This window comes from Bradyrhizobium sp. OAE829 (assembly GCF_040546575.1).
Classification (GTDB): domain Bacteria; phylum Pseudomonadota; class Alphaproteobacteria; order Rhizobiales; family Xanthobacteraceae; genus Bradyrhizobium.
Genome location: NZ_JBEPOE010000001.1, coordinates 1,226,654 through 1,340,797, shown reverse-complemented (window position 1 = coordinate 1,340,797; position 114,144 = coordinate 1,226,654). Strand labels below are relative to the sequence as shown.

General features: G+C 63.0%; 105 protein-coding genes and 3 tRNA genes (2 of these 108 only partly in view). 60 read left to right on the top strand and 48 right to left on the bottom strand.

All coding sequences use genetic code 11. The features are described 5' to 3' along the window. The 6 genes from ABIE49_RS06640 to ABIE49_RS06615 form a co-directional block, all read right to left on the bottom strand. Nucleotides 1-4,580: the 5' portion of a HAMP domain-containing protein gene (locus ABIE49_RS06640; RefSeq protein ID WP_354067411.1), read on the bottom strand. The gene continues 1,624 nt to the left of window position 1, outside the view; 4,580 of the gene's 6,204 nt are visible here — the first part of the coding sequence; its start codon is at nt 4,578-4,580; its stop codon lies beyond the left edge, outside the window. 392 nt (nt 4,581-4,972) lie between these two features. Next, complete coding sequence (locus tag ABIE49_RS06635; RefSeq protein ID WP_192734124.1) at nt 4,973-6,091, bottom strand: branched-chain amino acid ABC transporter substrate-binding protein; 1,119 nt, start codon at nt 6,089-6,091, stop codon at nt 4,973-4,975. Between the two features lie 176 nt (nt 6,092-6,267). Then, entirely contained in the window at nt 6,268-7,017 is a 750-nt protein-coding gene (locus tag ABIE49_RS06630) for an ABC transporter ATP-binding protein (protein ID WP_192734123.1), read from the bottom strand. Further along, a complete protein-coding gene (locus ABIE49_RS06625; RefSeq protein ID WP_192734122.1) occupies nt 7,014-7,847 on the bottom strand; it encodes an ABC transporter ATP-binding protein in 834 nt (277 codons plus the stop codon). Before ABIE49_RS06625 ends, ABIE49_RS06630 begins: the two co-directional genes overlap by 4 nt. Then, nucleotides 7,844-9,145 carry a high-affinity branched-chain amino acid ABC transporter permease LivM gene (gene livM / locus ABIE49_RS06620; protein WP_192734274.1) on the bottom strand — a complete coding sequence of 434 codons (1,302 nt, stop codon included), beginning with the start codon at nt 9,143-9,145 and terminating at the stop codon, nt 7,844-7,846. Before livM ends, ABIE49_RS06625 begins: the two co-directional genes overlap by 4 nt. Before the next feature lie 32 nt (nt 9,146-9,177). After that, nucleotides 9,178-10,095 (bottom strand): ABC transporter permease subunit, encoded by a 918-nt coding sequence (locus ABIE49_RS06615; RefSeq protein ID WP_057853065.1) that lies wholly within the window; start codon nt 10,093-10,095, stop codon nt 9,178-9,180. A gap of 284 nt (nt 10,096-10,379) precedes the next feature. On the opposite strand from ABIE49_RS06615, the gene ABIE49_RS06610 reads away from it, so the two are divergent. Further along, the gene (locus tag ABIE49_RS06610; protein WP_192734121.1) at nt 10,380-10,541 is read left to right on the top strand and encodes a hypothetical protein; all 162 of its coding nucleotides are present in this window, start codon (nt 10,380-10,382) and stop codon (nt 10,539-10,541) included. 196 nt (nt 10,542-10,737) lie between these two features. Continuing rightward, nucleotides 10,738-11,247 carry a hypothetical protein gene (locus ABIE49_RS06605; protein ID WP_192734120.1) on the top strand — a complete coding sequence of 170 codons (510 nt, stop codon included), beginning with the start codon at nt 10,738-10,740 and terminating at the stop codon, nt 11,245-11,247. On the opposite strand, the gene ABIE49_RS06600 is transcribed toward ABIE49_RS06605, so the two are convergent. From ABIE49_RS06600 to ABIE49_RS06590, 3 genes are all read right to left on the bottom strand, one after another. Beyond that, nucleotides 11,227-11,619, bottom strand: a complete 393-nt coding sequence (locus ABIE49_RS06600) for a carboxymuconolactone decarboxylase family protein (protein WP_192734119.1) — start codon at nt 11,617-11,619, stop codon at nt 11,227-11,229. The genes ABIE49_RS06605 and ABIE49_RS06600 overlap by 21 nt on opposite strands. A gap of 104 nt (nt 11,620-11,723) precedes the next feature. Then, nucleotides 11,724-12,506 carry a 3-oxoadipate enol-lactonase gene (gene pcaD, locus ABIE49_RS06595; protein ID WP_192734118.1) on the bottom strand — a complete coding sequence of 261 codons (783 nt, stop codon included), beginning with the start codon at nt 12,504-12,506 and terminating at the stop codon, nt 11,724-11,726. A gap of 17 nt (nt 12,507-12,523) precedes the next feature. After that, the gene (locus ABIE49_RS06590) at nt 12,524-13,876 is read right to left on the bottom strand and encodes a 3-carboxy-cis,cis-muconate cycloisomerase (RefSeq protein WP_192734117.1); all 1,353 of its coding nucleotides are present in this window, start codon (nt 13,874-13,876) and stop codon (nt 12,524-12,526) included. Nucleotides 13,877-14,149: 273 nt separating this feature from the next. Here ABIE49_RS06590 and ABIE49_RS06585 point away from each other — a divergent pair, with 273 nt between their 5' ends. The 10 genes from ABIE49_RS06585 to ABIE49_RS06540 all read left to right on the top strand — a co-directional run bounded on the left by ABIE49_RS06585 (nt 14,150) and on the right by ABIE49_RS06540 (nt 22,143). Beyond that, on the top strand, nt 14,150-14,596 hold the full coding sequence (locus ABIE49_RS06585) for an SRPBCC family protein (protein ID WP_192734116.1): 447 nt from the start codon (nt 14,150-14,152) through the stop codon (nt 14,594-14,596). A gap of 211 nt (nt 14,597-14,807) precedes the next feature. Next, nucleotides 14,808-15,293, top strand: a complete 486-nt coding sequence (locus ABIE49_RS06580; protein ID WP_192734115.1) for a (2Fe-2S)-binding protein — start codon at nt 14,808-14,810, stop codon at nt 15,291-15,293. Between the two features lie 65 nt (nt 15,294-15,358). Beyond that, nucleotides 15,359-16,162 (top strand): FAD binding domain-containing protein, encoded by an 804-nt coding sequence (locus ABIE49_RS06575; RefSeq protein WP_192734114.1) that lies wholly within the window; start codon nt 15,359-15,361, stop codon nt 16,160-16,162. Nucleotides 16,163-16,199: 37 nt separating this feature from the next. Next, nucleotides 16,200-17,105 (top strand): AAA family ATPase, encoded by a 906-nt coding sequence (locus tag ABIE49_RS06570; RefSeq protein WP_192734113.1) that lies wholly within the window; start codon nt 16,200-16,202, stop codon nt 17,103-17,105. Between the two features lie 103 nt (nt 17,106-17,208). Next, nucleotides 17,209-18,411 carry a vWA domain-containing protein gene (locus tag ABIE49_RS06565; RefSeq protein WP_192734112.1) on the top strand — a complete coding sequence of 401 codons (1,203 nt, stop codon included), beginning with the start codon at nt 17,209-17,211 and terminating at the stop codon, nt 18,409-18,411. Between the two features lie 13 nt (nt 18,412-18,424). Then, a complete protein-coding gene (locus tag ABIE49_RS06560; RefSeq protein ID WP_192734111.1) occupies nt 18,425-18,754 on the top strand; it encodes an XdhC family protein in 330 nt (109 codons plus the stop codon). After that, nucleotides 18,751-19,455 carry an XdhC family protein gene (locus ABIE49_RS06555; protein WP_192734110.1) on the top strand — a complete coding sequence of 235 codons (705 nt, stop codon included), beginning with the start codon at nt 18,751-18,753 and terminating at the stop codon, nt 19,453-19,455. The genes ABIE49_RS06560 and ABIE49_RS06555 overlap by 4 nt, the downstream gene beginning before the upstream one ends. Next, nucleotides 19,452-21,056 carry an NTP transferase domain-containing protein gene (locus tag ABIE49_RS06550; protein WP_192734109.1) on the top strand — a complete coding sequence of 535 codons (1,605 nt, stop codon included), beginning with the start codon at nt 19,452-19,454 and terminating at the stop codon, nt 21,054-21,056. Before ABIE49_RS06555 ends, ABIE49_RS06550 begins: the two co-directional genes overlap by 4 nt. 186 nt (nt 21,057-21,242) lie before the next feature. Further along, a complete protein-coding gene (locus tag ABIE49_RS06545) occupies nt 21,243-21,632 on the top strand; it encodes a DUF4189 domain-containing protein (RefSeq protein WP_409363368.1) in 390 nt (129 codons plus the stop codon). A 100-nt stretch (nt 21,633-21,732) separates the two neighbouring features. Next, nucleotides 21,733-22,143 carry a DUF2000 family protein gene (locus tag ABIE49_RS06540; RefSeq protein ID WP_192734107.1) on the top strand — a complete coding sequence of 137 codons (411 nt, stop codon included), beginning with the start codon at nt 21,733-21,735 and terminating at the stop codon, nt 22,141-22,143. 37 nt (nt 22,144-22,180) lie between these two features. Here the strand turns inward: ABIE49_RS06540 and ABIE49_RS06535 are convergent, their stop codons facing one another. Then, on the bottom strand, nt 22,181-22,381 hold the full coding sequence (locus tag ABIE49_RS06535) for a hypothetical protein (protein WP_192734106.1): 201 nt from the start codon (nt 22,379-22,381) through the stop codon (nt 22,181-22,183). 121 nt (nt 22,382-22,502) lie between these two features. Further along, nucleotides 22,503-23,492 (bottom strand): Bug family tripartite tricarboxylate transporter substrate binding protein, encoded by a 990-nt coding sequence (locus ABIE49_RS06530; protein ID WP_192734105.1) that lies wholly within the window; start codon nt 23,490-23,492, stop codon nt 22,503-22,505. Between the two features lie 385 nt (nt 23,493-23,877). On the opposite strand from ABIE49_RS06530, the gene ABIE49_RS06525 reads away from it, so the two are divergent. The 6 genes from ABIE49_RS06525 (at nt 23,878) to ABIE49_RS06500 (ending at nt 29,854) form a co-directional block, all read left to right on the top strand. Beyond that, the gene (locus tag ABIE49_RS06525; RefSeq protein ID WP_192734104.1) at nt 23,878-24,612 is read left to right on the top strand and encodes a TetR/AcrR family transcriptional regulator; all 735 of its coding nucleotides are present in this window, start codon (nt 23,878-23,880) and stop codon (nt 24,610-24,612) included. Then, entirely contained in the window at nt 24,609-25,409 is an 801-nt protein-coding gene (locus tag ABIE49_RS06520) for an HlyD family secretion protein (protein WP_192734103.1), read from the top strand. The genes ABIE49_RS06525 and ABIE49_RS06520 overlap by 4 nt, the downstream gene beginning before the upstream one ends. Next, complete coding sequence (locus tag ABIE49_RS06515; protein ID WP_192734102.1) at nt 25,406-26,350, top strand: ABC transporter ATP-binding protein; 945 nt, start codon at nt 25,406-25,408, stop codon at nt 26,348-26,350. The genes ABIE49_RS06520 and ABIE49_RS06515 overlap by 4 nt, the downstream gene beginning before the upstream one ends. Next, a complete protein-coding gene (locus ABIE49_RS06510; protein ID WP_192734101.1) occupies nt 26,347-27,513 on the top strand; it encodes an ABC transporter permease in 1,167 nt (388 codons plus the stop codon). Before ABIE49_RS06515 ends, ABIE49_RS06510 begins: the two co-directional genes overlap by 4 nt. Nucleotides 27,514-27,621: 108 nt before the next feature. Next, nucleotides 27,622-28,929 carry an adenylate/guanylate cyclase domain-containing protein gene (locus ABIE49_RS06505; protein WP_192734100.1) on the top strand — a complete coding sequence of 436 codons (1,308 nt, stop codon included), beginning with the start codon at nt 27,622-27,624 and terminating at the stop codon, nt 28,927-28,929. 10 nt (nt 28,930-28,939) lie between these two features. Continuing rightward, on the top strand, nt 28,940-29,854 hold the full coding sequence (locus ABIE49_RS06500; protein ID WP_192734099.1) for a PhzF family phenazine biosynthesis protein: 915 nt from the start codon (nt 28,940-28,942) through the stop codon (nt 29,852-29,854). Nucleotides 29,855-30,001: 147 nt separating this feature from the next. On the opposite strand, the gene ABIE49_RS06495 is transcribed toward ABIE49_RS06500, so the two are convergent. After that, nucleotides 30,002-30,463 (bottom strand): DUF488 domain-containing protein, encoded by a 462-nt coding sequence (locus tag ABIE49_RS06495; RefSeq protein ID WP_192734098.1) that lies wholly within the window; start codon nt 30,461-30,463, stop codon nt 30,002-30,004. Between the two features lie 181 nt (nt 30,464-30,644). Here ABIE49_RS06495 and ABIE49_RS06490 point away from each other — a divergent pair, with 181 nt between their 5' ends. Further along, complete coding sequence (locus tag ABIE49_RS06490) at nt 30,645-31,619, top strand: Bug family tripartite tricarboxylate transporter substrate binding protein (protein ID WP_192734097.1); 975 nt, start codon at nt 30,645-30,647, stop codon at nt 31,617-31,619. 8 nt (nt 31,620-31,627) lie between these two features. Here the strand turns inward: ABIE49_RS06490 and ABIE49_RS06485 are convergent, their stop codons facing one another. Next, nucleotides 31,628-32,452, bottom strand: coding sequence for a DUF72 domain-containing protein (locus tag ABIE49_RS06485; RefSeq protein WP_192734096.1), 825 nt, complete (start codon nt 32,450-32,452; stop codon nt 31,628-31,630). 347 nt (nt 32,453-32,799) lie between these two features. Between ABIE49_RS06485 and ABIE49_RS06480 the strand changes: the two genes are divergently transcribed. From ABIE49_RS06480 to ABIE49_RS06410, 15 genes are all read left to right on the top strand, one after another. Further along, complete coding sequence (locus tag ABIE49_RS06480; RefSeq protein ID WP_354067409.1) at nt 32,800-33,522, top strand: Crp/Fnr family transcriptional regulator; 723 nt, start codon at nt 32,800-32,802, stop codon at nt 33,520-33,522. A 523-nt stretch (nt 33,523-34,045) separates the two neighbouring features. Further along, entirely contained in the window at nt 34,046-35,482 is a 1,437-nt protein-coding gene (locus ABIE49_RS06475; RefSeq protein ID WP_192734094.1) for an ABC transporter substrate-binding protein, read from the top strand. Nucleotides 35,483-35,491: 9 nt separating this feature from the next. Further along, nucleotides 35,492-36,469 carry an ABC transporter permease gene (locus tag ABIE49_RS06470; protein WP_354066629.1) on the top strand — a complete coding sequence of 326 codons (978 nt, stop codon included), beginning with the start codon at nt 35,492-35,494 and terminating at the stop codon, nt 36,467-36,469. 2 nt (nt 36,470-36,471) lie between these two features. After that, nucleotides 36,472-37,344, top strand: coding sequence for an ABC transporter ATP-binding protein (locus ABIE49_RS06465; protein WP_502915986.1), 873 nt, complete (start codon nt 36,472-36,474; stop codon nt 37,342-37,344). Nucleotides 37,345-37,472: 128 nt separating this feature from the next. Then, a complete protein-coding gene (locus ABIE49_RS06460; protein ID WP_192734092.1) occupies nt 37,473-38,840 on the top strand; it encodes an arylsulfatase in 1,368 nt (455 codons plus the stop codon). Nucleotides 38,841-38,974: 134 nt separating this feature from the next. Then, entirely contained in the window at nt 38,975-39,853 is an 879-nt protein-coding gene (locus tag ABIE49_RS06455; protein ID WP_192734091.1) for a formylglycine-generating enzyme family protein, read from the top strand. Nucleotides 39,854-39,916: 63 nt separating this feature from the next. After that, nucleotides 39,917-41,428 (top strand): SulP family inorganic anion transporter, encoded by a 1,512-nt coding sequence (locus ABIE49_RS06450; RefSeq protein WP_192734090.1) that lies wholly within the window; start codon nt 39,917-39,919, stop codon nt 41,426-41,428. A gap of 326 nt (nt 41,429-41,754) precedes the next feature. Further along, nucleotides 41,755-42,111, top strand: a complete 357-nt coding sequence (locus ABIE49_RS06445) for a hypothetical protein (protein ID WP_192734089.1) — start codon at nt 41,755-41,757, stop codon at nt 42,109-42,111. 81 nt (nt 42,112-42,192) lie between these two features. Further along, on the top strand, nt 42,193-42,387 hold the full coding sequence (locus ABIE49_RS06440; RefSeq protein WP_192734088.1) for a hypothetical protein: 195 nt from the start codon (nt 42,193-42,195) through the stop codon (nt 42,385-42,387). 311 nt (nt 42,388-42,698) lie between these two features. Continuing rightward, entirely contained in the window at nt 42,699-43,832 is a 1,134-nt protein-coding gene (locus ABIE49_RS06435; RefSeq protein WP_192734087.1) for a glycosyltransferase family 2 protein, read from the top strand. Nucleotides 43,833-43,839: 7 nt separating this feature from the next. Further along, a complete protein-coding gene (locus tag ABIE49_RS06430) occupies nt 43,840-45,378 on the top strand; it encodes a glycosyltransferase family 39 protein (RefSeq protein WP_192734086.1) in 1,539 nt (512 codons plus the stop codon). Nucleotides 45,379-45,459: 81 nt separating this feature from the next. Continuing rightward, entirely contained in the window at nt 45,460-46,155 is a 696-nt protein-coding gene (locus ABIE49_RS06425; RefSeq protein ID WP_192734085.1) for a DUF899 family protein, read from the top strand. Nucleotides 46,156-46,761: 606 nt separating this feature from the next. After that, a complete protein-coding gene (locus ABIE49_RS06420) occupies nt 46,762-48,048 on the top strand; it encodes an RtcB family protein (protein WP_354066628.1) in 1,287 nt (428 codons plus the stop codon). A gap of 246 nt (nt 48,049-48,294) precedes the next feature. Further along, complete coding sequence (locus tag ABIE49_RS06415; RefSeq protein ID WP_192734083.1) at nt 48,295-49,443, top strand: tlde1 domain-containing protein; 1,149 nt, start codon at nt 48,295-48,297, stop codon at nt 49,441-49,443. Between the two features lie 233 nt (nt 49,444-49,676). Beyond that, on the top strand, nt 49,677-49,838 hold the full coding sequence (locus tag ABIE49_RS06410) for a hypothetical protein (protein ID WP_192734082.1): 162 nt from the start codon (nt 49,677-49,679) through the stop codon (nt 49,836-49,838). A 118-nt stretch (nt 49,839-49,956) separates the two neighbouring features. On the opposite strand, the gene ABIE49_RS06405 is transcribed toward ABIE49_RS06410, so the two are convergent. Continuing rightward, complete coding sequence (locus ABIE49_RS06405) at nt 49,957-50,151, bottom strand: hypothetical protein (protein ID WP_192734081.1); 195 nt, start codon at nt 50,149-50,151, stop codon at nt 49,957-49,959. Between the two features lie 472 nt (nt 50,152-50,623). Here ABIE49_RS06405 and ABIE49_RS06400 point away from each other — a divergent pair. The 3 genes from ABIE49_RS06400 to ABIE49_RS06390 all read left to right on the top strand — a co-directional run bounded on the left by ABIE49_RS06400 (nt 50,624) and on the right by ABIE49_RS06390 (nt 52,250). Further along, nucleotides 50,624-50,692: transfer RNA gene (locus ABIE49_RS06400), tRNA-Ser, on the top strand. A gap of 8 nt (nt 50,693-50,700) precedes the next feature. After that, a tRNA-Ser gene (locus tag ABIE49_RS06395) sits at nt 50,701-50,764 on the top strand. A gap of 334 nt (nt 50,765-51,098) precedes the next feature. Then, entirely contained in the window at nt 51,099-52,250 is a 1,152-nt protein-coding gene (locus ABIE49_RS06390; protein WP_192734080.1) for a slipin family protein, read from the top strand. Nucleotides 52,251-52,407: 157 nt separating this feature from the next. Here the strand turns inward: ABIE49_RS06390 and groL are convergent, their stop codons facing one another. Together groL and ABIE49_RS06380 are read right to left on the bottom strand one after the other, a co-directional pair. Further along, nucleotides 52,408-54,054, bottom strand: a complete 1,647-nt coding sequence (groL, locus tag ABIE49_RS06385; RefSeq protein WP_192734079.1) for a chaperonin GroEL — start codon at nt 54,052-54,054, stop codon at nt 52,408-52,410. Nucleotides 54,055-54,145: 91 nt separating this feature from the next. Then, entirely contained in the window at nt 54,146-54,463 is a 318-nt protein-coding gene (locus tag ABIE49_RS06380; RefSeq protein ID WP_027539690.1) for a co-chaperone GroES, read from the bottom strand. Nucleotides 54,464-54,841: 378 nt separating this feature from the next. Between ABIE49_RS06380 and ABIE49_RS06375 the strand changes: the two genes are divergently transcribed. Both ABIE49_RS06375 and ABIE49_RS06370 read left to right on the top strand, forming a co-directional pair. Continuing rightward, nucleotides 54,842-55,129 (top strand): usg protein, encoded by a 288-nt coding sequence (locus ABIE49_RS06375; protein ID WP_192734078.1) that lies wholly within the window; start codon nt 54,842-54,844, stop codon nt 55,127-55,129. A gap of 151 nt (nt 55,130-55,280) precedes the next feature. Continuing rightward, nucleotides 55,281-55,856 (top strand): cupin domain-containing protein, encoded by a 576-nt coding sequence (locus ABIE49_RS06370; RefSeq protein WP_192734077.1) that lies wholly within the window; start codon nt 55,281-55,283, stop codon nt 55,854-55,856. Nucleotides 55,857-55,995: 139 nt separating this feature from the next. Here the strand turns inward: ABIE49_RS06370 and ABIE49_RS06365 are convergent, their stop codons facing one another. From ABIE49_RS06365 to ABIE49_RS06350, 4 genes are all read right to left on the bottom strand, one after another. Then, nucleotides 55,996-57,252, bottom strand: coding sequence for an MFS transporter (locus tag ABIE49_RS06365; protein ID WP_192734272.1), 1,257 nt, complete (start codon nt 57,250-57,252; stop codon nt 55,996-55,998). A gap of 96 nt (nt 57,253-57,348) precedes the next feature. Then, nucleotides 57,349-57,861 (bottom strand): PRC-barrel domain-containing protein, encoded by a 513-nt coding sequence (locus ABIE49_RS06360; RefSeq protein WP_192734076.1) that lies wholly within the window; start codon nt 57,859-57,861, stop codon nt 57,349-57,351. Between the two features lie 88 nt (nt 57,862-57,949). Beyond that, nucleotides 57,950-60,151, bottom strand: coding sequence for an amylo-alpha-1,6-glucosidase (locus tag ABIE49_RS06355; protein WP_192734075.1), 2,202 nt, complete (start codon nt 60,149-60,151; stop codon nt 57,950-57,952). Nucleotides 60,152-60,339: 188 nt separating this feature from the next. Continuing rightward, complete coding sequence (locus ABIE49_RS06350) at nt 60,340-62,103, bottom strand: ABC transporter ATP-binding protein (protein ID WP_192734074.1); 1,764 nt, start codon at nt 62,101-62,103, stop codon at nt 60,340-60,342. A gap of 299 nt (nt 62,104-62,402) precedes the next feature. Between ABIE49_RS06350 and ABIE49_RS06345 the strand changes: the two genes are divergently transcribed. Next, nucleotides 62,403-63,470, top strand: coding sequence for a glycosyltransferase family 4 protein (locus tag ABIE49_RS06345; protein WP_192734073.1), 1,068 nt, complete (start codon nt 62,403-62,405; stop codon nt 63,468-63,470). Nucleotides 63,471-63,561: 91 nt separating this feature from the next. Here ABIE49_RS06345 and ABIE49_RS06340 read toward each other — a convergent pair whose 3' ends face one another. Both ABIE49_RS06340 and ABIE49_RS06335 read right to left on the bottom strand, forming a co-directional pair. Then, nucleotides 63,562-64,320, bottom strand: a complete 759-nt coding sequence (locus ABIE49_RS06340; protein ID WP_192734072.1) for a phosphatase PAP2-related protein — start codon at nt 64,318-64,320, stop codon at nt 63,562-63,564. A gap of 158 nt (nt 64,321-64,478) precedes the next feature. Beyond that, nucleotides 64,479-65,729, bottom strand: a complete 1,251-nt coding sequence (locus ABIE49_RS06335) for a NupC/NupG family nucleoside CNT transporter (RefSeq protein WP_192734071.1) — start codon at nt 65,727-65,729, stop codon at nt 64,479-64,481. Nucleotides 65,730-65,899: 170 nt separating this feature from the next. Between ABIE49_RS06335 and ABIE49_RS06330 the strand changes: the two genes are divergently transcribed. After that, entirely contained in the window at nt 65,900-67,123 is a 1,224-nt protein-coding gene (locus ABIE49_RS06330) for an MFS transporter (protein ID WP_192734070.1), read from the top strand. Nucleotides 67,124-67,289: 166 nt separating this feature from the next. Here ABIE49_RS06330 and ABIE49_RS06325 read toward each other — a convergent pair whose 3' ends face one another. The 7 genes from ABIE49_RS06325 to glsA form a co-directional block, all read right to left on the bottom strand. Next, on the bottom strand, nt 67,290-68,054 hold the full coding sequence (locus tag ABIE49_RS06325) for an SDR family oxidoreductase (RefSeq protein WP_192734069.1): 765 nt from the start codon (nt 68,052-68,054) through the stop codon (nt 67,290-67,292). 13 nt (nt 68,055-68,067) lie between these two features. Beyond that, nucleotides 68,068-68,826: a proteasome-type protease gene (locus tag ABIE49_RS06320; RefSeq protein WP_192734068.1), complete on the bottom strand. Its 759-nt coding sequence runs from the start codon at nt 68,824-68,826 to the stop codon at nt 68,068-68,070. Between the two features lie 199 nt (nt 68,827-69,025). Next, nucleotides 69,026-70,327, bottom strand: coding sequence for a metal-dependent hydrolase family protein (locus tag ABIE49_RS06315; protein ID WP_354067406.1), 1,302 nt, complete (start codon nt 70,325-70,327; stop codon nt 69,026-69,028). A gap of 95 nt (nt 70,328-70,422) precedes the next feature. Then, on the bottom strand, nt 70,423-70,632 hold the full coding sequence (locus ABIE49_RS06310) for a hypothetical protein (RefSeq protein ID WP_192734066.1): 210 nt from the start codon (nt 70,630-70,632) through the stop codon (nt 70,423-70,425). Between the two features lie 13 nt (nt 70,633-70,645). Beyond that, entirely contained in the window at nt 70,646-71,209 is a 564-nt protein-coding gene (locus ABIE49_RS06305; protein WP_192734065.1) for an HdeD family acid-resistance protein, read from the bottom strand. Nucleotides 71,210-71,691: 482 nt separating this feature from the next. After that, entirely contained in the window at nt 71,692-73,344 is a 1,653-nt protein-coding gene (locus ABIE49_RS06300) for an MFS transporter (protein WP_354066627.1), read from the bottom strand. Nucleotides 73,345-73,416: 72 nt separating this feature from the next. Then, nucleotides 73,417-74,415, bottom strand: a complete 999-nt coding sequence (glsA, locus tag ABIE49_RS06295) for a glutaminase A (RefSeq protein WP_192734064.1) — start codon at nt 74,413-74,415, stop codon at nt 73,417-73,419. Between the two features lie 1,114 nt (nt 74,416-75,529). Between glsA and ABIE49_RS06290 the strand changes: the two genes are divergently transcribed. Further along, nucleotides 75,530-77,323, top strand: a complete 1,794-nt coding sequence (locus ABIE49_RS06290; protein ID WP_354066626.1) for a metallophosphoesterase family protein — start codon at nt 75,530-75,532, stop codon at nt 77,321-77,323. A 13-nt stretch (nt 77,324-77,336) separates the two neighbouring features. Here ABIE49_RS06290 and ABIE49_RS06285 read toward each other — a convergent pair whose 3' ends face one another. Next, nucleotides 77,337-78,341, bottom strand: coding sequence for an AI-2E family transporter (locus tag ABIE49_RS06285; RefSeq protein ID WP_192734063.1), 1,005 nt, complete (start codon nt 78,339-78,341; stop codon nt 77,337-77,339). A gap of 132 nt (nt 78,342-78,473) precedes the next feature. After that, nucleotides 78,474-79,286, bottom strand: a complete 813-nt coding sequence (locus ABIE49_RS06280; protein WP_192734062.1) for a class I SAM-dependent methyltransferase — start codon at nt 79,284-79,286, stop codon at nt 78,474-78,476. Nucleotides 79,287-79,393: 107 nt separating this feature from the next. Between ABIE49_RS06280 and ABIE49_RS06275 the strand changes: the two genes are divergently transcribed. Next, a complete protein-coding gene (locus ABIE49_RS06275; RefSeq protein WP_354066625.1) occupies nt 79,394-81,004 on the top strand; it encodes an ABC transporter substrate-binding protein in 1,611 nt (536 codons plus the stop codon). A gap of 120 nt (nt 81,005-81,124) precedes the next feature. Here the strand turns inward: ABIE49_RS06275 and ABIE49_RS06270 are convergent, their stop codons facing one another. From ABIE49_RS06270 to ABIE49_RS06260, 3 genes are all read right to left on the bottom strand, one after another. Then, complete coding sequence (locus ABIE49_RS06270; RefSeq protein WP_192734060.1) at nt 81,125-81,964, bottom strand: transglutaminase family protein; 840 nt, start codon at nt 81,962-81,964, stop codon at nt 81,125-81,127. A 157-nt stretch (nt 81,965-82,121) separates the two neighbouring features. Then, nucleotides 82,122-83,066, bottom strand: a complete 945-nt coding sequence (locus ABIE49_RS06265) for an alpha-E domain-containing protein (protein WP_192734059.1) — start codon at nt 83,064-83,066, stop codon at nt 82,122-82,124. A gap of 2 nt (nt 83,067-83,068) precedes the next feature. Then, nucleotides 83,069-84,487, bottom strand: a complete 1,419-nt coding sequence (locus ABIE49_RS06260; protein WP_192734058.1) for a circularly permuted type 2 ATP-grasp protein — start codon at nt 84,485-84,487, stop codon at nt 83,069-83,071. Nucleotides 84,488-84,709: 222 nt separating this feature from the next. Between ABIE49_RS06260 and ABIE49_RS06255 the strand changes: the two genes are divergently transcribed. The 4 genes from ABIE49_RS06255 to ABIE49_RS06240 all read left to right on the top strand — a co-directional run bounded on the left by ABIE49_RS06255 (nt 84,710) and on the right by ABIE49_RS06240 (nt 87,255). Beyond that, nucleotides 84,710-85,447 carry a competence/damage-inducible protein A gene (locus tag ABIE49_RS06255; RefSeq protein ID WP_192734057.1) on the top strand — a complete coding sequence of 246 codons (738 nt, stop codon included), beginning with the start codon at nt 84,710-84,712 and terminating at the stop codon, nt 85,445-85,447. A gap of 5 nt (nt 85,448-85,452) precedes the next feature. Continuing rightward, nucleotides 85,453-85,920, top strand: a complete 468-nt coding sequence (locus ABIE49_RS06250; protein WP_192734056.1) for a GNAT family N-acetyltransferase — start codon at nt 85,453-85,455, stop codon at nt 85,918-85,920. Nucleotides 85,921-85,958: 38 nt separating this feature from the next. Then, nucleotides 85,959-86,468 carry a xanthine phosphoribosyltransferase gene (gpt, locus tag ABIE49_RS06245; RefSeq protein ID WP_192734055.1) on the top strand — a complete coding sequence of 170 codons (510 nt, stop codon included), beginning with the start codon at nt 85,959-85,961 and terminating at the stop codon, nt 86,466-86,468. A gap of 142 nt (nt 86,469-86,610) precedes the next feature. Further along, nucleotides 86,611-87,255, top strand: a complete 645-nt coding sequence (locus ABIE49_RS06240; RefSeq protein WP_192734054.1) for a hypothetical protein — start codon at nt 86,611-86,613, stop codon at nt 87,253-87,255. 115 nt (nt 87,256-87,370) lie between these two features. Here the strand turns inward: ABIE49_RS06240 and ABIE49_RS06235 are convergent, their stop codons facing one another. Continuing rightward, complete coding sequence (locus ABIE49_RS06235) at nt 87,371-88,393, bottom strand: methionine synthase (protein ID WP_192734053.1); 1,023 nt, start codon at nt 88,391-88,393, stop codon at nt 87,371-87,373. 121 nt (nt 88,394-88,514) lie between these two features. On the opposite strand from ABIE49_RS06235, the gene ABIE49_RS06230 reads away from it, so the two are divergent. From ABIE49_RS06230 to ABIE49_RS06220, 3 genes are all read left to right on the top strand, one after another. Beyond that, nucleotides 88,515-89,219, top strand: coding sequence for a glutathione binding-like protein (locus ABIE49_RS06230; RefSeq protein WP_192734052.1), 705 nt, complete (start codon nt 88,515-88,517; stop codon nt 89,217-89,219). 132 nt (nt 89,220-89,351) lie between these two features. Further along, nucleotides 89,352-89,972, top strand: coding sequence for a 2-hydroxychromene-2-carboxylate isomerase (locus tag ABIE49_RS06225; protein WP_192734051.1), 621 nt, complete (start codon nt 89,352-89,354; stop codon nt 89,970-89,972). Next, nucleotides 89,972-90,949 carry an NADPH:quinone oxidoreductase family protein gene (locus ABIE49_RS06220; RefSeq protein WP_192734050.1) on the top strand — a complete coding sequence of 326 codons (978 nt, stop codon included), beginning with the start codon at nt 89,972-89,974 and terminating at the stop codon, nt 90,947-90,949. Before ABIE49_RS06225 ends, ABIE49_RS06220 begins: the two co-directional genes overlap by 1 nt. A gap of 77 nt (nt 90,950-91,026) precedes the next feature. Here ABIE49_RS06220 and ABIE49_RS06215 read toward each other — a convergent pair whose 3' ends face one another. The 6 genes from ABIE49_RS06215 to ABIE49_RS06190 all read right to left on the bottom strand — a co-directional run bounded on the left by ABIE49_RS06215 (nt 91,027) and on the right by ABIE49_RS06190 (nt 98,350). Next, nucleotides 91,027-91,683, bottom strand: a complete 657-nt coding sequence (locus ABIE49_RS06215; protein ID WP_192734049.1) for an esterase/lipase family protein — start codon at nt 91,681-91,683, stop codon at nt 91,027-91,029. Between the two features lie 102 nt (nt 91,684-91,785). Next, complete coding sequence (locus ABIE49_RS06210; protein ID WP_192734048.1) at nt 91,786-92,676, bottom strand: crotonase/enoyl-CoA hydratase family protein; 891 nt, start codon at nt 92,674-92,676, stop codon at nt 91,786-91,788. A gap of 131 nt (nt 92,677-92,807) precedes the next feature. Next, on the bottom strand, nt 92,808-94,229 hold the full coding sequence (locus ABIE49_RS06205; protein ID WP_192734047.1) for an amidase: 1,422 nt from the start codon (nt 94,227-94,229) through the stop codon (nt 92,808-92,810). A 6-nt stretch (nt 94,230-94,235) separates the two neighbouring features. Beyond that, nucleotides 94,236-95,399, bottom strand: coding sequence for a M20 aminoacylase family protein (locus ABIE49_RS06200; protein WP_192734046.1), 1,164 nt, complete (start codon nt 95,397-95,399; stop codon nt 94,236-94,238). A 6-nt stretch (nt 95,400-95,405) separates the two neighbouring features. After that, nucleotides 95,406-96,935 (bottom strand): M81 family metallopeptidase, encoded by a 1,530-nt coding sequence (locus ABIE49_RS06195; protein WP_192734045.1) that lies wholly within the window; start codon nt 96,933-96,935, stop codon nt 95,406-95,408. Nucleotides 96,936-97,219: 284 nt separating this feature from the next. Then, on the bottom strand, nt 97,220-98,350 hold the full coding sequence (locus tag ABIE49_RS06190; RefSeq protein WP_192734044.1) for a M20/M25/M40 family metallo-hydrolase: 1,131 nt from the start codon (nt 98,348-98,350) through the stop codon (nt 97,220-97,222). Between the two features lie 330 nt (nt 98,351-98,680). Here ABIE49_RS06190 and ABIE49_RS06185 point away from each other — a divergent pair, with 330 nt between their 5' ends. The 4 genes from ABIE49_RS06185 to ABIE49_RS06170 all read left to right on the top strand — a co-directional run bounded on the left by ABIE49_RS06185 (nt 98,681) and on the right by ABIE49_RS06170 (nt 103,806). Beyond that, nucleotides 98,681-100,261, top strand: a complete 1,581-nt coding sequence (locus ABIE49_RS06185; protein ID WP_192734043.1) for an ABC transporter substrate-binding protein — start codon at nt 98,681-98,683, stop codon at nt 100,259-100,261. Between the two features lie 62 nt (nt 100,262-100,323). Further along, the gene (locus tag ABIE49_RS06180; protein ID WP_192734269.1) at nt 100,324-101,265 is read left to right on the top strand and encodes an ABC transporter permease; all 942 of its coding nucleotides are present in this window, start codon (nt 100,324-100,326) and stop codon (nt 101,263-101,265) included. Next, nucleotides 101,265-102,188, top strand: coding sequence for an ABC transporter permease (locus tag ABIE49_RS06175; protein WP_192734042.1), 924 nt, complete (start codon nt 101,265-101,267; stop codon nt 102,186-102,188). The genes ABIE49_RS06180 and ABIE49_RS06175 overlap by 1 nt, the downstream gene beginning before the upstream one ends. Nucleotide 102,189: 1 nt before the next feature. Continuing rightward, the gene (locus ABIE49_RS06170; RefSeq protein ID WP_354066624.1) at nt 102,190-103,806 is read left to right on the top strand and encodes an ABC transporter ATP-binding protein; all 1,617 of its coding nucleotides are present in this window, start codon (nt 102,190-102,192) and stop codon (nt 103,804-103,806) included. Between the two features lie 292 nt (nt 103,807-104,098). Here ABIE49_RS06170 and ABIE49_RS06165 read toward each other — a convergent pair whose 3' ends face one another. Continuing rightward, on the bottom strand, nt 104,099-104,959 hold the full coding sequence (locus tag ABIE49_RS06165; protein WP_210337086.1) for an alpha/beta fold hydrolase: 861 nt from the start codon (nt 104,957-104,959) through the stop codon (nt 104,099-104,101). Between the two features lie 154 nt (nt 104,960-105,113). On the opposite strand from ABIE49_RS06165, the gene ABIE49_RS06160 reads away from it, so the two are divergent. Continuing rightward, entirely contained in the window at nt 105,114-105,851 is a 738-nt protein-coding gene (locus ABIE49_RS06160) for a lysophospholipid acyltransferase family protein (protein WP_192734041.1), read from the top strand. Here the strand turns inward: ABIE49_RS06160 and ABIE49_RS06155 are convergent. Beyond that, the gene (locus tag ABIE49_RS06155; protein ID WP_192734267.1) at nt 105,848-106,405 is read right to left on the bottom strand and encodes a TMEM175 family protein; all 558 of its coding nucleotides are present in this window, start codon (nt 106,403-106,405) and stop codon (nt 105,848-105,850) included. The genes ABIE49_RS06160 and ABIE49_RS06155 overlap by 4 nt on opposite strands. A gap of 209 nt (nt 106,406-106,614) precedes the next feature. Further along, nucleotides 106,615-106,701: transfer RNA gene (locus tag ABIE49_RS06150), tRNA-Leu, on the bottom strand. Nucleotides 106,702-106,874: 173 nt separating this feature from the next. Between ABIE49_RS06150 and ABIE49_RS06145 the strand changes: the two genes are divergently transcribed. Next, nucleotides 106,875-107,312, top strand: coding sequence for a twin-arginine translocation pathway signal (locus ABIE49_RS06145; RefSeq protein ID WP_192734040.1), 438 nt, complete (start codon nt 106,875-106,877; stop codon nt 107,310-107,312). 46 nt (nt 107,313-107,358) lie between these two features. Here the strand turns inward: ABIE49_RS06145 and ABIE49_RS06140 are convergent, their stop codons facing one another. Continuing rightward, nucleotides 107,359-108,558, bottom strand: a complete 1,200-nt coding sequence (locus ABIE49_RS06140) for an FAD-dependent monooxygenase (RefSeq protein WP_192734039.1) — start codon at nt 108,556-108,558, stop codon at nt 107,359-107,361. A gap of 10 nt (nt 108,559-108,568) precedes the next feature. Further along, nucleotides 108,569-108,814 (bottom strand): zinc-finger domain-containing protein, encoded by a 246-nt coding sequence (locus ABIE49_RS06135; protein ID WP_192734038.1) that lies wholly within the window; start codon nt 108,812-108,814, stop codon nt 108,569-108,571. A gap of 251 nt (nt 108,815-109,065) precedes the next feature. Between ABIE49_RS06135 and ABIE49_RS06130 the strand changes: the two genes are divergently transcribed. Together ABIE49_RS06130 and ABIE49_RS06125 are read left to right on the top strand one after the other, a co-directional pair. After that, the gene (locus ABIE49_RS06130; RefSeq protein WP_192734037.1) at nt 109,066-110,214 is read left to right on the top strand and encodes a hypothetical protein; all 1,149 of its coding nucleotides are present in this window, start codon (nt 109,066-109,068) and stop codon (nt 110,212-110,214) included. Between the two features lie 56 nt (nt 110,215-110,270). Further along, the gene (locus ABIE49_RS06125) at nt 110,271-111,023 is read left to right on the top strand and encodes an alpha/beta fold hydrolase (RefSeq protein WP_192734036.1); all 753 of its coding nucleotides are present in this window, start codon (nt 110,271-110,273) and stop codon (nt 111,021-111,023) included. On the opposite strand, the gene ABIE49_RS06120 is transcribed toward ABIE49_RS06125, so the two are convergent. Further along, complete coding sequence (locus tag ABIE49_RS06120; protein WP_192734035.1) at nt 111,009-112,436, bottom strand: hypothetical protein; 1,428 nt, start codon at nt 112,434-112,436, stop codon at nt 111,009-111,011. The genes ABIE49_RS06125 and ABIE49_RS06120 overlap by 15 nt on opposite strands. 182 nt (nt 112,437-112,618) lie before the next feature. Here ABIE49_RS06120 and cysE point away from each other — a divergent pair, with 182 nt between their 5' ends. Together cysE and ABIE49_RS06110 are read left to right on the top strand one after the other, a co-directional pair. Continuing rightward, nucleotides 112,619-113,446 carry a serine O-acetyltransferase gene (gene cysE / locus ABIE49_RS06115; protein ID WP_192734034.1) on the top strand — a complete coding sequence of 276 codons (828 nt, stop codon included), beginning with the start codon at nt 112,619-112,621 and terminating at the stop codon, nt 113,444-113,446. Nucleotides 113,447-113,654: 208 nt separating this feature from the next. After that, nucleotides 113,655-113,873 carry a DUF3126 family protein gene (locus tag ABIE49_RS06110; protein ID WP_192734033.1) on the top strand — a complete coding sequence of 73 codons (219 nt, stop codon included), beginning with the start codon at nt 113,655-113,657 and terminating at the stop codon, nt 113,871-113,873. A 114-nt stretch (nt 113,874-113,987) separates the two neighbouring features. Here ABIE49_RS06110 and ABIE49_RS06105 read toward each other — a convergent pair whose 3' ends face one another. Then, nucleotides 113,988-114,144, bottom strand: partial view of a hypothetical protein gene (locus ABIE49_RS06105; RefSeq protein ID WP_192734032.1) — the 3' end only. Its footprint extends 557 nt past the window's final position; only the last 157 of its 714 coding nucleotides appear in the window; the start codon falls outside the window, past its right edge; it ends in the stop codon at nt 113,988-113,990.

The window sequence follows — 114,144 nt, the reverse complement described above, 5'->3', positions numbered from 1 at the left end:
AACTTGAACGCGTTCGACAGCAGGTTCTTCAGCACCTGCTGCAGGCGTTTGGAGTCGGTCACCATGCTGCGGGCGAGGTTTTCGTCGACGCTGATGTTGAACGAGAGCTGGCGGTTATCGGCTTCGTGCCTGAACGGCCGGCCGACGGTTTCCAAAAGGTTCGAAGTGAGGATTTCCTCGGCATCGACCGTCACCGTTCCGGATTCGATCTTCGACAGGTCGAGAATGTCGCTGATCAGATTGAGCAGGTCGGTGCCGGCGCCGTGGATGGTGCGGGCGAATTCGACCTGCTTGGCCGACAGATTGCCGTCGGGGTTTTCGGTGAGCTGCTGGCCGAGGATCAGGATGCTGTTGAGCGGCGTGCGCAACTCGTGCGACATGTTGGCGAGGAACTCGGACTTGTACTTCGACGTCAGCGAAAGCTCGGTCGCCTTCTCCTCGAGCGCGCGCCGCGCCTGTTCGATTTCCTGGTTCTTTCTTTCCACCTCGACGTTGCGTTCGGCGAGCTGCTGGGCCTTCTGCTCGAGCTGTTCGTTGGTCTGCTGCAGTTCCTTCTGCTGGGTCTGCAATTCGCCAGCGAGCTGCTGCGACTGCTTCAGCAGGCCTTCGGTCTGCATCGTCGCCTCGATCGAGTTGAGCACGATGCCGATGGAGTCGGTGAGCTGTTCGAGGAAGGTCATCTGCGACGTGGTGAACGAGCTGATCGAGCCGAGCTCGATGACGGCCTTCACCTGGCTTTCGAACAGCACCGGTAGCACGACGAGATTTCGCGGGACGACGCGAAGAAGGGCGGAGTTGATTGGGGTCGCATCCGCCGGAATGTCGGAAAGGATGCGCTGGCGCTTGTCCATCGCAGCTTGCCCGACCAGCCCTTCGCCGAACTGGACGACCTCCTTGTGCGGGCTGGCGCCGTCGCCGGCATAGGCCGAGAGCAGGCGAAGCTGCGGATTCTCCTCGTTCTCGATCTGGTAGATGACGCCCATATGGGCATTCACCAGCGGCGTCAGCTCGGTCAGCAGCAGCCGGCCGACGGTTGTGAGATCGCGCTGGCCCTGCAGCATGTTGGTGAACTTGGCGAGGTTGGTCTTCAGCCAGTCCTGTTCCGAGTTCACGTCCGTGGTCAGGCGGAGAGTGCCGATCATGGTGTTGATGTTGTCTTTGAGTTCGGCGAGTTCGCCGCGTGCGTCGACCTGGATCGAGCGGGTGAGGTCGCCTTTTGTCACCGCGGTCGCGACCTCGGCAATGGCGCGCACCTGCGAGGTCAGATTGGCGGCGAGCAGGTTGACGTTGCCGGTAAGGTCCTTCCAGGTGCCGGCAGCGCCGGGCACGTTGGCTTGACCGCCGAGCCTTCCTTCGACACCGACTTCGCGCGCCACGGAGGTGACCTGATCGGCGAAGGTCGCCAGTGTCTCGGTCATGTTGTTGATGGTATCGGCGAGAGCGGCGACTTCGCCCTTCGATTTCACCGTCAGGTCCTGCTTCAAATCGCCGTTGGCGACCGCGGTCACCACCTTGACGATGCCGCGCACCTGTTCGGTGAGGTTTGCGGCCATGAAGTTGACGGTGTCGGTGAGGTCCTTCCAGGTGCCGGCGACGCCGGGCACCTGCGCCTGGCCGCCGAGCTTACCCTCGGTGCCGACCTCGCGCGCGACGCGCGTGACTTCGCCGGCGAAGGCGTTCAGCTGATCGACCATCGTGTTGATGGTGTTCTTCAATTCGAGGATTTCGCCCTTCACGTCGACGGTGATCTTGCGCGACAAGTCGCCGCGCGCCACCGCCGTGGTGACCTCGGCGATGTTGCGGACTTGCGTCGTCAGGTTGGCTGCCAGCAGGTTGACGTTGTCGGTCAGGTCCTTGAACGTTCCGCCGACGCCGGGCACCACGGCCTGGCCGCCGAGCCGTCCCTCGGTGCCGACTTCGCGCGCGACGCGCGTCACTTCGGCCGCGAACGAGCGCAGCTGTTCGACCATCGTGTTCAAGGTGTCCTTGAGCAGCAGGATTTCGCCGCGCACGTCCACCGTGATCTTCTTGGACAGGTCGCCGCCGGCGATCGCGGTCGCGACCTCGGCGATGTTGCGGACCTGCGCCGTCAGGTTGGACGCCATGAAGTTGACGTTGTCGGTGAGGTCCTTCCAGGTGCCGGCGACTTCAGGCACCTGCGCCTGGCCGCCGAGCTTGCCTTCGGTGCCGACTTCGCGCGCGACGCGCGTCACTTCGGAGGCGAAGGCGTTGAGCTGGTCGACCATCGTGTTGACGGTGTTCTTCAGCTCGAGAATCTCGCCCTTGACGTCCACGGTGATCTTCTTGGACAGGTCGCCCTTCGCCACCGCCGTGGTCACTTCGGCGATGTTGCGGACCTGGCCGGTGAGGTTGCCGGCCATCGAGTTGACGTTGTCGGTAAGATCCTTCCAGGTGCCGGCGACGCCGGGCACGTTGGCCTGGCCGCCGAGCCGGCCTTCGGTGCCGACCTCGCGCGCCACGCGGGTCACTTCGCCTGCGAAACGGTTGAGCTGGTCGACCATCGTGTTGAGCGTTTCCTTGAGCTGCAGGATCTCGCCGCGCACGTCCACGGTGATCTTGCGCGACAGGTCGCCGCCGGCGATGGCGGTCGCCACCTCGGCGATGTTGCGGACCTGCGCGGTCAGATTGCCGGCCATCGAGTTGACGCTGTCGGTCAAGTCCTTCCAGGTGCCGGCGACGCCGGGCACTTCGGCCTGGCCGCCGAGCTTGCCGTCGGTGCCGACCTCGCGCGCGACGCGGGTCACTTCGCCGGCAAAGGCGTTGAGCTGGTCGACCATCGTGTTGAGCGTTTCCTTCAGCTGAAGGATTTCGCCCGACACGTTCACCGTGATCTTCTTCGACAAGTCGCCCTTGGCGACGGCGGTGGCGACTTCGGCGATGTTTCGTACCTGGCCGGTGAGGTTGCTGGCCATCGAGTTGACGCTGTCGGTCAAATCCTTCCAGGTGCCGGCGACGCCGCGCACCAGCGCCTGGCCGCCGAGCTTGCCTTCGGTGCCGACCTCGCGCGCGACGCGCGTCACTTCGCCGGCAAACGCGTTGAGCTGGTCGACCATCGTGTTGACGGTGTCTTTCAGCTCCAGAATTTCACCGCGCACGTCCACCGTGATCTTCTTCGACAAGTCGCCATTGGCGACCGCCGTCGTCACTTCGGCGATGTTGCGGACCTGCGCCGTCAGGTTGCTCGCCATCGAGTTGACGCTCTCGGTGAGATCCTTCCAGGTGCCGGCGACGCCGAGCACGTTGGCCTGGCCGCCGAGCCGCCCGTCGGTACCGACTTCGCGCGCGACGCGCGTCACTTCGCCGGCAAACGCATTGAGCTGGTCGACCATCGTATTGAGGGTTTCCTTCAGCTGAAGGATTTCACCGGATACGTTGACGGTGATCTTCTTGGAAAGGTCGCCGCCCGCGATCGCGGTCGCGACGTCGGCAATGTTGCGGACCTGCGCGGTCAGGTTGGAGGCCATGAAGTTGACGTTGTCGGTGAGGTCCTTCCAGGTGCCGGCGACGCCGGGTACCTGGGCCTGACCGCCCAATTTGCCTTCGGTGCCGACCTCGCGCGCGACGCGCGTCACTTCCGAGGCGAACGAGTTGAGCTGGTCCACCATCGTGTTGATGGTGTCTTTCAATTCCAGAATTTCGCCGCGGACGTCGACCGTGATCTTGCGCGAGAGGTCGCCGCGGGCGACGGCGGTGGTGACGTTGGCGATGTTGCGGACCTGCGCGGTGAGGTTGCCGCACATCGCGTTGACTGAGTCGGTGAGATCCTTCCAGGTGCCGGCGACGCCGGGCACGATCGCCTGGCCGCCGAGCTTGCCGTCGGTGCCGACTTCGCGGGCCACGCGTGTCACTTCGGAAGCGAACGAACGCAGCTGATCCACCATCGTATTGATGGCTTCCTTCAGCTGCAGGATCTCTCCGCGGACGTCGACCGTGATCTTTTTCGACAAGTCGCCATTGGCGACCGCGATGGTGACTTCGGCGATGTTGCGGACCTGGCCGGTGAGGTTGTTGGCCATGGAGTTGACGCTCTCGGTCAAATCCTTCCAGACGCCGGTCACTTCCGGCACCTGCGCCTGGCCGCCGAGCTTGCCCTCGGTGCCAACCTCGCGCGCCACGCGCGTCACTTCCGAGGTGAACACGGAAAGCTGCTTGATCATCGTGTTGACGATGTTGGCGGACTGCAAAAATTCGCCGCCCAGCGGGCGGCCATCGACATCGAGTTGCACGGTCTGCAGCAGGTCTCCCTGCGCCACCGCGGCGACCGCCCGGGTCACCTCGCGGGTCGGCCATAGCAGATCATCGATCAGGGTGTTGACCGACCCTTCCATGTCCGCCCAGGAGCCGCTCGAAAGATCGAATTTGACGCGCTGGCGGGTCTTGCCCTCGCGGCCGACGACCTGTCCGACCCGCTCCAGTTGCTGCGCCATGCGTTGATTGGCGGCGACGATCTCATTGAAAGTGTCGGCGATCTTGCCTTCGATGCCGAGATGATCGCCGGTCATCCGCACCGAAAAATCGCCGGAGCGCATCGCCTGCAGCGCGTGCAGCAGATCCTGCATCGGGTCGGGCGTGCCGTTGGCTTGCGCTTTGGCTTTGGAGACGCGGCGGACCGGAGAAGATGCTCCGGGGGAAAGATCACTCATGGTGTCTCCTCGAGGCGATGTCGCGCGAATCTGGCCGCTGGTATGCGATTTGCGCCATAAGACGTGCCGCCCGATCGGAGATCAAGGTGGAACAGCAGGTGATGCAGCAAAATCAATGACATGGAACCTAGCCCGAACTGTTTAAAACCGCTCAGATGCTTTTGGTTCCACAGCCCTTTGGAAAAAAGTTCCGTATCGCGAACGGCCGTTAACCTTTGGGGCTTCGGACTTCTTGATGGAACGCGCCGCAAACAAAAACGCCCCGGCGAAGCCGGGGCGTTCGTTGCTAACCAAGCTTGGGAGGGGTCTTAAGAACCCTTCGGATTGATCTCGGTGTAGTTGCCCTTGGCGTCCCACTTGTAGACGACGTAGTCGATCGCCTTGATGTCGCCCTTGGCATCGAAGCCCATCTTGCCGAGCACGGTATCCCACTCGCCGGCCTTGATGGCTTCCATCACCTTCTTCGGATCGGTCGAGCCGACCTTCGCTACTGCCTTCGTCCAGACCTGCATCGCGGCGTACGTGTAGAGGGTGTAGCCTTCGGGGTCGATGTTCTTGGCCTTGAACTTGGCGACGATCTCCTTGGCGGTCGCCTTGTTGCGTGGGTCGGGGCCGAAGGTGAACAGCGTGCCTTCAGCGGCGGGACCTGCGATCGAGGCGAACTCCTTGTCGTTCAAGGCGTCGCCCGCCATCAACACCGTCTTCAGGCCCTGGTCGCGCATCTGGCGCAGGATCAGGCCGGATTCCTGATGGTAACCGCCGACAAAGACCAGATCGATATTGTCGCGCTTCAGCCGCGACACGATCGCGTTAAAATCCTTGTCGCCCTTGTTGTAGGATTCGAACATCTTCTCGGTGACGCCGGCCTTGTTGAGCGCCTTCTTGGTTTCGTCGGCGAGGCCTTTGCCGTAGGTGGTCTTGTCGTTGAGGATGGCGACGTTCTTGCCCTTGTAGTTCTTGACGATGTAGTCGGCGGCGACCAGGCCCTGCTGATCGTCGCGGCCGCAGACGCGCGCCACGTTCCAGAGCTTACGCTCGGTGAACAGCGGGTTGGTCGAGGCCGGCGTAATCTGCAGCACGTTGCCGTCGGCATAGGCTTCCGACGCCGGGATCGAGGACGACGAACAGAAATGTCCGGCGACGAACGGGATCTTCGCGCTGGCGAACTTTTCCGCCACCGAGCGCGCCTGCTTGGGATCGCAGGCATCGTCGCCGACCTGCAGCGCCAGCTTCTTGCCGAGCACACCGCCGGCGGCGTTGATGTCGGCCACCGCCTGTTCGGCACCGTTCTTCATCTGCCGGCCGAACGCGGATTCGCCGCCCGTCATCGGGCCCGCCACTGCGATATTGATGTCCTGCGCCAGCGCGGTGGTCGAAAGCGCCAATGATGCGCCCAATGCCAGGCCGATGAGTTTCAATGATTTCATGAGGTATCCTCGCGGGTTGTTCGATTTTCGGGATGCACCCGGCGGGCCGGGCGCGAAAACCGCAGCCATTGTCGGCTGATTTTACCGCGAAGTCATCGGCAAATTTCGGGCAAGTCCACGGTCCGTTCGCAGCATCTTGCCGCAGCGGGCGGTTTTCGCCGCCGGCTTGGGCAATGCTAGCCCCGCCGGCCGCCCTCCAGATAGGCGGCGCGGATTTCGGGGCGCTGCAGCAATTCGCTGCCGGTGCCGGAGAGCGTGATCAGGCCGTTGACCATGACATAGCCGCGATGGGCGAGTTTCAGCGCGTGATTGGCATTTTGCTCGACGATCAGCACGGTCAGGCCGTCCTGCCGGTTCAGGGTCCGGATGGCGTCGAAAATCTGCCGCGCGATCAGGGGCGCGAGGCCGAGCGACGGCTCATCGAGCATCAGCAGGCGTGGCCGGCTCATCAGGGCGCGGCCGATCGCCAGCATCTGCTGCTCGCCGCCCGACAAGGTTCCGCCGCGCTGGGCCATGCGTTCCTTGAGCCGCGGGAACAGCGTAAAAATGCGCTCCAGGCCGCTGGCGCGGTCGGCCTCGCTGGAGTCGGTCGCGTCGGCGCCCATCTGCAGGTTTTCCGCCACGCTCATCCGCGGGAAAATCCGGCGGCCTTCCGGGGACTGGGCGATGCGCAGCCGCGCGATCTCGTGCGTCGGCACGGCGGTGATATCCTGGCCGTCATATTCGATCTTGCCCGCGCGGGCGCGGGGCCTGCCGAACACCGTCATCATCAAAGTCGATTTGCCGGCGCCGTTGGCGCCGATCAGGGCGACGATCTCGCCGGCGCCGACCTCGAGATCGACGCCTTTCAGCGCCTCGATCTTGCCGTAGGCCGCGCGCAAGCCGCGGATCGCCAGCAGCGGCGTTGTGGGGGATGATGCGGTCACGTTCCGCTCTCCATCACCGCGATGGCTTCCTCCTCGTCGGCGCCGAGATAGGCGGCGATCACCCTGGGGTCGTCGCGGACATGCTGCGGCGTGCCCTCGGCGATCTTGACGCCGTAGTCCATCACCACGACGTGGTCGGAGATTTCCATCACCACCGACATGTCGTGCTCGATCAGGAGGATCGAGGTGCCCTGATTCGCGCGGATCGAGAGCAGCAGCTCGCTTAAGGCTGCGCTCTCGCGCGCGTTGAGCCCGGCTGCCGGCTCGTCGAGGCAGAGCAGCGCCGGTTCAGTGCACATCGCGCGCGCGATTTCGAGGCGGCGCTGATCGCCATAGGGCAGGTTGCCGGCGGCATCGTCGGCGCGGTCGAGCAGGCCAATGCGCTCCAACCACGTTCGCGCCAGATCGATCGCCGCTTTCTCCGCGACGCGCCAGGACGGCGCGCCGATCAGTCCGAGCAGGGTAAGGCCGGAGGCGCGCATCAGCGCATTGTGCTGCGCCACCATCAGATTCTCCAGCGCCGTCATGCCGGGAAAGAGCCGGATGTTCTGGAAGGTGCGCGCGACTTTCGCCTGCTTGGAAATCCGGAAATCGTTCAACCGCTCGAGCTGGATGGTATGGCCGTCATCATGCGCCAGCCGCATGCTGCCGCTGGTCGGCTTGTAGAAGCCGGTGATGCAGTTGAAGACGGTGGTCTTGCCGGCGCCGTTCGGTCCGATCAGCGCGGTGATCTTGCGCCGTTCGGCGCCGAAGGAGAGGTCGTTGACCGCGACGATGCCGCCGAAGCGCATCGACAGATGGTCTACGGAAAGGATGTGATCGGCGCTCATCCGTGCCCCTCCTTGACGAGGTCGGACGAGATCGCCTGGTTGCGTTCCAGGAACACGGTCGGCGCACGGTGACCGATCAGGCCGCGCGGGCGCCAGATCATCAACAGCACCATCGCCATGCCGAACACCAGCATGCGATACTGGTCCAGCCCCCGGAACAGCTCGAAGCCGCCGATCATGGCCAGCGCCGCCAGCGCCACGCCCAGCTGCGAGCCCATGCCGCCCAGCACCACGATCGCCAGCACCAGCGCCGATTCATGGAAGGTGAAGGATTCCGGGCTGATGAAGCCTTGTCTGGTCGCGAAGAATGCACCGGCGAGACCGCCGAACATCGCACCGGTCGCAAACGCTGTCAGTTTTGTGGTTGTCGTGTTGATGCCGAGCGCGCGGCAGGCGACTTCGTCCTCGCGTAAGGCTTCCCAGGCGCGGCCGATGGGCAGGCGGCGCAGCCGGATCGTGACCCAGTTGGTGAGCAGCGCCAGCGCCAGGATCAAATAGAACAGAAAGACGATGCGGTGGGTCGGTGAGAATTCGATGCCGAGTTTGTGCGCAAGCCCGTCGTCGCCCGGCGACAGCGGAATGCCGAACATGGTCGGCCGGGGAATGCCGGAGACGCCGTTCGGACCGCCGGTCACGCTCTGCCAGTTGAGCAGGACGAGGCGGATGATCTCGCCAAAGGCGAGGGTGACGATGGCGAGATAGTCGCCGCGCAGCCGCAGCACGGGAAAGCCGAGCAGCACGCCCCAGAAGGCGGCGAGGATGCCGGCCAGCGGCAGACAGATCCAGAACGACAGTCCGAAATTGGTCGCCAGCAGCGCGTAGGAATAGGCGCCCACCGCGTAGAACGCGACATAGCCGAGGTCGAGCAGGCCGGCGAGGCCGACCACGACGTTCAGCCCCCATCCGAGCATGACGTAAGTCAGCACGAGGATGCCGAGATCCAGAATGTAGCGCTCATTGTAGAAGATCACCGGCACCAGGAAGGTGAAGATCAAGAGCACCGGCGCGACGAGGCGACCCGCGAGCGAAAGCGCCGATGTCACCTGTGGCGGCACGACGCGCACGGTGCCGACCGGTCCCCACCATTGCCGCAGCAATTCGACGACGATGCTGCCGCCGAACACGGTCGCGACCATCATGGCAAGGTCGCCGAAGCGGGTCCAGTAGGTCAGCTGTCCGTCTGATCCTGCTTCGGTGCGCACGCCGATCATCAGCGAGAACAGCACCAGCGCGACCAGCGCGCTGATCAGGGCTTTCTTGAAGATGAAGGCGACGCCGGGTGCGCGTGAGGTTTGCATGGCGGCGGCGGGGTTTGCGCTCACGCTGCGGCTCACACTTTTTCGACTTCAGGCCGGCCGAGCAGGCCGGTCGGAAGGAAGATCAGCACGACGATCAGGATCGAGAACGCCGCGACGTCCTTGTACTCGACCGAGAAGTAGGCCGACCACAGCGTCTCGATCAGCCCGATCAGAAGTCCGCCCAGCATCGCGCCGGGCAGCGAGCCGATGCCGCCGAGCACGGCGGCGGTGAACGCCTTGATGCCGGCGACGAAGCCCATGAAGAAATCGACCAGGCCGTAATAGAGCAGGTACATCATGCCGGCGACCGCGGCGAGCGCCGCGCCGATCACGAAGGTCATGGAAATGGTGCGGTCGACGTCGACACCGAGCAGCGAGGCCATGGTCTGGTCTTGCTCGCAGGCGCGCATGTCGCGGCCCAGCCGCGTGCTCGATACCAGCCAGGTGAACAGCGCGAGCAGCACGACGGTCGTGATCACGACGATGATCTGGATGTTGGACAATTGCACCACGAAGCCGCCGGCGCCCTCATGCAGCGTGTAGCCGCCGGTGATGATCGGCGGCACCGGCTTGACGCGCGCGCCCTGGGCGACCTGGGAATAATTGGTCAGCACGAATGACATACCGATGGCGGACAGCATCGGGGCGAGGCGGAACGAATGCCGCAGCGGCCGGTAGGCGATGCGCTCTACCGTCCAGCCATACAGCGCGGTGATCGCCATCGATACCAGGAGCACGACCAGCAGGATCAGGGGGATTGCGGTCAGGCCGAACGAAACCAGGATCAGGAACGTGATCAGGGCAATGAAGCCACCGATCATGAAAATATCGCCATGGGCAAAATTGATCATGCCGACAATGCCATAGACCATGGTGTAGCCGATGGCGATCAGGCCGTAGATCGAGCCGAGCACGAGGCCGTTGATCAGTTGCTGGGCGAAATAATCCATGCGCTGCCGTATCTAGAGGTCAACGCGCCGAGGCCCCCGGCAGCCTTGATCGACGCGTCGTGTCGTTTTCTTACAGTTTGGAACTGGGTGCGGCAACAGCGCTGGCTGCGGCTTAAAGGGCTTGTACAGAGCTAGTTTTGAGCTGCCGGTTCCCAGGGAGTTCCCTGGGTCACAATGACGACACGGCTCTGCCGCGCAATCATCGCGCCGGAACCGGTGTTCCCTGGCAACTAATGCCCGGACTTTCCGTTGTCTCCGACTCCGTTCAACAAGGGAGATCCCCAATGAGCAAGCCGACCCAAAAGCCGGGCCAGCAGAACCAGAATCCGGGTCAGAAGCCCGGCCAGCAGCAGCAGGGCGGCGGTCAAAAGCCCGGTCAGCAGCAGCAGGATCCGAGCCGCCGTCAGGGCGAGCGACCCGGCGAGATGCCCGATCAGGACCGCTAGTTCGCAGGACCGCCGGTTCGAACGTCAGCGAGAGTTGAGGAAGGCCCCGCCGAAAGGCGGGGCTTTTCCTGTGTGTGGGGCAGGCCGCCGGCCGATTAAGGTAAACAAAGGGTTTAAATTGCCGCTCGCCGTTTAAGGGAGTTACGTCGCGCCCAAACCGACGGCGCCAAGCGCCGCGTGATGAACGGGAAGCGACATGGCCAAACACTGGCGGATCAGTTCACTCAGCGGCGCGCTGCTGGCGGCGTATTTCATTCCGGCCTGGACCCTGATCGCGTTCAAGATCATGGTTTCGCCGATCCACGGCCTCTACGACCGGCCCAACATTTCGCTTGCTTTGTTCGTTAGCGATCATCTGCAACTGGCGGGCGCGGCGACTGTCCGTTTTGCCTGGCTATTGGCGCTCGGGCGGATGACGGTCGTGGCGTTCTTTGCGGTCTTCCTGGTGTTCGTGACCCGCGCCGCGATCCGCAAGAGCGGCGGCTGCAACGAAGCGCTCGGCATGGCGCTGGCGATCGGCAGCGTCATCAGCTTTGCGGGCGTGCTGATGGCGTCGCAGGCCGGTGAGACCGCCGCCCTTCGGATGCATGCAGCCGAACTGTTGATGATGCTCGGCACCGTGATCGTGATGCTGGTCGAGGCGCCGGCGCAGAAGCCGGCGGATGCCAGCGCCGGCTCAGCCGAGCTATCCCTTCAGCAGACCTAATTCGGCGACGATCGCTGCGGCTTCCTTGACGGCGTGGTTGGCCGCGGGCACGCCGCAATAGATCGCCTGCTGCAGGATGATTTCCTTGATATCGTCAGGCGTGAAGCCGCCCTCGGCGAGGGCCGCGCGCACATGCAGGCGGAATTCATCCCATTGGCCGAGCGCGACCATGGTGCCGATCACGAGCACGCGGCGGGTGCGGTGGTCGAAATGCGGGCGGGTCCAGATATCGCCCCAGGCGTAGCGGGTGATCAGGTCCTGGAAATCGGTGTTGAACGCGTTGCGGTTCTTGATCGATTTGTCGACCCATTCATTGCCGAGCACTTTTCGGCGCTGCGTCATGCCGTTCTCGCGGCGCTTGTCGTCGTCCATGGGATTCGCTCCTTTCGTCATTGCGAGCGCAGCGAAGCAATCCATGTCTCCCAGCAACGAAAGAATGGATTGCTTCGCTGCGCTCGCAATGACAGCTGTTAGAGTTAGCGTTGCGTCAGGAAGCCGACCACCGCGTCGGTGAAGGCGTGCGGCTGCTCGACATTGGAAATATGCGCGGCGTCCAAAATCGTCATGCTGGCGCCGGGAATCTGGCTGCGGATGAATTCACCGGCTGAAACCGGCGTCGACATGTCGTGGCGTCCGGCAATCACCAGGGTCGGGCTTTTTATCTTCGGCAGCATCTCGCGGTTATCCAGCCTCGACAGCGCCTCGCAGCAGGCGAGGTAACCCTCGACGGGCGTTGCCAGCATCATCGCCTTCATGTTGGCGGTGATCTGCGGCTCGCGCTCGCGAAAATCCGCCGTCAGCCAGCCGCCGATCACGGTGTCGGCGACCGCGGCGATGCCGCCTTCCTTCACCGCCTTGATGCGGTTGTGCCAGTTGGTCGGGTCCGGATAGTGGCATGCGGTGTTGGCGAGGATGAGTTTGCCGAATCTATCCGGCGCATTGGCGCCCAGCCATTGCCCGACCATGCCGCCCATCGACAGCCCGCACCAATGCGTCTTCGCAATATTCAGGTCGTCGAGGATCGCGAGCACGTCGCGGCCGAAGCGTTCCATCGAATAGGGGCCGGGCGGCACGCTGGATTTGCCGTGGCCGCGCCGGTCGTAGCGGATGACGCGAAACACCTCCGTGAGCGCCTTCATCTGCGGCTCCCACATCTGCATGGTCGAGCCCAGCGAATTCGACAGCATCAACGTCGGCCCGCCGTCGCGGCCTTCGACGGATACGTTGAGCAGGCACCCGTCGGCGTCGATCATCGGCATGGAATGTCTCCGGTCTCTCAAGTTTCCAGTGAAGCGAGCAGGCGGTCGATCAGGGCTTGCGAGGCGCCCTGATAGGCCATCGGCTCGAACAGTTTTGCGATCGTCCCGGCGCTGAGCTGCGCGGTGACTTTTGAATCCGACGTCAGCACGTCGCGCAGATGTTTCTTGCCGGCGACCGCTTTCTTGCTGGCCGCCTCGATCAGATGATGCGCGTCGCTCTTGCCGATCTTCTCAGCGAGCGCGAACGTCACCGCTTCCGCCATGATCAGCCCGTCGGTGGCGTCGAGATTGGCGCGCATTCGCGCCACATCGACTTCTAGTCCCTCGGCGATGTCGACGATGGCTGCAAGCGCCCCCGAGGTGACCAGCAGCAAGGTCGGCAGGGTCGGCCATTCCGCATGCCAGGGCCCGGCGCTGCGCTCGTGGTCCTGCACCTGGGCGGCAAAGATCGTCGCCGCCAGATTGGGCGCCATGGTGGCGGCGGCAAGCGCGGTCGCGGCCGCCACGGGGTTGCGCTTGTGCGGCATGGTGGAGGAGCCGCCGCGGCCTTCGCCTGACGGCTCAAAGGCCTCGCCGACGTCGGTCTGCATCATCAAGGAAACGTCGCGGGCGATCTTGCCGCAAGTGCCGGCGAGAATGGCGAGCACGGATGCGGCCTCCGCGATGCGGTCGCGGTGGGTGTGCCAGGGGGCCTCGGGCAGCGGCAGTTTCAGCTCCTGTGCCAGTTTTTCGGCGACCAGTAATCCCTGATCGCCGAGCGCGGCGAGCGTGCCGGCGGCGCCGCCGAACTGCAGCGCCAGCGTCTCGCTGCGCAACCGCCGCAGCCGCTTCTCCGAGCGGTGCAGGGCCGCGGCATATTCGGCAAGCTTGAGCCCGAACGGCATCGGCAGCGCATGCTGCAGCCAGGTGCGGCCGACCACCGCGGTGTTGCGGTGCTGGCGCGCCAGTCTGGCAAAGCCGGCGATGGCGCGGGCGGTGTCCGTGAGCAGCGCATCGATGCCGGCGCGCAGGCCGAGCATGGCGCCGGTATCGATCACGTCCTGGCTGGTCGCGCCCCAATGCACGTAGCGCGCGGCGTCGGCGTCAGCCTTGGCTACGTTCGCCGTCAGCGCCTTGACCAGCGGGATCGCGAGATTGCCGGACCGCGTCGCGGCCTCGGCCAATGCGGCAAGGTCGAATGATTCGGCCCGGCAGGCGTTCGTGATCGGGCCCGCCGCCTGGTTCGGAATAACGCCGGTCGCGGCTTCGGCGCGGGCCAGCGCGGCCTCGAAATCCAGCATGTTCTGCAGGCATGCGGCATCGTCGCACACCGCGCGCATCGCGGCGCTCGACAGCATCGGGACAAGCAGTGGGGACAAGGATGTGCTCATCTGTGCGGGACCTAACCATCCCAAGTTGGCGTTGCCAACCCGGTTGGTCACACCAACCCGGTTGGTCATACCCACCTGGTTGGCTCTGCCAATGCCCCTGATTATCTGGCGGTATCCGGGTCACAACACCGGGAGCCAGAATTTGCGGCATTGCGGCGATCCCTGTTGGGCTTTGCGAATATGCATCGCTCATTGTCCCAGGGCGGCCTTTCCTTATGCGCGGCCGTGCATTACTTGGGAGAACAGTTTTGAAGCGTTACAGGAGGCAACCCCATGGCCATGACGATGACCGGCGAAGTCCAGCTTGCGGCGCCGCGCGAGGCCGTGTGGGCCAAATTGAACGATCCGGAGGTGCTGAAGGTCTGCATCCCCGGCTGCGAGGAGCTGGAGAAGACCGAGGACAACGGCTTCCGCGCCACCGCCAAAATGAAGGTCGGCCCGGTCTCCGCCCGCTTCAAGGGCAAGGTCACGCTGAGCGATCTCGACCCGCCCAACGGGTACAAGATCTCCGGCGAAGGCGAGGGCGGCGTTGCCGGTTTTGCCAAGGGTGGCGCCACGGTGGCGCTGGCCGAAAAGGATGGCGGCACCTTGCTGAGCTACAATGTCGAGGCCCAGATCGGCGGCAAGCTGGCCCAGCTCGGACAGCGCCTGATCAACGGTTCGGCCAAGAAACTGGCCGACGAGTTCTTCGCCAATTTCGCCAAGGCGGTGCAGGGTTGAAGCTTGGCTGAACGCTTGGCCCCGCCCAAGATTCCCGCCTCAAGTCCAGCCCGAATATCCCCCCAAGAGTCCCGCTAGGCCGCATCTGGCCATGCCGGAAGTGAGTGACTGCCACGGTTGCTCATTGCCGGGATGGCCCATATTATGGCCTTGGAACGATTTTAAACGCCTGCGCAGCCGATATGCGGCAGTGCAGCTCAAGAGAGTGCTGATGGCCAAGATTTCCCTGATCGTGAACGGCAATCCCGTAAACGCCAATGTCGACCCCCGTACCCTCCTGGTCCAGTTTCTCCGCGAAAACCTGCGGCTGACGGGCACCCATGTCGGCTGCGATACCTCGCAGTGCGGCGCCTGCGTCGTCCATCTCGACGGCAAGGCGGTCAAATCCTGCACCACGCTGGCTGTCATGGCCGACGGCCATGAAGTCCGCACCATCGAGGGCCTGGCCGCCGACGGCGCGCCGCTGCATCCGATGCAGGAAGCCTTCCGTGAGCACCACGGCCTGCAATGCGGCTTCTGCACCCCCGGCATGATCATGACCGCGGTCGATTTGGTGCACCGCAAGGGCAACGACCTCTCGGACCACGTCATTCGCGAAGAGCTCGAAGGCAATCTGTGCCGCTGCACCGGCTATCAGAACATCGTGACTTCGATCGCCGCCGGCGCCAAGGCGATGGCCAAATCCGACCTTGCTTAAATCCGACCTGGCTTAAGTCCGCCTCGCATCATCGAATTCATCGCGACCGCGATCAGGAAGTTCTCATGTACGAATTCAAATATCATCGCCCCGCGACCGTGCGTCAGGCCGCCAATCTCCTGGTGAAGAACGAAGACGCCAAGGTGATCGCCGGCGGCCACACGCTGGTGCCGGTCATGAAGCAGCGGCTCGCCAGCCCGCCGCATCTGGTCGATCTCTCCCATATCGAAGGCCTCGACGGCATCGAGATGAAGGGCCGTTCGCTGGTGATCGGCGCCACCGCCAAGCACGCCGCGGTCGCGACCTCGGCTATCGTCGGCGAAGCCCTTCCGGCGCTGGCCGAACTCGCCGGCATGATCGGCGATCCTGCGGTGCGCCACAAAGGCACCATCGGCGGCTCGCTCGCCAACAACGATCCGACGGCGGATTATCCTGCCGCGGTGCTGGCGCTCGGCGCCACCATCGTCACCAACAAGCGCCGGCTGAAGGCCGAAGAGTTCTTCCAGGGCCTGTTCACGACGGCGCTCGAGAGCGACGAGATCATCACCAAGGTGATGTTCCCGGTGCCGAAGAAGGCTGCCTATATCAAATTCCGCAACCAGGCCTCGCGCTACGCGTTGGTCGGCGTGTTCGTCGCCAAGCGTCCGTCGGATGTCCGCGTCGCCGTCACCGGCGCCGGTTCGGACGGCGTGTTCCGCGCCGAACCGTTCGAAGAGGCGTTGAAGAAGCGCTTCTCGCACAAGGTGCTCGACGGCGTTTCCGTTCCGGCCGAAGGGCTGAACAGCGACCTGCACGGCAGCGCCGAATATCGCGCGCATTTGATCGGCGTGCTGACGCGCCGCGCCGTCGAAGCTGCGACGGCGAAGTAAGTTTGCCGTTTCCCGGCTCAGCAAGATTGGCTTTGTCATGAGTGCATCGGCGCTACCGAAATCCGTCGATGCGATGCAGGAATTGCTGACCTCGCGCGGCTATCTCGCCGAGCGATCGCTGGCGACGGTGACCTATCTGTCGCTGCGGATGGGGCGGCCGCTGTTCCTCGAAGGCGAGGCCGGCGTCGGCAAGACCGAAATCGCAAAGGTGCTGTCGGCTGCCCTTGGCCGCAAACTGATCCGTCTGCAGTGCTACGAAGGCCTCGACGTTGCCTCCGCGGTCTATGAGTGGAACAGCGCTGCGCAGATGATCGCGATCCGGCTGGCGGAAGCCGGCGGCGACACTGACCGCGACCAGCTTTCCAGCGATATTTTCGCCGAGCGTTTCCTGATCAAGCGGCCGCTGCTGCAGGCGCTGGAGCCGGACGTGGCCGGCGCGCCGGTGCTGCTGATCGACGAACTCGACCGTGCCGACGAGGCGTTCGAGGCGTATCTTCTGGAAATTCTCTCGGACTTCCAGGTGACGATCCCGGAATTCGGCACCGTGAAGGCGCCGCAAGCGCCGATCGTGATCATCACCTCGAACCGCACCCGCGAAATCCATGACGCGCTGAAGCGCCGCTGCCTCTATCACTGGGTGGATTATCCCAATGCCGAGCGCGAGCTTGCGATCGTCAAATCGCGCGTTCCGGATATTTCCGCAAAGCTGTCGCAGCAGGTCGTCCGCTTCGTGCAGGCGCTGCGCGATCAGGATTTCTACAAGTCGCCGGGCGTTGCCGAGACCATCGACTGGGCCACCGCGCTGACCGAGCTCGACGCCCGCTCGCTGACGCCGCAAGTCGTCGGCGACACGCTGGGCGCGCTCCTGAAGTATCAGGACGACATCGCGCGGATGCAGGGCGACACGCTGCAGAAGGTTTTGAAGGAAGCGACGAGCGACTGACTTGTCATTCCGGGATGGTCCATAGGACCAGACCCGGAATCTCGAGATTCCGGGTTCGATGCTTTGCATCGCCCCGGAATGACGGGATAAACCGAGTGCTACGATGGCCATCGACCACCTCAACCCGCCAACCGGCCAAATGGCCGACAACGTCGTCGGCTTTGCCCGCGCGTTGCGCGCGGCCGGCATTCCGGTCGGGCCGGGTGCGGTCATCGATGCGCTCAACGCGCTGCAGGTGATTGAGATCGGCAACCGCGCCGACGTCTACACCACGCTGGAAGCGATCTTCGTCAAGCGTCACGAACATGCGCTTATTTTCAAGCAGGCTTTCGACCTGTTCTTCCGCGCCGCCGAAGAGTGGAAGTCGATGCTGGATTCGGTGCCGCTGCCGGACCACGCCAAGAAGAAACCACCGCCGGCCTCGCGGCGCGTGCAGGAGGCTTTGGCGCAACCCTCGATGCGCGAGGAGGCCCCGCAGGCCCAGGAGCAGGAACTGCGGCTGTCCGTCTCCGACAAGGAGATCCTGCAGAAGAAAGATTTCGCGCAGATGAGCGCGGCCGAGATCGCCGAAGTGACGCGTGCGATTGCGGACATGCGATTGCCGCAGGCCGAGCTGCGCACCCGCCGCTACCAGCCGGACGCGCGCGGGCTCAAGCTCGACATGCGCCGGACGCTGCGCGCCTCCTTGCGCACCGGCGGCGAGATCATCGACATCCGAAAGCTCGGGCGGATCGACAAGCCGGCGCCGATCGTGGCGCTCTTGGATATCTCGGGATCGATGAGCGAATATACCCGCCTGTTCCTGCATTTCCTCCATGCCATCACGGATGCGCGCAAGCGCGTCTCGGTGTTCCTGTTCGGCACCCGCTTGACCAATGTGACGCGCAGTTTAAGGGCGCGCGATCCCGACGAGGCGCTGGCGCGCTGCTCGTCCTCGGTCGAGGACTGGGCCGGCGGCACCCGCATCGCCACCTCGCTGCACTCGTTCAACAAATTGTGGGGCCGGCGCGTGCTCGGGCAGGGCGCTATCGTGCTCTTGATCTCGGACGGGCTGGAGCGTGAGGCCGACGACAAACTGGCGTTCGAGATGGACCGGCTGCACCGGTCCTGCCGCCGTCTGATCTGGCTCAACCCGCTATTGCGCTATGGCGGCTTCGAGGCCAAGGCGCAGGGCATCAAAATGATGCTGCCGCACGTTGACGAATTCCGCCCGGTGCATAATTTGAGTTCAATGGAAGGGCTGATTGCGGCGCTTTCGGCGCCGCCTCCGCCCCATCATCGCAGCGTGATCCGATCGGCAGCTTGAAAAGAGGCCCGCTATGCTCAATCGCGACGAAGACATCCTGCAGGCCGCCGAGGCCTGGCAAAAGGCCGGTCATGGCGTTGCGCTGGCGACCGTGGTCGAAACCTGGGGTTCGGCGCCGCGCCCGGCCGGCTCCAGCCTGGTCATCAATGACGACGGCACGTTCTTAGGCTCGGTGTCCGGCGGCTGTGTCGAGGGCGCCGTCGTCACCGAGGCGCTCGACGTGATCGCGAGCGGCCAGCCCAAGATGCTGGAATTCGGCGTGGCCGACGAGACCGCCTGGAATGTCGGTCTAAGCTGCGGCGGCACCATCCGTGTCTTCGTCGAGAAGGTAGGCCAGTCGTGAAGCTCCAAACTCTTTCCGAAGTGAACATCGAGCGCGCCGCGCGGCGGCCGGTGATCGTGATCACCGATACCGCCAATGGCGACCAGCGCCTCGTAAAGGCAAAAGACATCGCATCCGATCCCCTGCGGGCTGAGCTTTCAAAGCAGTTGCGCATGGGCAAGAGCGGCATGATCGAGGCCGCCGGCAAGAAACTGTTCCTCAACGTCTACGCGCCGACCGCGCGGCTCGTGATCGTCGGCGCGGTCCATATCAGCCAGGCGCTGGCGCCGCTGGCGCGCTCGCTCGATTACGACGTGACGGTGGTGGATCCGCGCACGGCGTTCGCCAGCCCCGAGCGTTTTCCGGATGTGCCGCTGATCGCCGAATGGCCCGACGTCGCGCTGCCGCCGCTCAATGTCGATCACTACACCGCGTTCGTCGCAGTGACGCACGATCCCAAGATCGACGATCCGGCGCTGCTGCATGCGTTTGCGCGCGACTGCTTCTACATCGGCGCGCTTGGTTCGCGAAAGACTCATGCCAAGCGCGCCGAGCGGCTGAAGGCGCAAGGCGCATCGGACGCTGACATCGCACGCATCCATGCGCCGATCGGCCTCAACATCGGCGCGGTGTCGCCGTCGGAGATCGCTGTCTCGATCATGGCCGAGATCACCGCCGAGCTGCGGCTGCCGAAGGAAAACGTGAAAGAGCAGGCGGCATGAAATTCGGCCCCGCCAGTCCGGCCGACGCGATTGGCGGCGTCACCGTGCATACGCTTCGCCAGGGCGCGCTGGTGCTCAAGAAAGGCACGTCCATTGGTCCCGGTGAAGTCGAGGCGCTGACCAAGGCCGGCGTCAAGGAAATCGTCGTGGTCCGGCTGGAAGACGGCGACGTCTCCGAAGACGTCGCGGCCGCCAGCATCGCGCAGGCGGTTGCGGGCGAGGGCGTCAATGTCGAGCGTGCCTTTACCGGCCGTTCCAATCTGTTCGCCGCCCAGGCCGGCGTGCTGGTGGTCGATCGCGCCGCGGTCGATCGCATCAACGGCGTCGATGAAGCCATTACCTTTGCAACCTTGGCCGCCTTCAAGCCGGTGGTCGAAGGCGAGATGATCGCGACCGTCAAGCTCATTCCGTTCGGCGTCGAAGCGAAACTGCGCGACGCGGCCGTCGCCGTCGCCGGCAAGAACGCGCTGCGGATTGCGCCTTACACCATCAAGCGCGTCGGCGTGGTCTCGACTCTGCTGCCGGGGCTCGCGCCGAAGGTCATCGAGAAAACCCTGCGCGTTACCGCCGAGCGACTGGCGCCGGCGGGCGCCGCCATCATCGCCGAGCGCCGCGTGCCGCATGACGAGACGGTGCTGGCAGCCTCGATCAAGGAGTTGCTCGGCCTTGGCGCTGAACTCGTGATCGTTTTCGGCGCATCCGCGATTGCCGACCGCCGCGACGTGATCCCGGCGGCGATTACCGAAATCGGCGGCGCGATCGAGCATTTCGGCATGCCGGTCGATCCCGGCAATCTGCTGCTGATCGGCAGCGCCGGCGGCGTGCCGGTGCTGGGCGCGCCAGGCTGCGCGCGCTCGCCGGTCGAAAACGGCTTTGACTGGGTGCTGATGCGCCTGCTCGCGGGACTGAAGGTGACGCGCGCCGAACTCACCGGCATGGGTGTTGGCGGCCTCCTGATGGAAATCGTGACGCGGCCGCAGCCGCGCACCGTTGCCGACACCGAAGCCAGCCGCAACGTTGCGGCGATCGTGCTCGCGGCCGGACGTTCGACCCGGATGGGCGGCCCCAACAAGCTGCTCGCCGAACTCGACGGCAACAAGCTGGTGCGGACCGTGACCGAGCATGCGCTGGCCTCGAAGGCGACGGAGGTGATCGTCGTCACCGGCCATCAGGCTGATCTGGTCGAGCAGGCACTGGCCGGCTTGAGAGTGAAATTCGTCCGCAACCCGGATTTCGCCGGCGGGCTCGCAAGCTCCGTCAAGGCCGGCATCGGGGCGGTGCCGGTGACTGCCGACGGCGCGCTGGTCTGCCTCGGCGACATGCCGCTGATCGATGCCAAGCTGATCGACCGGCTGATCGAGGCGTTCGAGCCGGATCGCGGCCATCTCATCGCAGTCCCGGTCAGCGACGGGCGGCGCGGCAATCCGGTGCTGTGGTCGCGGCGCTTCTTCCGCGAATTGATGACGCTGGATGGCGACGTCGGCGCCCGCCACCTCATCGCCAAGCATGCCGAAGCCGTGGCTGAAGTCCCGGTCGAGGGCGAAAGCGCGTTTCTCGATATCGACACGCCGCAGGCGCTGGAAGCGGCAAGGCGGGGTTAAACGGGTTCGTAGGGTGGGCAAAGCGAAGCGTGCCCACCATTTACGACGACGATCTTAGAGAGATGGTGGGCACGGCGCAGCGCGCCTTTGCCCACCCTACGCCCCCCAAAATTCAACCTTCCGTTCACCAAGTCTCAACTCCCTCCCGGCTAGATTCCGCCCGCTGTCTTGGGGGATGGGGCCTTGATCGTTTCGACCGCTGCCGCGCAGCGCCGCGCGCTGTTCATTCTCGCGCTTACTTTGGTGATCGGCGCGTCGCGCTTCGTCACTGAAAGCTGGGCGGCCGGCGCGTTGGCGGTCGGCAAATGCGGCGCCTATGGCCAGGCCTATGACTATCCTGCCGAAGAGACCGCGCGGGCTGCCGCGCTGAAGCAATGCAAGGGCGACTGCACCGCCGTGACCATGAAGCGCGCCTGCGCCGCGTTCGCCATCGACATGGCCAAGCCCTGCGGCGCCCACGGCTATGCCGTGAAGCCGAAGATTTCGAGCTCGCTCAACGCCGCGACCAAGAAGTGCTACGAATTCGGCGGCAAGGAATGCGTGATCCGCGCCTGGGCCTGCGACGCCAAGGGGTGACCTCTTGCGTCATTCCGGGGCGCGTCGTAGATGCGAACTCGGAATCTCGAGATTCCGGGTTCGCCGCTGCGGCGCCCCGGAATGACAGTGGAAAAACCCCATGCAATTCGACACCAAAATCGCGGTCGTGATCCGGGCCGATCTTGAACCGTGGCAGAAGCTCAACGTGGCATCGTTCCTGGCCGGCGGCATTGCCGCTTCGTTTCCCGAATGCATCGGCGAGCCCTATGGCGACGGCTCCGGCACCAAATATCTGTCGCTGATCGGCCAGCCGATCCTGATCTACGGTGCCGATCGCGCCGCGCTGTCGCGCGCGCTCGAACGCGCGCTGGCGCGGGACGTGACGCCTGCGGTCTATACCGAGGACATGTTCAAGACCACGCATGACGCCGCCAACCGCGAGGTGGTGAAAGCGGTGATCCGCGCCGAACTCAATCTCGTGGGGCTCGCCATGCGCGCCGAGCGCAAGGTGATCGACAAGATCGTCGATGGGTTGAAGTTTCACAGCTAGGAAACGTGTCCCTGCCTGCAGGTTGGCGGCTTTGCCGTCAGGCGGAATCGCCGCCACCGCTCGCAGCGCCCCCGCCGATCGACGAACCGATCGCGGTGCCGATCACTGGGCCAAGAAAAACGCTGGCGGTGTGGGTCGCGAAATACGCGCGGATCACGCCCAGCGAGAGCATTCCGCCGGCGACGTGATCGAGATCTTCGATGTTCAGTTCACGAATTTCACGGCTCGAATTGGTCATGTTGCACCCCTGCGACCTTCGGTGAGATTCATGCTCACCTCAGGCCGCCAGGGTACGCCAATCAAGGCCGACCATCTGTGCCGGATGTCACGCTGGTTCCGGCAAGATGGCTGCGGCCAATTCAGGCGGGGGGCAAGCCGAGCGCCTGTCCGGCCTCGATCCAGACCGGCAATTCGCGCTGATACAAGGCGTTGCTTTCCTTGAAGCCGATCGCCGGTTCGAGCACGAAGGTAGACAGAATTTCCTTCACCTTCGGATCGTTATTGGCGGCCACGCAGAGTTCGGACAACCGGTCGACGATCGGCTGCGGCGTCGCCTTCGGCACCGCCCAGCCTGAAAAACCGCTCACGGTGAAGAATTTCGAGGTCGCGCCGAGTTCAGGCAAGGTCTTCACGTTAGGAATCGCGTCGACCTTCTTGGAATGCACCGCGAACACGACACCGGCGTTGCTTTGCAGGACGGATTGCGCGGCCGTGTAGCTGCCCATCGCGACGTCGAGGGTGCCGTCCGCGATGCCCGTCCACATCGGCGCTTCACCCCGGTAGTGGATCGGCTCGATGTTGAGGCCATACTGCTTGTTGAGTTCATTGATGGTGATGTGCGGGGAAGAGCCGGCGCTGTAGGTGCCGAAGTTCATCTTGCCGCTCTTGCGCGCGAAAGCGACGAAGTCGTCGAATGTCTTGATGCCCGATTTCGTGCTTGCGACCAGCAGCAGCCCGGCGCCCGGGATGATGCTGACGAGCGCCAGGTCCTTGTCCATGTCATAGCCGGGGTTCTTCATCATGACCCGGTTCATCACAAAGGTCGTCGAGATCGAGCACAGGATGGTGTGGCCATCCGGCTCCGCGCGTGCGACTTCCTGAGCACCGATCGAACCGGAGGCGCCCGCCTTGTTTTCGACGACGACGGTCTTTCCCACCTGCCTGGAGATGTAATCGCCGAAGCCGCGCGCCAGGAGGTCGGTCTGCCCGCCCGCCGGGTAGCTGCAGACCATCCGGATTTGCCGCGACGGCCATGCGCCTTGCGCCGAGGCCCCGCGCACCAGGAATGGCGCCACGGCAGCGGCGGTACCGGCAGCGATGAAGTGGCGGCGATTCAATTTCGTTGACATGATTCCTCCCTGAATTGGCGGGGAGGGTATCGCATCGTCCGGCTTCCGCCATGCGTGAAAGACGGGACAGATTGGCGCAGCGCGGGGACGTCCGCGGTGAATATGCATGCTCGCGTGCGCTTCTTTGTTCGATTTTCACGTTAGACCACGGATGCAGCGCGCATCCGGCATCTCTGCGTTCTAATCGAGGGCAATCTGTTCAAGGACTCGGGGCGTTTCGGGCCGCGGAAGGCGAGCCCGTGTTTGGGTCGCGCGAGTGCGGGCGAGATGGATTGCTTCGCTGCGCTCGCAATGACGGCTGAACGACCAAATCCTCACGGGGACGTGAAAACGGCAGCTTCAGTCCGATATTGACAATGACTGACCGGTCAGTCATATAAGGGACATGAGCAAAACACGCCCCAGCACCCGACGCCCGTCCACACCGGCCAAAAGCCGCGTTCTGATCAGGTCTGCCGCCGCCAAGAGCCCGAAAGTGGTCTCGGCGAAGGTTGATCCCGCAAAACCCGCCTCAAACCGGGCCGAACGCGCCGCCGAGCGACGCGGGGCCATTATCGAGGCGGCGATGGATGAATTCATCGCGCGCGGCTTTGCCGCCACCAGGCTCGACGACGTCGCCAAGCGGGCAGGCGTCGCCAAGGGCACGATCTATCTGCACTTCAAGGACAAGGAAGCGCTGTTCGAGGAATTGATCCGGACCGCGATCGTTCCGCTGGTCAACCGTCTTGCCGCGGCAGGGCCGCCGCCGGCTGGCGCCTCGATCCGGGACATGGTGGAGAAGTTTGCCCGGGCCTTCATCCATGACGTGGTGACGACGCGGCGTGGCGACATCGTGCGCCTGATCGTTGCCGAAGGGCCGCGATTTCCCGATATCGCCGATTTCTACTACCGCGAAGTGGTCTCGAAGGGGATCGCCGGCATGCGCGCGCTGATCGAACTCGGCGTCGCTAGCGGCGAAATCCAGCAGAAGAATCTGGCGCGCTTTCCGCAGATCCTCGTGGCGCCCGCCATCGTCGCGATCATCTGGCAAAGCCTGTTCAGCAAACACGCGCCACTCGATGCGAACGAGATGTTTCGCGTTCATCTCGATCTGATTTTTGGCGAACGGAGGACGACATGACTTCGTCGCGCAAGACCTTCTTAAGAGCGTCGACCATTTTCACCGTGCTCGCGCTGGCCGCCGTGCTGGCCGGCTGCAAGGAGCGCAAGGATCCCGGCTTTCAGGGCTGGGTCGAAGCCGACATAATCTTCGTCAGCCCCGACGAATCCGGGCGCGTGACCAAGCTCAGCGTGCGGGAGGGCGACGAAGTGAAGCCCGGCATGCAGATCTATTCGGTCGATGACGAACTGCAGAAGGCCGACCTCAACCAGCACAATGCGACGCTGGCCAATGCCCAGCAGACCTATGACCGTGCGGCGTCTTTGTCCAAGACCGGTTCGGGCACCCAGGCCAATCTCGACTCCGCGGTCTCGGCGCTGCGTGTGGCGGAGGCGCGCGTCAACACTTCACAGACGCGGCTGGCCCGGCGCAACGGTTTCGCGCCGGTCGCCGGCACCGTTCAGCAAATCTATTTCCGCGAAGGCGAGATGGTGCCGGCGCAGCGGCCGGTGTTGTCGATCATGCCGCCCGGCAACATGAAGCTGCGCTTCTTCGTGCCGGAGACGCAATTGGCGAAGCTTGCGATCGGCGACGAGGTCAAGGTGACCTGCGACAATTGCGCGGGCGATCTCACCGCAAAAATCTACTTCATCGCGACGACGGCGGAATATACCCCGCCGGTCATCTACAGCCTCGATGAGCGCAGCAAGCTCGTCTATTTGATCCAGGCGCGACCGAACAAGCCGGCCAGTCTGCGCGTCGGCCAGCCGATCAGCGTGTTCGTCAATGCGCCGATACCGGTGGCGGACAAGCGATGAATTCAGCCCCATCAACCGCGCCTGACATTGCGATCAATGTCGAGGGTCTGTCGAAATCGTTTGGCGGCCGGGCGGTCGTGCAAAACCTCTCGATGCAGGTCAAGCGCGGCTCGATCTACGGCTTCCTCGGTCCCAACGGCTCCGGCAAGACCACGACCATCCGCATGCTCTGCGGCCTGCTGACGCCGGATTCCGGCGAGGGCACCTGCCTTGGCTACGACATCCGTCGCGAGGCCGACAAGATCAAGCGCCAGGTCGGCTACATGACGCAGCGCTTCAGCCTGTATCAGGACCTCTCCGTGCGCGAAAACCTGGAGTTCGTGGCGCGGCTTTACGGCCTGCCCAACGCGCGGCAAGCGGCGCGCGACATGATCCAGCGCATCGGTCTCAACGGCCGCGAGGAACAACTCGCGGGCGAGCTTTCCGGCGGCTGGAAGCAGCGGCTGGCGCTCGGCGCCTGCACGCTGCCCAACCCGCAATTGCTGCTGCTGGACGAGCCGACCGCCGGCGTCGATCCCAAGGCGCGGCGCGATTTCTGGAACGAGATCCATGCGCTCGCAGCCGACGGCCTGACGGTGCTGGTCTCCACCCATTACATGGACGAGGCCGAGCGCTGTCACGAGATCGCCTATATCGCCTACGGCAATCTGCTGGCGCATGGCACGGTCGACGAGGTGATCGCGCAATCGGCGCTGTCGACCTGGACGGTCACCGGCGACGATCTCAACGGTCTTGCCGCTGAACTGTCAGGCAAGCCCGGCGTCGACATGGTGGCGCCGTTCGGCACCAGCCTGCACGTCTCCGGCCGCGACAAGGCCGCGCTCGAATCCAGCGTCGCGCCCTACCGGGAAAACAGGGGGTGGAACTGGCAGCATGGAGATCCGTCGCTGGAAGACGTGTTCATCGACCTGATGAGCCGCTCAAAGGACAATTTCCAATGAGTACGACCGACACCAACAGCGCGCGCCGCAATGTGCGGGAGCCGTCATTCGGTTTCTGGTGGCGCAGCTATGCGATGCTGGTGAAGGAATTCATCCAGCTCCGCCGCGACCGGGTCTCGTTCGCGATGATCGTGATGCTGCCGGTGATGCAGCTCGTGTTGTTCGGCTTTGCGATCAACACCACGCCGCGCCATTTGCCGACCGCGGTGTTGCTGCAGGAAGACAGCGACCTGGCGCGCTCGATCCTCAAGGCGATGGAGAACACCGCCTACTTCCGCTTTACCCATGAAGTCCACAGCGTCGCCGAGTTCGACGACCTCCTGCAATCCGGCAAGGTGCTGTTCGGCGTCGAAATCCCCCGCGGCTTTGAGCGCGCGGTGCGGCGCGGCGATCATCCGGCGCTGCTGGTCGCCGCCGATGCGACCGATCCGGTGGCGGCGGGCTCGGCGCTGGGCACGCTCAACGGCATCGTGCAGACCGCATTGGCGCACGATCTGCAGGCGGGCGATCCGCCATCGACGCCGTTCGAGATCCGTGCCCATTCCCGCTACAATCCGGCGGCGTCCTCGCGGCTCAACATCGTGCCGGGCCTGGTCGGCACCATCCTGACCATGACCATGCTGATCTTCACCGCACTGTCGGTGACCCGTGAGATCGAGCGCGGCACCATGGAGAGCCTGCTGTCGATGCCGATCAAGCCGGTCGAGGTGATGTTCGGCAAGATCATACCTTACGTGATCGTCGGCTTCGTTCAGGCAACGCTGATCATCGGCATCGGCGTGTTGTTGTTCGGTGTGCCCATTCTCGGCAGCCTGGCCACGCTGGCGCTGCTGACGACGCTGTTCATCACCACCAATCTTGCGATCGGCTACACCTTCTCGACCATCGTGCAGAACCAGTTGCAGGCGATGCAGCTGTCGATGATGTTCTTCCTGCCCAGCATTCTGTTGTCCGGCTTCATGTTTCCGTTCGCCGGCATGCCGAGATGGGCGCAATATATCGGCGAGTGTCTGCCGCTGACGCATTTCGTTCGCATCGTCCGCGCCATCATGCTGAAGGGCGCGACCATCCAGAATTTGCAGTACGACACCATTGCTCTCATTGCACTGATGCTTTTGGCGATGACGATCGCCGTGACCCGCTTCCGTCGCACGCTCGATTGATGCAGTATATTTGATGTCATTCCGGGATGGTGCGCCAGCACCAGACCCGGAATCTCGAGATTCCGGGTTCGATGCTGCGCATCGTCCCGGAATGACAAGGGTGGGGAAATGTTCGGTTTCTGGGGCAACACAAGCGAGAAGCCGGTGGTGTCGGCTGATTTTCAGCGCGCGCTGACGCAGCAGATACTGCGCACCGAGCTGATCCGGATCAAGGCGCTGATCGGGACCACCGTCCTGATCGGGGTACTGATCCTCATTGTCCATGCTCTCGATCCCGATGCGATCCAGAAGCTCTGGCACGGCCGCTTCGATCCGAGCGAGCTCTTCATCGTCCTGGTCCCGTTCGTTCTGTTCGAACTCTGGGTTCACTCCGTCATCACCCGGCACCTCGGCAAGGACCAGGACCTGCCGGTTTACCGGCGCTATGTCGGTGTGCTGGTCGAAACCTCGATGCCGACGCTCGCTTTGGCGATGCACATCGACAGCATGGGTCCGGTGGACGCGCTCGGCTTCGCGGTGCCGCTGACCTATTTCATCTTCGTCATTCTGTCGACGTTGCGGCTGGATTTCTGGCTCTCGACCTTCACCGGGTTCGTTGCCGCAGCCCAGCTGCTTGCCATGGCGATGCTCTATCATCGCGCCGGCAGCGCCGATCCGCCGCCGGATCTGTATTATCACTCGGTGCGCAGCGTCATCATCCTGATCTGCGGAATGCTGGCGGGCGCGGTCGGCGTTCAATTGCGCCGGCAGTTCGAGGCCAGCATCCTCGCCGCGACGGCGCGCGACCGCATCACCAACCTGTTCGGTCAGCACGTCTCGCCGCAGGTGGTCGAGCGGTTGATGGCCGAGGGCGCGGCGACTGGCAGCGAAGTCCGGCGTGTCGCGGTCATGTTCGTCGACTTTCGCAGTTTTACCGCGGGCGCCAGCACCCGCACCCCGCAGGAAGTGGTGGACCGCCTCGATGGCGCGTTCGCGGTGCTGGTCGACATCCTCGACCGCCATGGTGGCATCGTGAACAAGTTTCTCGGCGACGGTTTTCTGGCGCTGTTCGGCGCCCCCTTCGACGCAGGCAACGCCGCGCAGCATGCGGTGGCTGCTGCGCGCGAGATGCTTGAAGCGAACGAGCGCGCCAATAAGGCGTCCAGCTGGCCGCTGCGCATCGGCATCGGCATTCACGTCGGCGAGGTCGTCGCCGGCAATATCGGCTCGCCGCGGCGCAAGGAATACACCGTGATCGGCGACACCGTGAATTTCGCCAGCCGGCTCGAGGCGCTGAACAAGGATTTCAATTCGCAGTTCCTGATCTCGGCGGCGGTCCATGACGCGCTCGGAGAGGAATGTCGCGATGCAGTCGCGCTCGGCGAGGTGCCGGTCAGAGGCTATGAGCGGCCGGTGACGGTCTGGAAAGTGGCATAGGAGAATGGCAATGCAACGGCGTTACATCACCGTCGACGTGTTCACCGATCGCGCCTTCGGCGGCAATCCGCTTGCCGTAGTGCTCGATGCCGGCGGGTTGTCCACGGCGCAGATGCAGGCGATCGCCACCGAGTTCAATTATTCCGAGACCACCTTCGTGCTGCCGCCGGCCGACCGCGCCAATGACGCGCAGGTTCGTATCTTCACCGTGAACCGCGAGCTTCCGTTTGCCGGCCATCCCAATGTCGGCACCGCCTACGTGCTGGCGACGCAAGCTGCAAAACCGCCGGCGCGCCTTTTGTTCGAGGAGGGGGCGGGCCTCGTCCCGGTCGAGATTACGACCGAGCAGGGCAGGGTCGTCAGCACCGAATTCGCGGCGCCGCAGCCGCTGAAGCGGATGTCGCATCTCAGTGCCGAACAGGCGGCTTCCTGCCTGTCGCTGCCGGCGAGCGACGTGAAGGTTGATCGGCATCCGCCGCAGATCATCTCGGTCGGGCTGGCGTTCCTCGCCGTCGAACTCACCTCACGCGAAGCGTTGCGCCGGGCGAAGCCGAATGCGGAGGGATTTGCAAAAACCTTCCCGTGCGACGGCAGCGATGCGGTCTATTTCTATACGCGCGACGTGCCATCGGGCGAAAAACCCTGCGAGTTGCAGGCGCGGATGTTTCATCCCGGCGCCAGCGGGCTTTCCGAGGATCCCGCCACCGGCAGTGCCACCGCCGCTTGCGCGGCGCTGCTCGCGGACATCGATCCGTTGAAGGATGGCGAACTAAAACTAACGATCGGCCAGGGTGTCGACATGGGGCGCCCGAGCCTGCTGCTGACGCGCGTCCGCAAGCAAAACGGCGCGGTTGCCTCTATCCATGTCGGCGGCGCCAGTGTGCATATGATGGAAGGTACGTTTTGGTTAGCGGGCGAGGGGTGAGGTGTAAGGGTTCGTCATGCCCGGGCTTGTCCCGGGCATCCACGTCTTTCTTTTTGCGGCACCAAAGGCGTTGATGGCCGGGCATAGGCGAGCGGAAGCGACGCCGTCTTTCAGACGGCTGTGCCCAGCCATGACGGAGGGAGGCAGCTACACCTGCTTCGCCGCCAAATTCTCCACCTTCACGCCATCGCGGTCTTCGATGATCTCGGCGATCCATTGCCGGTGGCACTGCTCATGGTCGCGCTCGTAGCAGAGAATGCAGACCGGACCTGACTTCTTCACCAGCGCCGACAATTCGTCGAGTTCTTCCCTGGCCTGCGTGGTCTTCAGATGCGCCGAATAGATCTTATGCAACAGATCGAATTTGCCGCTGCGCGCCGCCTCGCGGCCGGTCTTCGGCGTACCCAGCCCCTTCAGATGCAGATAGGAAATGCCGCGCTCGTCGAGGCCGGCCGCGAGCTGGTTCTTGGAAAAGCCCGGCCGCCGTGACGCGGCCACGGCGCGCACGTCCACCAGCAGTTTGACGCCGGCGCTTTTCAGTTCATCGAGCACGGCCTTGGCCGGCGTCTGCTCATAGCCGATGGTGAAGAGGCGATTCCTGCGTGCCATCTCGATGTCCCGGCGCCGTGATGTCCCGACGCCAGGCTAAGTCACCCCGCCACGGATTTCCATAACCGCGGAGGTTATGCCGCAGTTGCCCGGCCGCCAGATGCGTTGCTGCCGGGTGCGCCATGTCGCATAGTCGCGAAAACAGCGCCTGTTGATGGCCGGTTATATCGGGGGAAATACGATGCATGGATTTTGCCGCTCGCTGACGTGGATGGCCGCAGTCGCGCTGCTGGTTTGCGGCGGCGCAGCGCGGGCGCAGGGCACCTATCCAGACCGGCCCGTGAAAATCATCGTCCCGATCGGTCCGGGCGGCAGCTACGATCTGGTCGGGCGGCAGCTTGCCGACGTGCTTTCCAAGCGCATGGGACAGGGCTTCGTGGTCGAGAACAAGCCCGGCGCCGGCACCGTCGTGGGGACGCAGGCGGCGAGCCAGAGCGAGCCGGACGGCTATACGCTTGTCGTCGGCGGGCTCTCCAACATGGCATTCAATTCGGCGCTGTATTCCAAGCTCGGCTACGACCCGCTGAAGGATTTTGTGCCGGTCGCGCTGGTCTACAAGTTCGGCTATGTGATGGTCGGCCGCAAGGATCTGCCGCAGCCCAAGCTGGCGGACATCGTCGCCGCGGCGAAGGCCAATCCGGGCTCGATCTCGGTGGCGACCGCCGGCGTCGGCACCGGGCAGCAACTGGTGGCGGCGGCCTTCATGAAAGCTGCGGGGGTGAAGCTGCTGGAAGTGCCCTACAAGGGCTCGCCGCCGGCGTTCACCGATCTGCTGGCGGGCCGCATCGATCTGTTCTTTGACTCGATGGCCGCAGGCCTACCCCATGTGCAGTCCGGGCAGGCGAAAGGCATCGCCGTGCTGGCGTCCAAACGCAGCCCGCTGGCGCCCGACGTGCCGACGATGTCGGAAGCCGGCGTTCTCGGGCTCGATGTCGATTCCTGGCTCGGAATCTTTGCGCCCGCCAAAACTCCTCCGGAGATTCTCGCCAAGCTCCGCCGCGATATCCGCGCCTCATTGCCCGACCTCAAGGAGCGCTTCGAGAAGAGCGGCGGCGAAGTCTGGGACGTGCCCGACGACAAGCTCAATGCCTTTGTCGCGTCCGAATATGAGACCTGGACCAAGCTGATCCGCGAGGCCGGCATCAAGCTGGATTGACGAGGAGCCTACTTCACCCGCTCGATCAATTCCATCGCGCCCGTCGGCGCGCGGACCTTGCCCTCGTGGATCACGTAGGCGAAGACGTCACGCGGCGTCTTCTTCGGCTTGGCTGCATCGACGCGCGGCAGGTCGTCGGGTTCACTTCCAGAGGCCCAGGCCTGAAACCGATTCGCCCAGGCGTCGAGCTGTTTTGGCGGATAGCAGGTCTTGAGTTCGTCATTGCCCTTCTGCAGCCGCGCATAGACGAAGTCGCTCGCGATGTCGGCAATACCAGGATATTTGCCGTGCTCGGCGAACACGACGGGCGTTTCGAACTTTCGCAGCAGTGCGATGAAATCGGGCACGCAAAAACTGTCGTGGCGGACTTCGACCACGTGACGCAGCGCGCGGCCTTCGAGTTTGCGCGGCAGCAGTTCGAGGAACTTGCCGAAATCGGCCTCGTCGAATTTCTTGGTCGGCGCGAATTGCCAGAGCACGGGGCCTAGCCGGTCGCCGAGTTCCAGCACGCCTGAATCATAGAACCGTCTCACGGAATCGCCGGCTTCCGCCAGCACCCGCCTGTTGGTGGCAAAGCGTGGCCCTTTCAACGAGAACACGAAACCGTCGGGCACCTCACGCGCCCATTTGCGAAAACTCTCCGGCTTCTGCGAGCCGTAATAGGTGCCGTTGATCTCGATCGAGGTCAGCTTCGACGCGGCGTAGGACAACTCCTTCGCCTGCGTCAGCTTCTCTGGATAAAATACACCGCGCCACGGCTCGAAGGTCCAGCCGCCGATGCCGATAAAGATGTTGCCGCTGTTCTTGGCGGACGATTTTGCAGGTTTGCTCACCGGGGGCTCTTTGCGAAGGAGGGATGATTGCGGGCCGATCTTAATCCAGATCGGACCTAATTGGCCAGATTGCCGCAGGCAAAGATGATCGTCCGGAAGTGCGGGATAGAAGCCGGGCGCTGCGGCGCGATATATGGACACAGACGCCGGTTCAGCCGACAATACACGCAGAACTTGGCGCGCCAATTGCAAACCTTTGCAATGTAGCAGGCCGTAGGCCCAGGAACTTTTCCGTTCATATCGACGCAGGTTCGGAGTTGGCTACGAGCGGATACATGACAGGCAAACATCAACCATCGCAACAAGCGACCAAGGGCGGCGGGCAAGCCCAGTTCGGGGCCTTGCTGATGACCGATGGTGGAACGCAACGGAGCGGGCCGCCATCGCTGTTCCATGGCCTCACCGAGTCCGAAATCGCGCAGGTGCTGGGCTCCGGAAAACGCAAAGTGCTCTACCGCGGCGCCCAGCTGTTCAGCCAGGGCAGTCCGCAAGACGGTATCTTCCTGATCGAGAGCGGCCGCATCAAGGTGTTCTACATCGCCCCGTCGGGCCGCGAGATCACGCTCGCCTATTGGCACTCCGGCAATTTCGTCGGCGGCCCCGAGGTCTTCAAGCAAGGCCTGCACATCTGGTCGGGGGTCGCCGCCGTCAACAGCACCGTGCTGCATTTGCCGGGCGATATCCTGCGCCGGATGGTGCTCACGATCCCCGCGCTCGCGATCGGAATCATCGAGGGCCTGACTTTCAAAGGCCAGTGCTATTCGGCACTCGCCCAGATGCTCGGGACGCGCTCGCCGACCGAAAGGCTGGCGCAGCTGCTGCTGCATCTGATGAACCTGTATGGCGTTGAAGAACGCGATGGATCGCTGATTGCCGCGTCATTCACGCATGCCGATCTCGCGCATATGACCGGCGTGACGCGCCAATCCGTCACCATCAGCCTGAAGCGATTTACCGAGCTTGGAATCCTGCACGCGCACGGCTCCAACCTCGTCATCAAGGACGCGGACAGGCTGAGCGATATCCGCGACGGCAAGCTCGCCAAGGCCGCGGCCTCTGACGACATCTGAGGTGAAGGTCTAAGCGCGTCCCGCGTCAAACCGCCGCTGATGTCGGCGGGCTTCCGGACGTCTGCGGGCTGAGTCCCGTCTGGTTGCAATGGCTAATTTATAGACATTTAGCTCGCCGGATAACCAAGACGGGCGCAATATCTGTACATTAATTGAGCATCCGCAAATTTCTTAGCAATACGTTGCTGGTTCGAAGCGTTCGTCGTTTCGGATTCTGAGGAGGCCGTTCAGAACTTGCTGACCGGACGTGATCGCGTCCGTGATGGAAGCAAGCGAGTTCGCGGCAAATGACGCCTACCACTCCCTTCGTTAGCCACGCCCTTCGCGAACCGGGCCTTCGCGAACCGGAAGCCGTCCGCGCCGTCAGAATTGGTCTGATGGCATGTCGTTTGCACCATCAGGGTCATCAAGCCAGTCAGTCTGCTCAGCGCCGAGTAACCCTGCCGCCCTTCGCCGTGGCCGGGGGATTCAGCATGGGCCATGCAAGTCACACCGCACAGTTTGGTTCGAAAGGATTTGTCCCATGAGCATCGGCCCTGCGTCTAAACTCCCTGGCTTCCTTCCTTTGATCGCTGCGGCAGCCATCGCATTGGCGCCCGGACAGGCGAGCGCTCAGACGCTCGAGATCGGGATCGGCACACAGAATACGACGACCAACACCGTGACCGGCGGCGTCGTGCTGAAGGAGCTTGGTCTCCTGGAGAAGCACCTGCCGAAGACCGGCAAGTACAAGGACATCCAGTACAAGCTGAGCTGGCAGAACGCCACTTCCGGTCCGCCGATCACCAACGGCATGATGGCCAACAACATCCAGATCGGCATGATGGGCGACTACCCGCTGATGGTGAATGGCGCCACCGGGCAGGCGACCAAGAACGAAACGCAGCTCGTCGCGATCATCGCCTACAACGCATTTGGCGGCGGCAACGGCATCGTCGTCCACAAGGACTCGTCGTTCTACGAACTCGCCGATCTCAAAGGCAAGAACGTATCGGTGCCGTTCGGCTCCGCCGCGCACGGCATGATGCTCACCTCGCTGCAGAAGCGCGGCCTGCCGCCCGATTTCTGGAGCCTGGTTTCGCAATCGCCGGAAGTCGGCACCACCAATCTGCAGGAAAAGCGTATCGACGCGCATGGCGACTTCGTGCCGTTCGCCGAATTGCTGCCGTTCAAAGGCTTTGCCCGCAAGATCTATGACGGCGCCGAAACCAAGGTGCCGACGTTCCACGGCGTCGTCGTGCGCAAGGATTTCGGCGAGAAGTATCCGGAGATCGTGGTGGCCTACATCAAGGCGTTGATGGAGGCGAACGACTGGATGCGCAAGAACCCGAAGTTTGCGGCCGAGAAGATCGAGGAGTGGACCAAGATCAACAAGGAAGTGATCTACATCTTCCTGGGTCCCGGCGGCGTGCACACGCTCGATGCGACCATCAAGCCGAAATGGGTCGAAGCTGTCGGCGCAAATTACGCTATCCTGCAGAAGCTCAACATGATCAAGGAACTGAACATCGGCGCCTGGGTCAACGACAGCTATGTGCGGGCGACCTACAGGGAACTCGGGCTCGACTACGACAAGCAGCTTGCTTCGTATGACACCTATAACGTCACCGGCACCGATCCGGTCTGCAACACGCCGGTCAACAATCCCCTGCAAACCGGCGAGATCTGGATCCAGGGCGGCGACATCGTGCCGTTCAGTTCACCGGTCTGCACGCTGCTCGGCTTGAAGAAGTACGGCTCCGAAGGCAAGAAGTTCAACGCCGTCTATCTGGTCGACCGCGAGCTCGGCATCAAGGTGTTCGCCGACGCCGCGTTCTATTCGGTCGGCGGCCAGGATCCGAAGAAGCCGGATGTCGTGCCGTTCCTGCTCAAGAAGGATGCGGAAGCCTATGCAGCCAAAAATGGCGGCAAGCTTGCCACCTATGCCGAAGTCCTCGGCGCCATCAACCTGGGGCAGTAGGGGAATCCGATGGGCAGCACGGCAACAGCCAAGATTGTGGCGCTCCCTATGGTCGACAAGCACGCCGATCCTGAGCCGGTGGCGGCGGAGGTGAAAGCCTCCGCAGCCCAAATGTCCGCAGCGGAAATTCCGGTGCCGGAAGCGGAGCCGATCCCCACGGTCTCGCTCACCAAGGTGTTTTTGGGCCTGCTCGGGTATGTGACCCGCGAGCGGATGATCACGGCGTTGCTTGCCTGCATCTCGATCGGGGCCCTGTTCCTGTTCTGGTATCTCGGCACCAAGTACAGGCTGGAATTCTACATCCGCTTCAAGAACGTTCCGACGCCCTATGAAGTGTATCAGCAGCTGACGCAGGTCGGGCTGTCGAACAAATACCTCTTCAATATCGCGATGAGCGTGCGACGCATTCTGCTCGGCTTCATGATCGCGACCATCATCGGGGTGCCGCTCGGGCTGGCGATCGGCAAGTACGAGCGCGTGCGCGACTTCTTCATGCCTGTCGTCGAGATCATGCGGCCGATTCCGGCGATCGCCTGGGTGCCGATGTCGATCATGCTGTGGCCGAACAACGAAGCCAGCATCGTCTTCATTACCTTTATCGGCGCCTTCTTTCCGATCCTGCTCAACACCATTCACGGGGTTCATTCACTGGATGGCGTGCTGGTACGGGCGGCTCGTTGCCTCGGCGCCAGCGAGATCCGGCTGTTCATGAACGTGATCCTGCCTGGCTCGTTGCCGCACATCTTCACGGGTCTTGCCGTCGGCATGGGCGTGGCCTGGGTTTCGCTGATTGCCGCCGAGATGATCTCGGGTCAATTCGGCGTCGGCTACTTCACCTGGGAAGCCTACTCACTGGTGGACTATCCCGCGATCGTGCTCGGCATGATCACGATCGGTGTCCTTGGACTGGCGTGCAGCGGCATCATCCGGATGGTTGGCGTCCTTCTGATGCCCTGGCTCGCATTCGCACCCGGAGGCCGGCGATGAGCATGACCATGGCGGAAACCGAAGTCAGCAAGGGCTTCATCGACGTTCGCGATATGGGCGTGACGTTCGGCGCCAACGACAACAAGGTCGTTGCCGTCGACAATGTCTCGCTCAACGTGCAGCCGGGCGAGTTCGTCTCGCTGATCGGGCCTTCCGGTTGCGGCAAGTCGACCTTGCTCAGCATCGTGGCCGGCTTCGTCAAGCCGACCCGCGGTGAGGCCCTGCTCGATGGCAAGGCGATCACCAAGCCCGGTTCCGACCGTGGCGTGGTGTTCCAGCAATACTCGCTGTTTCCGTGGCTGTCGGTTCGCAAGAACGTCGAGTTCGGCCTCAAGATGGCCGGCGTCGAGCAAGGCAAGCGCAACTCCACGGCACGGGCGCTGCTCGATCTGGCCGGGCTGCTCTCGTTCGAAAACCATTATCCGGATCAACTGTCCGGCGGCATGAAGCAGCGCATCGGCATCGTCCGTGCGCTGGCGACAAGCCCGCAGGTGCTGCTGATGGACGAGCCGTTCGGCGCGCTGGACACGCAGACGCGGGTCGTGATGCAGGAGATCCTCACCAACATCTGGCAGCAGTTCCGTATCTCGGTGCTGTTCATCACGCACGACATCGAAGAATCGATTTTCCTTTCCGACCGCATCTACGTCATGACCGCGCGACCGGGCCGCATCAAGGCTGTCATCAAGGTGCCGCTGCCGCGTCCGCGCACGGCCGAGATGACCGACACGCCGGAGTTCATGAACCTGGTGCAGGAGCTCAAGGGTCTGATCCGCGAAGAGTCGCTCGCCGCCATGGCGCCGGAGATCAAGGATCGAGGCCTATCTGGCTTTGGAATGAAAGTGGGACCGAAAGGAGTAGGCGAAATCTTCTGACGTAACTTTGAACGTCGCGGCCTGACAGGCGCGAACCCAAGAATCGATCACAGCAATCAAGCACAGACGCAAACAGGCGCGCGCGTCAACGATGACTCACGCCTCGTGTCCACAAATCGGAGCATTCAATGGCAAAGAAACCAAACATTCTGTTTTTCCATGTCGACAATCTGGGCATGGGCGAACTCGGTTGCTACGGCGGCGGCATTCTGCGCGGCGCCGATACCAAGCGCATGGATCAGTTCGCAAAGGAAGGCGCCAAGCTGACGCACTACGTCGTCGAGCCGCAGTGCACGCCGACGCGTTCGGCGCTGATGACCGGCCGTTTCCCCATTCGCTCGGGCAACCACACCATCGCGCTCGGCGGCAATGGCGGCGGTATCGTCAAATGGGAACGCACCATCGGCACCATCCTGTCGGATGCCGGCTATGCGACCTCGATCTACGGCAAATGGCACATCGGCGCCGAGGACGGCCGTTTCCCGACCGACCACGGCTTTGACGAATGGTACGGCCCCTTGCGTACCTATGACGAATGCATGTGGCTGACCGACCCGCATTATGTCGCAGAACGCGACGGCTTCTCGCACATGCATGAGGGCGTCAAGGGCAAGGGTGCATGGCCGCTGCTCGATGAGCAACTCACCATGGAGACCAAGAAAACCTGCGATCTCGAATACCAGAAGCGCGCCATCAAGTTCATGGAGAAGTCCGTCAAGGCGGACCAGCCGTTCTACTGCTACTTCAACCACTCGCTGATGCACTTCCCGATGAGCCCGCGCGACGAATTCGTCGGGAAGAGCACCAATGGCGACTGGGGCGATTGCCTGCTGATGCTGGACCATGATTTCGGCGTGCTGCTCGACAAGCTCGACGAACTCGGCGTTCGCGACAACACCATCGTCGTGATGTGCGGTGACAACGGCGCCGAGGACCATCTCGCCGGACGCGGCACTGGCGGCTTCTTCGACGGCTCGTACTTCAGTTCGGCGGAAGGCGGCATTCGTACGCCGCTCCTGATCCGCTGGCCGAACCACATCAAGCCGGGCACCGAGAGCAACGAGATGGTTCATGTCACCGACATGTTCACGACGCTGCTGTCCATGACCGGCTGCGAGGCACCCAAGGATCGCCTGATCGACGGCGTCGACCAGAGCGAGTTCTTCCTCGGCAAGAAGGAAACGTCCAACCGCGAGTCCTGCATCGTCTGGCTCAAGGACGAGCTGCACGCTGTGAAGTGGAAGGACTTCAAGATCAACTTCAAGCGGCAGCAGCACTTCCATGATCCGGAGCTGGCGCTCGGCTTTGCCCGCATCACGCATCTGAAGGAAGACCCGAAGGAACGTGACGCCGTCAACCAGCGCTACGTTCGCTGGTGGGTGATGCAGCACGCCCAGCGCATCATCCGCGACTTCGAGGAGAGCGCCAAGAAGGAGGAACTGATTCCGCCGGGCGCGGCACTCGATTTCGTGCCGAAGCAGCGCCAGAAGGCTTGAGGACGATGTCTGCACCGAGGATAGCGGCTGACGTCGCGCAGGGTGCAACCGGCAATCGCCGGGGAGCGGGCTGCTGCTCGCTCCCTGGCCAACCAAACACGGGCGTAACGCCTGGCACAATCAACCGCGATTCCATGGTCTGGATCCCGGGCGGCTCTTTCCTGATGGGCTCCAACAGCTTCTATCGGGAGGAACGCCCGGTGCGTCCTGCCTCCGTCGACGGGTTCTGGATCGACACCTATCCCGTCACCAACGCCGAGTTTCGAAAATTCGTGGAGGCGACCGGATACGTCACCTATTCCGAACGCCCGCCGAACCCTTCGATGTATCCCGACGCCGATCCACAAATGCTGGTGCCGGGCTCGCTGGTGTTCAAGAAGCCCGATCATCCGGTGAACCTGCGCAACAACCTCGCCTGGTGGGAATACAGGCCAGGCGCCCACTGGCGGCGTCCGCAGGGGCCGGAGAGTTCTATTGCAGGATGCGAAAATCATCCTGTCGTGCATGTGGCTTACGAGGACGCGCTCGCTTACGCGGCGTGGGCCGGCAAGGAGCTTCCGACCGAAGCGGAGTGGGAATTCGCCGCGCGCGGCGGTCTGGAAGGCAAGGCCTATCCCTGGGGCGATGCCTCCAATCCGGACGGCCAGTTCATGGCCAACACCTGGCAGGGCCATTTTCCCTACCAGAATTCGGCCGACGACGGCCACGAGGGGACGTCGCCGGTCGATGCGTTTCCGGCCAACGGCTACGGCCTGTTCGACATGGTCGGCAACACCTGGGAATGGACGTCGAGCCCTTATGGCGCCGAGCAGGAGCAGCAACAGCAATCGTGCTGTCATCCGAAGCCCGGCGACGACACATCCGTGCGCCGGGTGGTGAAGGGCGGTTCGCATCTGTGCGCGCCGAATTATTGCTTGCGTTACCGGCCGTCGGCGCGCCAGGGCGAAACCGTCGATTCCTCTACCTGTCATATCGGCTTCCGCTGCGTCGTGCGTCAACCACCGGGCACCTGACGAGAATCTCTTTCGCAACCGGCGCGGGCCGGAGCATCGCCAACCATCTTTCGGAAGTTTCCCATGCAGGCCGCCAGCACAACGACCAACGCGCAACTCCAGTTTGAAGACTCGCCGTCGATCGGCGCGGTGCTGCGTGCGCCCAACCTTTTCGTCCGCGAGTCGCTGGCCGGCATCGTCACCGCGCTGGCGCTGATTCCGGAGGTGATTTCGTTCTCCTTTGTCTCCGGCGTCGATCCCAAGGTGGCGCTGGTCTCTTCCATCGTGCTGTGCCTGGTGATGTCGGCGCTCGGTGGCCGGCCTGCGATGGTCACCGCGGCGGCGGGCTCGATCGCGCTGGTGATCGGGCCGATGGTGAAGGTGCATGGCGTCGGCTACATCCTGCCGACCATCCTTTTTGCCGGCATCATCCAGATCGTCTTTGGCTTTGCCGGACTGGCACGGGTGATGCGCTTCGTTCCACGTTCGGTGATGATCGGTTTTGTGAATGCGCTCGGCATTCTGATCTTCGCCGCACAGGTGCCTCACATCTTCAATGTGCCATGGCTGGTCTATCCGCTGTTCGCGCTGACGATCGCCATTGTCCTCATCATGCCCCGTTTCACGACATCAGTGCCGGCGCCGCTGGTCACCATCATCGTTGTGACCGCGATCGTAATGGTGGGGCATCTGACCGTGCCCAATGTCGGCGGCGAGGGGGCCATGGCGCCGGGACTGCCGGGCCTTACGGCGTTCATCGTTCCGCTCAACCTTCAAACGCTCAGCATCATCTGGCCGACGGCGCTCAGCGTCGCCTTTGTCGGCCTGCTCGAGACGTTGCTGACGGCCAAGCTGGTCGACGACCTGACCGACACACGCTCGCACAAGGGCAAGGAGTCCTGGGCGCTCGGCGTCGCCAATATCGCCGCCGGGTTCTATGGCGGCATCGGCGGATGCGCGATGATCGCCCAGACCGTGGTCAACGTGAAGATCGGGCAGGGCCGCACCAGGATATCGACGGCGGTCGCCGCACTCGTGCTGCTGGTGCTGGTCACTGCGCTCAGCGACCTGATGGCGCAAATTCCGATGGTGGCGCTCGCCGCCGTCATGATGATCGCAGCCCTCAAGACCATCGATTGGCACAGCATCCGGCCTACGACGCTGAAGCGCATGCCGATCCCGGAAACGTTGGTGATGGTTCTGACCGTTGCCGTCACGGTTGCCACCGGCAATCTCGCGATCGGGATCGCCGTCGGGGTGTTGCTGGCGATGGTGTTGTTCGCGCGCCGGGTCGCCCATGTCATCCGGGCCGACCGCACGCTCAGCGAAGACGGCCTTTCGGTTCGCTATCACGTCCATGGACCGCTGTTCTTCGGCAGCAGCAACGACCTCGTCGAGCGCTTCTCCTACGGCGCAGATCCCAAGCGCGTCCTGATCGATCTCACTTATTCCCAGATCTGGGACGCTTCGAGCGTCGCGGCGCTGGATTCGATTGAAACCAAATACCGCGACCATGGCGCGTCAGTCACGTTCGTTGGGCTCGACCAGCGCAGCTCCTCGTTCCACGAGCGGCTGACCGGCCAACTCGGCGCCTGAATTTCGGAACGCGGAACGAGAAGGAGCTTCCGATGGCATTCTTTCAATGGCTGTCGACATTCGTCCGCAGGATGATGCGAAATTGGTCCGGCCGCTACCGGCCGGAGCGGCATTACATGCGCGGGGCCGGGCCGGCGTCAAAGCGAAGCGCGCGCCACAGCACAAGCTCCTGAGATGCGGCGTTGATCGCGGATCCGGCACCTTATCCGACAGCGCGTACTCCAGGCCAGCCCAATCAATCGTGATTGGCCAACTCGCTGAAACCGTGCTGTGCACGGTTGCCTCGATCGCGGGGCGGGCTACGCAAAACAAAAATGGAGAAAAGGATGCGCATCCTGATCGCCGCATTGGTCGTGATGACAACTTTCCCTGTTCTCGCCGACGAGGTCGGTGACGCGCGCAAATTGGCGGTTTCGGGGCGTGACGCCTACTGGAACTGCCTGGCCCGCGAGTATCCGCGGGAGAGCAACAAGAACATGCCGGAACAGGAATTTGGTGCGTTGATCGCCGCTGCCTGTGCGTCCGAGCGGCAGAGTTTCCGGGTGGCGCTGGTGGGCTTTCTCGGGATCCAGTCCCCGGACAAGGATGCGGGCGCGAACCTGACGACGGCCAACGATGCCATCGCCTTCGCCCAGAAGGACATCGTGACGGCGTTCGCAAGGCGCAAAGCCGCGTCGAAGTAGCCAACCCGGCGTTCGTCAGCCTATTCCACCAATCCGGCCTTCCGTGATATTGATTCCCGATCAGACGGGGGATTGTCGGGTATGAATTCTGAGTCGATAGCCGGTATCTTGGGTGCCATTGTCGCCTCGATCGTGCTGGTGGTTGCGATCGCCTATGGGCCGATCGGGCAGTTTGGCAAGCCGGCGCCGAAGCCGGCCGCCGTCCAGCAACCGTCCCAGATGGCGCCCGCGGCGCCCGCACCACGGGGACCGGTGATCCGGGAAGTCCCGAATTAATTGACGCAGGGCAGGGGTTAGGCCACCCCCTTGCGGAAGGCCCCTCGCATCCTTATCTTGCTCCTAACGGCGACGTTGAGCATTAAGCAGCTCCGGCGCTGGGACGACCATGAATAGTTTGGCTGCGCCGGATGTACGCGCGCCCTCTGTTCGTGGTCGTTGGCATTTTGGGGGCCTTTTTGGCCCGTTTTCCCCACCTGAAACCCGGTCCCGCGTCCCTGCTTTGGCGGCGGCTTCGATTGCTGGTGGCGCCATTGGTAGTGCTGGCGGCGCCTTGGCATCCCCAGCGGCTGCGGATATACGCTGGCCCCATGAATCAAGCCATCAAACCGGGCCCCGAAAACCCGTCGCAGGCCGCCGGTTTGCCCCAGCTTTCGGTCGTCGTCCCTACCTTTAACGAGCGCGACAACGTCACCGTCCTCTACCGGCGGCTGGACGCGACCCTCAAGGACATCGCCTGGGAAGTCGTGTTCGTCGACGACAATTCCCCTGACGGCACCTGGGAAGTGGTGCGCGGCCTGGCGCAGAAGGATCCCCGCGTCCGCTGTATCCGCCGGATCGGGCGGCGCGGCCTGTCGGGGGCCTGCATCGAGGGCATTCTCGCCGCCAGCGCGCCCTATGCGGCCGTCATCGACGCCGATCTGCAGCACGACGAGACCCAGCTGCCGAAGATGGTGGGCCTCTTGCAACGTGGCGAGGCCGAACTCGTCGTCGGCAGCCGCTATGTCGAGGGCGGCAGCGCCGACAGTTTCAACAAGGGACGCGCCGGCATCAGCGCGCTTGCAACCGAAGTTGCAAGGCGCGTGCTCAAGGTCGAGATCGCCGATCCCATGAGCGGCTTCTTCATGATCCGCCGCGACCGCTTCGAGCAGCTGGCGCCGCAGCTTTCGACGCAAGGCTTCAAGATCCTGCTCGACATCGTAGCTTCCGCGCAAGGCAAGCTGCGCACGGTCGAGGTTCCCTTCACCTTCGGCTCGCGCCAGCACGGCGAGAGCAAGCTCGATTCGATGGTGGCGCTGGATTTCCTGGGTCTGGTGCTGGCCAAGTTCACTCACGACGTGGTCTCGCTGCGCTTTCTGTTGTTTGCGATGGTCGGCTCGATCGGCCTCATCGTGCATCTCGCGGCGCTGTTCATCGCGAACCAACTCTTCAACATGCCGTTCGCGGAGTCGCAGGCCGTCGGCGCGCTGGTGGCGATGACCAGCAATTTCATCCTGAACAATTTTCTCACCTATCGCGATCAACGCCTGAAGGGTTTTGCCATCCTGCGCGGCCTGCTGCTGTTTTACCTCGTCTGCAGCGTCGGCCTGTTCGCCAATGTCGGCGTCGCGTTCTCGGTCTACGACCAGGAGCCGATCTGGTGGCTGGCGGGAGCGGCGGGCGCGCTGATGGGCGTGGTCTGGAACTACGCGATGTCCGGACTGTTCGTCTGGCGCAAGCGATGATCCAAAAATGAATCCGAACGAGGCGCGGCTTGTCCTCAACACGGTTCTGACGATCCTGGCGCTGGTGGTGGTACGGCTGGTAGCCGCCGCCTACACGCCGATCACCTTCGACGAAGCCTATTACTGGATGTGGTCGAAGAATCTGGCCGGCGGCTATTACGACCATCCGCCGATGGTGGCGTTCGTGATCCGCCTCGGCACCATGATTGCGGGCGACACCGAACTCGGCGTCCGTCTGGTCTCGATCCTCTTGGCATTGCCGATGAGTTGGGCGGTGTACCAGACCGCCGCCGTGCTGTTCGGCGGCAGGCGGGTGGCGACGACGTCGGCGATCCTGCTCAACGTCACGCTGATGGCCGCGGTCGGCACCATGATCGTCACGCCGGACGCGCCGCTCCTGGTAGCCTCGAGCTTCGTGCTGTTTTCGCTGGCCAAGGTGCTCGAGACCGGACGCGGTGCGTGGTGGCTGGCGGTCGGTCTCGCCACGGGCGCTGCGCTGTTGTCAAAATACACCGCGCTGTTCTTCGGCCCCGCGATCCTGATCTGGCTGGTGGTGGTTCCGAAACTGCGGCGCTGGCTGATCTCGCCATGGGCCTATCTCGGTGGCCTCGTCGCGTTCCTGATGTTTTCGCCGGTCATTCTGTGGAACGCCGATCATCATTGGGTGTCTTTCATCAAGCAGATGGGCCGGGCTCGGATCGAAGATTTCAAGCCGGCCTTCATCGCCGAGCTGATTCCGACCCAGATCGCGTTCGCAACGCCGCTGGTATGGATTCTCGGCGCGATGGGTCTCTATGCGTTGTTTCAGCGTCGCGCCGGCGCGTTGCCGGCGCGCGTGCTGGTCAGCACCATGTTCTGGACCATCGTCGCCTATTTCGTCTGGCATTCGCTGCACGCCCGCGTCGAGGCCAACTGGTTCGCACCGGTCTACCCGGCGTTTGTGGTCGCGGCGGCCTATGCAGCCCATCTGGTGCCATGGGAAAAGCGTGAGCAGCGCACCGTCAATTTCTGCCTGCGCTGGGCGGCGCCGACAGGCATCGTAATGTTTGCCATCCTGATCGTGCAGGCCAACACCGGCATGCTCTCGGGTTATCGCCGCGACGCCACGGTGCGCAGCGTCGGCGTCGGCTGGCGCGAAATCGCAGGCGAGATCGAGGCGGTGCGGGCGCGCGCGGGCGCATCCTGCGTGCTCGCGCCGGATTACGGCACCACCGGCTGGCTCGCGTTCTATCTGCCGAAGGGAACCTGCGTTGCTCAGCAAGGTCAGCGCATCCGGTGGGTCAACATGCCCGAGCCGACGGCGGCGCAGCTCGGCGGCAGGCAGCTGTATGTTCGCGAGGCCTTGCCCGGCGATCATCCGTTGAAGGACGAATTTGCCCGCGTCGAGAAGGTCGGTGAGGTCACGCGCAAGCGCGGTCCGCTTGTCGTCGAGACCTACGAACTCGATCTGCTGGAGGGACCGAAGGGGAAAGTGCTCGACGGTTCCCCGCCGCCGGAACTGGCGCTGGAAAACAGTATTTTGCCGGCTTGGTTGCGCCGAAAATAGTCCGATGGTCATGTCGGAATGGCCGCATTGGGATCGTCTTGTAGGGAACCCAGCACGCCGTCCAATCGTGAGGTCATGCCCATGTCCGGTTCCAGCCTGAAGCCCGCCGCTGAACTCGCCCGCGGCAATACCGCGCGCATTCCCAATGAAAGCGCCGAATATCGCCGTGCCCGCGAGCAATTGCTCGCTGAGGAAATCGAACTCCGTCGCCACATCGAGCGCGTCGCCGAAATGCGCCGCGCATTGCCGCCCGGCGGTGAGGTGACGAAGACCTATTCGTTCGTAGGCGAAGGCGGCAAAGCCACGCTGCCTGATCTGTTCGGCAACAAGCAGACGCTCGTGATCTACAGTTACATGTTCGGGCCGCAACGCGATCAGCCGTGTCCGATGTGCACGTCGTTCATGGCCACGTGGGCAGCCAAGCTGCAAGATGTCGAGCAACGCATCGCGTTTGTGTTCGTCGCGCGCTCGCCGATCGCGCGATTGATCGAAGCGAAGAAGGCGCGCGGCTGGACACAGCACAGGATCTATTCCGATCCGTCTGGCGATTACACCCGCGATTACGTCAGCGCCGCGGATGCCGATATGCCCGGCTATAACGTGTTCACGCGCCGCGACGGTTCGATCCGTCATTTCTTGTCCGGCGAAATGGGGCAGGGTACCGCCGACCCCGGCCAGGATCCGCGTGGGGCACCCGACCTCGATCCGCTGTGGGCCCTTTTGGACACCACGCCTGAAGGCCGCGACAAGGACTGGTATCCGAGCTTGAGCTATTAGAGCGTTTCCAGCGAAGTGGACACCGGTTCGCGTGAAGAAAACGCGTCAAAACAAGAATCTAGAGCCGCGTTCCGATTCCATCGGAACGGAAAAGGCTCTAGCTCCTCGGGCAGGACCGGCGATGGACGGGCGTCGGATTTGCATCCGTGGCGTGCAAGACTATTTACAATTCCGGAATTTGCTGTATCTGGACGCGCACTTCTGCCGATCTCACGGGAAGACGATGCAACATCGAGCCACCTATCCGACGCGTTATGCAGGCCTGCAGGTCGTCCGGCGCGGTCGCGTTGTCGCGCGTGCGCATAGTGTGTCCTCGAAAATTGAACCGTCCAATCGGAACGAACTACTAGTGTGAGAGGCAGCGGGATTTTCCCTCTGCCGCACAGGCAGAGAGAAGAGATCCCGCAAATTGTCCGCCGCGGCAAATTGCACTTCGCAACCCCTCCCTGCCTGCAAAGCCAAACCGGTCTGTGTCGTTTCAGACATAGACCTTCCGATGGAGTCTCGATTGGGCCTCCAATACGATATGAATTGCAGGGAAGGAGGATCCGATGCGATCCGATCCGTTTCAAGAGCGCGCCAGGGCCATGGCGATCGAAGCCGGGCTTGACCCCGACGCCAAGATTGATCGTCCCGGTCAGCGGCCGATGCCGCTCTTGGTGCACGTTCCGCGATGCCGCGCGCAAGGAAAAGCTTGCGCGTGACGCGGCGGCTGTTGGTGCCGACATCGCGACCAAGCCGCAGGCTGCGCAATACCAGAACAGCCCACTCAAGATCTTCGGCCAGCACGAGGACGCCACGATCGCGCAGATGCGCAATTGCATGGCGGTCGGCAACGCCGTGGCCGGCGTGATCTGTGCGGACGGTCATCTGGGATATGCCCAGCCGGTCGGCGGCGTGATCGCCTATGAGAAGCAGATCAGCATCTCCGGCGTCGGCTTCGACATCGGCTGCGGCAACATGGCGGTGCGTCTCGATACGCCGTTCAGCCGGATCGAAAGCAATGTCGGCACCATCATCAAGGACGTGCACAGGGCGATTTCGTTTGGCGTCGGGCGGACCAACGAGGAGCGCGTCGAGCACGAGCTGTTCGACGACGGCGATGCCTGGCGAGAATCCGACATGGGCGCGTATCGGCAAAAGGCCGTGTCGCAGCTCGGCACCGTCGGATCGGGCAACCACTATGTCGACCTGATGCGCGACGAGACCGGACTTGTCTGGATCGGCGTTCACTTCGGCAGCCGCGGTCTCGGCCACACCAGTGCCACCCGCTACCTCAAGGCTGCGGGCGGCAAGGACGGCATGAATGTGCCGCCGGCGGTCATCGACGAGGACAGCGAGATCGGGCGACGCTACATCGCGGCCATGCAACTGGCCGGCCGCTATTCCTATGCCGGCCGGGAGTGGGTGATTGAGCGCGTGCGCAAGATCATCGGCGGCAACGTCACCGACATGGTTCATAACCATCACAATTATGCCTGGCGCGAAAATCACGCGGGTAAGGATTTGTGGGTTGTGCGCAAGGGCGCGACGCCGGCCTTTCCGGGACAGCGCGGCTTCATCGGCGGATCGATGGGAGATGACGCCGTTATCGTCGAAGGCGTCGACAGCCCCGAGGCGAAGGCGTCGCTCTACTCGACGGTTCACGGCGCGGGCCGGATGTTCGGCCGCAGGGAGGCCAAGCGCAGGTTCACGCGCGTCGAGATGGATGCGTGGCTGCAGTCGCGCGGCGTGACGTTGATCGGCGCCGATCTCGACGAAAGCCCGATGGCCTATCGAAGGCTGCCCGAGGTGCTTGCCGAGCATGCCTGCTCGATCAAGGTGCAGCACACGCTGCGTCCGTTCGCCGTCGTCATGGCGGGCGAGAACGAATTCGATCCGTTCAAGGATTGATTGCCAAAATGGGACACCCGGCCAACGGCCGGATGTCCCGATTCCACGGAAACCCCGCATGTTTACGGGCTGATTTGCGCATGACTTCCAATGATTTGCGCATGCCTTAGATCTGCCCGCGTTTAATCTGCATTTAACTAAAACTCGCCTTAATGACGCTCCGTGTCTTTGCGAGATGCTGCCCGGGAACTTTTGGGGCGCGGCATCAAGCAGGGACCTAGTAGAGTTGTTCTGGACGCAAGGCGAATGAGTGCGAGTACCGGTGCGTTTGGCCTTGCGGCCCACAACCGCAAGAGATCTTCCCGGAAAGTCATTCCTCAGCATTTCCTCGGCGGCGTCGCGATCGCAGCCGTGGTGCTGGGCTGTGCCTGGACCGTTTACAGCAATATTTTCGCCTCCAGCGTCTATCCCTCGATCAACAGCGCGGCGTTCGATCCGCCGGTCGTCAAAAGCTCCACGATTGTCGCGTCGCGTCCGGCGCGGCCCGCCTTCAACGAGGTGTTCGCGTCGCTGCCCCAGTCGGCCCCGAAAATTTCCGCGCCCGCGACCGTCGCTCCTTCGATTATGTTTAACGAAAGGTTTGCAGCCTCGGCGCCGCAAGGCGAGGCATCCAGGGCGATCGCAACCACCCAAGTGGCGGAGGTCTCGCCGCCGGTCGATGTGAAGAAGACTGAAGCGCCGAGACTTGCGGAAGCGCCGAAGTCGAAGGAAGCCCCTTCGCAGGCGCCGACTCAGGTCGCCTTGAACGTTCCGGCCCCGGCGCCAAAGCAGGCTGAAGCCAAACCTGCCGCCAAGGAATCCGGGGCTTCGGTCCGCGACATGGCGCAGCGCGCCAAGGCGGCGGTGATGTCGATTGCGTCCAACGACAAGCCGAGCATGGTCGAGAAATTGTGGGGCAAGCAGCCCGCGCATGGCGGGCTGTTGTCCTACGCTTCCGCCGACGCCAGCGTCACCGGAAGCATTCCCGATACCCGTTCGCAGAATCCGATGCTGGGTGGATCGCCGCCCTACGACAAACAGACCGCAGTCTACGACATTTCGGCGAAGATGGTCTATCTGCCCGACGGCACCAGGCTGGAAGCGCATTCAGGCCTCGGCGCCAAGATGGACGATGTGCGCTATGCGCATGTGCGGATGCAGGGCGTGACGCCGCCGCATATCTATGACCTGAAGCCACGCGAGGCGCTGTTCCACGGCGTGCCGGCGCTGCGACTGACGCCGATCGGCGGGCAGGACAAGATCTTCAACCGTGACGGCCTGCTGGCGCATACCTACATGCTCGGCGCCCGCGGCGATTCCAATGGCTGCGTTTCCTTCAAGGACTATTACGCCTTCCTGAACGCGTACCGGAACCAGGGCATCCGGCGTCTAGCGGTGCTGGCCAGGATTCAGTGACGTCGCTCGTCGTCTCTGCAACGCAGGGACCCATACGCCGCAGCGATCATTGTTGCAGAAGGTTCTGACACTAGCGTCCGATCGGCCGCGGCGTATGCATCTCCGGGTTCGCCCTTAGGCCCACCGAAGAATGTGATCTTCGTAACAGTGCGACCGCCGCCGATAAGTCATCGTTCCTATCGCCGAGGCACTGGTGCATCGGTATCAACCAACCCAAGGTAGGAGACGTAACTATGGATGAAATCGAAATCGCTGCGTCGGATACCGTGACTGATGCGGAACTCGATGAGGTCAATGGCGGCTTTATCTTCATATTGGTGGGTGCGGCGGCGTTCAGCACCGGCTTTTTCGCCGGGTACGGGGCGGTCAGATTTGCACAGGACATGTCGAAATAACGCAGTCCGTCTGAAAGAAACGAGCGGAGGCCCCGTCGCAGTAGCGCGGGGCTTTCTGCACCCATTGTCATCCGGGCCACAACGTAAGAGAGGTTCATCCCTGCGATGTGCAGCCTCCTTAGGCTGTATGTCGAAGTGAACTTCCATGATGCTTGAAGAATAGATCAAGCTTTACAGGTTCGCCGGTATCTCGCCAGAACAGTTTTCGATTAAGGCTGGCCGCCACCGCGAGGCGGTGGTGGCCGCCGATCAGAATATGGTCGTCCGTCGTTTTGGCGATGATGTCTCCGTCTTCGTCCACGATGATTTTCATGTGCCGCCTCCAATCCAAGGCCGCCGATCAGCGCCGCCGCGAAGGTGCGCATTCTATCTAACCTCGTACGGGCTCCGCGTGTTCCAACTGAAGATCACTGTTTTGGGATAACAGGCGCCACAGGTCCCCGCACAAAGTCGCGCCCTCCACGGAACCCTCCTTCCGATTGCGGACGACCGCCATCGTTCGACGGTCCCGTGCCAACAGTTGCATCATCGCGAGGGCATCAGCGTCGCGGCGCGGGCAGGCGAGCGGATGGCATCACGTCATCGAAGTGCGGTGAATGGGCACGTTGGTTCGTTGAATGTCTGTGACGGGGAGTCACAATGCATCAGAAATTTGAAAAACGCGCTTGCAACTGAAAGATGTTTCGTTTATTAGCCCGCTCCTTCGCTAGGCCATGGGTTCGGGCTCTCTGAGATCCCGACTGGCGCGAGCCGGTGTCCGGTTTCGTGTTCCGCCGAATGAAGACGCGAGGTGTAGCTCATGGAGAGCGTCGGGGTGATACCCGAAGGCATCGGTTCGATTCCGGTCTCTTGCACAACCGAAGGATAGCTCAGTGGTAGAGCAGATGACTGCTAATCATCGTGACGCGGGTTCGAATCCCGTTCCAACGCTCCGGTTCAGTTTAAAAAACTGAATTCCCATTGAAGGGGACCGGACGCGCGCTTCAGTCGCAGTCCGGCCGCATTGCCGCAAGGCTCTTCGTCCGAACCTAGACACTGTACGAACGGCTCTGCGCCGCGGTGGATACCGCTTGCGCTGACGCCGGGAAAACCGTTCGAACGCCCGACATTTGTCGGGCGATTGCGCGCGTGCGCCCGTCGTCATGCAAGCTCAAACCACGGCCCGCCGGACTTACAGGAAGCGCCGTTCGGTCCTCAGTTCCTTCTCGACGAAACCAGCTTTCCGACCTATGGCCGGAAAGCCAATGATGGAGGCGTGCCATGAACTGGCATTTCCTGATGACGCATGTGACGGTGAAGGATGGTGAGCGCGCGCTGCTGACGCGGAACGGCAGGCTCGAGCGCGTGCTTGGTCCCGGCCGGCATCGGCTGTTTGATCCGCGCAACGAACTGACGACAGAGGTATTCAAGGTGGTTCGCGCCGAATTTCCGGTGGAGCGTTACCTGGTGCTGAAGGCTGCGCGGCCCGATCTTGCGGCCGAGCTGTTCGAGGTGGTCGAGACCAAGGCGGATGAGGTTGCCATCGTCAACCTCGACGGCCGTCCGATGCAGCTGATGACGCCCTGGCAGGCGCGCGTCTACTGGAAGGTCGCGACATCGGTCGATGTCGAACGCATCGACCTGACCGGCGATGTCAGGGTGACGGCGCGTCATCTGGCGATGATCGACCGTAACCGTTCGGCCGTCGTGACGGAGGCGGTGGTCGAGAACCACGAAGCCGGCCTGCTCTATGTCGAGGGCCGGCTGGTGGAGCGGCTCGCGCCCGGCCGGCACGCGTTCTGGATCGTCGGCCGCAAGATCGAGGTCAAGCGTCTCGATCTGCGGCCCCAGGCGGTCGAGATCACCGCGCAGGAAATGCTGACCAGGGACCGCATCGCGCTGCGGGTGACCTTGACGGCGTTCCGCCGGATCGTCGATCCCGAGCGGGCCGTAGCTTCGGTGCCGGACGTGGATGCGTGGCTGTACCGGCTGGTGCAGTTCGCGATCCGCGAGGCGGTTGCCGGCCGCACGCTCGACGAGGTGCTGTCGGCAAAGGCAGCGCTCGATGCGGAGCTTCGGGACTATGTCCGCGAGCGTATCGTGGACAGCGGTGTCGAGGTGAACGAGCTCGGCGTGAAGGATGTGATCCTGCCCGGCGAGATCCGCGAGCTGGTGAACAAGGTGGTGGAGGCGGAGCGGGTGGCGAAGGCCAATTTGATCCGCCGGCAGGAAGAGACCGCGGCGACGCGCTCGCTTCTGAACACCGCCAAGCTGATGGAAGAGAACCCGCTGCTGCTGCGGCTCAAGGAACTGGAGTCGCTCGAGCGGCTGGTGGAGAAGGTCGGCCGTATCGACCTTCACGCCGGCGACGGGCAGGGCTTCGATGCCCTGCTCACCAAGCTGGTTCGCCTGAAGCCGGCGGAAAACGCGTAACAGGAAGGGTCGCCTACGGGCGGCCCTTCGTCTGTGAATGCGGGCTTTGGTGGAATGACGCTTGAGAGATTTCTGCCCTTCGAAAATCCGAAAAACAAAAACCCCGGCATCGCTGCCGGGGTTTTGCATTCTTTGACGTTCGCCTGGATGGATGGACTTAGAAGTCCATGCCGCCCATGCCGCCGCCCGGGGGCATGCCGCCCGCGCCGCCGCCGGCGTTCTTCTTCGGCAGTTCGGCGATCATGGCTTCGGTGGTGATCAGCAGAGCCGCAACCGAAGCTGCGTTCTGGATCGCCGCACGAACCACCTTGGTCGGGTCGATGATGCCCTTGGAGACCAGGTTGCCGTATTCGCCGGTCTGCGAGTCGAAGCCGTAGTTGTACTGGTCCTTCTCGAGGATCTTGCCGACGATGACCGAGCCGTCTTCACCAGCGTTGATCGCGATCTGGCGGGCCGGCGCGGACAGCGCCTTGCGCACGATCTCGACGCCGGTCTTCTGGTCGTCGTTCGCGGTCTTGATGCGCTTGAGCTGCTCGGAGGCGCGCAGCAGGGCGACGCCGCCGCCCGGGACGATGCCTTCTTCAACCGCCGCACGGGTCGCATGCATCGCGTCATCCACGCGATCCTTGCGCTCCTTGACTTCGACTTCGGTCGCGCCGCCGACGCGGATCACCGCGACGCCGCCTGCGAGCTTGGCCAGACGCTCCTGCAGCTTCTCACGGTCGTAGTCCGAGGTGGTTTCCTCGATCTGCGCCTTGATCTGCTGCACGCGTGCCTCGATGTCGGCCTTCTTGCCGGCGCCGTTGACGATGGTGGTGTTTTCCTTGTCGATCATCACCTTCTTGGCGCGACCGAGCATCTGCAGCGTGACGTTCTCGAGCTTGATGCCGAGATCTTCCGAGATCGCCTGACCACCGGTCAGAACGGCGATGTCCTGCAGCATGGCCTTGCGGCGATCGCCGAAGCCCGGAGCCTTGACGGCAGCGACCTTGAGGCCGCCACGCAGACGGTTGACGACGAGGGTAGCGAGAGCTTCGCCTTCGACGTCTTCCGCGACGATGACCAGCGGCTTGCCGGTCTGCACCACGGCTTCGAGCAGCGGCAGCAGCTCGTTCAGCGAGGAGAGCTTCTTCTCGTTGATCAGGATGTAGGCGTCGTCCATTTCAACGCGCATCTTGTCGGCGTTGGTGACGAAGTAGGGCGAGATGTAGCCGCGGTCGAACTGCATGCCTTCGACGACGTCGAGTTCGGTTTCGAGTGACTTGGCTTCTTCAACCGTGATGACGCCCTCGTTGCCGACCTTCTTCATCGCGTCGGCGAGGAACTTGCCGATTTCGGCGTCGCCGTTGGCGGAGATGGTGCCGACCTGGGCGATTTCCTCGTTCGAGGTGACCTTCTTGGAGTTCTTGACGAGGTCGGCGACCACGGCTTCCACCGCCAGGTCGATACCGCGCTTCAGATCCATCGGGTTCATGCCGGCGGCAACCGACTTGGCGCCTTCACGGACGATCGCAGCGGCGAGAACCGTTGCGGTGGTGGTGCCGTCGCCGGCCGCATCAGCGGACTTGGAAGCGACTTCGCGCACCATCTGCGCGCCCATGTTCTCGAACTTGTCTTCGAGTTCGATTTCCTTGGCGACGGTGACGCCGTCCTTGGTGATGCGGGGAGCGCCGAACGACTTGTCGAGCACGACGTTGCGGCCCTTGGGGCCGAGCGTGACCTTTACGGCGTTGGCGAGAATGTCGACGCCGCGCAGCATGCGGTCGCGGGCATCAACGCCGAATTTGACTTCTTTAGCTGACATATTTGATTTCCCTGAGTTGAACTTGGTGTCTCACCCTTGTCGGGGAGCGCCGCGCAGGCGCTCCTCAGGGGTGAGCGTGTGCGGGTTTGGCTTAGGCGGCCTTCTTCTTGGTCGCGGGAACGTCGGTGAGGACGCCCATGATGTCGCTTTCCTTCATGATCAGCAGTTCCTGGCCGTCGAGCTTGACCTCGGTGCCGGACCACTTGCCGAACAGGACGCGGTCGCCGACCTTGAGGTCGATCGGGATCAGCTTGCCAGCTTCGTCACGGCCACCAGGGCCGACGGCGGTGATTTCGCCCTGGGAGGGCTTTTCCTTGGCACTGTCCGGAATGATGATGCCGCCAGCAGTCTTCTCTTCGGCGTCGATGCGCTTGACCACGACGCGGTCGTGAAGCGGACGGAATTTCATGCAGTCCTCCTAAGTTTTTGCAACTGTTGTCGAATTCTGGGATTTTGGCAGTCCGAGCAGGCGAGTGCTAGCTCGGCTGCGGCTGATTTAAGCCAGTCTTGTTCGGGGGACAAGGGCTTCTAGCAGAAAAATTGGCACTCAAATATGACGCCTGCCAATTTCATTCATCATGATTAATCAGGGTAAACGGCTTGCGACCCCGTATTAGCAGGTGCGGTAAGCTGCTGCTAACGCATGAATTTTCAACAGATCATTAAACATTTAGGCTTGTGATGGGTTGGTATCGTGCGTCACATTTCTCTCATGTGAGCGCATCTCCGCCGGGGTGGCTCGGTGTGGCCACCCACGTGAAATGCGCTTCCTACAATGGAGGTTGGCATGGTCTCGCGGGTTGGGGTTGTTTCCGACGATTTCCGGAAGCAGGTGCTGGGTTATGGGCTGACGACGGCGGAAATTCTCTATCGGTTGCCGGATCATCCCTCGCTGCTGCAAACCTACGTCTGGCAGAACTACGATCTGTTTCCGAAATTTCCGGCGCTGAAAGATTTTCTCGCCTTCTGGCAGGAAAAGCTCGACGGCCCGCTGTACTCGGTCACGGTTGCGCATTCCAAGCTGATCAAGCCGGCCGAGCTTCGCGCCGTGGACGGCGTGTTCAGGCTGCATTGAGCGGAGAGATTTGTAGGGTGGGCAAAGCGCAAGCGTGCCCACCATTCCTTGCTCGATGAAGATGGTGGGCACGGCGCAAGCGCGCCTTTGCCCACCCTACGAATTTCATTTTGTGTTAGCCTCCCGCCATCAAACAAACGGGAGGGCACTAATGGCCAAACAAAAAGCGACATCGAAAGCCGCAGCCAAAACCGCGGTGAAGAAGAAATGGACGGGCCTCGGCACGGCAGCCAAATCCTCAGCCCGCAAGACCATCGCATCAAAAGGCCGCGGCGCCACGGCCAAATCGAAGGCGGCAGCCGAGCCAACGGCCAAGGCCGTAGCAAAGCCGAAGGCGCGGCCGAAACAGCGCATCGCCATCAGCCATCACCGTGAAGAGGATTTCAAGGCCGACGGCCTGCGCACCTATGCACAGTACCGCGATCTCGGCATTGCCGCGGCGACCCATGGCCTGGCGCAGGCGCATGTGATCCGGCTGATCGGACCCTGCAATCCGGAGGAAGTTTCAAAGCTGCATTACCACGACGTCGAATTCCAGATGGTCTATGTGCTCAAGGGCTGGGTGAAGACCTACATGGAAGGCCAGGGCGAGACCTTGATGAAGGAGGGCGGCTGCTGGACCCAGCCGCCGCGCATCCGGCACCTGATCCTGGACTATTCCGACGACGTCGAATTGCTGGAAGTGATTTTGCCGGCGGAGTTCAAGACGGTGGAGTTATCGTCGTAAATCCGCGCGAGCGCGAATGTTAGTGTTCGTCATGGCCGGGCTTGTAGTCCCGGCCATCTACGTCTTGTCTCACCCAAAGGAAGTAAGTCGTGGATGCCCGGGGCGTAGGCGAGCGTAAGCGACGCCGTCCTTCAGACGGCTATGCCCGGGCATGACGGGGCGGCTTCGTTTCCGGCATCACAAACGCAATCAGACAAAGCCCGACGCAGGCAATGGCGGACAGGCCGAGGAAGGCCGTGCTGTGGCCGAAATGGTCGCTGACATAGCCTGCCAGGATATTGCTGCAGGAAGCGCCGATGCCGACCGCCGTCCCCACCACGCCCTGGGCGAGGTTGAAATGGCCGCTGCCGAAGGCGATGTCGGCGACGGTCAACGGGATGAGAACGCCGAACACAGCGGCGGTCACGCCGTCAAAGAATTGCACGGCCACCAGCGCGTAGGGATCGGTGACGGTTGCGAACAGCACGCCGCGGATGGCGAGCGCGGTGAAGCCGACCAGCAGCAGCGGCCGGCGGCCCCATTGCTGCGCCTTGCGGCCGACCGAGGGCGAACTCAGCGCCACGATCGCTTGCGGCAGGATGATGCACGCCGCAATCAGCACCGGAGCCCACTGGGTCGAACGCGTCGTCACGATGCCCGCCATCAAGGGCAGCATCGCGGCGTTGGCGAGCTGCAGCAACATCACGGCGCCGGCAAAGATCAGGAGCGGGCGCTGGCGCAGCAGATGCAGCACGCTGGTGGCTTCGGGGTCCGGCTTGGCGCGGACGATCGCGCCATGGGCCTGTTCCGGATCGATTTCGCGATCTTTGATCCGGGATAGCGCTATGATGGTGAAGATCACCAGAACGAAGGTGGCGAGAAACACCGAGCGGCTGGAGATGAAATAGCCGCAGGCCCCCATCAGCGCCGCGGCGACGCCGTTGCCAATTGACGCGAACCGGGCATTGCGCCCGAGCCGTTCGCCGATCGCGGTCGGTCCGACCAATCCAAGGCTGATCGCGGCGATCGCCGGGCCGAGCACGCAACTCGCCATGGCGTGCAATGTCGCCGCCGCCGCGATGACGGGAAAGATCGGCCATGCCGCATAAGCCAATGCTGCGACCCCAATCGCTGCGACCGCGAAACCAGCGACCAGCCTTTCTCTCCGGGCAGCGTCGATGATAGCGCCGCCCGGCATCTGGCCGATCAGCCCGACGATGCCGCCGATCGACAGCACCAGCCCAATCTCGACCTGGGTCCATTTCTGCGTCGTGAGGTACACCGCGACGAACGGACCAAAGCCGGTCTGGACGTCAGCGAGAAAGAAGATGAACCAGTCGAGGCCGCGCTGGCTTTGCGCCGAAGGGTGCGGCTCGGGCGATGCCGGCGGCGGTGACGTGTCGCCGCGCTCATCGATGGACGGCGCGCCCCGCGTCTCATCGGCAGGATCATCCCTGGCAGGACCCTTGGGATATGGGTTCGGGCGCGCGGACAGTGGAATTCTCCTCCTCCGTCAGTGGTCGAATTGCAGCGGCTGCAGACTGCCGGTGGCGCCAAGCACCACGATCGGCGTATCTTCCTTGTATTCGGGCGCGGCCTTGACCTGTTCCAACGTCAATTCGAGCGTCATGCTTTCCTTCTTGTTGGTAACCTGTCCGAAGTGGAGTGCGTTCCAGTCGACGACGATCTTTCGGCTGCCGACGCCGAGAAAGCCGCCGAAATCGATCACGGCGGCGCGCACGGTTCCGGAGCGATCGACGATCACGTCGACGATGCGCCCCATGTTCTCGCCGGCCGTGCTGCGGACATCGCGCCCGAGAATCCCGCGTGCGTCCGCCGCGCGGATGACCGTGACGGAAGGCGGGGGCACCGGTTCTTTCGGCGCATCCGGCGAGCTCTTTGCCGCCGGACTTGGCGTGGCGGGGGCAGGCGGGCCCTTGTCTGGTTCCTGCGCGACCGCCAGTGCGCCGAGGGATATCGCGCTCCACACCAGAACGGCTGCCGTGATCTTTTGCCCTGAACGCATGCGGTCTCCTGAAACCCTTCACGGTTGCGCAGAGGTGACGAACCGGCCAAAGCCGGTTTCGCCATCATTTCCGCCGATACGATCGCCGTCAGCGCGACAACACGATCGAGACCTGAACCCGGCCGCGCGTCCGCATCATTTCGAGCGATACGTCGTCGCCGTGACGGCGCAGGCGAAGATCGACGCTGGAATCGCCAAGCCGCAAGTCACGCAGCACGACTTCGTTCAGGAATTCCGGCAGACGCGGATTCCGCAGGCGGATTTCGCCGGCCCGCGCATCGAATTCCAGGCCCAGCGAAGCTTCCAGCAGTGTGAACGGCGTCGCGCTCGCCCATGCCTGCGGCGAGCACGCCACGGGATAGAGCGTCGGGCCAAACCGCCGCTCGCGGTGAAAGCCGCAGAACAGTTCCGGCAGCCGCCTGAGGTCCATGTAACTCGCCGCGCCGAACAACCCCTTGAACAGATGTTCGACGGAATGTTTCAGGCCATAGCGTGCAAGGCCCAGCGCGATCAGCGCGTTGTCGTGCGGCCAGATCGAGCCGTTGTGGTAGGACATCGGATTGTAGCGGGACTCGCCTGATGCCACGGTGCGAATGCCCCAGCCGGTGAAGAAGCGCGGCCGCATCAGGTCGGCGGCGACCATGCGCGCTCGGTCCTCGCCAATGATGCCCGTGAACAAGAGCTGGCCGGCATTGGATGTCCGCACCTTGCACGGCCGCTTGGCGCCATCGAGCGCGAGCGCGTAGGTGCCCATGTCAGGACACCAGAACGCCTCCTCAAAGCGCGCGGCAAGCTCCGTTGCCTCCTCATCGAGCCTGCGCGCCTGCTCCGCAAAGCCAAGCTGGCGCGCGCAACGCGCCGCCAGCCGTTTGCCGGCGAAAACGTAACCCTGAACCTCGCACAGCGCGATGTGGCCTTCGGCCAACTGGCCGTCGGCATGAAAGATCGCGTCGAAGGAATCCTTCCAGCCCTGATTGGAGAGGCCCTGGTCGGATGCGCGCTGATACTCGACAAAGCCGTCACGATCAGGGTCGCCGGGCCCGTCGATCCAGGCCAGCGCGGCCTCGATCGCAGGCCACAGCTCGCGCAGCGTGTCCTCGTCGCCGGTGCGCTCGAAATAGAATCCCGCCAGCAGCACGAACAGCGGCGTGGAATCGACGCTGCCGTAATATTGCGCGAACGGCACTTCGCGCAGCGCCGCCATTTCGCCGCCGCGCATTTCATGCAGGATCTTGCCGGGTTCGGCATCGTTCAAGGCATCAACGGCCGTGGCCTGATAGGCAGCCAGCCGTTTGAGCACGCCGCAGGCCACGCGCGGGTCGATCCACAGCATCTGCAGCGCTGATATCAGGCCGTCGCGGCCGAACGTGGTCGAATACCAGGGAATGCCGGCATAGGGATAGCGACCATGCGCGGTGTCGGTCATCAGCATGTTGAGATCGGCCATCGACTGACACAGCACCTCATTGAAGATACTGTTCGACGTTTCGACGCTGGCGGCGCCCGCGGTCGAACGGCGCATTTCGCGGCGATGCGCGAGCAGGCCATGCATGAACGGCGCCGGCCGGTGCTCCGCGGCATAGTTGCAGGTCACCGCGACGAACACCGAGGTAAGCTGCTGCGGCTCGAGCGCGAAATGATAGCTGCCGCTGTTCACCGCAAGCAGGGTCGGACGCGGGTCGAAATGCAGATTGGTCGTTCGCGCCTCGCCGTCGAGGCCGTGATATTCGAACCTGACATCGGCCGGGCTGAGCAGCTCGCTGGTGCCGGTGCCGCGGCGCGGGCGCCTGGCGCCGCGCACCTCGAACAGATCGGCGAAATCATTGTCGAACAGAAAGGTCAGGTCGATGTGTGCCGCCCGGTCGCCATGGTTCTGGACGGCGATCCGCTGATAGGCGGTGCCACGCCACAGGAAGATGGTGCGCACGATGTGGATCAGATCTTTTTGCAGGACGATCCGGTCGCCGTCATAGATGTCGGGATTGGTGAGGTCGATCGTTAGTGCGGAATTGTCGTCGCGCAGGTTGGAGCCGAGCAGCAATGGCTGGGTCTGGTTCAGCAAGAGCTCGAGCCGCGCCAGATAGCGGGTATCGGCATTGAACAATCCATCGGGTCCACCCGCCGAGGCGCCGATGTCGCCATGGCTGTCGAGGACGATGAACGTATCGTCATGCTTGAGGGTCCGGCGCGGCCGTGCCGCCTGGCCAGTCATGGGAATGTAGAACGGCGATTCCGTGATCTGCTCCGCGAGCGGAGCGTCCGCCCGTTGGACGTTGGCTTTGGTGGCCATGCGTAACCTCTGTCATGTAACTCTAGAACCTTTTCCGTTCCGATTAAATCGGAACGGGCTCCAGATCCTCGATTTGACGCATTTTCTTGACGCGAGCCGGTATCCACTTCGCTGGAAACATTCTGGCGGATACCGCTCCGCACGCTGCGACGCCGATCTGACTGCGCTCTACATTCGTTGCCGCGATTTCAGGCTGCGTGGATCGCGAGACGGTTCATTTCCTGGGTTACGAGCTGCCGGTACGGGCCGGTTTCACGCATCAGGCGGTCCGGCGGACCATCCTCGATGACCTTGCCATCCTTGAGCATCACGACGCGGTCAAAATTGCGCAGCGTCGCGAGACGATGCGCAATCGCGATCACGGTGCGGCCGCGCATCAGGCGGCCGAGCGCGTCGCGGATGGCCTCTTCGGATTCGCCGTCAAGCGCGGCAGTTGCCTCGTCGAGCAGCAGGATCGGCGCGTCCTTCAGAAACGCGCGCGCGATCGCGATGCGTTGCCGCTGGCCGCCGGAGAGCTTGACGCCGCGATCGCCGACCATGGTGGCAAGGCCGTCGGGCAGATTTTCGACGAAGTCGCAGCGCGCCGCGATCGCCGCGCGCAAAACCTCGTCGTCGGTCGCCGTTGGGCGGCCATAGCGGATGTTCTCCATGATGGAGCGGTGGAACATCGAGATGTCCTGCGGCACCACCGAGATCGCCTCGCGCAGGCTTTGCTGGGTGACGCGCGAGATATCCTGGCCGTCGATGGTGATACTGCCTATGTCGACGTCGTAGAAGCGCTGCAACAGCACGAACAGGCTGGATTTGCCGCCGCCGGACTGGCCAACCAGGCCGACGCGCTGTCCGGGTTTGAGATTCAGGTTGAATTTGTCGAACACCTGGACACCGCCGGGATATCCGAACGAGATATTCCCAAAGGCGATGGCCGCACCGCTCTTGATCAGCGGTTCGGCCTCGGGGTGGTCGCGCAGCTCATGCGGCTGCAGCAGCGTTGCGATCGCCTCCGAGAGCCGGGCCGTGTGCTGGGTGACATCGACAAGCGCTACCGCCAAATCACGGGTCGCGTGCAGGATGGAGAGGCCGAGCGTGCAGACCAGCACCACGTCGCCGGTCGTGGCTTGGCCGCTCTGCCACAGCGTGACCGCCCAGTACAACAGGGCCACCGTCAATGCCAGCGTGATCACGGCATGGGTGAGACGAAGCTTTTCCAGATAGCGCAGGCTGCGGCCCCGCGCGGTCAGTTCGCGGTCGACGGTGTTGTCGAAGCGGTTGTGCTCATGGTCGAGCCCGCAGAACGCCCGCACCAGCGGCATGTTGTTGATGACGTCGACCATTTCGCCGTCAACGGCGGCGGCCTTGTCGGCGTAGTCGTCATGTAACGGCTTGCCGGCGGCCGCGATCCGGAACATGGCGATGAGGACCACGCTTGCGATCACAATCATCCCGGCCGCCATCGGCAGGCTGACAGTTCCAATCAGCGCGATTGCCACAATTGTGGCGATGCAGGGCGGCAGCACGTTCCATACGAACATGTTCTCCACCGTGAATACGGCATTGGAGGTGGCCGTGATCCGGCTTGTCAGCATGCCCGGGAGCCGGTCGATGAAATAGCTCGGGGCGTGCCCGGTCAAATGGCGGAACATGTCGCGGCGCAAATCGCCGGTGACGCCGACAAACGTGAAGCTCGCTGTCCAGCTCGCAATCCGCCACAACAAAACGTCGGAACCGATCAGCGCTATGAGAAAAACGAATGCCAGCCATACACCGCCGCTATGCGCCGGTCCGGCGGCGAGGGCGTCGACGAGATACTTCACGCCGTATTGGGTGCCGACCGAGCAGGCAACGGCTGCAACAACCGCGACCAATATCACCAGATGCGACGGGCGCCGCTGACGCAGATAGCGCATCACAAAGTGGAAAGGGCGATTTGCATATCCCGAAAGATTGTCCATGTGCCTGCTAAACCTGTTGGAGATAAACGAGAATCCCTAGCGGATCGCCGATTGCCGAGAGCCGTCTTGATGAGGATCATCCCGAGGACGCGGTAGCGCCTCATCTGCACAACAATTCCGCAGCAAGGTCGGTCCGAAGAGCCTGATCACATGTGATGTCATGAGCAAGACGACAGTGTGCGCGAAGTGCGCATCATCTTGGAACTTCGCAGGTGCGTAAACGTTCCCGACTTGGCGATGCCGCGCCACGAGGGGCTGAGGGCTTTCAAAGCAGAGTCAGAGATCAGGAGGTTGTTAGGATGCGCATCGCGCAGGTTGCTCCGTTGACGGAGGCTGTTCCGCCCAGGCTGTATGGCGGTACCGAACGCGTCGTCTATTGGCTGACCGAGGAACTGGTCGCTCTGGGCCACGAGGTCACGCTATTCGCCAGCGGCGATTCCCGAACCTCCGGCAAACTGGACGCGACATGGCCGAAGGCGTTGAGGCTGGACGGGTCGGTGCGGGATCCGAACGCACTTCACATGCTGATGCTCGAGCGCGTACGGCAAAAATGTGACGATGAAGAATTCGACTTTCTTCACTTCCATCTCGACTACTATCCGTTCTCGCTGTTCGCGCGGCAGCCGACGCCGTTCGTGACCACGCTGCACGGCCGGCTGGATCTTCCCGAGCATCAGCCGGTGTTCGCGACATTCTCGAAGATTCCGCTTGTTTCGATCTCAAATGCGCAGCGGCGGCCGGTGCCGAAAGCAAACTTCATCAACACCATCTATCATGGCCTGCCGGAGAAGTTGCTGACGCCCCAAGCCGTGAAACCGAGCTATCTTGCCGTCCTCGGCCGTATCGCGCCGGAAAAGGGCGTGGACCGGGCGATCAGGATCGCGATTCGCTGCGGCATTCCGCTCAAGATTGCGGCGAAGGTCGATCGCGCGGACCAGGAATATTACGACGCGATCATCAAGCCGATGATGGCTAATCCGCTGATCGAATTTATTGGCGAAATCGGCGACCACGAGAAAGCCGATTTCCTGAGCGGGGCGATCGGGCTGCTGCTGCCGATCGACTGGCCGGAGCCGTTCGGCCTTGTGATGATCGAGGCCATGGCCTGCGGCACGCCCGTGATCGCCTACAACCGTGGATCGGTTCCTGAAATCATCGACGACGGCAAGACCGGCTTCATCGTCGAGGATGAAATCAGCGCGGTCGCCGATGTCGGGCGGCTGGGGGAACTTGATCGCCAGGCCATTCGCACGCATTTCGAGACGCGCTTTACGGCTCGCCGAATGGCGCTCGATTATGTCAACACCTATCAGGGCATGATCGACGCGGTGAAGCCGCGGATGAAACTGGTCAGCAGCGCGGAGTAGAGAGGGCAGCTTCTGTGAGGACGCCCATTGACGTCTCCGACGATGGCCTGTGCCATCGTCGGAGTCTTCACCGGCGGCGTGCGACACGAAACTATTCAGACGCTCGCGCGGTTCCGTCGACGGGGATCAATGTCGGGCGCTTTGGGCTGTGCTCCTCGACCCATTTTTCGACCCGCTTGCGAACGCCCCGCCTGGGCCGTGGCACAGCATGGTTCTCGGAGGAACGAAACAGCGCGTAGTCGCGGCCGAATAGCCAGCGCGACATCTGAAAGACGCCGTGGGTGATGAACAATGCGGCGACCACATCAATCGAATAGTGATAATGGCCCAGCAGCACGACGGAGCCGAAGAACACGGTCAGCGCCAGATAGAACGTCCGCCACGGCGGGATGTGCCAGAAGGCAAGCGCGGCGAGGAACGGCAGGCCGGTATGGCCGGAAAAGAACAAGTCGCCGCCGTAAAAAATCGAGTTGAAGAACGGCGCCGGCTGCTGCGGATCGATCGGCGACGGTGCCATGTGGGTGAGCGCCACGAAGACGGCGCGGACCACCAGGAACAGCGCCGTTGCCTTCAGCGCGAACGGCAACCGGTTCGGCCGCCAGGCCAGCAGCCCCGCCGTGATGACGAAGGCCGTGAACGTGCCGTAGATGAACAGAAAGCGGACGTTGTAGGGCCCGACGCGACTCAGCACAAAATCGGTGACGTGGTTGCTGGCATGGACCGTGGCATAGGTGACAGCGGCGAAGATCGCGATGCTGCTGGCAGAAAGGAAGGCGGCGCCTTCGCATAGCGAGCGGACATACGCGCGCGTACCAAACAGCGTGCGGTAAAGCCGCATCGTGTCCTGCATTGTCCCTGCGCCTCCGTTCGCGGTAGTCGGCGACGATAGGTGCGGCGGGCTTCGTCGCTCGGGCCGCTGGATATCCTTTACTTCAGCGTTACCGTAATGCGAGGCGAAGTATCTGCATGTGAACTATGCCACACCTCGTCGATTTTTGCCGCTGCCCGCTAGCTCATCACCCCCACGATCGCGCCCATCAGGCAGGTGGCCAGCGTACCCGACACGATCGACTTCAGCCCGAGCGCGTTGATTTCTTCGCGGCGGTCGGGCGCCATGGTGCCGAGGCCGCCGATCATGATGCCGAGGCTGGCGAAGTTGGCGAAGCCGCACATCGCATAGAGCATAATCAGCCGCGACCGCGGATCGAGCGCATCAGGACCGAGTTTCGATAGATCGACATAGGCGATCAACTCGTTGAGCACCGTCTTGGTGCCCATCAGGCTTCCCGCCGTGATCGCCTGCGGCCACGGCAGGCCCAGCAGCCAGCACACCGGCGCCATCAGATAGCCGAGCAGCCTCTGCAGCGAAATCCTGGCGCCGCCGATCTCGGGCAACAGGCCGAGGATGGCGTTGGCGAGATAGACCAGCGCCACCAGCACCAGCAGCATCGCGATGATGTTGAGCAGCAGCTCCAGTCCGGACGTGGTGCCCTTGACGATCGCGTCCATGGTGCTCTTCACTTCCGTATCAGTGTTCGCCAGCATTCCGCCGGTTCGCTTGTCGGAAGTTTCCGGCACCATGATCAGGCTGATCAGGATCGCCGCGGGTGCGCCGAGCACCGAGGCAATGACGAAATGCGCGGCCGCGTCCGGGATCAATGGCGCCAGAAACGTGGCGTACAGCACCAGCACGGTGCCGGCGATACCCGCCATTCCGCCCGTCATCACCATGAACAATTCGCTGCGGGTGAGCTGCGCAAGGTATGGGCGGATGAACAGGGGCGCCTCGACCATGCCGAGGAAGATGTTGGCGGCGGCGGAAAGGCCGACCGCGCCGCCGACGCCGAGCGTACGTTCCAAAAGCGAGGCCATGCCGCGCACGATCGGCGGCAGCACCCGCCAGTAGAACAGCAGTGTGGTCAGGACGCTCATGACGAGGATGATCGGCAGCGCCTGGAACGCCAGGATGAAATCGGCGCCGGGAGCCTTGAGGTCGAACGGCAGCGTGCCGCCGCCGAGATAGCCGAACACGAAGGAGGTGCCGGCGCGGGACGCCGCCGCGATGGTATTGACCGCGTCATTGATAGCGCTGAACGCCTTTGCGACCAGCGGCAGCTTGAGCAGCACCAGCGCGGTGGCCACGGTAACCGCAAGCCCGACCGCCATCTGCCGCCATGACACCGCGCGGCGGTTCTCGCCGAGCGCCCACGCGATTCCCAGCAACGCCAGCACGCCGAAAGCCGATTGCAGTTGCAGCATGATCCCAAAGTCCCCCGGTCGATTATGGCAGCGGGGGACTTGCAAGCGCAATGCCGGGCATTGACAGCCCGTGGGCATTGACAGGGGGGCCAGGGTCGTTCACGGCGTAATCAACAACAATGCAAGCGGGGCACGGCTCACGCTTCGAAAAGCAGGATACCGGCCTCACCATGTCTTCCCTGATGCCTGTCGGCGCCGGCGATCTGCTCAGGCATCCATCCTTCCTGTCGTTTCTGCTGTCGCGCAGCCTGTCACGTTTCGCCAGCCAGATCGGGGCCGTCGCCATCGGCTGGCAGGTCTACGACATGACCGGCAGCGCCTTCGATCTCGGCATGATTGGACTGGTTCAATTCCTGCCGACCGCGTTGTTTCTGTTCGTGGCCGGCCACGCCGCCGACCGCTACGAGCGCAAACGGGTGGTGCAACTCTGCCAGATCGCCGAGGGGCTGACGGCGCTGTTTTTGGCCTGGGGCGCCTATGCCGGTTTTCTTAACGTGACGCAGATATTCATTGCGTCCTTTGTGCTCGGCATAGCCGGGGCCTTCGAAAGCCCGGCATTGGCCGCGCTGCTGCCGCTGATCGCGCCGAAAGGCTCGCTGCAGCGCGCCACCGCGGTTTCGAGCGGCGCGGCGCAGATCGCCACCATTGCCGGTCCCGCGCTGGGTGGGCTGGCTTACGCCCTCGTGCCAAGCGCGGCCTACGGGGTCATGGCCGCGTTTTTCCTGTTCGGGGCCGCAATCATGGGCGCGATCCGGCTGACGCAGCCGGCCGTGGTGCGGGATGTTGCGACATCAGACGATATCTTTGCCGGCGTCAAATTCGTCCGCAACAACCCGGCCATTCTGGGAACGATCTCGCTCGATCTGTTCGCGGTGCTGCTCGGCGGCGCCACGGCGCTGCTGCCGATCTATGCGCGCGATATCCTTCAGACCGGCCCGCTCGGCCTCGGCATCCTGCGCGCCGCGCCCGCGATCGGCGCGCTGCTGATGACTGCGTTCCTCGCGCACCACACCATCAACCACCGCGTCGGAATACGGATGTTTCAGGCCGTGATCGTGTTCGGGGTGGCGACGGTGGTGTTTGCGCTGTCGTACTGGATGTGGCTGTCGGTGCTGGCGCTGGTGGTGCTCGGCGCCGCCGACGTCGTCAGCGTGGTGATCCGTTTCTCGCTGGTGCAGCTCGCAACGCCCGACGACATGCGCGGCCGGGTCGGCGCTGTCAATTTCCTGTTCATCAATGCTTCAAACCAGCTAGGCCAGTTCGAGAGCGGCGTTACCGCGGCACTGTTTGGCGCGATGCCGGCCGCCGTGCTCGGCGGCGTCGGCACCATTGCGATCGCGCTATTGTGGATGAAGCTGTTTCCGACGCTGCGGGATGTGGAGAAGTTGGAGTAGGGGAGGCGAGTGGTACGTGTCCCGGACGCGGTGCAGCGTGACATTAGCGCGTTTACGCGCGTCTTCGACACGCTATGGCTCCGCAGAGCCGGGACCCACCGCGTCATGGGCCCCGGCTCAGCAGTGCAGCACTTCGTGCCGCACTGCGTCCGGGGCACGAGAGAGCCTAGCCCCGCCCGACGAACGGCATCTTGGTTGCCATGACCGTCATGAACAGCACGTTGGCGTCGAGCGGCAGACCCGCCATGTAGGCCACCGCGTCGCCGACCGCTTTTGCGTCCATGCGCGGCTCGTGTTTCATCGTGCCGTCGGGCTGCATCACGCCAGGGCCGGCGACCATGCGGTCGGTCATCGGGGTTGCGGCATTGCCGATGTCGACCTGGCCGACTGCGATGTCGTACATGCGGCCGTCGAGGTTGGTGGCCTTGGTGAGACCCGTGATGGCGTGCTTGGTCGAGGTGTAGGCCGACGAGAACGGCCGCGGCGCGTGCGCCGAGATCGAGCCGTTGTTGATGATGCGGCCGCCGCGCGGGTTCTGGTCCTTCATGATGCGGAAGGCATGCTGGGTGCACAGGAAGGGGCCGGTGAGGTTGGTGTTCACCACCGCCTGCCACTGCTCGAGGCTGAGGTCCTCGAAGTTCACCGGCGGCGCGCCCATGCCGGCATTGTTGAACAGCACGTCGAGCCGGCCGTAGGTTTCCTTGACCTTGTCGAACAGGGCGGCGATCGAGGCCGGGCTGGTCATGTCGGCGGAAACGCACAGGCTCTTGCCGACATTGTCGCCGAGCTTCTTGGTCTCTTCCAGCATCTCCATGCGGCGCCCGGCGAGCACCACGGTGAAGCCGGCATTCATCAGCGCCAGCGATGCCGCGCGTCCGACGCCGGTGCCCGCACCGGTGACGACTGCGATCTTGTTTGTTGCTTCGGCCATTGTTTCCTCGCCTTTACTTCTTTGTTTCTGTTTCTGATTTGTAGGGTGGTCTTGGAATATTCTGGTGCGCCGCGCGCAACGCCGCCGACCAGCGCGAACGCAGATCGTGGAAATAGGGCTCGCCGGCCTCGATGCGGTGATTGAGGTCGGCCTCGCAGGCATCCGCGCGCACCACCAGCACGTCGATCGGCAGGCCGACGCCGAGATTGGAGCGCATCGTCGAATCCATCGAGATCAGACTGGTCTTCAGCGCCTCGTACAGTTCGACGTCGTAATGCATGGCGCGATCGAGCACCGGCTTGCCGTATTTGTGCTCGCCGATCTGCAGGTAGGGCGTATCCGTGGTGCATTCGATGAAATTGCCGGCGGTGTAGACCATGAACAGCCGCATCCGCGAGCCCTTGATCTGGCCGCCGAACAGGAACGAGACGTCGAAACTGACGTCTTCCGAGCGCAGCGCGTCGCCCTCGGTGGCGTGGACGCTGCGGATGGCGCGCCCGATGCGCTGGGCCGCCTGGAACATGGTCGGCGCATTCATCAGGGTTTCGACCTCGCCGCTATGCGGGTCCTCGATGCCCTCGGTCAAGGTGGACAGCACCGACTGGCTGATCGCCAAATTGCCGGCGCTGGCGATCGCCATGATCCGCTCGCCCGGCTTTGAGAAAATGTGCAGCTTGCGAAAGGTCGAGACGTTGTCGAGGCCGGCATTGGTGCGGGTATCCGCGATCATGACCAGACCGTCCCGTACCAGCACTCCGCAACAATAGGTCATTCCACGTCCCCGAAACCGTCCGAATTACCGGCGGGGCACTAGTAGCCAATTTTTCGGGGGCATCCAACCCCAATTCCCCAGGCCGTGGCATGCGCTGGATGGGTAAAAAGACGCATTGAAAGGGTGGCTGCGCGGAATGAGGGCTCGATCGGCGCTTGATCGTGCTGCGAACCGAACCCTACGACACGCCTCCGTCGTTCTATTTGCCACCGACAAGGAGGTTCTTGTAGATTTTCCCGTCCTTCATGATGACGACGAAATTCTTTGCCGGGTCTTCGATCAGCTTGATGTTATCGACGGGGTTGCCATCCACCAGCAGCAGGTCGGCCAGCGCGCCTTCTTCCACCACGCCGAGCTTGCCGGGATAAGGATTGCGAAGCCCGGACATGGCAAGCAGTTCGGCGTTTGTCGATGTCGCCATGACGAGCGCTTCGGCAGGGGTGTACCAACGGGTAAGCGAGGCCAGAATTGCCCCTTGTTGTTGCGCCAGTTCGCGGGAGAACAGCACATCCGTGCCCCACGCGGTCTTGATCTTGTATTTCTTCGCCATCTCATAGGCGCGGGCTATCCCGGGCCAGACCTCTTCCGCTTTGGCTCGCTGGACAGAACCCTCAGGAAGGCCCAGCCTCATTCCCTCCGGCAGTGGCTGCATGCTCAGCCAAACACCCTTGTCCGCGATCAGTTTTGCGGTTGCGTCGTCCATCAGGAAGCCGTGCTCGATACACCTCGCGCCGGCCGCAATAGCGCTCCGGATCGCAGCCGGCGTAAAGGCATGCGCGGCGACGTAGGTCCCCCAATTCTCGGCCGCTTCGACCGCGGCGCGCATTTCGGCCTCCGTGAAGGTGCTGACGTCGATCGGACTGAAGGGGGACGACACTCCGCCGCCCGCCGTCAACTTGACTTGTGAGGCGCCCTGCATGAGCTGTTCGCGTACGCGCACGCGCACCTCGTCAGGGCTATCAGCAACGATGGCGCCGCCGATCTGCTCCATGCGGGTAAGCATGCCGCCGATCGTCCGCGGCAAATCAGTCAGCTGCCGGAAATCCCCATGCCCGCTCGTGACAGTGATCATGGCGCCGGACGGATAGATACGCGGGCCCTTGACGATCCCTTCATCGATGGCGCGTTTGAGACCAAACACCGGCCCGCCCACGTCGCGAATGGTGGTGAAGCCGCGCATCAACGTGTCTGTCGCTTCGTCGCCAGCTACCAGATTGTTGAAGCCGACATCACCGAACGCCTCTACCGGGTTCGTGCGGATCAGCATCGCGTGCCAATGCGCATCGATCAGGCCCGGCATCAGGACGCGGCCGGCACCATTGATCGTTGCGGTTTGAGCATCGACCGCGATCGAGGCCGTCGAAATCTTCTCTATCGTGTTGCCTCGGATCAGGACGTTGGACGGCGCTGAAAGCGCGCCGCTCTTTCCGTCGAAGATCCTGACGTTCTGAAATAATGCAGCTTGCTGGGCCTGCGCTGAGGGCGGGGCGGAGAAGCTCATTCCGATTGCAGCCAGAACTGCCAGCACGGAACCGCCGGGCAATATTCTCAAGCAAGACATTCTCATCGTCGCGTGTCCCCCGTTATCTGATCTGGTTATCTGGTCTGACCGTTCTCATTGCGCCTGATGATCTTGAGAACCCAGAAGATCACGCCGGCAATCAGGGACAGGACGCCAAGAAACGATAATGCCGTTGACTCGAGGTTCATGCCTGCGACCAGCAACACGCATCCCAGGACGATCAGAAGCAGACCGCCGAGCTTTTTCGCGAGAAAAACCGATCCTTCGTCAGCACGTGCAACCATAGCGACCACTCCCTTATGCCGTTTTCGCCGACGGCCACCACGCATATGCCAGCCACGCGATGCCGTGAGATATCAGGTCGACGCCAAGGACAAATCCAAGCACCCAGAGACCCGTCACCGGGAATCCCGTCAAAATGACGAGGCCGGCCAGAACGCCGAAGGCGCCGGACAGCAGCATGATCCAGCCCGCGTCTTTCCAGTGGCCGAAGCCCACCAGGATACGAACGATGCCGGATATCAGCAGCAGCAGGCCGAGGACATAGGTGAGGATCAAGGCGCTGGCGACGGGCTGGCTCACCAGCACGGCGCCGAAGGCGATGTACAGGATGCCCAGCAGCACCTGCCATACGAAGCCGCCCCATCCCTTGGTCCAGAACGCGTGAATCACTTCGAAGGCGCCCGCGATGATCGAGATCCAGCCGATGAACATCGTGCTGATAACGGTCACGAGCACGACGTCACCCAACACCAGGATTCCCGCGGCGATCATCACCAGTCCGAGGAGGACGCAGATCCAAAATGGTGGCGCGGACAAACCATCGGCGCGCAGACGTGTACTACCGTCGTAAGTGGTCATGTTGCCCTCCTCGGTTCGGAGCCCGTTCGATCGAATGAGCGGCGCAGCGCCGGCCGCTCGCGGCTCGCGTCAGCATTCTGAAATTGGCTATATCCATCGCCAGCCACAGACGCGGCGCCCGCGGTGCCAATAACAGACCCAACGACGCCGGCGGTGACGATGGATTGGGCGCCGTCGCGGGGGACGCGCCACAGGACGCGGGGGCGGCCGGCGGGTGACGGCCTGAACCCGCACAGTAAGGTCATCCTCCTTGCTGCCGGGATCCTTGCTGCCAAGGTCTTTGCCAAGATCTTTCTGGGGCGCGAGGGGTATGGCCTCGACCACGGCCGGCAGCGAACTTGCGGCCAAACCCGCGGCTGCGGCCACACACAGAATGCCCCGTAATACGCTGCGACGCTCGATTGCATCCATTGGGCTCACTCCTTTGACCAGCGCCTTGCTATTTTTTCTCCTCGGAGCAACCTGCGTCTCGCAATCGGGGATCAGGCCGATTTCGAGCCTTCGACCGCGGGATCGTCACTTGGGATTTCTCCCGGCAGGTAGTTCGGGAGCTTTCCGGCCGGAATTACCGCGAGCAAGGCGAGTCCGGCCATGATGAGCAGGCCGATCTTCAGCGCTCGCAGCCGCGCCTCCGTGTTCACGCGCACCGCTTCCTGCACCTGCTGCGGCGTAGCGGTTGTGTTCTCCATCACGCTCCGCAAGCGCTCGTTACTGACGAATGTGATGTTGTTGAGATCGACCTGGCTCTGCAGCTCCTTGGGCAGCACCGGATTTGCGGCGATGCTGCTGACGGCGATTGTGCTCAAGAGGCCGACAAGCAGTGCGCCGGCGACGGCTGTTCCGACTGCCGCGGCGAGATTCTGCGTGGTGCCGCGTGCCGATCCGACGTCGCCTGCCAGTGCCTTGGGCGAGGCGGTGACCAATACATTGAACAGCAGCGTGACCAGCGAGCCCTGGCCGATACCGAACAGGACGAGGCCGAACAGCACGGGAATCTCGCTCCAGTCGTTCCGCACCACGAACGCGAGCCACACCAGTGCAATCGTGCAAAGGGCGAAGCCATAGCGGCCGATCTGGCGGGGCGTCAGTTTGTCGTAGACGTTGACGATCAGCATCGCCGTGAAGAACACCGTGAGATTGAACGGCATCATCGCGATCGCGGTCGCCAGAGGAGAGCGGCCCTGTACGATTTGAATGTACAACGGCACAGAAAAGTTGAGCGCCGCCTCCAGTGCGACCACGGCAAACAGCCCGTAGACCGCCGCGCGTTCCTGCGGCGAGTCGATCACCTCGAGGGCAAGCAGCGGCGTCTTCCCGGCCGCCTGGCGCCGATGCGTCCAGATCAGAAAGGCCTGGCCGAGTACGATACCCAGAACGATCATGACCGGCGCAGGCGAAAGGCCGAGCAGGTTGAACGGCGCATTGGGTGTTGCCAGCGCCAGGCCCCAGCCGTTCAGGTTATTGAAGCCGAAACTGATGAGGATGATGGCTGTTGCCGCCAGCACAACGCCTGTGATGTCGATCTGGACGTCCGGTCGTCCGTGGTCGGGCCTGAGGCGGAAGCTCAAGACGAAAACAATGGCGGAGGCGGCGATCAGGATTCCGAACGCCGGACGCCAGCCGATATATGTGCCGAGGACGCCGCCAATGATGAACGCCAGCACGCCGGCAGCGGCCCGCGCCGAACCAAGCGCACCCACCGCGGTCGCCTGTTGGCGCCCGGTATAATTCTCGGCGATCAGCGCCACCAGCGACGGCACGATCACGGCCCCTGCCGCGCCGCAAAGCGCCTGGGCCGTGATCATCAGCGTCGCGGTGGGGCTGAACGTCATCAATATCTGCGCGGCGCAGAACAGGACGACGGCGGCGCGGAAGACCTGAGCGGCGCCGAACCGCTGGGCGAGTTTCGCGCCCAGCATCACGAAGCCGGCAACCAGCATCGAATAGGCCACGATACCGGTCGCGACGGTCGTCGGCGGGACGCCGAAGCTCTGCACCATGCCCCCCATCGCGACCGGCAGCGAAGCGACGTTGAAGGACATGATCATCTGGCCGAACGCAATGGCGATCATCGGGACCCATGACGCCTGCGCGTCTTCGCGGATGTCGCCGATTGAAATCGAGTGCGTCGCCATGGCGTCCTCCGGCTTGCGCGGTTCCGGATCGGTCGGGTCTTGCGGCCCGTCCCAATCCCTTTGGCATCTGATTCATTCTTCCGGTTGCGACACGAACAGATCCATTCCCAGCCGCTGCGACAGGAATTTTGCGGCTAGCTGTCCCTTGACGCTGTTGCCTGCAGCGTCGAGCGGGGGTGCGAAGGTTCCGAAGCCGCCTTTACCCGGGGAAACGGCGACGATACCGCCACCGATTCCGCTCTTTCCGGGCAGGCCGATGTCGTAAAGCCAATCGCCCGAAGTCTCGTACAGTCCGGCGGTGATCATCACCGCCAGCGCGTAATGACAGACAGCCGGATCGACCACGCGTTTCTTGGTGATGGGGTTGACGCCGCCGTCAGCCAGCGTCGCGCCCATGACCGCGAGGTCCCGGGCGCTGACATTCAGCGAGCACTGCCTGGTGTAGAGGTCGGTCGCTTCCTTTGCGTCGCAGTAGATCCGATCAAAACTCTGCAGCAGGCGGGCAATGCTGCGGTTGCGGAAGTTGGTATCCGACGCCGAAGCGTAGACCTCTTCGTTCAGCGGCAGCTGTCGGCCCGCGAATCGCGACAGTCCGTCATGGATGAATTGCCATTTTTCATCCGCGGTCGTGCCAGGCGCAAGGCTCGTCGTTGCAATGGCGCCCGCATTGACCATCGGGTTGGTGCGGCCGCCGCCGTGCTCGATGGCGGCGAGGGAGTTGAAAGCAAGGCCCGTGGCGTTTGCTCCGAGCTTGGCGCGCGCTTCTTCCGGTCCGATCGTCTCGCATACCAGCGCGAATACGAACGGCTTCGACACGCTCATGATCGAGAATTCGTAGTCGGTTTCCCCGGCGGCATGGACGCGTCCGCTGGTGCCGACGACGCAGACGCCGAACAGATCGCTGGGGATTCTGGCCAGCGCCGGATAGACTTGCGAGTTTTGGCCGTCGGTATTCGATTTAAAGCGCCGCTGCGCTTCGGACACGAGTGCCTGTACCATCTCGGGCCCGGGCAGATGCCCTGTCGAAACGTATGGCCGTTCGGCTTGTGCCGTGATCGATGGCGAGTCCATGGGACTCCTCCTCAATCCTGTTTGTACGATCCTGCTCGTGGGTGCCGGGGACATCGGCAACGTTCGTTGCTCATTGAGCAACCGATCACGTGGGATCTTGTCAGCTCTTTTTATTCGGCCTGACAAACAAGCGCTCCTAAGTGCACGGAGTCAAGCATACAACCTGACGCACTGGTTTGCGCAACGTGTGCTTCGTCGTGAAAAGTTGTGGCAAATCCGTGCAACGCGATGGCACAAACTGCATATGCCGGGAGCCGACTAATCAAGTCGCGCTGCGTCCGTGCCACAGCACGCATACGGATACATCCACATACAGTGCGGTCAAGTCACACCGTTGCCAATCAAGCATACCGAAACTGGAATTGCTTGTTCCGCCTCCATGAGCCTCTTCCGCGGGATGAAGTCCTCAAGACCCAAATCCAAGGGGCACGGAATCTCCTAGTTTCCCTTCGGCCCGGCCGGCCCTGGAGGACCTGCTGGACCGGGCGGCCCGGCAGGTCCGGGAAGGCCGCAGTTCTGTATCACCACGTCTCTGGTATCCGGCCCTGACGTGATCTTCACGATACAAGTGGAGGGGAATTCTGCTCCAACCCACCTGAAACCGCCCGTCGATGTGCTCTCAACCTGTACCGTTTTGGTCGGACTGATTGTGATCTCCACCTTGGGGTCGCGCGGTCGCCTGACCCGTCCGGCGATAACTAACTCGCCTCGCGATATGGTGGCGGTCGTGATCAATATTTCTGCCTGGGCATTTCCGCTCAACGTGACCAGACAAGCGGTTGAAGCAACGGCCACTGTGCCGACAAGCTTTGTGCGCATAGCAAGTCTCCCCTGCAATTTGTAATACGGGACTTGATCACCAGCGCTCAATGTTAGCCGTGCGATCGCATGGAAGGGTTGGCGGCGTGTGTGCTTTGCTACAAAAGTTTGTGACAAATTACGCGATCGGGTGGCACGAACTGCATACGCCTCGAAGCTTGGCGAGCGGAAGGCTGAAATAGAATGGGTGCCGCGAGGCAGGGCAGCAGCGCCGAGGGAGCGGATGCGCGCTGGTATTCCGCCGAGACGCTGGTAGCGTCGGTTAGGCAGCAGGCACTCCTATCGCGGATGCAAGATGCGCGCTCCGATCATGACGCGGCCGACCGCGGAACCTGATTCAACTCCCGCTCAGGGCGGGTCGCTGGTCGATCCCCGCCAGGGCGACATCGAGGATGATGCCTCCAGCCCCGGACGGAGATCGCTGCTGGCGATCGCCGGCAGTCTGCTGGTTGAAATCAGTCTGCCGAAACTCCTGTTCGCCTGGACCGTCTCGCTGCTGTTGCCGGCGGTGCTGCTCGGTCTCGCGCCGCTGATCGCGACGGCCTGGTTTTCCTCCGTGTCCGAACATGTTCTGGAACTGACCGGAATCGGCGCGGCGCTGCTGCTGGTCGCGGTCATCGCGCTCGGATGGTTCGGATGGCGGCCGCTGTTTCGGGCCGCTGAGACAAATTTCTGGTCGCTCAATGCGCTCGCCGTCCAGCCCGGCTACGCGTTTGGCCGCGAGGCGCTGCGGCACCTGGCGGAGCTGGTGTTCGGCAGGAACGCCGACGCGGCGGGGCGGGCACGGCTGCGCGCGGCGAGCTCCGCCGGCGCGGGCATTGTGCTCTGCCTGTGTGCGGCGGCAATCGCGATTCTCGTTTGGCCGTTCTCGCGGTGGATCGGTTCGGTGCCCGACCTTGTGCTTCTGCACCGGCTGATCGTTCCGACATTGGCCAATGCGGTCGTATTGGTATCGGGTTATCTCGCATTCGCGTCGCTGGTCTGGGGCTTTGCGGATGCCAGCATGGATCAGCCGCTCGATCTTCCCGAATTCGACGACGCGCCGTCCGGTTGCCGGACCTGGCGTGTCGCGCATCTGTCGGACCTTCACGTGATCGGCGAGCGATATGGCTTCCGTATCGAGAGCGGACGTGGCGGCCCGCGCGGTAACCAGCGCCTTGCGCGGCTGATGGTCCGTCTTGCGGCGATCCACGCCACCGACCCGCTCGACCTCATCCTTGTGACCGGCGACATGACCGACGCCGGCCGCGCGACGGAGTGGGCCGAATTCCTCGACGTGGTGGCGCTGCATCGTGACCTCGCGGCTCTCATGGTCATGTTGCCCGGCAATCACGATGTGAACATCGTCGACCGCGCCAATCCGGCCCGGCTCGATTTGCCGTTCAGTCCCGGCAAGCGGCTGCGGCAGATGCGAACGTTGTCGGCAATCGCAGCGGTGCAGGGGGAACGCGTGCATGTCGTCGACGACGCGGGAAAGCCGGCTGCCACCCTCAACGAGGCGTTGGCGTCGCATCGAAAGCGGATCGCCGCCTTTGCCGAACGCGGCGGCTTGCGCCGCGCCGCCGGGCTGGTCGGGCTGTTCGACGACCTGTTTCCGATGCTGTTGCCACCCGATCGGGAAGACGGATTGGGCGTCTTGATCCTGAACTCAAACGCCGATACGCATTTTTCCTTCACCAATGCGCTCGGATTGGTTTCCGTAGAACAGATGCGCCGGCTCGCCGCGGCGCTGGGTCGTTTTCCCCGTGCGCAATGGATCGTCGCGCTGCATCATCATCTGATAGAATATCCGATGCCGGTTGCGAATTTTTCCGAACGCATTGGAACCGCGCTTGTCAACGGCAGCTGGTTTGTTCGCAAACTCAGGCCTTTCGCGAAGCGGGCCGTGGTCATGCACGGCCATCGTCATATCGACTGGATCGGCGCCTGCGGTGCGCTGAAGATCATCTCTGCTCCGTCGCCTGTCATGGGTGGCCCTGACGCCAAACCGACGCATTTTCTGATCCATACGCTGGCTGCTGGTTCGGGCGGGCAGCTCTGTCTGCTCCCACCGCAGCGCGTCGAGATCGCCGGCGAGACCGGCGGCTAGCTTTTGTCGGCCCCTATTGCTTCGATCCGCCGAGCAGATCGGCTATCCAGCGGCTTGACGGATGCTGGGCACAGAAGGTGAGGATCGCAAGCGCGATCGGCACGCCGATAAAGGTTCCGAACAGGCCCCATTGAAAGGTCCAGAAAAAAATCGCGAACAACACCACCAAAGGAGATATCGAAAGCATGCTGCCGGCAACGCGCGGCTCTATATAACTGCCGACCACGAACTGGATGATGTTGAGGCACGCGAAGAGGGCAAGAACCGCTTGCCAGCTCTCAAATTGCGTCATCGCCAGCAGAGTGGGAAACAGCGTTGCGATGAAGGGCCCGATAAAGGGAATGTAGTTGAGCGCGAAGGCGATCACGCCCCACTCCAGCGCGAACGGCAATCCGGTGATCCAGGCGAACGCACCGACGAGCAGGCCGGTGATGGCGCTCATCTGCGTCCGAACCAGGAGGTATTTCCGGAATTTGGCTGCGGTCGCGCTACTTCCGTCCAGCAGCACGCGCGCAACCTCGGGCTTGCCGAGCGTCTCGATCCTTCGTCTTGCGTCCTCTACTTCCAGAAGTCCCAGCACAACATAGACAAGTGCAATCACCCAGAAGCTGAGCGTGGTATTGACGCGGCCGGTGACGAACTGCGTTGTGCGCATCAGCCACCCGACGTTGAAATGCTCGGCCCACAAGCCGGCGACGGAGACGCCATGGCCGTCGAGCCACGTCACCATGGCGCCATAAAGCGCCTGATAGCGCACCGTATCGGCCATCAGTGATCGTCCGACCCGCCCAAAGCCCCACGCCGCGAGCGAGGCGAAAGCGAGACAGACCACGATCGTGACGACAATGGTGGTCGCCAATGCCAGCAGTTTCGGCATTTTCGCCTGCAGGCTGCTCTGCAGCGGCCAGACGATCGCGATGATGAAAAGCGCCAGCGCCAGCGGAGCGAACACCGCGCTTGCCTGCCTGACAGCGGCCGCCAGCAGCACCACTGCGATGATTCCGACCGCGAACTTCATGCGACGCCTGCTAGGCTCATTACCGGCGGGCAACTAGTAGCGAATTTCAGACCAGGCATCCAATCCCAATTATCCAACGGGGTGGCATGAACCGGGTGGGGTGAAACGAGGCCTTGAATCCGGTCGGGAGGGCTAGACCCGGGCGAGGATGATATGGGCCTGGATCTTGGCCGATATCTCGCCGCTGCCGTGCCTGATAGCGATGACCGAGGCCGCATGGTCGGTTGCGGCTTCCAGCCGGTCCGGACCCCGCGCTTCGATCTCGTTGCGCAGCGGAGTTCCCTGGCAATAGGCCAGCGCGACGTGGCGGGCAGAGAGGGCGCGGCTTTGCGCTGCCCTTGTCTCGATCTTCACGTCGGTAAAACCGGCCTTCGCCAGATCGCTGCGGATCAGCGCGGTGTCGTGATAGCCGTGGGGCGTGCGGGCCATGAAGCGGGGAGGGTCGCTTGGAAAGAACGTCGCGAGGGCGTCCGTGACGTCGCTCGCGAAGACGTTCTCCTCGATGCGATCCCAGGCGTTGAACAGGAAACTTCCGCCTGGCCTCAGAACCCGGCGGGCTTCGCGGTAGCCGGACGGGCGATCGGGAAAGAACATGACGCCGAATTGGCAGCAGACGAGATCGAACGCGGCGTCCTCGAACGGCAGCGCCTGCGCATCCGCCTTTTGCCAGATGATGCGGCTGTCCGCGCCTTGTCTTGATTTCGCATGATCCAGCATGGGCTGATTGAGGTCGGTGACGACGTATCTGGCATCGGACGACAGGATCGGCGCCAGTGCGCGGGTAACCACGCCGCTGCCGGCCGCGGTTTCCAGCACGGACTTCGGCGCCAATGCGGCGACGCGTTCTGACATGTCCCGCGCGTAGCTCGCGAAGATCAACGGAACCATGTGGTGATCATAGTTTTCCGGGATCGAGCCTGCGAACAGCTTGTCGGTTTCCGACATCGCGGTCTCCTGCGTTGCGCATGGTGGTTTTGCTTGCAGTCTTGTCTCGCGGCCCTATAGATTTTGGCAGCTCTAAAGAAAAAAGAAAACATTCTGGGAGGCGGAAATTGCGCGCCATTTGCTCCGGCAGGTTGAAATTCGCTTTCCCAGTGTTCTTGTGCATCGCGCTATGTGCCGCAAGCCCCGCCGCAGCGCAGAAGAAGGGTGGTACGCTCCGGCTCTATCACAACGACAATCCGCCCTCGACGTCACTGCTGGAAGAAGCGACCATCGCCTCGGTGCTGCCGTTTGCGACGGTGTTCAACAATCTCGTGGTGTTCGATCCGGCCATGCCGCATGAGAGCATGGAGACCGTGATCCCGGATCTGGCTGAAAGCTGGTCCTGGGACGCGACCAACACCAAGCTGACCTTCAAGCTGCGGCAGGGCGTGAAGTGGCACGACGGCCAACCCTTCACGGCGAAAGATGTGCAGTGCACCTGGCGAATGCTGATCGGCAAGACCGAAAACCAGGATTTCAGGCGCAACCCGCGCAAGGTCTGGTACACCAAGCTGCAGGACGTCAGCATCAATGGCGACCATGAGGCGACGTTCGAACTGAGCGAGCCGCAGCCGAGCCTGCCGGTGCTGCTGGCGAGCGCGTTTTCAGCCGTCTACCCCTGTCACGTGCCGCAGGCTGTGATGCGGAGCAAGCCGATCGGCACCGGACCGTTCAAGTTTGTCGAATTCAAACGCGGCGAGTCCATGCACGTCGTGCGCAATCCGGATTACTTCAAGAAGGACCGTCCCTATCTTGACGAGATCACGGTGCGCACGATCGACAACCGCGCCACGCGGATGCTGGCATTCTCGACCGGCGACTACGACATCACCTTTCCTTCCGACGTCAGCGTTCCCCTGCTGAAGGACATCAAGGCGCGGGCACCGAACGCGATCTGCGAGATGACCGGCACCGGCACCCAGATCAATCTGCTGGTCAATCGCGTCAACCCGCCGTTCGACAATCCCGATATCCGCAAGGCGATGTCGCTGGCGCTCGATCGCAAGGCCTTCAATACCATCCTGATGGAAGGCAACGCGCGTCTCGGCGGGGCGATGCTGGCAAAGCCCGAGGGCGAATGGGGCATGTCGCCGGAATTGGTGTCGTCGCTGATGGGGTATGGCCCTGACATCGCCAGGAACGTCGCGGAAGCGCAGGCGATCATGCAGAAGCTCGGCTACAGCGATGCCAAACCGTTGCCGATCAAGATCCAGACCCGGAACCTGCCGACCTATCGCGACCCCGCGGTGATCCTGGCCGACCAGCTCAAGAAGATTTACATCGTCGGCGAACTCGACATCCTCGATACGCCGCGATGGTATGCGCGGCTGGCGAAGAAGGATTTTACGATCGGACTGAACGTCACCGGCGTCAGCGTCGACGATCCCGACGGCAACATCGTCGAGAATTATTCGTGCAGGTCCGAGCGCAACTATACCCAGTACTGCAATGCCGAGGTCGACAAGCTGCTGGCGGCGCAATCGCGCGAACTCGACAAGGAAAAGCGCCGGAAGATCGTCTGGGATATCGAGCGCATCCTGGTCGATGACGCCGCGCGCCCGATCATCCTGCACTCATCGGCCGGCAATTGCTGGCAGCCGCATGTGAAGAACTTCAAGCCGCACGACAACAGCCAGTACAACAATCTGCGGTTTGAGGATGTGTGGCTGGATAAGTGACGGCATTGTTCCGACGCGGACACCATCCTCGTCATTGCGAGCGAAGCGAAGCAATCAATGGCTCGGCAGAGAAGGTGGATTGCTTCGTCGCTTCGCTCCTCGCAATGACGGTGGTTGGATCTACGACTGGCTTTGCCACTGCCCCTGCCGGCCGCCGGCCTGTTCGACCTTGACCGCAACCGTCAGCGTCTCGTTGCCGCCGCCATAGCGGGTGCCGCGGACCGGGGCCGCGCCGAGATAGTCGAGGCCGATCGCAATGCGGGCGTGGGCGTCCGTGGTGCAGATGCCGTTGGCCGCATCGAAACCGACCCAGCCCAGATCAGGCACGAAGGCTTCCGCCCAGGCATGGCCGGCCTGCTGGTTGACGGTGCCGTCGGAGCGCAGGAAATGCCCGGAGACGAAACGCGCCGGCACGCCGCCCGAGCGCGCGCAGGCGATGAAGATATGCGCGTAGTCCTGGCACACGCCGCGCTTGAGCGCGAAGGCTTCCGCCGCCGAGGTGCCGCTGTTGGTCGGGTCCTCGTCGAACGTCATGTGCTCGTTGATCTGCACCATCAGCGCATGCAGGAAGCCGAGCACGTCGTCACCGGATTCCGAACGCATCTCGCGGGCAAAGGTCGCCATCGCCGGATTGACTTCGGTGAGCGCGGTGGAGCGCAGGAACAGGCTCGGCGGGAAACGCTCGTCGGTGCCACGCAGCACGCCGCCGGTGTCGTGGGTCTCGATCAGGCCCTCGACATTGATGGTGAGGTCGGCGAGGGGCCCGTGAGTCAGAACATGCGTGACATTGCCGAACGCGTCCTGGTGCATGTCGAGCCGGGAATCGGTGGAGACGTCGATCTGCCACTCGGCGACATATTGCCCGTCATGGCTGCCGGGCGTCATCCGCAGGATCTGGATCACGCCTGAGGCCGGGGGCTCATAGCGATAGCTGGTGGTATGGGCAATTCGCAGGCGCATGGGTAGACCGGGATGAGGTTGAGATCGTCATGCCCGGGCATTAGCGCGAAGCGCGCCTTCGCGCTAGACGTCCCGGGCATCCACGTCTTTCTTCCTTCTCACTCTCCAAAGCAAGACGTGGATGGCCGGGTCAAGCCCGGCCATGACGCTGAATGTATCAAATCAGATACTGCTTCGTGATGATTTCACCCAGCCGAGCGTTATCAGCAATGAATTCCTGGATGAATTCATGGACGCCATGCTGGAAGATATCGTCCATATGGCTGTGTTCAAGCCGGTTGCGGACGCCGCGGGCGTGGCGCTGGGAGGCGCCCTGGCGGCCATAGGCGACGCCGATCTGGTCGAGGTTCCGCACCAGATTGCTGTAGCAGCTCGCCAGCGAGCGCGGCAGCGTGTCGTTGAGGATCAGCAAATCCGCGATCAGCCAGGGCTTTAGCGTCTCGCGATAGACCCAGTGATAGGCCGTCAGCGCCGACACCGAGCGCAGGATCGAGGTCCACTGGTAATAATCCAGCGGACCGCCGACATGTTCCTCCTCGGGCAGCAGCACGTGATATTTCACGTCGAGAATGCGGGCGGTGTTGTCGGCGCGCTCCAGATGCAGCCCGAGGCGCGAGAACCAGTAGGCGTCGTTGCGCAGCATGGTCCGGTAGGCCGAGCCGTCGAAGCGGAGCGACGTCTCCTGCACGAAGCGCAGGAATTTTGCGAGTTCCTCGCGGCTCGACGTTCCTTTGCCCCACACCTCCTGCAGCTCGATCCAGGCCGAGTTGATGGTGTCCCACATCTCCGAGGTCAACGCCGTGCGCACCGAGCGGGAATTGAGCCGCGCGGCCTCGATGCAGTTCTTGATCGAGGAGGGGTTCGACGGCGAGAACGCCAGATATTCGACGACGTTCTGTTCGTTGGCTTCCTGATAGGCCTCGTAGAAGCTGGCGCTGACGCCGGCGGTCAGTAGCGCGGAATCCCATTCATTGGTCTTGCCGATATAGGCGGCGGGAAGGGCGGTGACGCGCAAGGTGGCGTCGATGGTGCGCGCGAGATATTCAGCGCGCTCGACATAGCGGGCCAGCCAGTACAGGTTTTCGGCGGTGCGCGACAGCATCTCTATTCGTCCAGAATCCAGGTGTCCTTGGTGCCGCCGCCCTGGCTCGAATTGACCACCAGGGAGCCTTCCTTCAGCGCCACGCGCGTCAGCCCGCCCGGCACGATGGTGACGTGATCGCGCCCGGTCAGCACGAACGGCCGGAGGTCGACATGGCGCGGCGCGAGGCCGGATGCGGTGCAGGTCGGGCAGGTCGACAGCGCCAGCGTCGGCTGCGCGATAAAACCCTCGGGCTCGCGCTTGAGCTTGTCGCGGAACGCCTCGATCGTCGCCTTGGTGGCGGCGGGGCCGATCAGCATGCCGTAGCCGCCGGAGCCGTGCACTTCCTTGACCACGAGATCCCCGAGGTTGTCGAGCACGTAGGCGAGGTCCTTCGGCTCGCGGCAGCGCCAGGTCGGCACGTTCTTCAGGATCGGCTCTTCGCCGAGATAGAATTTCACGATGTCAGGCATGTAGGAATAGACCGCCTTGTCGTCGGCGATGCCGGTGCCGACGGCGTTGGCGAGCGTGACGTTGCCGGCCGCATAGGCCGACATCAGCCCGGGCACGCCGAGCGCGGAATCCGGGCGGAAGGTCAGGGGATCCAGGAAGTCGTCGTCGACGCGGCGGTAGATCACGTCGACGCGCTTGAGGCCCTCGGTGGTGCGCATGAACACCTCGTCGTTCTTGACGATGAGGTCGCGGCCCTCGACCAGCTCGATCCCGAGTTTGTCGGCCAGGAACGAGTGCTCGTAATAGGCTGAATTGTAGACGCCGGGCGTCATCAGCGCGACCACAGGCTCGGCGGAAGCGGAGAGCGGCGCCACCGAGCGCAGCGCCGACAGCAGTTCGTCGGGGTATTTCTCCACTGGTGCGACGCGGTGGCGGGCGAACAGGTCCGGAAACAACCGCATCATGATTTCGCGGTTTTCCAGCATGTAGGAGACGCCGGACGGGGTCCGCGCATTGTCCTCCAGCACGATGAAATTGTCGGCGTCGACCCGGACGATATCGATCCCGGCGATATGGACGTAGACGTCGTGGGGGACGTCCTGGCCGTTCATCTCGGGACGGAAGACCGGATTCTGGAAGATCAGGTCGTCGGGGATGATATTGGCGCGCAGGATGTCGCGGCCGTGATAGATGTCGCGCAGGAACATGTTGAGGGCGCGGACCCGCTGCTTCAGACCCTTTTCCAGCAGCGTCCATTCCTTGGCCGACATGATCCGGGGAATCACGTCGAAGGGGATCAGCCGTTCCTGGGCTTCGGCGTCGCCATAAACCGCGAAGGTGATGCCGATCCGGCGGAACAACAGCTCCGCTTCCTGGCGGCGATATTCAAGGGCGTCCGGAGGCGTCTCCTTCAACCAGCGGGAGAGTTCCTGGTAGGCGGGCCGGAGGTCCCCGCCGGGGCCATTCATTTCATCAAACGCGACTGCCATAAATCCTGACTATCTTTCGAAGCCATGCGACACAGTGCATGACTTCACGGGATGGTAGCAAGGGCCGGGCCAGCGCGATATGCATGGGCTGGGGCATTTGGTATGGGGTTGTTTCCCCGTGCTGCCTGAAAAACCGGCTGTCGGGTGCTTATTTCGGCAGCAAAGCCCCGTGACTTCAATGCGTTGGATGCGCAAGGTCAGGGGATAAGACGAGGATTGGAAATGAGTGAGATCGTCACAGCGGGTATTCTGGTCATTGGTGACGAGATCCTGTCCGGCCGGACCAAGGACAAGAACATCGGCTTTATCGCCGAGTACCTGACCAATATCGGGATCGACCTCAAGGAAGTCCGCGTCGTTGCCGACGAGGAGGCCGACATCATCGCCGCCCTTGATGCACTGCGAAAGCGCTACGATTACGTCTTTACCACCGGTGGCATCGGGCCGACCCATGACGACATCACCGCGGACAGCGTCGCCAAGGCGTTCGGCGTCGGCATCGATCATCATCCCGAGGTGGTGGCCCGATTCCGCGAACGCTGGACCGAGCAGGATCTGAACGAGGCGCGCTTGCGCATGGCCCGCGTCCCCGACGGTGCCGAACTGATCCAGAGCGCCACCATCCTGGCACCCGGCTTCAAGCTCGGCAACGTCATCGTGATGGCCGGCATTCCAACGATCATGCAGGCGATGATGGACATCGTCGCGCCGAAGCTGAAATCGGGCGTGCGGATGCTGTCGCATTCAGTCCGGGCGAACGCGCGGGAAGGCGACATCGGCGGCCCCTTGCGCGCGATCGCGAGCGCCCACCCCGACACCATCATCGGCAGCTATCCGTTCCAGGACGAAGACAAGAAGCCGAACACCAATCTCGTGGTCCGCTCGCGCGATCCCGACAAGCTCGCCGCCGCGATGGCTGCGGTGAAGGAGATGCTGGCGGGTTTGAACACGCCGCGATAGCACCGATGATTTCGACCAGGCCAATCCGCGCCGACGATCTCGAACTGGTGTGCCGGCACCGCGAACAGATGTTCCGCGAATCCGACGCGCCGGGCAGGACCGAAGAGATTTTGGAGAGTCAGACCGCGCATTTTCGGCCCTGGCTGGTCAAGCACCTCGGTGACGGATCGTATTTCGGCTATATCGTCGAGGAACACGGCGAGCCCATCGCGGGAATCGGACTGATGACCATCGAGTGGCCGCCGGGCCCCTCCCATCCGACGCAGGACAGGCGCGGCTATGTGCTCAACGTGTTTGTCGAGCCGTCGCATCGCAAACGGGGAATTGCCAAAGCGCTGATGGACCGGGCGGACCAGGAATTCGCCAGGCGAGGCGTGGCTTTCGCGATATTGCACGCCACCAGGATGGGACGGCCGCTGTACGCGCAACTGGGCTGGTCGGCGACCAGCGAGATGGCAAAGTCGCTATCGTAAAGGAGATCAAAGGTGGCCGATCGTTTTGGAGCAAAATCATGAGCGAAAAAGTCACTCCGCCGCTGGAGAAGGCCTTCCCGGTCTCATGGGATCAGTTTCACCGGGATTGCCGCGCGCTGACCTGGCGGCTCAACGAGGTCGGGCCGTTTCATGCCATCATTGCGATTACCCGTGGTGGGCTGGTGCCGGCAGCGATCGTGGCGCGCGAACTCGGCATTCGCATCATCGATACCGTGTGCATTGCCAGCTATGACCACACCAGGCAGGGCGACCTGAAGGCTCTCAAGGGTGTTTCGGCTGATGTGGCAAAACTCGGCGGCGGTACCGGCAAGGGGCTGTTGATCGTCGACGACCTCGTCGATACCGGCAAGACCGGCCGGCTGGTGCGTTCGATGATGCCGGAGGCGCATTTCGCGGCCGTTTACGCCAAGCCGCAGGGCAAGCCGCTGGTCGATACCTTCATAACCGAAGTGTCGCAGGACACCTGGATTCACTTTCCCTGGGACACCGCGCTGTCGTTCCAGCCGCCGATCCGCGACGGCGCGTGAGTTTCTAGCCGTCATTGCGAGCGCAGCGAAGCAATCCACAGCCACAAAGAAAGAATGGATTGCTTCATCGCTACGCTCCCTTGCGCAAACGCTTCGCGTTTGTCGCAGGCAATGACGGGTGTGGCAAATAGTCGGGCCCATCATGCCGCTGCAAAACCGTGTCACGCCCTCAGGCGACATCATCGCCGATCCGCACCGCGGCCTGTTCACCGGCAATCGCGGCATCATCCATGATCCCGCAACGAAGACGCTGCTGAACAAGCGCTGGGCGAGCCCGGCGTGGATCACCTGCGTCTGCGAGTTCAGGGGATGGCGGCGCAAGGTGATGGGCACGCGCAGCTGGACCGAACTGTTCTTCCTCGATGAGGCGACCGCGTTCGCCGCGGGCCATCGCCCCTGTTTCTTCTGCCGCCGCGACGACGCCAACCGCTTTCGTGCGGCGTGGGAAGAGGGCAACGGCGTCGCCAATGTCCTCGCGCGCGATATCGATGCCGTGCTGCATCGGGAGCGGCTGGAGAAAGGTAAGAAGCGGCTGCATCCATTGCCGATGCCGGTTGAGAAGCTGCCTGATGGGGCGATGGTGCAGGCGGGGGCGGAGAGTTTTCTGGTTTTGCAGGGCAGGGCGCTGGAGTGGACGATGGCGGGCTATCGCGAGGTCAGTAATGCGATCGAGGACGCGATGTTGCTGACACCGCCGTCGACGTTGCGTGCTTTGGGTGCAGGATATCGCACGACACTGCATCCAAGTGCACAAAACTTTCCCTCCCCCCTTGCGGGGGAGGGCTAGGGAGAGGGGTAAGCCGCAACGGTGGTGCGCGTGGCTTACCCCTCTCTCCAACTCTCCCCCGCAAGGGGGGAGAGGGCCCAGTGTGCCGTGCCTCGAACGGCGCGGATCAAAACTCCTACCCCAACTGCTGCCTTGCCAGCTTCGCGCCGGCACCGAGCGCCGCCAGCTTGGCCTCCGCGATATCCCGGCGCATCGGCGCCATGCCGCAATTGGTGGTCGCGACGATGTTGGCCTTCGGCACGAATTTCGATACCGCGTCGATCACCTTGACGACGTCTTCGGGGGTCTCGACCGTGTCGCTGGCGACGTCGATCACGCCGGCCTGGACAATCTTGCCGGAGAGCAGCGCCAGCAAGTCCAGCGGCACCTTGGAATTGCGGCATTCGATTGCGACCTGCTGGATCGAGCTTTTGGCGATCGCCGGGAAAATCTCCTCGTACTGCCGCCACTCCTTGCCAAGGGTTTCCTTCCAGTCGGTGTTGGCCTTGATGCCGTAGCCGTAGCAGATGTGCACGGCGGTGGCACAGGTCAGCCCCTGAGCGGCGCGCTCCAGCGCCTTGATGCCCCAGTCCGATACCTCGTCCATGAACACATTGAAGGCGGGCTCGTCGAACTGGATGATGTCGACGCCGTCCGCCTGCAGCGCCCGTGCTTCCTCGTTCAGCAGTTCGGCAAAAGCAAACGCCATCTTGACGCGGTCGCCATAATGGCCGTCGGCCACCGTGTCGATGATGGTCATCGGGCCGGGCAAAGTGAATTTCAGCTTGTGTTTGGTATGGGCGCGGGCAACGCGGGCCTCATCGGCATGGACCCGGCCTTTCAGCGTCAGCGGCGCCACCACCTGCGGCACCATCGCCTTGTAGCGGTCTTTCCGGATGCCCATCTCGACCTTGTGGGCGAAATCGATGCCGTCGACCTTTTCGAGAAAGCCGTGGACGAAATGCTGGCGGGCCTGCTCGCCCTCGGTGACGATATCGACCCCGGAATCCTCCTGCAGTTTTACGGCCAGCATGGTGGCGTCACGCTTGGCGCGGGCGAGTTCGTCGCCCTTGGATTTCCAGGGCGCCCACAGCGTGTTCGGCTCGGCCAGCCATTCCGGCTTCGGCAATGAGCCTGCGATCGTCGTTGGAAACAGCATAGGAGCCTCCCGGGTGGTTCTGATTGAGCGCCTGTCTGCCATGTCTTATGATCGCCGTACAGAACAACAAAAGTCGCCATTACCGGGAATAATTCGAAAATCCCGGACGCTTGGGGAAACCATGATCGACCTGCATTACGCGCCGACGCCCAATGGCTGGAAAATCTCGATCATGCTGGAGGAACTCGGGCTCCCCTATACCGTGATCCCGGTCAACATCCGCGCCGGCGAGCAATTCAAGCCGGAATTCCTTAGCCTCAGTCCCAACAACCGCATTCCGGCCATCGTCGACCATGCGCCGGCCGACGGCGGCGCGCCGTTCTCCGTGTTCGAGACCGGCGCGATCCTGATTTATCTGGCGGAAAAGACCGGCCGTTTTCTGCCTGCGGACTTGCGCGGCCGCTCCCACGCGGCGCAGTGGGTGATGTGGCAGATGAGTGGGCTCGGGCCGATGCTCGGCCAGCACGGCCATTTTGCGCTCTATGCGCAGGAAAAGATCCCATACGCCATCGAGCGCTACCGGGATGAAGCCGCGCGGCTCTATCGCGTGCTCGACACGCAGCTCGGCAAGACCGGGGCCTATATCGCGGGCACTGAATATACGATCGCCGACATCGCCTGCTTCCCCTGGACCATGACCCACAAGGCACAGGGCTTTACGCTCGACGATTATCCCAACATCAAGCGCTGGTACGCCGTCGTGCGCGCCCGGCCGCAGGTGCAGGCGGGGCTGGCGATCGGCAAGTTCGTCAAAGAACCGTTCGACGAGGAAGCGCGCAGGAACATGTTGGGCGCGAAGGCGAAGGAAATGGTCGGACGGAAGTGACAATTCCCAACCCTCATGGTGAGGAGGCGCGAAGCGCCGTCTCGAACCATGAGGCCACAGACGGGCCTTCATCCTTCGAGACGCCGCTTCGCGGCTCCTCAGGATGAGGATAAATAAGCAAAAGGAAACGCCATGATCGAATTCTTCTTCGACTGTTCCAGTCCCTGGACCTATCTCGCCTTCCACAACATCCAGCCGCTCGCAAAAGAGCTCGGCGTCGAGATTTCTTGGCGGCCGATCCTGGTCGGCGGCATCTTCAACACGGTCAATCCCAGCGTTTACGCCCAGCGCGAGACGCCGGTGCCGCTGAAGGCGCGCTACATGAAAAAGGACCTTGCCGACTGGGCGCGCTCCGCAGGGCTTGCGATCAAGATGCCGCCGACGGTGTTTCCGGTGAACAGCGTCAAGGCGATGCGCGGCTGCATCTGGCTGGGCAAAGAATCTGAAAGGGACATGGTGCCGTTCGCACGCGCCGTGTTCGAGACCTATTGGGGCGGCGACAAGGACATTTCGCAGGATTCGGTGCTGACGGAAGTCTGCAAGAGGGTCGGCGTCGATCACGTCAAGTTCTTCGCCGGCATTGGCGAGCAGGCGATCAAGGATCAGCTCAAGGCCAACACCGACGAGGTAATGGCGCGCGGCGGCTTTGGTTCGCCGACCATCTTCGTCGGCAAGACTGACATGTACTTTGGTAACGACCGCATGCTGCTGATCCGCGAAGCCGTGCTGCGGCTGCAAGAGAAGGCTGCCTGATGCCGAAAGCCGTCGTCTGCCGCGAGCTGGGTCCGCCCGAGAGCCTGCGTCTCGAAACCTTCGACCCGGCACCGCTGGCGCTAGGGCAGGTGCGTGTCGCGATCCGCGCCGCCGGGATCAATTTTCCCGATGTCCTGATGGCAGCGGGGCAGTACCAGCTCAAGCCGCCATTGCCGTTCACGCCGGGCGTGGAAGCCGCGGGCGACGTGGTCGAAGTCAACGAGGCCGCGGGCGTCGCGATCGGCGACAAGGTGATCGTCAAGATGCGCCACGGCGCCTATTGCGACGAGGCCGTGGCCACGCCGTCGCAACTCGTGCCGCTGCCATCGACCTTCGACTATGCCGAAGGCGCGACCTTTCTGGCCGGCCACGGCACGGCGTACCACGCACTGATCGACCGCGGGCAACTGCAGCCGGGTGAAGTGCTGCTGGTGCATGGCGCCGGTGGCGGCGTGGGACTTGCGGCGGTCGAGATCGGCAAGATGCTGGGGGCCACCGTGATCGCAACGGCCTCGAGCGACGAAAAACTTGCGATCGCCAAAGCGAGGGGCGCCGATCATCTCGTGCGCTATGACCAGGAACCGTTTCGCGATGCCGTCAAGCGCATCACCGACGGGCGCGGCGCGGACGTGGTGTTCGATCCCGTGGGCGGCGAGGTGTTCGAGAACTCGATGCGCTGCATCAACTGGGGTGCGCGGCTCTTGATCATCGGGTTCACCGGCGGCATCGGGCTCGCCAAAACCAATCTCCTGATGATCAAGGGCGCCAGCGTGCTCGGGGTGCGCGCCGGCGAGGCGGTGCGGAAAAATCCTGTTCTCGGCGAGGTCAGGATCAAGGCCCTGACGGAGTGGGCCGAAGCCGGAAAAATCCGCCCCAACATCTCCCACCGCCTGCCGCTGGAAGACTACGCCCGCGCGATGCGGCTGTTGATCGACCGCAAGGCAATCGGCCGCGTGGCGCTGACGATGGGGTCGTAGGGTGGGCAAAGCGAAGCGTGCCCACCATTGTCTCCACGAAGAATGGTGGGCACGGCGCAAGCGCGCCTTTGCCCACCCTACGGCCCGCTAAACCTTCCATCCCTCAGAAACGCGATCGTCTGCGCAATCGCCACACGATTCCCCGGCAGCCAGGGATGCGACGTGCCGATCACAACATGATCCGCCATCCCGTCGAGTTTGGTATTCTCAACCGATACCCTGCCGTCATGCGGCTTCGGCAGGAAGAGCGAGAATGTCGGATCGACCGACCGGTTTCCCGCGATGATGCCGACGGGATAATCGACCGGCGGAAACAGTGCGTTGGTGGCTGCATCGCGCCGGGTCACGAGTTGCTCACCGGCGGGGCCGAACCAGGCGCGATAGAGCGAAACATTCTTCAGGCGATCGGCGATCTCGCTGCCGCCATTGGGCGTGCCGAGCATCACGACGCGGCCGAGGCGCTCCGGCCGATATCTGGAAAGGTAGACGCGCGCCAGCAGGCCGCCCATCGAATGGCCGACGAAATGAAGCTGGCCTGCGATCCCAGCGGCTAAGTGTGTGACGGCGGGGTGGATGTGCTCAGCCAGCGCTTCGAGCGCGTGATGGCGGCTGGGATAGTCGATGTTCAGCGTGGCGAAATCGGCGGCCTCGAGCGCGGTCTGCATTTTCCGGAATGACAGGGCCGTCCTGCTGATGCCGTGCAGCAGGACGACGCCGTCGTTACTTTCGGGCATTTCTACCGTCCGTCATTCCGGGGCGATGCAAAGCATCGAACCCGGAATCTCGAGATCCCGGCTTCGATGCGTTCGCATCGCTCCGGGATGACCGCTGCGCGGTCACTTATACTCCCGCTCGTCCCACCACGGGTAGTAGTCGGGCATATCTGATGAAACCTTGTTCTTGAATTGCGCCGGGCGCTTTTCCAGGAACGAGACCACGCCTTCCCTGACATCGTCCGAACGGCCGCGGGCGTAGATGCCGCGGCTGTCGACCTTGTGGGCTTCCATCGGATCGTCGGCGCCCATCATGCGCCACATCATCTGGCGGATCAGCGCCACCGAGACCGGGGCGGTCTTCGCGGCGATTTCCTTGGCGAGCGCGCGGGCGGTCGGCAGCAAATCATCCGGCGGCACCACCTTGCTGACGAGGCGGCCGGCGAGCGCCTCCTGCGCCGGGAATACGCGGCCGGTGTAGCACCACTCCAGCGCCTGGGCGATGCCGACGAGGCGCGGCAGGAACCAGCTCGAGGCGGCCTCCGGCACGATGCCGCGCTGGGAGAACACAAAACCGAAGCGCGCGGCTTCAGAGGCGATGCGGATGTCCATCGCGAGCTGCATGGTGACGCCGATGCCGACCGCGGGACCATTCACCGCCGCGATCACGGGTTTTAAGCACTTGAAGATGCGCAGCGTCACCTGTCCGCCACCGTCCCGTACCTGCGGATCGCTGTAATCGACAGTGCCATCCGCAAGCCGCTTCACCGGCCCGCGCCGCGCGTCGCGATCGAACGTATTGGCGCCGGAAGAAAGATCAGCGCCGGCGCAAAAGCCGCGGCCGGCGCCGGTGACGATGATGGCCCTGACGTTGTCGTCCTTGTCGGCCGCGTCGAAGGCGTCGATCAATTCCTGCTGCATGGTGCCGTTGAAGGCGTTGAGCTTGTCGGGCCGGTTCAAGGTGATGGTGAGAATTTGCTCGGCGACCTCGTACTTGATGGTCTCATACGCCATGGGGGTTTCCTCTGCTGTATCTTTGCTTGACAATTTGTACCCGTCATTCCGGGGCGTCGCAAAGCGACGAACCCGGAATCTCGAGATTCCGGATTCGATGCTGCGCATCGCCCCGGAATGACGGATAGAGTTTACTTCTTCGGCGGGGCCGGCCACGGCTTTTGCGGGCCGCGCAGGCCCTCGAACGCCTTGGCCATGCCGAGCACGCCGAGATCGTCGAACCGGCGACCGACGATCTGCACGCCGATCGGAAAGCCCTTCTTGTCGTAGCCGCCATTGATCGAGACGGCCGGGTTCTCCGACATATTCCACGGCACGGTATAGGCGATGTGCTCGAACGGCTTTGTGGGGTCGTTGACCGGGGAGGCGAACTCGGCCGGGAAGTTCACCACCGGCGACACCGGGGAGACGACATAATCGAGATCGCAGAACAGCTTTGCCGCGGCGGTACGGATCGCCATGGTGGCGTTGAAGCCCCTGATGACATCAAGGCCCGAGAGCTTCGCGCCGGCCTCTGCCCATTGAAGGATATAGGGCAGCGTCTTGCTGCGCTCCTCCGGCGTCAGCCTGGAAATATCGTCCCAGCTTCGCGCGCGAAAGAAATTGTCGATCCCGTCGAGCATCTCGCGCGTCAATATGCCGTCGACTTCGGTAACGACCGCGCCGGCGGATTCGAACGCCTTGGCGGCCTTGACGGCGACCTCGCGCACTTCCTTCTCCAGCGGCAGGCCGGTGCCGGCATCGAGCATCAACCCGATCCGCACTTTGCGCGGCGACTTGTCGAGCGCCTTCCAGGCGATTTCATGCGCGGGCAGGCTCATGCCGTCGCGCCGGTCGGGACGCGACAGCACGCTCATCATCAGCGCTGAATCGTCGACGGTACGGGTCATCGGTCCGGCGACGCGTCCGACATAGAAGGGATCGACCGGAACGCGTCCGAGGCTCGGCTTCAGCCCGACCAGGCCGCACCAGCAGGCCGGCAGCCGCACCGAGCCGCCGATATCCGTGCCGAGATGCAGCGGGCCGTAACCGGCCGCGCCGGTGGCGCCGGCGCCGGAAGAGGACCCGCCGGGGTTCTTGCTGAGGTCCCAGGGATTGCGGGTGAGGGGATGGAAACTCGAAAGGCCCGACGACAGCATGCCGTAATCCGGCATCGTCGTCTTGGAGAAGATGATGGAGCCGGCTTCGCGCAGCCGTGCGGCGGGCGGCGCGTCCTTAGGTGAAGGCACCAGCTTGACGCTGGCGGCGCCGAGCGGCACCGGCTGGTCCTTGGTGGCGATATTGTCCTTGATGGTCACAGGCACGCCGTCGAGCGTGCCGACAGGCTCGCCCTTCTGCCAGCGTTCGGTCGATGCCTTGGCGACGGCGCGCGCGCCATCGGGATCGAGCAGATAGAGCGCCTTGATCTGCGGCTCCCACGCCGCGACATGATCAAGCACTTCCTCCAGCACTTCGGACGGCGAGAACTGCTTGGCGCGATAGCCGGCGAGAAGGTCGACGGCGCTGAGATCGTGCAGCGACGTGACCTCTTCTTCTTTTTTGGTTTTATGCATGACCACCTAACCTACTGGCATACGGGTCTCGATGATGCGCGCGAACATGCTGGCGCCGATCGGCAGTATCTTGTCGTCGAGGACGTAACCGGGATTGTGCACGGGCACCGAGCCTTCATGGCCAACCCAGAAATAGGCGCCGGGCACCGCCTGCATCATGTCGGCGAAATCCTCGCTGCCCATCTTCGGCTCGGTGCGGGTGATCACCTTGTCCGGATCGACCACCGTACGCGCCACCGACTCAACGATCCGGGACTGCTCTTCCTGGTTCACCAGCACGCTGAAGGTGTCGCGGATGTCGGCAGTGATCTCGCACTGGAACGCCGCCGCGATGCCGGCGCAGATCGCGCGCATGCGCTCGCGGATCAGCGCGCGCACGCCGTCATCGAAGGCGCGGACGGTGCCGCACAGCTTGGCCTGGCCGGGAATGACGTTATAGGCCGAGCCGGCATGGATCTGCGTGATCGACAGCACCGCCGGATGATGCGGAGGGACGTTGCGGCTGACCACGGTCTGCAGCGCCTGCGCCAGCGTGGTGGCGATGATCACGGCATCCTTGGAGCGTTCCGGCATCGCGCCATGGGCGCCGTAGCCGTCGATCGTGATGTCGAAGAAGTCGGCGCCGGCCATCGCCGGGCCCGGCAGGATCGCGATCTCGCCATGGTTCAGGTCAGGCGCGTTGTGCAGGCCGTAGACCTCGTCGCAGGGAAACTTCTGGAACAGGCCGTCCTTGATCATGGCGCGCGCGCCGCCGAGGCCTTCTTCGGCGGGCTGGAAGATGAAATGCACGGTGCCGTCGAAATTTTTGGTTTCGGCGAGATAGCGCGCGGTGCCGAGCAGCATGGTGGTGTGGCCGTCATGGCCGCAGCCGTGGAAGCGGCCGGGAATGGTCGAGCGCCAGCGCAGATTGGTGTTCTCTTCCATCGGCAGCGCGTCCATGTCGGCGCGCAGGCCGATCTTCATGCCGCTGCTGCCCTTGCCCTTGAGCACGCCGACGACGCCGGTGCCGCCAAGGCCGCGATGCACCTCGATGCCCCATTGCGTCAGCTTGTCGGCGACGATGCCTGAGGTGCGGACCTCCTCGAAGCCGATCTCGGGATGCGCATGAAGATCGCGCCTGATCGCGGTGAGTTCTTCGGCATAGCCGTCGATGCGTTCGATGGTGGGCATGTCTGTTTATCCGGTTACGGTTGAACGAGATTTGGCTGGAGTCGCAAAAGCAGGGCCGTTCGGCTTGATGCGGATACCCGGACGCAGCCGCGTCCAGGGCAGGGTAGCGGTATCGGCCGGCATCGCGCCGGGCGCGGCGCAGATCAGCAGTTTTTCGGCGATCGGCTCAAAGTCGGCGCGGAAGTGCACCGAACTCTTGTTGACCAGGATCGCCTGTTCGGTCGGTTCGATCCCGACATAGCGGTACATCGCCTGGTCGGCGAGCTGCGCTTTGTAGGAACTCACGACCACACGGACATCGCCGATGCGCAGGCACGCCGACGGTCCCATCTCCATGTCGCGGCCGCCATAATAGGGGCCGGACGCCACGAACTTGCCGTCCGACAGTTTTTCGACGACGAACGTTTCCTGATACGGTGCGTCGCCCGGGATGCCGGACTTGCCGCCGAGCGAAAGCGTCACGGTGGCGCCGACGCCCGCGGCATGCGCGGCCTTGGCTGACTCCGGATCGTAGATCACGCCGGTCGCTGCTCGCGTCGCCTTGTTGCGGACCAGCGCGCGCAGCATGCCTGTCGTGTCGGAATCGCCGCCGGCTCCGGGATTGTCCTGGGTGTCGGCGATGACGATCGGCCTGCTGGCGTTCTTCGCCAGCTCCATGGCGTGGCGCACGCCGTCGTCGGGGGAATAGATGCGGCCGTCGAAATCGTCCTCATGGCTCTCGATCAGCGCTACCAGTTTGTCGGCGGCCGCATCAGCATCGGCCTGCGTCGCGCCATAGGCGAATACGCTGGGACCACAATCCCTGAAATCGGCGGCCGGAAATCCGGGCGCGAATGACAGCGTCGGAACTGAAGCGCTCTGCATCGCCGCCAGTTTTTCATAAATGCCTTTGGTCGGCTGGTCGTTGGTGCATTGCCAGCTGATCGGAATCAGGAACGGCAATTGCCGGAAGGCTTTTGCATAGCGCGCCTTCGTCTTGAGCATCAGCGCCAGATGGTTTGCGCAGGCCCGGCCGGTGTCGGCCATGTCGACGTGAGGGTAGGTGCGGTAGGCGATGAGCGCGTCCGCATGTTCCATCATCTCGGGCGAGACGTTGGCATGGAGGTCGAGGCTGACGACCAGCGGCAGGTCCTTGCCGATCACCTTGCGCACCCGGGCAAGCGTTTCGCCTTCGCCGTCGTCGTAATGCTCAGTGACCATGGCGCCGTGCAGGTCGAGATAGACGGCATCGATCGGCCCCGCGCCCGCGATGCCGTCGACCATTTCCTTCATGATGCGTTCGAAGGCACCTTTGGTGACATGGGCTGATGGAACAGCGGCCGCCGAGATCGTCGGCACCAGCTCCCAGCCATTGGCCTCGGCGGCTTCGACAAAGCCGGCAAGGCCGATATTGACCTTGCGCATCACCTTGAGCACCTCAGTGCCACGCGCCATCGACGGCCATCCGCCACCATGAACGAAATCGTCATAGGTCGCCTTGGTCGGCGCGAACGTGTTGGTCTCGTGCAGAAAAGCACCAACGGCAATGCGGGTCATCAAGTTTTCTCACCGGTGCATTCGTTGGGGGACGTTAAGCGTGTCATTGCGCCAAGCGCAAGCCGTGGAGCAATTCCGTTTTGCATGCCGCCCCATCCGCCATTGCCTGCGACAAACGCGAAGCGTTTGCGCACGGAAGCGACCTGTCCGCCGTAGCTCAACGAGCGAAGGCGGAAGCAATCCGTGCAGCGGCTTGCGCCGTTAGGCATTGCCCGGTTGCGCTGCTCCCTTGCGCAAACGCTCTGCGTTTGCCGCAGGCAATGATGGGGAGAGCTGCCTGGCGCTCACGTCAATGTCGCCAGCAGACCCGCCATCAACCGGCCGCGCTCGGCCAGACTGTCGATCTCGATATGTTCGTTGAGTGTATGCGCGTCGGCACCGCGAACACCCAGGCCGTCGAGGGTTGGGATACCCATCGCGCCGGTAAAGTTGCCGTCGGAGCCGCCGCCGGCGCTGGCGTGTGGGAGTTCGAGACCAAGGCCTTGCGCAATGCCGCGTGCCTGTTCGTAGAGCGCCATCGTGCCGGCGTCAGGCTCCCACACCGGCCGGGTCACGCCACGGGTGACCTTGAACGTGACGTCATTGCTGGTCCCGGAAAGCGCGAGCATCCGCTCGACGCCGCGATCGAGATCTGCCTGCCGCTTGGCCATGCTGAGCGCCTCGCCGGTACAGGTGGTGGCAACGCAGTTCACCCACTGGCCGCCATGCACAATGCCGACCGAAAAGGTGCAATCTTCAGTCGTCATGCCGTCGATGGCGATAATCTGGCGTGCCATCTCGCGGATCGCGGAACGGCCGGATGAGAGCGTGGCGCCGGCATGGCTCGGCTTGCCGATCGCTTCCAAATTGAACCGGGCAATCGCATATCGTCCGGTGACCACACCGTTGTTGGTGCGACCTGGCTCGGGCACCAGCACATATTTGTTGCGGGCGGCTTCGGCCTCGATGATGTCGCGGGTCGACGGCGTGCCGACCTCTTCGTCCGGCGTGAACAGTACCGTGATCGGCAGCGGCGTCGTGAACGAGGCGCGCGCCAGTTGCCGGATCGCCTCCAGGCTGAGGTAGTTGCCGCCCTTCATGTCGAATATGCCCGGGCCGTAGCATTTGTTGCCCTCCCGCTGCCACGCCAGCTTTTCCAGCGTGCCGACGGGATGGACGGTATCGAGATGGCCCGCGATCAGGATTCCCGGCTCACCCAGCTTCGGGTGAGGGAAGCGCGCGCGGACACAGCCTGCAAAACCCTGCCGTCCGGAGATGCGTTCGATGGTCGCACCCATGATGGCCATCTCCCGCGCTGCAAGATCGAGCATGCGGTCGACCGCGCCGGCGTCCCAGGTGGGGCTTTCGCATTCGACCCAGGTCCGCAGCCCCTGCAGCATGGTCTCGGAATCAAAGGGAAGGTTGGCAGGATTCATCTGGATTCTCCCGGTTCGGCCGGAATGTTTGGGCTCGGTGCCGATAGGGCCGTACGAGAGGGACCGGCAGGGATTTTGTAAAGGGAAAACATGCCGCCGTCAGACTTTCGCCGCGGCGGATTGTGGAATGGGAATTCTGGCATCATTCTTGATTGTAGATTTTTGTGGAGGCGTGCTGGCGGAGCCGGACAGGGGCCGGCGTCATCCATGTCGTCGGACCAAAAGGGTGTTGTGAAGCTCAAGATCGACCCTATAGTCCGGTCAGAAACCGGGCAGGGGGCCCGAACAAGAAAAAGCGTTCGGGCGCCGAGCGACAATGGAGGTGAAGGAATGAATGCGTTCAGAAAAGTAATTCTTGCTGCGACTTGCGTTGGCAGCCTGACAGCGGTGGCAGCGCCGGCGACGGCCCAAACTACGTTGCGCGTCGTCATGCACTCGGATCTGAAGATTCTGGATCCGATCTGGACCACGGCCTACATCGTCCGTAACCACGGCTACATGATTTACGACACGCTTCTCGCGCAGGACGAGAAGGGCGAGGTCAAGCCGCAGATGGTCGAGAAGTACGAAGCCGCGGCGGACGGCAAGGGCTACACCTTCACGCTGCGCGAGGGACTGCTGTGGCACGACGGCAAGCCGGTGACGTCGGAAGACTGCATCGCTTCGATCAAGCGCTGGGCGGTCAAGGACTCGCTCGGTCAGAAGATGATGACCTTCGTCGACTCCATTGACGCCGTCGATGCCAAAACTTTCACCATCAAGCTCAAGGAACCGACAGGCCTCGTGTTGCTCGGCCTGTCAAAGCCCTCGTCCAACGTGCCGTTCATGATGCCCAAACGCGTCGCCGATACGGATGCCAACAAGCAGATTGAGGATTTTACGGGATCCGGCCCCTTCGTTTTGGTCAAGGATGAGTGGAAGCCCGGCGACAAGACGGTTTACGTCAAGTTCGACAAGTACAAGCCGCGCTCCGAGCCGGCCTCGGGCCTTGCGGGCGGCAAGATCGCCAAGGTCGATCGCGTCGAGTGGCGCGCCATTTCCGACGCGCAGCAAACGGTCAACGCGCTGTCGAAGGGCGAGATCGACTTCATCGAGGCGCCCAGCCACGACCTGCTTCCAACCCTGAAGAAGGATCCGAACGTAAATATTGTCGTGTCGCCGTTGGCGAAGTTGCAATACGTCTTCAGGCCGAACACGCTGCACAAGCCGTTCGACAATCCAAAAGTTCGCCATGCGTTGTGGTACGCCTTCAATCAGGAAGATTTCCTGATGGCGACCATCGGTGACGAGAACTACATCAGGCCGTGCAAGGCGCTGTTCATCTGCGACACGCCTTTCGCCAGCACCAAGGGAATGGACGGGCTGCTGACCTCCAACGCAAAGAAGGCCCAGGAGCTGCTGAAGGAGGCGGGCTACGACGGCACGCCGGTGATGCTGATGCACTCCACCGACCTCAAGACCCTGACCAACCTTGCTCCCGTGGCGAAATCGCTGATGGAGAAGGCGGGCTTCAAGGTCGACATGCAGTCGATGGATTGGCAGACCCTGGTCGCCCGCCGTGCCAAGAAGGACCCGCCGGAAGCGGGCGGCTGGAACGCCTTTCTCACGGCCTGGGTCGCTGCCGACGTGATGAACCCGATCTCGACGGCATATGTGAACGCGGCTTGCGAGAAGGCGTCGTTCGGCTGGCCCTGCGACGAAAAGCTGGAGAAGCTGCGCGACGACTTTGCCCGCGAGACCGACCCGGCCAAGCAGAAAGCGATCGCCGAAGCGGTACAGCAACGCGTCATCGAGTTCACGCCGGAGATTCCGGTCGGCGAGTACGTTCAACCCGTTGCCATGCGCAAGAACGTCAAGGGGTACCTGATTTCACCGGTGCCGGTGCTCTGGAACGTGGAAATCACGAAGTAAGTTGACAACGGGCGGCGGTTCGCCGCCGCCCGTTCGGTTTATAGGATCGCGCTTCCATGTCGATGTACGGCTATCTCTTTCGGCGTCTGCTCGGCACGATCCCCGTGATGCTGGTGGTTGCGGTCTTCATCTTCCTGATGCTGCGGCTGACCCCCTCGGATCCTGCGGCGATCATCGCCGGCGACAACGCCACCACTGAACAGGTGGCGCAGATCCGCAGCCAACTCGGCCTCGACCGGCCGATGATCGAGCAGTTCGTGATCTGGTCGGGCCGGGTGTTGACAGGTAATTTCGGCGAAAGCTTCTTCTTCAAGAAGACGGTGGCCGCGCTGATCGGCGAGCGGATCGAGCCGACCTTGTCGCTCGCGCTGTTCACGATCCTGATTGCGGTATTTGTCGCTGTTCCGCTCGGCGTGCTGGCGGCGCACCGGCACGGTTCGTGGATCGACCGCATCGTGATGAGCTTTTCGGTGCTCGGCTTTTCCGTGCCCGTGTTCGTGGTCGGCTATCTCCTGATCTATTTGTTCGCGGTTTATCTGAACTGGTTGCCGGTGCAGGGCTATCAGCGAATCTCGGAGGGGGTTGGCGGCTGGGCGCAGCGGCTGATCCTGCCGTCGGTGACCTTGTCGGTGATCTATATCGCGCTGATCGCGCGCATGACCCGCACCAGCGTGCTTGAGGTGCTCTCCGAGGATTACATCCGCACCGCGCGCGCCAAGGGACAGTCCGAGCGAAAGGTGATGTTCCGCCATGCGCTGCGCAATGCGGCCGTCCCGATCGTCACGGTGATCGGACTTGGCGTAGCGCTTTTGATCGGCGGCGTCGTCGTCACCGAGAGCGTGTTCACCATCCCCGGCCTTGGCAGGCTCACGGTCGACGCGGTGCTGGCGCGCGACTATCCGACGATCCAGGCCGTGATCCTTCTGTTCTCATTCGTCTACGTCATGATCAACCTTGCGGTAGACATGATTTACACAATCCTCGATCCCAGGATCCGCTACTGATGGCCGACGCTACGATCCTCGAACCCGCGCTGCCGGCGAGCGCAGCCAAGCCCGCCGCGTATCGCAAATTGCTGCGCAACATGGGCGTGGTGTTCGGCGCCGCCGTCATCACGATCGTGCTGCTGATGGGGTTGTTTGCACCCTGGCTCGGAACCATCGATCCGACCGCGATCAGCCCGATCGCACGAAACAAGGTTCCCGGCGCCGAAATCACGATACGCACGGACACCGGCGAACGCATCAAGATGATCGCCAAGTTAGGCACCGACGGCCTCGGACGCGACGTCTACAGCCGCGTGGTCTATGGCGCGCGCGTCTCGCTCTTTGTCGGCATCACGGTGGCGCTGATCAGCGTCGCCTGCGGCCTGTTCATCGGTCTGCTCGCCGGCTTCTTCCGCGTTCTCGACGCCGTCATCATGCGGATCATGGACGGCTTGATGGCGATTCCGGCCATCCTGCTGGCGATCGCCATGGTGTCGCTGTTCCGCTCCAGCGTGTGGACGGTGATCATCGCCATCACGGTTCCGCAGATTCCAGGCGTGGTCCGGCTCGTGCGCTCCATCGTGCTCAGCGTGCGCGAGGAGCCCTATGTCGAGGCGGCGGTGACGCTCGGCACGTCTACCCCGAAACTGCTGTGGCGGCACGTGTTGCCCAACACCGTCGCGCCCATGATCGTGCAGGGCACGTTCATCTGTGCGTCCGCCATTCTCATCGAAGCCATCCTGTCCTTCCTTGGCATCGGCGTGCCGCCGGAAGTGCCGACCTGGGGCAACATCATGGCCGCGGGAAGAGAGGTGTTCAGCCTGTTCCCGCACAACATCATCTATCCCGGTGTGTGCCTTGCGCTCACCATCCTTGCGGTCAACGTTCTTGGCGACGGCTTGCGCGATACTCTCGATCCCAAGATGATGAAGCGGGTGTGATGTGAGCAACACCGTCCTCGAAGTCTCCGATCTTTCCGTCGCCATCAGGGGAGGCGACCGGCCGCACGCCGTGCAGGGGATCAACCTGACCGTCGATGTTAACGAGATCGTCTGCGTGGTCGGCGAATCCGGCTCCGGCAAATCGGTGACGGCGCAGGCGGTGATGGGGCTGTTGCCGAAGGGCGCGATGCAGGTCGAGAGCGGTTCGATCCGATTGCAGGGCGATCAACTGCTCACCAAATCCGATACCGAGTTGCGCGCCATCCGCGGCACCCGCATGGCGATGGTGTTCCAGGAGCCGATGACCGCGCTCAATCCGGTCGAGCGGGTCGGCGACCAGATCCGTGAAGTGCTGGAGATCCACACCAGGCTCGACCATAAGGAGCAGCGCGCGCGGGTGCTCGAGATGATGCGCGCGGTGCATCTGCCGGACCCCGAGCAGATGATCGACGCCTATCCGCACCAGCTCTCCGGCGGCCAGCGTCAGCGGATCATGATCGCGGCCGCGCTGGTGCTCGACCCTGCACTATTGATTGCGGACGAACCGACCACGGCGCTCGACGTCACCACGCAGGCTCAGATCCTCAAGCTCGTACGGGAAATGCAGGGGCGCACAAAAACCGGCGTACTGTTCATCACCCACGATTTCGGCGTCGTTTCCGAGATCGCCGACCGTGTCGTGGTGATGCAGATGGGCCGGATCGTGGAGCAGGGCCCCTGCGAGGAAGTGCTGCGGGCTCCGCGCGAGGAATATACCAGGATGCTGCTGCGGGCGGTGCCGAGCATGACGCCGCCGAAGCGATCTCCGGTGACCGGTCCGGTGGTCCTCCAGACCGAGAATCTCTTCAAGACCTATGGCAAGCGATCGCTGTTCCAGCCGAAAGCGCGCGTCGTGGCCGCGGTCAAGGACGTCTCGCTGACGGTCCGTCGCGGTGAAACGCTCGGCATTGTCGGCGAGTCCGGTTCAGGCAAGTCGACAGTGGCGCGTTGCGTCGCGCGGCTGGTCGATACCTCAAGCGGCGGCATCAAGATCGACGGCATCGATATCGCGGCAATGCGGGAGGCGAAATTTCGTCCGATGCGCCGGCGCGTTCAGTTCATCTTCCAGGATCCATATCGATCGCTCAATCCGCGCCGCACGGTCGGAGAGGCGATCATCGAGGGGCCGATGAATTTTGGCGTCAGCCGCAAGGAGGCGCTGCAGCGAGCGCGCGACCTGATGGCGATCGTGCACCTGCCTCCGGCCGCGATCGATCGCTTCCCGCACCAGTTCTCCGGCGGCCAGCGCCAAAGGATCTGCATTGCGCGGGCGCTGGCGATGGAGCCTGAATTGCTGATTGGCGACGAGCCGGTGTCGGCGCTCGACGTCTCCGTGCAGGATCAGGTGCTAAAGCTCCTGGACGAGGTGCGCCGAAAGTTCAATCTGGCGGTGCTGTTCATCACCCACGATTTGCGGGTCGCAGCCCAGGTCTGTGACCGCATCGCGGTCATGCAGCGCGGGGTAATCGTCGAACAGGGCACCACGGCGGAAGTCTTCGCCGCGCCCCAGCACGAATATACCCGGGCATTGTTCGACGCCGCGCCTGGCAGGCATCAGGAATTCGCCGCCAGCGCTTGATCGCGCATTGCCATCCGATTAAATCGAAACGGGCGCTGGATTCTCCATTTGACGCGTTTTCCTGACGCGAACCGGAGTTCACTTTGCTGGAAACGCTCTAGCAGTGGCTGTCGCGCACCAATTCTGGCCCGTCATTCAGGAGCGGAGACCTGACTTGCGGCTCGGGTGAAGGAGAACGCTCCCGGGGCGGCTTGCTTATCGTGGAATTTGGTTTTTCGGGATGTTGCTCTCTCGGCATGTTGTCAGCGCTCCATTTGCTGCAGGACAACATTTTCGCGGGCAACAGGTTCCGTCAATCCGGGTGCGCTGCGACATGCGCCAGTAGCAATTCGCTGACCCGTTCCGGCGCCTCATCGGCCGCGAAATGTCCGACGCCGGGCAGTACTTCGAATTGATAGGGCGCGGCGACGAAATCGCGGGTGCCTTCGGCGGCGATACGGCCGACGGTGTCGTCGGCGTCGCCCCAGATGTAGAGCGTGGGTACACGGATCGGACCGAGCGGCCCGCGGACCGCGCCGCGCGCGCGGTACCAGGCCAGCGCCGCTTCCATCGCGTCCTTGTTGCCAAGCACGTCCAGATGCCTTTCGATCGCCTCATTGGGAACACCGTTGGCAATGAGCCGATCACGCAGCCATTTGGCGTTGTCGGCGAGCACTATGTCGGCCGCGTCAGGTTCGAGGAACGCCTTGTGGTGTCGCGAGCGACTAGCCTGCTCGCCGTCCGACATGTGCAGCGCGCGATTGAACGCGTTCGGATGGGGCCGCGAAAGAATGGTGAGCGAGGCCAGCCGCTCGTGGCAACGGTCGGCCAATCCCCAGGCGATGCTGCCGCCCCAGTCATGGCCGACCAGGTGAAAGCGCGCCTCGCCATAGCCCGAGGCTGCGGCGATGGCCAGCGCGTCGTCGATCAGGCGGTCGATCAGGTAATGCGAGAACTCGCGGGGGTCAGGCCGCGCGCCCGGAGAGTAACCGCGCTGGCTCGGCGCAATCGCGCGGTAGCCCATATCGCCGAGCGCCGTGACCTGGGCGCGCCAGCAATGCATCGATTCGGCAAAGCCATGCAGCAGCAACACCAGCGGCGCGCCTGTCTCGCCCGCGACGAGGGCGTCGAAGGTGAGGCGCGGGGAGATGGTGATCTGTTCCAGGGCGGGCACGCGACAATCCTAGATAGACAATGCCGGCCGGTCCACGGCGAAACGATTTTTCTTTGGGGCAGGCGGTCGTCTGGGCCCGTCCGGAATTATGCAAGGGCCGAAAAGTACTGTATTTGGGGCCCGTCAATCGCAGAAGCCTCAAGGGATATTATCGTTGCATTATCTGAGATCGGTCGCATTCGATACGTTGGTGGTGCTGTGGACGCTGGTGCTGTCGCCGGCGATACCCCTGTTGTGGGCATTCGATGCGAGCAGCGCAAAGGTTCGCGCGGTGTCCCAATTGTGGTCGCACGGCATCGTGTTTCTTCTGAAATACGTGGTGGGGCTGGATTACAGGGAGCAAGGCCGCGACAACATTCCAGTTGGCCCGTGCATCATCGCCTGCAATCACCAATCGCTGTGGGAGACCGTTGCGCTCTGCGTGATTTTTCCCGATGCCAGCATCGTCGCCAAGAAAGAACTGCTCAACATCCCGGTCGTCGGCTGGTTCCTTCACCGCTATCCGATGATCCTGGTCGACCGGTCAGCCGGCCGGCAGGCGCTCAAGCAGATGATCGCGGAAGCAAGGGCGGCGATCGGCGAAGGCCGCAAAGTCCTGATATTTCCGCAAGGCACGCGCCAGGCGGTCGGCGAGCCCATGACATTCCATGCGGCCGGCATCGCCGCGTTGTACACCAATCTCGATATCCCGGTGTTGCCGACGGCGCATAATTCCGGATTGTTCTGGGGCAAGAAGACGCTGATGATTCACAGCGGCAACATTTCTCTGTCCTATCTGCCGCCGATTCCGCCGGGGCTCGATCGGAAAGAGTTTCAGGCGAAGGTCGAGCGGCAAATTTCCGAAGAGGCGAGCCGATTGATCAAGGCGGCGGACGCGAAGGTCGTTAGTTAGCGCGACCATCGTTCGGCGAGCCAGCCTGCGACCGGCGAGAAAAAGGCCAGGCACCAGATAAACTGCGCCACCTTCGGGGAGAATGTGGCGATGGCTGTTCCGATCACGAATACCAGAATCGGAAATAATACCGTCACCCGCAATGGCATGTCGCGGCGGCCCCTGAGGGCGATAACCCACAGCAGCCCATTCAGCGTGGCGATGGTAGCGAGATGGATTCCGTAGATCACGGCGACCACGCCGTCGAGCCGATAGCTGCCATACAGTCCGTTGGTCACCGGCAGGATGATGATCGACAGCAGAAACAGCAGATTGAGGAATACCACGCCGCGGCTGGCTTCCGGCGCAACGGCGAGCCGCCGGTGATGGCTGAACCAGAACAGGCCGGCGACCACGAAGCTGATCGTCAGCGCGATGACCGGTTGCGCGTAGACGCGAACGAGGTCGATCCAGGCCGGCGCGGTGGCGAAATTGCCGGCCTTCGGCAGGTCGTAGGCGAGCAGCGTCATGGCTACGCCGAAGATCGTGTTGCTCAGCATCTCCAGCCGGCGCATTTCGAAAAGACTAGTCTGCTGCAAAGTTGCTCCCCCGCCACGCTTCGTCCTGACGGTCCGGGCATGGCTTGCCAGGCCGCGGCTCGTCAGAGCGTCCCCGTGCCTCACCCGTCCGTCTTCGCCTTCGCTGCGCTTCAGCTACGCCGGACACGCTTCGCCCTCACGGCCTAAGCGTGGCTGCGCCACGCGTAGCCCGTCAGGGCGAAGCGTGGTGCGGGCGGTGGGACTCGAACCCACACGACGTTGCCATCGAGGGATTTTAAGTCCCTTGCGTCTACCAATTCCGCCACGTCCGCTTTAGTCAGAAGATCAGGTACTTAGCGCGTTTGCCCGCGAAGTGGAAATGGGATAATCCGCCCCCGGAAACCGCGCCTTTCCTTAGGGGAACGCGGGGCCGGACGCAAAGCCTCAATGCGGACATCTGGTCCTGCTTTAGGCAATCTCAATGTTGTAGGCTTATGAAGGTCCGATGCCCGTATCCTCGTCCCATCGCCGGCGAATTTCGCGTGCCGTAGGCGTGTTGGCGCTGCTCGCGGCCGCCGCAGGGCTCTCCGGCTGTGCCAGCGTGGGCGACAACGTGTCGACGGCTTTTGCCGATCCCGCCAAATACGACCTCTATGATTGCAAGCAGCTCGAGACGGAACGCGTCAAGATTGCCGGGCGCAAGGCGGATCTGCAGGGCCTGATGGCGAAGGCTGAAACCGGCGTCGGCGGCTCGGTCGTGTCGGAGCTTGCCTATCGCAACGAACTCGTTGCGACTCAGGGACAATCGAAGTTCGCCGAGGAGGCCTGGCGGCGCAACAAATGCCATGAATCTCCGCCGGAGTCCAAACCTGCCGCGAGCGCGGCGGCGACGCCGCCTGCGCCGGCTGCAGGCGTCCGCGGATCCCGTCCATCGTCGCGATGACGCGCCCTGCGGAAGTTCTCCCGCGCCGTGCGCACGCGTCAGATGTTCACGCCCGCCAGTCGTAAATCCAGTCCTGCCGCGCCAGCATTCGCCTTGGACCGAGCGATTTGATCGCAAGATCGCGCGCGAGCGCCAGCGGTCCTGTCAGATGATAGATTTGTCCCGACCGCCGGGCGGCGCGCTGAACCCGTAACACGCGGGCGCGCCGCTGCCGTCCGTACCGCTTGAGGGCCGCCGGGATGCCGGCGGTATTTTCGCCGGAGCTATCGCTCAAGGCTTTCGCCAGCACCGCAGCATCCTCGATCGCCATTCCTGCGCCTTGCGCTGCGAACGGCAGCATGGCGTGCGCGGCATCGCCGAGCAGCGCGATCGCGCCGTCACTCCAGTCGCCGATATCGGGCACCGTGAACAGCGCCCATCGCCGCCACTCATCGACGGCGCCGATCAGCATCCGGGCGGTTGCCGGCCATTGCTGCGAGAACGCCGCCTTGATTTCGTTAGCCTCGCCCGGTGCGCTCCAGCCCGGCCTGTTCCACGTCCCCGGCACGATGGCGACGACATTGACGCGCCGCCCGCCCGAGATCGGATAGGCGACGAGATGCGCTCTTGGTCCCATCCAGAGTTGCACCCGGGGCGAGGTATATTCGCGCGGCAGCGCCGTCGCATCGAGCGTGCCGCGCCAGGCGATCAGACCAGAGAATTGCGGCTGGACCTCCGGGAACAAATGATGCCGGACCGCCGACCAGATGCCGTCGGCGCCGATCAGCGCCACCGCCAGTTCCTGTTGCCGCGCATTGCCGCGACGCCCCACGACCGTCAGTCCCTTGGCGTGCGCGGTGACATCCTCGAACTGGCAGCCAAGCCGCAATTCGATGTCGGGACTGTGGTCGACCTCTGCCTGCAGCGCCGCCTGCAGGTCGGCGCGATGCACCACCCAATAGGGTGCGCCGGCGCGAAAATTCGCGGCCTCACCGAGCGGCAGGCGGGCGATCTCGCCGCCGTCCCGGGCGCTCATGATGTTGATGGATTCGGGCGTGACGGCGCGCGGCGCGAGCCGCGGCTGCAGACCGAGTTCAACCAGGATGCGGCTGGCGTTGGGCGAAAGCTGCAGGCCGGCGCCGGCTTCCTCCAGCCGCTCGGCCTTTTCCAGAACGACGACGCGAAAGCCTTGCTTTGCGAGCGCCAGCGCCGCGGTCAGTCCTCCGATCCCGGCACCAGCGACAACGATGGTGCGCGTAACCGCCACGGCGGATCTGTCAGGCGACTTTGTCTTTCAGCACACATTCCGGGGGGCGCGCTTCGCCGGCTTTGAGATCGGCGGCAAACCGGTACAGCGTGGAGCAATAGGGGCAGATGATCTCGTTGTCGTTGCCGAGGTCCAGGAAGACATGCGGATGGTCGAACGGCGGATTGGCGCCCACGCACATGAATTCCTGCGAGCCGATCTCGATTACCGAGACGCCGGCGTCGTTGTGAAAGTGCGGGACGACATGGTCGGACATCTTGTTTCACCTTGGATAGCAATGACGGACGGACGCAACCAACGCGATGCCCGGCTCGACATGCCGCGCACCATACTGACGGGTTCCGTTGATTCCTATAGCCCAGATTCTTGAAGGTCGCCGCCGCACATTTGCTCATGCAAATTCGACACAATCTTGTCGTCCCAGAGAAGCCCTTCTTTCGTCGGGGACGTTGTGTCGCAAATGCGGCACATTATGTTGAGGGCAGCGAAAATCCAGGTTTTGCAGGGATGATGCGGGCAGGGCTCAGTTTGGCGGCGGCGGGCATGGCGGCAACTATCGCCGTGGGTGCGGCGCTATGGCCACACGCGCGCGACTCTTTTGCGATCCTGGCGGCGCAGGACGAACCGTCCGAATTGGCCGATCTGAGGATCAATTCTGCCCTGCGGAACAACCCGGCGCTGGTTGCAGAAAATATCGAGGCCGCGCTGGCGGCAGGCGATGCCGATCTAGCCGGCAGCTTTGCCGAATTGGCGCGCGACAAGAACATCGCCATCGGCGAAGAGCTGTCGACGCGCGTGAACGAGGCCGTCACGGACGCGAACTCAACCTCGCATTTTGCTAAACGTTTCGCGGTCGGTCTCGTCACCGGCAACGCTGAGGATGTCGCGAGCCTGTCGGGCACGGTGGCCGGCGATCTCTTTGTGTTCGGCGATATCCGCGACGTGGTGCGCGAGAGCAAGCATCTGGCGATGGGCGAGGATACCGATCATCTGATACTTGGACTTGCGACGGTGGGCCTGGCGGTGACGGCGGCGACCTATGTGTCGGTCGGTGGCGCGCTACCGGTGCGTGCCGGGCTGACCATGGTCAAGGATGCCCGCAAGGTCGGGCGCCTCGGCGAGGGACTGATGCTATGGGCCGGCCGCTCGGCGCGCGAGGTCGTCGATGGGCCGATGCTGCAGAAGGCGGTCGCCTCCGGCTCGGTGCTGCGGCCCGGTGCAACCGTCAGCGCGATCAAGGCGGCGTTCCGCGCCGAGAAGGCCGGTGCGCTGGTTCGGCTGGCCAAGGACGTCGGCCGCATCGGAGAGAAGGCCGGTACGCGCGGTGCGCTCGACACGCTGCGCATCGCCGAGGGCCCGAAGGATATCGCGCGAGCCGCCCGGCTCGCGGAATCCAAGGGTGGCCAGACCCGCGCGATCCTGAAACTGTTCGGCCGCGGCGCCCTGCTGCTTGCGGTCGGCGCGTTCAATCTGTCGCTGTGGGTATTCAGTGCACTGCTGACGCTGTTCGGCTTCCTGTCGTCGATCAAGGCGATCACCGAGCGCGCCACCATGGCGTATCTGCGCCGCAAGAAGGCGAGGCGACAGCGTGAGCAGGCGGCGGCTGCGGCGTTGCTTCCCGGCCCGGCTCTGGCGGGCGCCGCCACCTGCGGCTAGAGTTGCGATCGTTTTCCGATCGCGCCTTTTGAACTCCCCAAAAAATGGAACTAGCGATGCCGAGTTTTCACAACGGCGATATCGAAATTGCCTATCTCGACGAAGGCGAGGGCGATCCGATCGTTCTCGTACACGGCTTTGCCTCGAGCAAGAACGTGAACTGGGTCTATCCGACCTGGGTGTCCGAGCTGAAGAAGGCCGGGCGCCGCGTGATCGCGCTCGACAACCGCGGTCATGGCGATTCCGGCAAGCTCTACGACTCCGCGCAATACGAGATCGCGATCATGGCCGGCGACGTCATCGCGCTGCTGGATCATTTGGAAATCGAGCGGGCCGACGTGATGGGCTATTCACTGGGATCGCGGATGACGGCGGTGATGGCGCTGGGCCAGCCGCAGCGGCTGCGCTCGGCGATCCTGGGCGGCATCGGGATCGGGATGATCACGGGCGGTGGCCCCGGCGAGAACGTAGCCCTCGCACTCGAGGCGCCGTCGCTGGAGGACGTGACCGATCCGGTCGGGCGGACGTTTCGCGCTTTTGCCGACCAGACCCGTTCCGACCGCCGCGCGCTGGCGGCCTGCCTGCGCGGCTCGCGGCGCCTGATGACGCGGGATGAAGCCGCCGCTATCCATGTGCCCGTGCTGATCGCCGTCGGCACGTCAGACGAAATCGCAGGCTCGGCGCAGGCGCTGGGTGAGATCATTCCGGACGCCGAGGTGCTGGATATTCCGAACCGCGATCACATGCGCGCGGTCGGCGACAAGGTCTACAAGGCCGGCGTCATCGATTTCCTGTCACGGCGAAGCTAAGCCTTCGCGTGCGTCCTCGCCGAAAAATTGCCGCGCAGCCGCGATCAGCACCACGAAGGTCGCGACCCACGCCATGCGCGCGCCATAGCGGTCATGCGGGCCTGATATCACGGCGCAGATAAACGCGTTGCCGAGCACGGCGAGTGTAACGGTTCCCGCGAGGAGCGTGAGATCATCGAACGGACGCCGCCACAGGCCGCGACCGAACACGATTGCGGCCAGCAGCATCGAGACGAGCGCCACCGGAACGTGGAGACGGTTGATGGCGGCGAAGTTGAGCCGCCAGCGCTGCTGGTTCGCTGCGCGCATCGCCTTGACCTGCGTTGGGATATAACGCTCGATGATCCCGTAGGTGTGGCCGATCCATTCATTGGTGCCTTCGCCGGTCGCGACATGGACCAGTTGCCGCGCGGTTCCGGTGATCGCCGCCTCGATCTGCCGTGCCGGATATTCGGCGAGCGAACGCAGCACGATGAAGCTCATCTCGTCGCCCAGGCCCTTGAAGCGGCCAAGCGTGTTGAACATGCTGTTGCCCCACAGAAATTGATCGGCCGTTGCAGGCAACTGGTCGCGATAGGGACAGAGCTTCAACTGCTGCTGCTGCGGGCAATGCTCCTTCAGGTAACGCGCGACGATGCCGTCCTGCAGCATGCGTCCGAAGGCGACGCCGTAGCCGCCGGGCGTCCACGCCACTTTCCCCGACAGCGCGAAATTCGCCGCCAGCAGCATCGCCGCACCCGCGACGAGGGTGAGGCTGCCCTTCATCAGTCCGGAAACCGTAATTCGTCCGCGCGAAAACGGACGCATGAGCCACCCCACACAACACAGCCCGAGCAGCACCGCCAGCGTGGCGCTGTGCGAGGCCGCGGCGAACGCCGTCAGCGCGAACAGCGAACATTTTTCGATTGTCGAGGTCCGCTCGCCGAGCGCGACCAGGATGAAGAGCGACAGCACCGACAGGCCGGCGTAGAGGTCGGTCAGAAGCGTGCTCACGAGCCACGGCAGCGCGGTGGCCAGGGCCAGCACCAGGCTCATTGCGAGCAGCCGCAAGGGTTGGGCGATTTCGAATGCGCGCAGCGTCAGCTGCAGGATCCACAACGTTGCCAGCGCCTGGATTCCGAGATTGATCCAGAACGCGGAGTCCTCGCCGAAATGCAGATAGAGGCCGAACACGGTGGAGCGGCTTGGCACGAGGTAGCCCTCATACCAGCGTGCCAGATAGCCGCCGGTATCCCATTGGAGCAGCGGGTAGCCGTTCCACAGGGCAGGGGCGAGCAACATCAGGGGGATGGCAATGGCGGCGATCCAGACCAGCCGTGAATCGGCCGTCCGCGCGCGCAAAATCTGCGTGTTGATGTGATTTCCCCCCAATTTCGGCCAGCTTGCCCGGAACGGCCGGGGGCCGAAATTCATCAATAGTCGGACCTTACCCGGCTTGATTTTCCGAAATCGCCAACCACCTTGAACTGACCCTAATCGTTCCCGGGGCGTTCGGCGGGGGTTTACTCTGCCGGCGCCTGCCCCGGGACAGCCATCCGTCCGCCATGCTATAACGCCGGGCGAAACAAGCCACGAGAACAAGCCGAGAGAAGCCTATGGCAGTGCATCAGGTCAGTCCGCAGGGTTCGAAGCTGGCCGCGCTCGATCCGATCTGGGATCGCGTGCGGAACGAGGCGGAAGACATCGTTCGCCGCGAGCCGGAACTGGCGTCCTTCATCTACTCGACCGTGCTGCATCACGAGCGGCTGGAAGATGCGGTGATCCACCGCCTGGCCGAGCGGCTCGATCATTCGGCGCTGTCGGGCGATCTGATCCGCCAGACTTATGACGAGGCGCTGCGCGACGAACCCGATCTCGGCAATGCGTTCCGCGCCGATCTGGTCGCGGTGTATGACCGCGATCCTGCGACGTCGCGCTTCATCGATCCCTTGCTTTACTTCAAGGGCTTCCACGCCCTGCAGACTCATCGGCTGGCGCACTGGCTGTACAAGCGAGGGCGCAAGGATTTCGCCTACTACCTGCAGAGCCGGGCGTCCGCGGTGTTCCAGACCGACATCAACCCGGCGGCGACCATCGGCCGCGGAATCTTCCTCGATCATGCGACCGGTTTCGTCTGCGGCGAGACGGCTGTCATCGAGGATGACGTTTCGATCCTGCACGGTGTCACGCTCGGCGGCACCGGCAAGGAGAACGAGGATCGCCATCCCAAGATTCGCCACGGCGTGCTGATCGGGGCCGGCGCGAAAATTCTCGGCAATATCGAGATCGGTCACTGCGCGCGCATCGCCGCAGGCTCAGTGGTGGTCAAACCGGTGCCGCATAACGTCACCGTGGCGGGTGTTCCGGCCAAGATCGTTGGCGAAGCCGGCTGCGCCGAGCCATCGCGCACCATGGACCAGATGCTCAACGCGATCGGGATCTGATTTCTATAGCGTTTTCCAGCGAAGTGGACCCGGTTCGCGCTAAGAAAACGCGTCAAAACAAGGAATCTAGAGCCCCCGTTTCGATTCAATCGAAACGGGGCTCTAGGGATTTTCTGACCTGTCGATCTCGTGAAGATACGGCTGGCGGTCTGCGCCGTCTCGGCCTAAAACTCCCCGGAAACCCCATATTATCCGATTGGAGACCACCGTGGACGTTCAGGAAGTCAGGAAGCTCGACGCCTATCTCAAGCGCGTATTCGGCAACCAGAAAATTCGCGTGGTGCCGCGCCCGAAAAAGGATGATTCCGCCGAGGTCTATATCGGTGAGGAGTTCATCGGCGTCCTGTTCGTCGACGACGAAGACGACGATCGTTCCTTCCAGTTCCAGATGGCGATCCTCGAGGAAGACCTGGTCGATCAGGGTTGATTTCGGAGAATGCGTAGGATGGGTAGAGCGAAACCCATCGCCGCACCGGCACTCGCTGTGATGGGTTTCGCTGCGTTCTACCCATCCTACGAAGTCAGCAAAGCCAACGCGCCGCTATTTGTGCGGCCCCTGCAATTGCGCCGTCAATCGGTTCATCGCATTGGCGACGTCGCGCCATTGCGATAGCCAGCTCCGCGGAAATCTGAATGTCAGGTCGGCGCCGTCGACACGGCGCTCGCTCAGGCACATTCCGGGCGTCACCCCGTCGCGC

Bases quoted from the DNA above. Each gene is read 5' to 3' on its own strand.
- ABIE49_RS06635 (WP_192734124.1), bottom strand. From the start codon at position 6,091: ATGAAATCATTGAAACTCATCGGCCTGGCATTGGGCGCATCATTGGCG.
- ABIE49_RS06625 (WP_192734122.1), bottom strand. From the start codon at position 7,847: ATGAGCGCCGATCACATCCTTTCCGTAGACCATCTGTCGATGCGCTTC.
- livM (WP_192734274.1), bottom strand. From the start codon at position 9,145: ATGCAAACCTCACGCGCACCCGGCGTCGCCTTCATCTTCAAGAAAGCC.
- ABIE49_RS06615 (WP_057853065.1), bottom strand. From the start codon at position 10,095: ATGGATTATTTCGCCCAGCAACTGATCAACGGCCTCGTGCTCGGCTCG.
- ABIE49_RS06610 (WP_192734121.1), top strand. From the start codon at position 10,380: ATGAGCAAGCCGACCCAAAAGCCGGGCCAGCAGAACCAGAATCCGGGT.
- ABIE49_RS06605 (WP_192734120.1), top strand. From the start codon at position 10,738: ATGGCCAAACACTGGCGGATCAGTTCACTCAGCGGCGCGCTGCTGGCG.
- ABIE49_RS06600 (WP_192734119.1), bottom strand. From the start codon at position 11,619: ATGGACGACGACAAGCGCCGCGAGAACGGCATGACGCAGCGCCGAAAA.
- pcaD (WP_192734118.1), bottom strand. From the start codon at position 12,506: ATGCCGATGATCGACGCCGACGGGTGCCTGCTCAACGTATCCGTCGAA.
- ABIE49_RS06590 (WP_192734117.1), bottom strand. From the start codon at position 13,876: ATGAGCACATCCTTGTCCCCACTGCTTGTCCCGATGCTGTCGAGCGCC.
- ABIE49_RS06585 (WP_192734116.1), top strand. From the start codon at position 14,150: ATGGCCATGACGATGACCGGCGAAGTCCAGCTTGCGGCGCCGCGCGAG.
- ABIE49_RS06580 (WP_192734115.1), top strand. From the start codon at position 14,808: ATGGCCAAGATTTCCCTGATCGTGAACGGCAATCCCGTAAACGCCAAT.
- ABIE49_RS06575 (WP_192734114.1), top strand. From the start codon at position 15,359: ATGTACGAATTCAAATATCATCGCCCCGCGACCGTGCGTCAGGCCGCC.
- ABIE49_RS06570 (WP_192734113.1), top strand. From the start codon at position 16,200: ATGAGTGCATCGGCGCTACCGAAATCCGTCGATGCGATGCAGGAATTG.
- ABIE49_RS06565 (WP_192734112.1), top strand. From the start codon at position 17,209: ATGGCCATCGACCACCTCAACCCGCCAACCGGCCAAATGGCCGACAAC.
- ABIE49_RS06560 (WP_192734111.1), top strand. From the start codon at position 18,425: ATGCTCAATCGCGACGAAGACATCCTGCAGGCCGCCGAGGCCTGGCAA.
- ABIE49_RS06550 (WP_192734109.1), top strand. From the start codon at position 19,452: ATGAAATTCGGCCCCGCCAGTCCGGCCGACGCGATTGGCGGCGTCACC.
- ABIE49_RS06540 (WP_192734107.1), top strand. From the start codon at position 21,733: ATGCAATTCGACACCAAAATCGCGGTCGTGATCCGGGCCGATCTTGAA.
- ABIE49_RS06535 (WP_192734106.1), bottom strand. From the start codon at position 22,381: ATGACCAATTCGAGCCGTGAAATTCGTGAACTGAACATCGAAGATCTC.
- ABIE49_RS06530 (WP_192734105.1), bottom strand. From the start codon at position 23,492: ATGTCAACGAAATTGAATCGCCGCCACTTCATCGCTGCCGGTACCGCC.
- ABIE49_RS06525 (WP_192734104.1), top strand. From the start codon at position 23,878: ATGAGCAAAACACGCCCCAGCACCCGACGCCCGTCCACACCGGCCAAA.
- ABIE49_RS06520 (WP_192734103.1), top strand. From the start codon at position 24,609: ATGACTTCGTCGCGCAAGACCTTCTTAAGAGCGTCGACCATTTTCACC.
- ABIE49_RS06515 (WP_192734102.1), top strand. From the start codon at position 25,406: ATGAATTCAGCCCCATCAACCGCGCCTGACATTGCGATCAATGTCGAG.
- ABIE49_RS06510 (WP_192734101.1), top strand. From the start codon at position 26,347: ATGAGTACGACCGACACCAACAGCGCGCGCCGCAATGTGCGGGAGCCG.
- ABIE49_RS06505 (WP_192734100.1), top strand. From the start codon at position 27,622: ATGTTCGGTTTCTGGGGCAACACAAGCGAGAAGCCGGTGGTGTCGGCT.
- ABIE49_RS06500 (WP_192734099.1), top strand. From the start codon at position 28,940: ATGCAACGGCGTTACATCACCGTCGACGTGTTCACCGATCGCGCCTTC.
- ABIE49_RS06495 (WP_192734098.1), bottom strand. From the start codon at position 30,463: ATGGCACGCAGGAATCGCCTCTTCACCATCGGCTATGAGCAGACGCCG.
- ABIE49_RS06490 (WP_192734097.1), top strand. From the start codon at position 30,645: ATGCATGGATTTTGCCGCTCGCTGACGTGGATGGCCGCAGTCGCGCTG.
- ABIE49_RS06480 (WP_354067409.1), top strand. From the start codon at position 32,800: ATGACCGATGGTGGAACGCAACGGAGCGGGCCGCCATCGCTGTTCCAT.
- ABIE49_RS06475 (WP_192734094.1), top strand. From the start codon at position 34,046: ATGAGCATCGGCCCTGCGTCTAAACTCCCTGGCTTCCTTCCTTTGATC.
- ABIE49_RS06470 (WP_354066629.1), top strand. From the start codon at position 35,492: ATGGGCAGCACGGCAACAGCCAAGATTGTGGCGCTCCCTATGGTCGAC.
- ABIE49_RS06465 (WP_502915986.1), top strand. From the start codon at position 36,472: ATGACCATGGCGGAAACCGAAGTCAGCAAGGGCTTCATCGACGTTCGC.
- ABIE49_RS06460 (WP_192734092.1), top strand. From the start codon at position 37,473: ATGGCAAAGAAACCAAACATTCTGTTTTTCCATGTCGACAATCTGGGC.
- ABIE49_RS06455 (WP_192734091.1), top strand. From the start codon at position 38,975: ATGGTCTGGATCCCGGGCGGCTCTTTCCTGATGGGCTCCAACAGCTTC.
- ABIE49_RS06450 (WP_192734090.1), top strand. From the start codon at position 39,917: ATGCAGGCCGCCAGCACAACGACCAACGCGCAACTCCAGTTTGAAGAC.
- ABIE49_RS06445 (WP_192734089.1), top strand. From the start codon at position 41,755: ATGCGCATCCTGATCGCCGCATTGGTCGTGATGACAACTTTCCCTGTT.
- ABIE49_RS06440 (WP_192734088.1), top strand. From the start codon at position 42,193: ATGAATTCTGAGTCGATAGCCGGTATCTTGGGTGCCATTGTCGCCTCG.
- ABIE49_RS06435 (WP_192734087.1), top strand. From the start codon at position 42,699: ATGAATCAAGCCATCAAACCGGGCCCCGAAAACCCGTCGCAGGCCGCC.
- ABIE49_RS06430 (WP_192734086.1), top strand. From the start codon at position 43,840: ATGAATCCGAACGAGGCGCGGCTTGTCCTCAACACGGTTCTGACGATC.
- ABIE49_RS06425 (WP_192734085.1), top strand. From the start codon at position 45,460: ATGTCCGGTTCCAGCCTGAAGCCCGCCGCTGAACTCGCCCGCGGCAAT.
- ABIE49_RS06415 (WP_192734083.1), top strand. From the start codon at position 48,295: ATGAGTGCGAGTACCGGTGCGTTTGGCCTTGCGGCCCACAACCGCAAG.
- ABIE49_RS06410 (WP_192734082.1), top strand. From the start codon at position 49,677: ATGGATGAAATCGAAATCGCTGCGTCGGATACCGTGACTGATGCGGAA.
- ABIE49_RS06405 (WP_192734081.1), bottom strand. From the start codon at position 50,151: ATGAAAATCATCGTGGACGAAGACGGAGACATCATCGCCAAAACGACG.
- ABIE49_RS06390 (WP_192734080.1), top strand. From the start codon at position 51,099: ATGAACTGGCATTTCCTGATGACGCATGTGACGGTGAAGGATGGTGAG.
- groL (WP_192734079.1), bottom strand. From the start codon at position 54,054: ATGTCAGCTAAAGAAGTCAAATTCGGCGTTGATGCCCGCGACCGCATG.
- ABIE49_RS06380 (WP_027539690.1), bottom strand. From the start codon at position 54,463: ATGAAATTCCGTCCGCTTCACGACCGCGTCGTGGTCAAGCGCATCGAC.
- ABIE49_RS06375 (WP_192734078.1), top strand. From the start codon at position 54,842: ATGGTCTCGCGGGTTGGGGTTGTTTCCGACGATTTCCGGAAGCAGGTG.
- ABIE49_RS06370 (WP_192734077.1), top strand. From the start codon at position 55,281: ATGGCCAAACAAAAAGCGACATCGAAAGCCGCAGCCAAAACCGCGGTG.
- ABIE49_RS06360 (WP_192734076.1), bottom strand. From the start codon at position 57,861: ATGCGTTCAGGGCAAAAGATCACGGCAGCCGTTCTGGTGTGGAGCGCG.
- ABIE49_RS06355 (WP_192734075.1), bottom strand. From the start codon at position 60,151: ATGGCCACCAAAGCCAACGTCCAACGGGCGGACGCTCCGCTCGCGGAG.
- ABIE49_RS06350 (WP_192734074.1), bottom strand. From the start codon at position 62,103: ATGGACAATCTTTCGGGATATGCAAATCGCCCTTTCCACTTTGTGATG.
- ABIE49_RS06345 (WP_192734073.1), top strand. From the start codon at position 62,403: ATGCGCATCGCGCAGGTTGCTCCGTTGACGGAGGCTGTTCCGCCCAGG.
- ABIE49_RS06340 (WP_192734072.1), bottom strand. From the start codon at position 64,320: ATGCAGGACACGATGCGGCTTTACCGCACGCTGTTTGGTACGCGCGCG.
- ABIE49_RS06335 (WP_192734071.1), bottom strand. From the start codon at position 65,729: ATGCTGCAACTGCAATCGGCTTTCGGCGTGCTGGCGTTGCTGGGAATC.
- ABIE49_RS06330 (WP_192734070.1), top strand. From the start codon at position 65,900: ATGTCTTCCCTGATGCCTGTCGGCGCCGGCGATCTGCTCAGGCATCCA.
- ABIE49_RS06325 (WP_192734069.1), bottom strand. From the start codon at position 68,054: ATGGCCGAAGCAACAAACAAGATCGCAGTCGTCACCGGTGCGGGCACC.
- ABIE49_RS06320 (WP_192734068.1), bottom strand. From the start codon at position 68,826: ATGACCTATTGTTGCGGAGTGCTGGTACGGGACGGTCTGGTCATGATC.
- ABIE49_RS06315 (WP_354067406.1), bottom strand. From the start codon at position 70,327: ATGAGCTTCTCCGCCCCGCCCTCAGCGCAGGCCCAGCAAGCTGCATTA.
- ABIE49_RS06310 (WP_192734066.1), bottom strand. From the start codon at position 70,632: ATGGTTGCACGTGCTGACGAAGGATCGGTTTTTCTCGCGAAAAAGCTC.
- ABIE49_RS06305 (WP_192734065.1), bottom strand. From the start codon at position 71,209: ATGACCACTTACGACGGTAGTACACGTCTGCGCGCCGATGGTTTGTCC.
- ABIE49_RS06300 (WP_354066627.1), bottom strand. From the start codon at position 73,344: ATGGCGACGCACTCGATTTCAATCGGCGACATCCGCGAAGACGCGCAG.
- glsA (WP_192734064.1), bottom strand. From the start codon at position 74,415: ATGGACTCGCCATCGATCACGGCACAAGCCGAACGGCCATACGTTTCG.
- ABIE49_RS06290 (WP_354066626.1), top strand. From the start codon at position 75,530: ATGCGCGCTCCGATCATGACGCGGCCGACCGCGGAACCTGATTCAACT.
- ABIE49_RS06285 (WP_192734063.1), bottom strand. From the start codon at position 78,341: ATGAAGTTCGCGGTCGGAATCATCGCAGTGGTGCTGCTGGCGGCCGCT.
- ABIE49_RS06280 (WP_192734062.1), bottom strand. From the start codon at position 79,286: ATGTCGGAAACCGACAAGCTGTTCGCAGGCTCGATCCCGGAAAACTAT.
- ABIE49_RS06270 (WP_192734060.1), bottom strand. From the start codon at position 81,964: ATGCGCCTGCGAATTGCCCATACCACCAGCTATCGCTATGAGCCCCCG.
- ABIE49_RS06265 (WP_192734059.1), bottom strand. From the start codon at position 83,066: ATGCTGTCGCGCACCGCCGAAAACCTGTACTGGCTGGCCCGCTATGTC.
- ABIE49_RS06260 (WP_192734058.1), bottom strand. From the start codon at position 84,487: ATGGCAGTCGCGTTTGATGAAATGAATGGCCCCGGCGGGGACCTCCGG.
- ABIE49_RS06255 (WP_192734057.1), top strand. From the start codon at position 84,710: ATGAGTGAGATCGTCACAGCGGGTATTCTGGTCATTGGTGACGAGATC.
- ABIE49_RS06250 (WP_192734056.1), top strand. From the start codon at position 85,453: ATGATTTCGACCAGGCCAATCCGCGCCGACGATCTCGAACTGGTGTGC.
- gpt (WP_192734055.1), top strand. From the start codon at position 85,959: ATGAGCGAAAAAGTCACTCCGCCGCTGGAGAAGGCCTTCCCGGTCTCA.
- ABIE49_RS06240 (WP_192734054.1), top strand. From the start codon at position 86,611: ATGCCGCTGCAAAACCGTGTCACGCCCTCAGGCGACATCATCGCCGAT.
- ABIE49_RS06235 (WP_192734053.1), bottom strand. From the start codon at position 88,393: ATGCTGTTTCCAACGACGATCGCAGGCTCATTGCCGAAGCCGGAATGG.
- ABIE49_RS06230 (WP_192734052.1), top strand. From the start codon at position 88,515: ATGATCGACCTGCATTACGCGCCGACGCCCAATGGCTGGAAAATCTCG.
- ABIE49_RS06225 (WP_192734051.1), top strand. From the start codon at position 89,352: ATGATCGAATTCTTCTTCGACTGTTCCAGTCCCTGGACCTATCTCGCC.
- ABIE49_RS06220 (WP_192734050.1), top strand. From the start codon at position 89,972: ATGCCGAAAGCCGTCGTCTGCCGCGAGCTGGGTCCGCCCGAGAGCCTG.
- ABIE49_RS06215 (WP_192734049.1), bottom strand. From the start codon at position 91,683: ATGCCCGAAAGTAACGACGGCGTCGTCCTGCTGCACGGCATCAGCAGG.
- ABIE49_RS06210 (WP_192734048.1), bottom strand. From the start codon at position 92,676: ATGGCGTATGAGACCATCAAGTACGAGGTCGCCGAGCAAATTCTCACC.
- ABIE49_RS06205 (WP_192734047.1), bottom strand. From the start codon at position 94,229: ATGCATAAAACCAAAAAAGAAGAAGAGGTCACGTCGCTGCACGATCTC.
- ABIE49_RS06200 (WP_192734046.1), bottom strand. From the start codon at position 95,399: ATGCCCACCATCGAACGCATCGACGGCTATGCCGAAGAACTCACCGCG.
- ABIE49_RS06195 (WP_192734045.1), bottom strand. From the start codon at position 96,935: ATGACCCGCATTGCCGTTGGTGCTTTTCTGCACGAGACCAACACGTTC.
- ABIE49_RS06190 (WP_192734044.1), bottom strand. From the start codon at position 98,350: ATGAATCCTGCCAACCTTCCCTTTGATTCCGAGACCATGCTGCAGGGG.
- ABIE49_RS06185 (WP_192734043.1), top strand. From the start codon at position 98,681: ATGAATGCGTTCAGAAAAGTAATTCTTGCTGCGACTTGCGTTGGCAGC.
- ABIE49_RS06180 (WP_192734269.1), top strand. From the start codon at position 100,324: ATGTACGGCTATCTCTTTCGGCGTCTGCTCGGCACGATCCCCGTGATG.
- ABIE49_RS06175 (WP_192734042.1), top strand. From the start codon at position 101,265: ATGGCCGACGCTACGATCCTCGAACCCGCGCTGCCGGCGAGCGCAGCC.
- ABIE49_RS06155 (WP_192734267.1), bottom strand. From the start codon at position 106,405: ATGCGCCGGCTGGAGATGCTGAGCAACACGATCTTCGGCGTAGCCATG.
- ABIE49_RS06145 (WP_192734040.1), top strand. From the start codon at position 106,875: ATGCCCGTATCCTCGTCCCATCGCCGGCGAATTTCGCGTGCCGTAGGC.
- ABIE49_RS06135 (WP_192734038.1), bottom strand. From the start codon at position 108,814: ATGTCCGACCATGTCGTCCCGCACTTTCACAACGACGCCGGCGTCTCG.
- ABIE49_RS06130 (WP_192734037.1), top strand. From the start codon at position 109,066: ATGATGCGGGCAGGGCTCAGTTTGGCGGCGGCGGGCATGGCGGCAACT.
- ABIE49_RS06125 (WP_192734036.1), top strand. From the start codon at position 110,271: ATGCCGAGTTTTCACAACGGCGATATCGAAATTGCCTATCTCGACGAA.
- ABIE49_RS06120 (WP_192734035.1), bottom strand. From the start codon at position 112,436: ATGAATTTCGGCCCCCGGCCGTTCCGGGCAAGCTGGCCGAAATTGGGG.
- cysE (WP_192734034.1), top strand. From the start codon at position 112,619: ATGGCAGTGCATCAGGTCAGTCCGCAGGGTTCGAAGCTGGCCGCGCTC.